Origin of the sequence: Lysinibacillus sp. NPDC093692, assembly GCF_050280125.1 — a bacterium.
In the GTDB taxonomy this organism is placed as follows: Bacteria; Bacillota; Bacilli; order Bacillales_A; family Planococcaceae; genus Lysinibacillus.
This window is the reverse complement of record NZ_JBNNUW010000013.1, coordinates 1-115,343: the sequence shown is the minus strand read 5'-3', so window position 1 is coordinate 115,343 and position 115,343 is coordinate 1. Positions and strand designations below refer to the sequence as shown.

109 protein-coding genes, 2 pseudogenes, 2 riboswitches and 2 other annotated features (1 of these 115 running past the window's edge) are annotated in these 115,343 nt (G+C 35.6%); of the genes and pseudogenes, 79 read left to right on the top strand and 32 right to left on the bottom strand.

The features are described from left to right. Both ACQKN4_RS15235 and ACQKN4_RS15230 read left to right on the top strand, forming a co-directional pair. Positions 1-335, top strand: partial view of a GNAT family N-acetyltransferase gene (locus tag ACQKN4_RS15235; protein ID WP_079562234.1) — the 3' end only. Its footprint begins 544 nt before the window's first position; only the last 335 of its 879 coding nucleotides appear in the window; its start codon lies beyond the left edge, outside the window; its stop codon occupies positions 333-335. An 85-nt stretch (positions 336-420) separates the two neighbouring features. Then, a complete protein-coding gene (locus ACQKN4_RS15230) occupies positions 421-963 on the top strand; it encodes a GNAT family N-acetyltransferase (protein WP_079562235.1) in 543 nt (180 codons plus the stop codon). A gap of 40 nt (positions 964-1,003) precedes the next feature. On the opposite strand, the gene ACQKN4_RS15225 is transcribed toward ACQKN4_RS15230, so the two are convergent. Both ACQKN4_RS15225 and ACQKN4_RS15220 read right to left on the bottom strand, forming a co-directional pair. Next, positions 1,004-1,159, bottom strand: coding sequence for a hypothetical protein (locus ACQKN4_RS15225; RefSeq protein WP_427484082.1), 156 nt, complete (start codon positions 1,157-1,159; stop codon positions 1,004-1,006). 116 nt (positions 1,160-1,275) lie between these two features. After that, positions 1,276-1,896: a LysE family translocator gene (locus ACQKN4_RS15220; protein WP_427484081.1), complete on the bottom strand. Its 621-nt coding sequence runs from the start codon at positions 1,894-1,896 to the stop codon at positions 1,276-1,278. Positions 1,897-2,140: 244 nt separating this feature from the next. Here ACQKN4_RS15220 and ACQKN4_RS15215 point away from each other — a divergent pair, with 244 nt between their 5' ends. The 7 genes from ACQKN4_RS15215 to ACQKN4_RS15185 all read left to right on the top strand — a co-directional run bounded on the left by ACQKN4_RS15215 (position 2,141) and on the right by ACQKN4_RS15185 (position 6,517). Continuing rightward, a complete protein-coding gene (locus ACQKN4_RS15215; RefSeq protein WP_427484080.1) occupies positions 2,141-2,278 on the top strand; it encodes a hypothetical protein in 138 nt (45 codons plus the stop codon). 124 nt (positions 2,279-2,402) lie between these two features. After that, entirely contained in the window at positions 2,403-2,828 is a 426-nt protein-coding gene (gene fabZ / locus ACQKN4_RS15210; RefSeq protein WP_079562238.1) for a 3-hydroxyacyl-ACP dehydratase FabZ, read from the top strand. A gap of 573 nt (positions 2,829-3,401) precedes the next feature. Beyond that, positions 3,402-4,163 (top strand): glycosyltransferase, encoded by a 762-nt coding sequence (locus tag ACQKN4_RS15205; RefSeq protein WP_427484079.1) that lies wholly within the window; start codon positions 3,402-3,404, stop codon positions 4,161-4,163. 246 nt (positions 4,164-4,409) lie between these two features. Continuing rightward, positions 4,410-4,883 (top strand): hydroxymyristoyl-ACP dehydratase, encoded by a 474-nt coding sequence (locus ACQKN4_RS15200; protein ID WP_240518308.1) that lies wholly within the window; start codon positions 4,410-4,412, stop codon positions 4,881-4,883. An 11-nt stretch (positions 4,884-4,894) separates the two neighbouring features. Beyond that, positions 4,895-5,347: a DinB family protein gene (locus tag ACQKN4_RS15195; RefSeq protein ID WP_427484078.1), complete on the top strand. Its 453-nt coding sequence runs from the start codon at positions 4,895-4,897 to the stop codon at positions 5,345-5,347. Between the two features lie 32 nt (positions 5,348-5,379). Continuing rightward, positions 5,380-5,538, top strand: coding sequence for a hypothetical protein (locus ACQKN4_RS15190; RefSeq protein ID WP_427484077.1), 159 nt, complete (start codon positions 5,380-5,382; stop codon positions 5,536-5,538). A gap of 238 nt (positions 5,539-5,776) precedes the next feature. Beyond that, on the top strand, positions 5,777-6,517 hold the full coding sequence (locus tag ACQKN4_RS15185; RefSeq protein ID WP_079562242.1) for a polysaccharide deacetylase family protein: 741 nt from the start codon (positions 5,777-5,779) through the stop codon (positions 6,515-6,517). Between the two features lie 26 nt (positions 6,518-6,543). On the opposite strand, the gene ACQKN4_RS15180 is transcribed toward ACQKN4_RS15185, so the two are convergent. After that, positions 6,544-6,804: a translation initiation factor 2 gene (locus tag ACQKN4_RS15180; RefSeq protein WP_079562243.1), complete on the bottom strand. Its 261-nt coding sequence runs from the start codon at positions 6,802-6,804 to the stop codon at positions 6,544-6,546. A 223-nt stretch (positions 6,805-7,027) separates the two neighbouring features. On the opposite strand from ACQKN4_RS15180, the gene ACQKN4_RS15175 reads away from it, so the two are divergent. The 4 genes from ACQKN4_RS15175 to ACQKN4_RS15160 all read left to right on the top strand — a co-directional run bounded on the left by ACQKN4_RS15175 (position 7,028) and on the right by ACQKN4_RS15160 (position 11,682). Further along, positions 7,028-7,789, top strand: a complete 762-nt coding sequence (locus ACQKN4_RS15175) for a GNAT family N-acetyltransferase (RefSeq protein ID WP_427484076.1) — start codon at positions 7,028-7,030, stop codon at positions 7,787-7,789. A 370-nt stretch (positions 7,790-8,159) separates the two neighbouring features. Next, positions 8,160-9,662 (top strand): S41 family peptidase, encoded by a 1,503-nt coding sequence (locus tag ACQKN4_RS15170; protein ID WP_079562244.1) that lies wholly within the window; start codon positions 8,160-8,162, stop codon positions 9,660-9,662. Between the two features lie 80 nt (positions 9,663-9,742). After that, a complete protein-coding gene (locus ACQKN4_RS15165) occupies positions 9,743-10,645 on the top strand; it encodes a CobW family GTP-binding protein (RefSeq protein ID WP_079562344.1) in 903 nt (300 codons plus the stop codon). Positions 10,646-10,992: 347 nt separating this feature from the next. Then, positions 10,993-11,682 (top strand): CAP domain-containing protein, encoded by a 690-nt coding sequence (locus ACQKN4_RS15160; RefSeq protein WP_079562245.1) that lies wholly within the window; start codon positions 10,993-10,995, stop codon positions 11,680-11,682. Positions 11,683-12,296: 614 nt separating this feature from the next. Here ACQKN4_RS15160 and ACQKN4_RS15155 read toward each other — a convergent pair. Further along, positions 12,297-13,667, bottom strand: coding sequence for an MATE family efflux transporter (locus ACQKN4_RS15155; protein ID WP_427484075.1), 1,371 nt, complete (start codon positions 13,665-13,667; stop codon positions 12,297-12,299). A gap of 518 nt (positions 13,668-14,185) precedes the next feature. On the opposite strand from ACQKN4_RS15155, the gene ACQKN4_RS15150 reads away from it, so the two are divergent. Further along, a complete protein-coding gene (locus ACQKN4_RS15150; RefSeq protein WP_427484074.1) occupies positions 14,186-15,262 on the top strand; it encodes an undecaprenyldiphospho-muramoylpentapeptide beta-N-acetylglucosaminyltransferase in 1,077 nt (358 codons plus the stop codon). Between the two features lie 223 nt (positions 15,263-15,485). Here the strand turns inward: ACQKN4_RS15150 and ACQKN4_RS15145 are convergent, their stop codons facing one another. Then, a complete protein-coding gene (locus tag ACQKN4_RS15145; RefSeq protein ID WP_427484073.1) occupies positions 15,486-16,034 on the bottom strand; it encodes a GNAT family N-acetyltransferase in 549 nt (182 codons plus the stop codon). Positions 16,035-16,563: 529 nt separating this feature from the next. Here ACQKN4_RS15145 and ACQKN4_RS15140 point away from each other — a divergent pair. From ACQKN4_RS15140 to ACQKN4_RS15095, 10 genes are all read left to right on the top strand, one after another. Further along, positions 16,564-18,579: a diguanylate cyclase domain-containing protein gene (locus ACQKN4_RS15140; RefSeq protein ID WP_079562249.1), complete on the top strand. Its 2,016-nt coding sequence runs from the start codon at positions 16,564-16,566 to the stop codon at positions 18,577-18,579. A gap of 244 nt (positions 18,580-18,823) precedes the next feature. Next, complete coding sequence (locus tag ACQKN4_RS15135; RefSeq protein ID WP_079562250.1) at positions 18,824-19,498, top strand: response regulator transcription factor; 675 nt, start codon at positions 18,824-18,826, stop codon at positions 19,496-19,498. Further along, positions 19,495-20,880, top strand: a complete 1,386-nt coding sequence (locus ACQKN4_RS15130) for an ATP-binding protein (protein WP_427484072.1) — start codon at positions 19,495-19,497, stop codon at positions 20,878-20,880. The genes ACQKN4_RS15135 and ACQKN4_RS15130 overlap by 4 nt, the downstream gene beginning before the upstream one ends. A gap of 230 nt (positions 20,881-21,110) precedes the next feature. Next, positions 21,111-23,933, top strand: coding sequence for a 2-oxoglutarate dehydrogenase E1 component (locus tag ACQKN4_RS15125; RefSeq protein WP_079562252.1), 2,823 nt, complete (start codon positions 21,111-21,113; stop codon positions 23,931-23,933). A 94-nt stretch (positions 23,934-24,027) separates the two neighbouring features. Then, positions 24,028-25,257, top strand: a complete 1,230-nt coding sequence (gene odhB / locus ACQKN4_RS15120) for a 2-oxoglutarate dehydrogenase complex dihydrolipoyllysine-residue succinyltransferase (RefSeq protein WP_427484071.1) — start codon at positions 24,028-24,030, stop codon at positions 25,255-25,257. Positions 25,258-25,794: 537 nt separating this feature from the next. Further along, positions 25,795-25,981, top strand: a riboswitch (Lysine riboswitch). Between the two features lie 115 nt (positions 25,982-26,096). Then, positions 26,097-26,963 (top strand): transporter substrate-binding domain-containing protein, encoded by an 867-nt coding sequence (locus ACQKN4_RS15115; RefSeq protein WP_427484070.1) that lies wholly within the window; start codon positions 26,097-26,099, stop codon positions 26,961-26,963. A 189-nt stretch (positions 26,964-27,152) separates the two neighbouring features. Then, positions 27,153-27,878, top strand: coding sequence for an amino acid ABC transporter permease (locus ACQKN4_RS15110; RefSeq protein ID WP_079562255.1), 726 nt, complete (start codon positions 27,153-27,155; stop codon positions 27,876-27,878). A 12-nt stretch (positions 27,879-27,890) separates the two neighbouring features. Further along, entirely contained in the window at positions 27,891-28,622 is a 732-nt protein-coding gene (locus tag ACQKN4_RS15105; protein ID WP_079562256.1) for an amino acid ABC transporter ATP-binding protein, read from the top strand. A gap of 222 nt (positions 28,623-28,844) precedes the next feature. Next, a complete protein-coding gene (locus ACQKN4_RS15100) occupies positions 28,845-29,072 on the top strand; it encodes a hypothetical protein (protein ID WP_427484069.1) in 228 nt (75 codons plus the stop codon). Positions 29,073-29,738: 666 nt separating this feature from the next. Further along, on the top strand, positions 29,739-29,936 hold the full coding sequence (locus tag ACQKN4_RS15095) for a DUF6501 family protein (protein ID WP_079562258.1): 198 nt from the start codon (positions 29,739-29,741) through the stop codon (positions 29,934-29,936). Positions 29,937-30,054: 118 nt separating this feature from the next. Here the strand turns inward: ACQKN4_RS15095 and ACQKN4_RS15090 are convergent, their stop codons facing one another. Then, a complete protein-coding gene (locus ACQKN4_RS15090; protein WP_427484068.1) occupies positions 30,055-31,119 on the bottom strand; it encodes a toxic anion resistance protein in 1,065 nt (354 codons plus the stop codon). Next, entirely contained in the window at positions 31,116-31,766 is a 651-nt protein-coding gene (locus tag ACQKN4_RS15085) for a 5-bromo-4-chloroindolyl phosphate hydrolysis family protein (protein ID WP_079562260.1), read from the bottom strand. The genes ACQKN4_RS15090 and ACQKN4_RS15085 overlap by 4 nt, the downstream gene beginning before the upstream one ends. 622 nt (positions 31,767-32,388) lie before the next feature. Between ACQKN4_RS15085 and ACQKN4_RS15080 the strand changes: the two genes are divergently transcribed. From ACQKN4_RS15080 to ACQKN4_RS15065, 4 genes are all read left to right on the top strand, one after another. Further along, complete coding sequence (locus ACQKN4_RS15080) at positions 32,389-33,291, top strand: ABC transporter substrate-binding protein (RefSeq protein ID WP_427484088.1); 903 nt, start codon at positions 32,389-32,391, stop codon at positions 33,289-33,291. An 82-nt stretch (positions 33,292-33,373) separates the two neighbouring features. Then, positions 33,374-34,381, top strand: a complete 1,008-nt coding sequence (locus ACQKN4_RS15075) for a FecCD family ABC transporter permease (protein ID WP_427484087.1) — start codon at positions 33,374-33,376, stop codon at positions 34,379-34,381. Continuing rightward, positions 34,378-35,340: a FecCD family ABC transporter permease gene (locus ACQKN4_RS15070; RefSeq protein WP_079562262.1), complete on the top strand. Its 963-nt coding sequence runs from the start codon at positions 34,378-34,380 to the stop codon at positions 35,338-35,340. The genes ACQKN4_RS15075 and ACQKN4_RS15070 overlap by 4 nt, the downstream gene beginning before the upstream one ends. Before the next feature lie 17 nt (positions 35,341-35,357). Next, on the top strand, positions 35,358-36,140 hold the full coding sequence (locus ACQKN4_RS15065; protein ID WP_079562263.1) for an ABC transporter ATP-binding protein: 783 nt from the start codon (positions 35,358-35,360) through the stop codon (positions 36,138-36,140). Positions 36,141-36,230: 90 nt separating this feature from the next. Here the strand turns inward: ACQKN4_RS15065 and ACQKN4_RS15060 are convergent, their stop codons facing one another. Further along, positions 36,231-36,563, bottom strand: a complete 333-nt coding sequence (locus ACQKN4_RS15060) for a DUF3139 domain-containing protein (protein WP_079562264.1) — start codon at positions 36,561-36,563, stop codon at positions 36,231-36,233. A 231-nt stretch (positions 36,564-36,794) separates the two neighbouring features. Here ACQKN4_RS15060 and ACQKN4_RS15055 point away from each other — a divergent pair, with 231 nt between their 5' ends. Then, positions 36,795-37,061 (top strand): hypothetical protein, encoded by a 267-nt coding sequence (locus tag ACQKN4_RS15055; protein ID WP_079562265.1) that lies wholly within the window; start codon positions 36,795-36,797, stop codon positions 37,059-37,061. A gap of 397 nt (positions 37,062-37,458) precedes the next feature. On the opposite strand, the gene ACQKN4_RS15050 is transcribed toward ACQKN4_RS15055, so the two are convergent. Next, positions 37,459-37,581, bottom strand: a complete 123-nt coding sequence (locus ACQKN4_RS15050) for a YjcZ family sporulation protein (RefSeq protein ID WP_079562266.1) — start codon at positions 37,579-37,581, stop codon at positions 37,459-37,461. 867 nt (positions 37,582-38,448) lie between these two features. Here ACQKN4_RS15050 and ACQKN4_RS15045 point away from each other — a divergent pair. Next, a complete protein-coding gene (locus tag ACQKN4_RS15045) occupies positions 38,449-39,114 on the top strand; it encodes an MBL fold metallo-hydrolase (RefSeq protein WP_427484067.1) in 666 nt (221 codons plus the stop codon). A gap of 72 nt (positions 39,115-39,186) precedes the next feature. After that, positions 39,187-39,894 (top strand): DNA alkylation repair protein, encoded by a 708-nt coding sequence (locus ACQKN4_RS15040; RefSeq protein WP_427484066.1) that lies wholly within the window; start codon positions 39,187-39,189, stop codon positions 39,892-39,894. A gap of 704 nt (positions 39,895-40,598) precedes the next feature. On the opposite strand, the gene ACQKN4_RS15035 is transcribed toward ACQKN4_RS15040, so the two are convergent. The 3 genes from ACQKN4_RS15035 to ACQKN4_RS15025 all read right to left on the bottom strand — a co-directional run bounded on the left by ACQKN4_RS15035 (position 40,599) and on the right by ACQKN4_RS15025 (position 43,724). Beyond that, positions 40,599-41,306: a hypothetical protein gene (locus tag ACQKN4_RS15035; RefSeq protein WP_427484065.1), complete on the bottom strand. Its 708-nt coding sequence runs from the start codon at positions 41,304-41,306 to the stop codon at positions 40,599-40,601. 366 nt (positions 41,307-41,672) lie between these two features. Further along, positions 41,673-41,954 carry an acylphosphatase gene (locus ACQKN4_RS15030; RefSeq protein ID WP_079562271.1) on the bottom strand — a complete coding sequence of 94 codons (282 nt, stop codon included), beginning with the start codon at positions 41,952-41,954 and terminating at the stop codon, positions 41,673-41,675. A 42-nt stretch (positions 41,955-41,996) separates the two neighbouring features. After that, complete coding sequence (locus ACQKN4_RS15025; RefSeq protein WP_427484064.1) at positions 41,997-43,724, bottom strand: methyl-accepting chemotaxis protein; 1,728 nt, start codon at positions 43,722-43,724, stop codon at positions 41,997-41,999. Between the two features lie 127 nt (positions 43,725-43,851). On the opposite strand from ACQKN4_RS15025, the gene ACQKN4_RS15020 reads away from it, so the two are divergent. Both ACQKN4_RS15020 and ACQKN4_RS15015 read left to right on the top strand, forming a co-directional pair. Next, positions 43,852-44,133, top strand: coding sequence for a DUF1033 family protein (locus ACQKN4_RS15020; RefSeq protein ID WP_427484086.1), 282 nt, complete (start codon positions 43,852-43,854; stop codon positions 44,131-44,133). Positions 44,134-44,357: 224 nt separating this feature from the next. Further along, positions 44,358-44,558: a cold-shock protein gene (locus ACQKN4_RS15015; protein ID WP_049665398.1), complete on the top strand. Its 201-nt coding sequence runs from the start codon at positions 44,358-44,360 to the stop codon at positions 44,556-44,558. Positions 44,559-46,128: 1,570 nt separating this feature from the next. Here ACQKN4_RS15015 and ACQKN4_RS15010 read toward each other — a convergent pair. Beyond that, on the bottom strand, positions 46,129-46,893 hold the full coding sequence (locus ACQKN4_RS15010) for a YheC/YheD family protein (RefSeq protein WP_427484063.1): 765 nt from the start codon (positions 46,891-46,893) through the stop codon (positions 46,129-46,131). Positions 46,894-47,204: 311 nt separating this feature from the next. Between ACQKN4_RS15010 and aepX the strand changes: the two genes are divergently transcribed. The 3 genes from aepX to ACQKN4_RS14995 all read left to right on the top strand — a co-directional run bounded on the left by aepX (position 47,205) and on the right by ACQKN4_RS14995 (position 50,451). Continuing rightward, positions 47,205-48,107, top strand: coding sequence for a phosphoenolpyruvate mutase (aepX, locus tag ACQKN4_RS15005; protein ID WP_079562275.1), 903 nt, complete (start codon positions 47,205-47,207; stop codon positions 48,105-48,107). Between the two features lie 4 nt (positions 48,108-48,111). After that, the gene (gene aepY, locus ACQKN4_RS15000; RefSeq protein WP_427484062.1) at positions 48,112-49,239 is read left to right on the top strand and encodes a phosphonopyruvate decarboxylase; all 1,128 of its coding nucleotides are present in this window, start codon (positions 48,112-48,114) and stop codon (positions 49,237-49,239) included. A 108-nt stretch (positions 49,240-49,347) separates the two neighbouring features. Then, a complete protein-coding gene (locus ACQKN4_RS14995; RefSeq protein ID WP_427484061.1) occupies positions 49,348-50,451 on the top strand; it encodes a 2-aminoethylphosphonate aminotransferase in 1,104 nt (367 codons plus the stop codon). Positions 50,452-50,671: 220 nt separating this feature from the next. Here the strand turns inward: ACQKN4_RS14995 and ACQKN4_RS14990 are convergent, their stop codons facing one another. Next, a complete protein-coding gene (locus ACQKN4_RS14990) occupies positions 50,672-51,037 on the bottom strand; it encodes a winged helix-turn-helix transcriptional regulator (RefSeq protein ID WP_427484060.1) in 366 nt (121 codons plus the stop codon). Positions 51,038-51,179: 142 nt separating this feature from the next. Between ACQKN4_RS14990 and ACQKN4_RS14985 the strand changes: the two genes are divergently transcribed. Then, positions 51,180-52,055, top strand: a complete 876-nt coding sequence (locus ACQKN4_RS14985; RefSeq protein ID WP_427484059.1) for an SDR family oxidoreductase — start codon at positions 51,180-51,182, stop codon at positions 52,053-52,055. 121 nt (positions 52,056-52,176) lie between these two features. Here the strand turns inward: ACQKN4_RS14985 and ACQKN4_RS14980 are convergent, their stop codons facing one another. Beyond that, positions 52,177-52,986 carry a S1C family serine protease gene (locus tag ACQKN4_RS14980; RefSeq protein ID WP_427484058.1) on the bottom strand — a complete coding sequence of 270 codons (810 nt, stop codon included), beginning with the start codon at positions 52,984-52,986 and terminating at the stop codon, positions 52,177-52,179. A gap of 496 nt (positions 52,987-53,482) precedes the next feature. Between ACQKN4_RS14980 and ACQKN4_RS14975 the strand changes: the two genes are divergently transcribed. After that, positions 53,483-53,956 carry a DinB family protein gene (locus ACQKN4_RS14975; protein WP_427484057.1) on the top strand — a complete coding sequence of 158 codons (474 nt, stop codon included), beginning with the start codon at positions 53,483-53,485 and terminating at the stop codon, positions 53,954-53,956. A gap of 158 nt (positions 53,957-54,114) precedes the next feature. Here ACQKN4_RS14975 and ACQKN4_RS14970 read toward each other — a convergent pair whose 3' ends face one another. Next, positions 54,115-54,714 carry a TetR/AcrR family transcriptional regulator gene (locus tag ACQKN4_RS14970; RefSeq protein ID WP_427484056.1) on the bottom strand — a complete coding sequence of 200 codons (600 nt, stop codon included), beginning with the start codon at positions 54,712-54,714 and terminating at the stop codon, positions 54,115-54,117. Positions 54,715-54,889: 175 nt separating this feature from the next. On the opposite strand from ACQKN4_RS14970, the gene ACQKN4_RS14965 reads away from it, so the two are divergent. Both ACQKN4_RS14965 and ACQKN4_RS14960 read left to right on the top strand, forming a co-directional pair. Next, positions 54,890-56,449: an AMP-binding protein gene (locus ACQKN4_RS14965; RefSeq protein WP_427484055.1), complete on the top strand. Its 1,560-nt coding sequence runs from the start codon at positions 54,890-54,892 to the stop codon at positions 56,447-56,449. Between the two features lie 42 nt (positions 56,450-56,491). Then, on the top strand, positions 56,492-57,835 hold the full coding sequence (locus ACQKN4_RS14960; RefSeq protein WP_427484054.1) for an MFS transporter: 1,344 nt from the start codon (positions 56,492-56,494) through the stop codon (positions 57,833-57,835). An 84-nt stretch (positions 57,836-57,919) separates the two neighbouring features. Here ACQKN4_RS14960 and ACQKN4_RS14955 read toward each other — a convergent pair whose 3' ends face one another. The 3 genes from ACQKN4_RS14955 to ACQKN4_RS14945 form a co-directional block, all read right to left on the bottom strand. Then, positions 57,920-59,524, bottom strand: a complete 1,605-nt coding sequence (locus ACQKN4_RS14955) for an ABC-F family ATP-binding cassette domain-containing protein (RefSeq protein WP_079562284.1) — start codon at positions 59,522-59,524, stop codon at positions 57,920-57,922. Between the two features lie 348 nt (positions 59,525-59,872). After that, positions 59,873-60,655: a serine hydrolase domain-containing protein gene (locus ACQKN4_RS14950; RefSeq protein ID WP_427484053.1), complete on the bottom strand. Its 783-nt coding sequence runs from the start codon at positions 60,653-60,655 to the stop codon at positions 59,873-59,875. After that, positions 60,648-60,881, bottom strand: coding sequence for a hypothetical protein (locus ACQKN4_RS14945; protein ID WP_427484052.1), 234 nt, complete (start codon positions 60,879-60,881; stop codon positions 60,648-60,650). Before ACQKN4_RS14945 ends, ACQKN4_RS14950 begins: the two co-directional genes overlap by 8 nt. 871 nt (positions 60,882-61,752) lie before the next feature. On the opposite strand from ACQKN4_RS14945, the gene ACQKN4_RS14940 reads away from it, so the two are divergent. The 5 genes from ACQKN4_RS14940 to ACQKN4_RS14920 all read left to right on the top strand — a co-directional run bounded on the left by ACQKN4_RS14940 (position 61,753) and on the right by ACQKN4_RS14920 (position 68,912). Beyond that, positions 61,753-62,067, top strand: coding sequence for a hypothetical protein (locus ACQKN4_RS14940; RefSeq protein WP_427484051.1), 315 nt, complete (start codon positions 61,753-61,755; stop codon positions 62,065-62,067). Between the two features lie 763 nt (positions 62,068-62,830). Next, positions 62,831-64,714, top strand: coding sequence for an FAD-dependent oxidoreductase (locus ACQKN4_RS14935; protein WP_427484050.1), 1,884 nt, complete (start codon positions 62,831-62,833; stop codon positions 64,712-64,714). A 158-nt stretch (positions 64,715-64,872) separates the two neighbouring features. Further along, positions 64,873-65,092, top strand: a binding site (T-box leader). A 118-nt stretch (positions 65,093-65,210) separates the two neighbouring features. Beyond that, the gene (argS, locus tag ACQKN4_RS14930; RefSeq protein WP_079562287.1) at positions 65,211-66,884 is read left to right on the top strand and encodes an arginine--tRNA ligase; all 1,674 of its coding nucleotides are present in this window, start codon (positions 65,211-65,213) and stop codon (positions 66,882-66,884) included. Positions 66,885-67,057: 173 nt separating this feature from the next. After that, a complete protein-coding gene (locus ACQKN4_RS14925) occupies positions 67,058-68,230 on the top strand; it encodes a CynX/NimT family MFS transporter (protein WP_427484049.1) in 1,173 nt (390 codons plus the stop codon). A gap of 115 nt (positions 68,231-68,345) precedes the next feature. Further along, positions 68,346-68,912 (top strand): DUF6434 domain-containing protein, encoded by a 567-nt coding sequence (locus ACQKN4_RS14920; protein ID WP_427484048.1) that lies wholly within the window; start codon positions 68,346-68,348, stop codon positions 68,910-68,912. Positions 68,913-68,949: 37 nt separating this feature from the next. Here the strand turns inward: ACQKN4_RS14920 and ACQKN4_RS14915 are convergent, their stop codons facing one another. Next, the gene (locus ACQKN4_RS14915) at positions 68,950-69,144 is read right to left on the bottom strand and encodes a hypothetical protein (RefSeq protein WP_139376979.1); all 195 of its coding nucleotides are present in this window, start codon (positions 69,142-69,144) and stop codon (positions 68,950-68,952) included. A 567-nt stretch (positions 69,145-69,711) separates the two neighbouring features. On the opposite strand from ACQKN4_RS14915, the gene ACQKN4_RS14910 reads away from it, so the two are divergent. Further along, positions 69,712-70,857 carry a TcaA NTF2-like domain-containing protein gene (locus ACQKN4_RS14910; RefSeq protein ID WP_427484047.1) on the top strand — a complete coding sequence of 382 codons (1,146 nt, stop codon included), beginning with the start codon at positions 69,712-69,714 and terminating at the stop codon, positions 70,855-70,857. A gap of 8 nt (positions 70,858-70,865) precedes the next feature. Continuing rightward, entirely contained in the window at positions 70,866-72,635 is a 1,770-nt protein-coding gene (recQ, locus tag ACQKN4_RS14905; RefSeq protein WP_427484046.1) for a DNA helicase RecQ, read from the top strand. A gap of 72 nt (positions 72,636-72,707) precedes the next feature. Here recQ and ACQKN4_RS14900 read toward each other — a convergent pair whose 3' ends face one another. Beyond that, entirely contained in the window at positions 72,708-73,055 is a 348-nt protein-coding gene (locus tag ACQKN4_RS14900) for a VOC family protein (protein ID WP_427484045.1), read from the bottom strand. Between the two features lie 978 nt (positions 73,056-74,033). Beyond that, positions 74,034-74,555 carry a peptide-methionine (S)-S-oxide reductase MsrA gene (gene msrA / locus ACQKN4_RS14895; protein ID WP_079562293.1) on the bottom strand — a complete coding sequence of 174 codons (522 nt, stop codon included), beginning with the start codon at positions 74,553-74,555 and terminating at the stop codon, positions 74,034-74,036. Positions 74,556-74,730: 175 nt separating this feature from the next. Here msrA and ACQKN4_RS14890 point away from each other — a divergent pair, with 175 nt between their 5' ends. From ACQKN4_RS14890 to ACQKN4_RS14865, 6 genes and pseudogenes are all read left to right on the top strand, one after another. Next, entirely contained in the window at positions 74,731-75,681 is a 951-nt protein-coding gene (locus ACQKN4_RS14890; protein ID WP_079562294.1) for an LCP family protein, read from the top strand. 64 nt (positions 75,682-75,745) lie between these two features. Then, a complete protein-coding gene (locus tag ACQKN4_RS14885; protein ID WP_079562295.1) occupies positions 75,746-76,945 on the top strand; it encodes an AI-2E family transporter in 1,200 nt (399 codons plus the stop codon). A gap of 142 nt (positions 76,946-77,087) precedes the next feature. After that, positions 77,088-77,452: pseudogene (locus ACQKN4_RS14880) on the top strand (cupin domain-containing protein). A 179-nt stretch (positions 77,453-77,631) separates the two neighbouring features. Then, positions 77,632-78,585: a helix-turn-helix transcriptional regulator gene (locus ACQKN4_RS14875; RefSeq protein WP_427484044.1), complete on the top strand. Its 954-nt coding sequence runs from the start codon at positions 77,632-77,634 to the stop codon at positions 78,583-78,585. Between the two features lie 64 nt (positions 78,586-78,649). Further along, complete coding sequence (locus ACQKN4_RS14870) at positions 78,650-79,213, top strand: GyrI-like domain-containing protein (RefSeq protein ID WP_079562297.1); 564 nt, start codon at positions 78,650-78,652, stop codon at positions 79,211-79,213. Between the two features lie 101 nt (positions 79,214-79,314). Then, positions 79,315-79,734 (top strand): DUF1801 domain-containing protein, encoded by a 420-nt coding sequence (locus tag ACQKN4_RS14865; RefSeq protein WP_205756645.1) that lies wholly within the window; start codon positions 79,315-79,317, stop codon positions 79,732-79,734. Positions 79,735-80,144: 410 nt separating this feature from the next. On the opposite strand, the gene ACQKN4_RS14860 is transcribed toward ACQKN4_RS14865, so the two are convergent. Then, positions 80,145-80,597, bottom strand: a complete 453-nt coding sequence (locus ACQKN4_RS14860; protein ID WP_079562299.1) for a hypothetical protein — start codon at positions 80,595-80,597, stop codon at positions 80,145-80,147. Positions 80,598-81,074: 477 nt separating this feature from the next. Beyond that, complete coding sequence (locus tag ACQKN4_RS14855; RefSeq protein WP_427484043.1) at positions 81,075-81,404, bottom strand: hypothetical protein; 330 nt, start codon at positions 81,402-81,404, stop codon at positions 81,075-81,077. A gap of 184 nt (positions 81,405-81,588) precedes the next feature. Between ACQKN4_RS14855 and ACQKN4_RS14850 the strand changes: the two genes are divergently transcribed. Together ACQKN4_RS14850 and ACQKN4_RS14845 are read left to right on the top strand one after the other, a co-directional pair. Further along, the gene (locus ACQKN4_RS14850) at positions 81,589-81,969 is read left to right on the top strand and encodes a hypothetical protein (RefSeq protein ID WP_427484042.1); all 381 of its coding nucleotides are present in this window, start codon (positions 81,589-81,591) and stop codon (positions 81,967-81,969) included. A gap of 27 nt (positions 81,970-81,996) precedes the next feature. Then, positions 81,997-82,447: pseudogene (locus tag ACQKN4_RS14845) on the top strand (NUDIX hydrolase). Positions 82,448-82,474: 27 nt separating this feature from the next. Here ACQKN4_RS14845 and ACQKN4_RS14840 read toward each other — a convergent pair. After that, positions 82,475-83,650, bottom strand: a complete 1,176-nt coding sequence (locus ACQKN4_RS14840) for an aminotransferase class I/II-fold pyridoxal phosphate-dependent enzyme (protein ID WP_427484041.1) — start codon at positions 83,648-83,650, stop codon at positions 82,475-82,477. Positions 83,651-84,220: 570 nt separating this feature from the next. Here ACQKN4_RS14840 and ACQKN4_RS14835 point away from each other — a divergent pair. Beyond that, the gene (locus ACQKN4_RS14835) at positions 84,221-85,036 is read left to right on the top strand and encodes a hypothetical protein (protein ID WP_079562303.1); all 816 of its coding nucleotides are present in this window, start codon (positions 84,221-84,223) and stop codon (positions 85,034-85,036) included. A 46-nt stretch (positions 85,037-85,082) separates the two neighbouring features. Here ACQKN4_RS14835 and ACQKN4_RS14830 read toward each other — a convergent pair whose 3' ends face one another. Further along, complete coding sequence (locus ACQKN4_RS14830; RefSeq protein WP_427484040.1) at positions 85,083-85,877, bottom strand: enoyl-CoA hydratase/isomerase family protein; 795 nt, start codon at positions 85,875-85,877, stop codon at positions 85,083-85,085. A gap of 342 nt (positions 85,878-86,219) precedes the next feature. Here ACQKN4_RS14830 and ACQKN4_RS14825 point away from each other — a divergent pair, with 342 nt between their 5' ends. Both ACQKN4_RS14825 and ACQKN4_RS14820 read left to right on the top strand, forming a co-directional pair. Continuing rightward, the gene (locus ACQKN4_RS14825; protein WP_427484039.1) at positions 86,220-87,095 is read left to right on the top strand and encodes a tyrosine-type recombinase/integrase; all 876 of its coding nucleotides are present in this window, start codon (positions 86,220-86,222) and stop codon (positions 87,093-87,095) included. Between the two features lie 128 nt (positions 87,096-87,223). Further along, positions 87,224-87,745 carry a hypothetical protein gene (locus ACQKN4_RS14820; RefSeq protein WP_427484038.1) on the top strand — a complete coding sequence of 174 codons (522 nt, stop codon included), beginning with the start codon at positions 87,224-87,226 and terminating at the stop codon, positions 87,743-87,745. Between the two features lie 780 nt (positions 87,746-88,525). Here ACQKN4_RS14820 and ACQKN4_RS14815 read toward each other — a convergent pair. Together ACQKN4_RS14815 and ACQKN4_RS14810 are read right to left on the bottom strand one after the other, a co-directional pair. Beyond that, complete coding sequence (locus tag ACQKN4_RS14815) at positions 88,526-89,143, bottom strand: sterol desaturase family protein (RefSeq protein WP_079562307.1); 618 nt, start codon at positions 89,141-89,143, stop codon at positions 88,526-88,528. A gap of 21 nt (positions 89,144-89,164) precedes the next feature. Continuing rightward, positions 89,165-89,848, bottom strand: a complete 684-nt coding sequence (locus ACQKN4_RS14810) for a GntR family transcriptional regulator (RefSeq protein WP_079562308.1) — start codon at positions 89,846-89,848, stop codon at positions 89,165-89,167. Between the two features lie 969 nt (positions 89,849-90,817). Between ACQKN4_RS14810 and metK the strand changes: the two genes are divergently transcribed. The 4 genes from metK to speE are packed head-to-tail and all read left to right on the top strand — an operon-like array spanning position 90,818 to position 94,774. Beyond that, the gene (metK, locus tag ACQKN4_RS14805; protein WP_079562309.1) at positions 90,818-91,993 is read left to right on the top strand and encodes a methionine adenosyltransferase; all 1,176 of its coding nucleotides are present in this window, start codon (positions 90,818-90,820) and stop codon (positions 91,991-91,993) included. Further along, a complete protein-coding gene (locus ACQKN4_RS14800; protein ID WP_079562310.1) occupies positions 91,993-93,489 on the top strand; it encodes an aminotransferase class I/II-fold pyridoxal phosphate-dependent enzyme in 1,497 nt (498 codons plus the stop codon). Before metK ends, ACQKN4_RS14800 begins: the two co-directional genes overlap by 1 nt. Beyond that, the gene (speD, locus tag ACQKN4_RS14795; protein ID WP_079562311.1) at positions 93,486-93,920 is read left to right on the top strand and encodes an adenosylmethionine decarboxylase; all 435 of its coding nucleotides are present in this window, start codon (positions 93,486-93,488) and stop codon (positions 93,918-93,920) included. The genes ACQKN4_RS14800 and speD overlap by 4 nt, the downstream gene beginning before the upstream one ends. After that, on the top strand, positions 93,920-94,774 hold the full coding sequence (speE, locus tag ACQKN4_RS14790) for a polyamine aminopropyltransferase (RefSeq protein ID WP_079562312.1): 855 nt from the start codon (positions 93,920-93,922) through the stop codon (positions 94,772-94,774). The genes speD and speE overlap by 1 nt, the downstream gene beginning before the upstream one ends. Positions 94,775-95,072: 298 nt before the next feature. On the opposite strand, the gene ACQKN4_RS14785 is transcribed toward speE, so the two are convergent. Next, positions 95,073-95,279 carry a hypothetical protein gene (locus tag ACQKN4_RS14785; protein WP_079562313.1) on the bottom strand — a complete coding sequence of 69 codons (207 nt, stop codon included), beginning with the start codon at positions 95,277-95,279 and terminating at the stop codon, positions 95,073-95,075. Between the two features lie 355 nt (positions 95,280-95,634). Next, positions 95,635-95,681, top strand: a riboswitch (PreQ1 riboswitch). 341 nt (positions 95,682-96,022) lie between these two features. On the opposite strand from ACQKN4_RS14785, the gene queC reads away from it, so the two are divergent. The 8 genes from queC (at position 96,023) to bioF (ending at position 102,643) form a co-directional block, all read left to right on the top strand. Further along, positions 96,023-96,682, top strand: coding sequence for a 7-cyano-7-deazaguanine synthase QueC (gene queC / locus ACQKN4_RS14780; RefSeq protein WP_079562314.1), 660 nt, complete (start codon positions 96,023-96,025; stop codon positions 96,680-96,682). Positions 96,683-96,685: 3 nt separating this feature from the next. After that, positions 96,686-97,159, top strand: a complete 474-nt coding sequence (gene queD / locus ACQKN4_RS14775) for a 6-carboxytetrahydropterin synthase QueD (RefSeq protein ID WP_079562315.1) — start codon at positions 96,686-96,688, stop codon at positions 97,157-97,159. After that, entirely contained in the window at positions 97,152-97,880 is a 729-nt protein-coding gene (gene queE, locus ACQKN4_RS14770; RefSeq protein WP_079562316.1) for a 7-carboxy-7-deazaguanine synthase QueE, read from the top strand. Before queD ends, queE begins: the two co-directional genes overlap by 8 nt. Positions 97,881-98,252: 372 nt before the next feature. Beyond that, positions 98,253-99,287: a C45 family autoproteolytic acyltransferase/hydolase gene (locus ACQKN4_RS14765; protein ID WP_079562317.1), complete on the top strand. Its 1,035-nt coding sequence runs from the start codon at positions 98,253-98,255 to the stop codon at positions 99,285-99,287. A gap of 111 nt (positions 99,288-99,398) precedes the next feature. Then, positions 99,399-99,947, top strand: a complete 549-nt coding sequence (locus ACQKN4_RS14760) for a GNAT family N-acetyltransferase (protein ID WP_079562318.1) — start codon at positions 99,399-99,401, stop codon at positions 99,945-99,947. A 307-nt stretch (positions 99,948-100,254) separates the two neighbouring features. Then, positions 100,255-100,758: a hypothetical protein gene (locus tag ACQKN4_RS14755; protein WP_079562319.1), complete on the top strand. Its 504-nt coding sequence runs from the start codon at positions 100,255-100,257 to the stop codon at positions 100,756-100,758. Beyond that, positions 100,739-101,470: a 6-carboxyhexanoate--CoA ligase gene (gene bioW / locus ACQKN4_RS14750; protein ID WP_079562320.1), complete on the top strand. Its 732-nt coding sequence runs from the start codon at positions 100,739-100,741 to the stop codon at positions 101,468-101,470. Before ACQKN4_RS14755 ends, bioW begins: the two co-directional genes overlap by 20 nt. A 3-nt stretch (positions 101,471-101,473) precedes the next feature. Beyond that, positions 101,474-102,643 (top strand): 8-amino-7-oxononanoate synthase, encoded by a 1,170-nt coding sequence (bioF, locus tag ACQKN4_RS14745; RefSeq protein ID WP_427484037.1) that lies wholly within the window; start codon positions 101,474-101,476, stop codon positions 102,641-102,643. A gap of 158 nt (positions 102,644-102,801) precedes the next feature. On the opposite strand, the gene ACQKN4_RS14740 is transcribed toward bioF, so the two are convergent. From ACQKN4_RS14740 to ACQKN4_RS14730, 3 genes are all read right to left on the bottom strand, one after another. Next, the gene (locus ACQKN4_RS14740) at positions 102,802-103,656 is read right to left on the bottom strand and encodes a transglutaminase family protein (protein ID WP_427484036.1); all 855 of its coding nucleotides are present in this window, start codon (positions 103,654-103,656) and stop codon (positions 102,802-102,804) included. Positions 103,657-103,717: 61 nt separating this feature from the next. Beyond that, on the bottom strand, positions 103,718-104,683 hold the full coding sequence (locus ACQKN4_RS14735; protein ID WP_079562323.1) for an alpha-E domain-containing protein: 966 nt from the start codon (positions 104,681-104,683) through the stop codon (positions 103,718-103,720). Continuing rightward, complete coding sequence (locus ACQKN4_RS14730; protein WP_427484035.1) at positions 104,637-106,127, bottom strand: circularly permuted type 2 ATP-grasp protein; 1,491 nt, start codon at positions 106,125-106,127, stop codon at positions 104,637-104,639. The genes ACQKN4_RS14735 and ACQKN4_RS14730 overlap by 47 nt, the downstream gene beginning before the upstream one ends. Before the next feature lie 78 nt (positions 106,128-106,205). Between ACQKN4_RS14730 and ACQKN4_RS14725 the strand changes: the two genes are divergently transcribed. From ACQKN4_RS14725 to proS, 9 genes are all read left to right on the top strand, one after another. After that, on the top strand, positions 106,206-106,619 hold the full coding sequence (locus tag ACQKN4_RS14725) for a hypothetical protein (RefSeq protein WP_079562325.1): 414 nt from the start codon (positions 106,206-106,208) through the stop codon (positions 106,617-106,619). A gap of 392 nt (positions 106,620-107,011) precedes the next feature. Next, entirely contained in the window at positions 107,012-107,974 is a 963-nt protein-coding gene (locus ACQKN4_RS14720) for a tyrosine recombinase XerC (RefSeq protein ID WP_079562326.1), read from the top strand. 104 nt (positions 107,975-108,078) lie between these two features. Continuing rightward, positions 108,079-108,591 carry a DinB family protein gene (locus ACQKN4_RS14715; protein ID WP_079562327.1) on the top strand — a complete coding sequence of 171 codons (513 nt, stop codon included), beginning with the start codon at positions 108,079-108,081 and terminating at the stop codon, positions 108,589-108,591. 446 nt (positions 108,592-109,037) lie between these two features. Next, positions 109,038-109,409 (top strand): YxiJ family protein, encoded by a 372-nt coding sequence (locus ACQKN4_RS14710; protein ID WP_427484034.1) that lies wholly within the window; start codon positions 109,038-109,040, stop codon positions 109,407-109,409. 205 nt (positions 109,410-109,614) lie between these two features. Beyond that, positions 109,615-110,145, top strand: a complete 531-nt coding sequence (locus ACQKN4_RS14705; RefSeq protein WP_427484033.1) for a hypothetical protein — start codon at positions 109,615-109,617, stop codon at positions 110,143-110,145. A 195-nt stretch (positions 110,146-110,340) separates the two neighbouring features. Continuing rightward, positions 110,341-110,490, top strand: a complete 150-nt coding sequence (locus ACQKN4_RS14700; protein WP_004230023.1) for a hypothetical protein — start codon at positions 110,341-110,343, stop codon at positions 110,488-110,490. Between the two features lie 471 nt (positions 110,491-110,961). Beyond that, positions 110,962-111,132 carry a transcriptional regulator gene (locus tag ACQKN4_RS14695; protein ID WP_427484032.1) on the top strand — a complete coding sequence of 57 codons (171 nt, stop codon included), beginning with the start codon at positions 110,962-110,964 and terminating at the stop codon, positions 111,130-111,132. Positions 111,133-111,510: 378 nt separating this feature from the next. After that, complete coding sequence (locus tag ACQKN4_RS14690; protein ID WP_427484031.1) at positions 111,511-113,217, top strand: putative bifunctional diguanylate cyclase/phosphodiesterase; 1,707 nt, start codon at positions 111,511-111,513, stop codon at positions 113,215-113,217. Positions 113,218-113,367: 150 nt separating this feature from the next. Next, positions 113,368-113,586, top strand: a binding site (T-box leader). Positions 113,587-113,659: 73 nt separating this feature from the next. After that, positions 113,660-115,096, top strand: a complete 1,437-nt coding sequence (gene proS, locus ACQKN4_RS14685; RefSeq protein ID WP_427484030.1) for a proline--tRNA ligase — start codon at positions 113,660-113,662, stop codon at positions 115,094-115,096. Positions 115,097-115,343 lie beyond the last annotated feature (247 nt).

Below are 115,343 nucleotides of genomic sequence, written 5' to 3'. Positions count from 1 at the left end.
TGAAAGATAATGAAAGTTTACTTATGTTCTATTTTCTTATTGCATTTCCTAATTCAATTTATTTTATCCAAGACGAAGACGTTATAGTAATATTCGAAAAAGAGGGTGAGGAATTACATCTTTTTGATGTTGTTAGTCGCAGTAAGATTGATGTAATAGAAGTTTTAAGCTACATTACTACATCGGATATAAAAAGAATTATTTTTCACTTTATTCCTGATTGTCCTAATCTAGAGTCTGAAGTAATTGAAACCGAGGACGATGTATTGTTTATTCGGCCGATGATAAATTTCGGGACAGAACGACCGTTATTTCCATTAACATCGCATTCGTAAGGCTGGTTAAATGTTTGAATACAATTATATTAAAGAGTTTTTTCTATTATAAGATTATAAGAATAAGTGAAAAGGGTGATTCAACTTGATACAAATAAAAAGGATATATAAAGAAAATTTCCCACAAGGCAAAAAAATTATCTATCAATACAGCTCCAATAATTTTTATGATGTTTCCTTTAAAGAACAAGAAAATGGCTGGTCAGTTGATTTTACGTTAAAACATTTCGACACGCCATTTCACAAGTATTTGGAAGGAGAAATTTTTGAGGATCATATAGAGGATATGGAATGTTATATTGTTGAGTTTAATGGAGAAGAAGCGGGAATTGTTAGTATTAATCAAGAGAAGTGGCATCATGTGTTAAGAATTAATGATATTCATATAGATCCAACCTATCAACAGCAAGGCATTGGTAGTAAGCTCATGGCTTTAGTCAAAAAGCGAGCAGCAGAAATTGAGGTGAGGGCGATCGTTTTAGAAACACAAACGTCTAATTATCCTGCTATACAGTTTTACAGAAAACATGGATTTCACTTAATTGGATGTGACCTAATAAGTTACTCCAATAAAGATATTGAAAAAAGGGAAGTAAGGATTGAAATGGGATTTGTACTTGAATCGTAATTATCGAAAAAAGAGAATGAAGGTGACAAATTAAATAAAGTCATACTTCTTCAGCAAAATGAGGGGATGATTTCCGTTTCGGCTGGGCGCTTAGTTGTTGCTGTCGCTTCGCTTTCGCACAGATAAAACATTTGTTGCTGTCGCGCTTCGCTTTCGCACAGAGCAAAGCTTCCAGGGGGCGTCCGATGAGATTCATTTAAATTCTCCTTATCTCTTTTTTAATTATAATATTAGATAAAATTACCCAAATTCCTCTTTAAAGAAATAAAAAAGAGAGAACACGTTTTTAATCGTATTCTCCCTAAGAAACTATTATCTACTTTGAGTTTGAAGTGCTAATTTAACGCCTAGTCCTATATAAACGAAACCAACAGCCTTTTCAAGCCAACGTGAACCATTGTTTGTTGTTTTCGTAAAGATTTTTTCACCAATAAAGCTTGTAATAATAGCTAACAAAATAGTATACAAAGAGCTCATCACAACAAAAGTAATGCCTAAAATCAATAATTGTACAGTGATGGATTGGCCATTATGTTGAACAAACTGTGGTAAAAACGCTAAGAAAAATAAAGCGGTTTTTGGATTTAAAATTTCCGCTAAAAAACCTTGTCGGAACGAAGTACTTGCCGGGCTTTGTTCAACAGTTGGTTTTTCTATTTTTTGTGGTTTTGTTAGTAGCATTTGAATACCTAAATAAACAAGATAGGCTACACCAATATATTTCACTACTTCGAACGCAGTGGCAGATTTCATTAAAATGGCAGATAACCCTAAGACAGCTGCTAACGTATGGACTAAGTCACCTAATCCAATGCCTAATGCAGTGAAAATACCGTTCTTTTTACCACCTTTCAGCGTTTGCGTAATGGTAATGATAACAGCAGGGCCAGGAATTAAAAATAAGAGAAGAACTATTGCGATAAAAGATAACATGTTAACCCATCCTATTCTAATAAACTAAACATTCAAGTAAGACAATAATAAGATTAACTTAATGAATGCAAAAAATATTATATGCTATCTTCTATATAACTGTCGATAAAGAAATACTAAAATAGAAGCGAACTAATTATTCGTAAAAATCGGAAAATAATTCAGTGATATTTGTATAGTGTTATATATTATTGAATTATAGTGAAGTAAGTGTATGTTATAACAAATACACAATTTTATTAACGTGAGAGCTGCATTCGAACCAATAGTGGGAGATATTATTTATGCGGATGCACGAGGAGCAGCCTCAAATTATTTGAGGAACTTCCCATATGAAAATGTCCCTGCCTCTATTTGGCCACTCAATAAAGAAGACTACTAATACAAAATAGTACAGTCACATCTAATTAGGATGTGGCTTTTATTTAGAAATTCAAACAAAAAATAGTACCAACTACTAATAATTAATGCTAGAATTAGGTGATAAAATTATTGGAGGTTTTTTGATGCTAGATATTCAACAAATACAAGAGGTTTTACTACATCGTTATCCTTTTTTGTTAGTGGATAGAGTATTAGAATTAGAAGAGGGGAAGAGAGCAGTAGCCATTAAAAACGTCACGATAAATGAAGAGTTCTTTAATGGACATTTTCCTAATTACCCGGTAATGCCAGGTGTATTAATTGTTGAAGCATTAGCGCAAGTAAGCGCTATTATTATGCTTACAAAAGAAGGGAACCAAGGCAGACTTGGATTACTGGCAGGTATTGATAACTGTCGCTTTAAAAAACAAGTGAAACCTGGTGATCAACTGCGTCTTGAAGTGGAAATTACACGCTTAAAGGGTGCCATTGGTAAAGGACGTGGGGTTGCAACGGTTGACGGAGAAATAGCTTGTGAAACAGAGCTTATTTTCGCATTCGGAAGCTAAGTTAATTCGATTAAAGAGTACTGCAAAAATCATTGCGGTACTTTTTTTGTGTGCTGTGTCAAAAGGGTATTTAAAATTATGTTGAATAATATAGTAAATGAATGACTTCTAAATGCAGATGGTTACATGAACTATCCATTAGCTCTTTATATAGTCATTTTAATCATGCAATTGATCATCCTCACAAATATACCTGCAATTTTCATCTCAAGCAGATCAAAAAGAGAAGCTCTAATGACTAGCACAACATCCAACTATCTAACAATTAGTTTGTTAATTACAACAAGCCAAAATCACTGATCGAGGTAGTCGGCCTTTCTATAGAAATATGGCTAAGTGGCGCGATTTAACAATTTCAGAGAAACAAGGTTTGCAAAAGAGAAGCCTGTTCTTTTGTTGGAAGAATAAAATAAAACAAAAGAATTAATCATCACATGTCGTATCTAAAGAAGAATTAAATTCATTTAGCTACAAAATAGACATAAAAATCCAAAAATATAATAGTTAAGGGAAAGGGATGAATGTATACTTAAATTAAAATAATGAGAACTAATTATGAAGGGGAGATTTTATATGTCGTTAAGTACACCATTTATAAAAGATGTTCCTGATGAAAATGTGAAATTTTCTGTTATCATACCTGCTCATAATGAAGAAAAATATATCGGTGAGTGTTTAGAGTCAATTGCAAAGTCTGCACAACCTTATAAAGATCAAGTTGAAGTTATCGTAGTGCTAAATCGTTGTACAGATAAAACGAAAGAAATTGCACAGTCCTACAATTGCGTGACATTGGAAAATAGCGATAAAAACCTAGCCAAAATTAGAAATGCTGGGGCTGCTTTAGCAAAAGGCGAAATTCTGATTACAATTGATGCTGATACTCGAATGACAGAACACTTATTATCTGAAGTTGAAAAGCATTTAGCATCTAATCAATACATTGGAGGAGGCGTGAATGGTAATTTTGAAAGAATGTCCTTAGGTATCGTTGTTTCTAGCATGGTGCTAATTGTTCCTTTACTTTTCAAGTACGGAGTTATCTCTGTGGGAATCTTTTGGTGCTATAAAAAAGACTTTCAGGAAGTAAACGGTTTTAATGAGAATATGCTAATGGCAGAGGATGCTGATTTTGCTAAGCGTTTAAAAGTATGGGGCAAGAAGAACGGAAAAAAATACGGAACAATTAAAAATGGGATGATAACTTCTTGTAGACGATTTGACCATTATGGCGACTGGATGTTACTGAAACGTCCAGATATAGTTTTTGCTTATCTCAGAGGTACGAATACAAAGGCTGCAAATGAAGCCTATTATGATGATCAAGCAAGGTAAAGTTCAATTAGCTCGTCTCGACCACTTCGTTGTAAAAGAAGTGGTTTTTTATATGTATTTCTTTACATTTTCTAGAATGTACTTCGTAGATAATAAACTTCAATAAAGTTTTGTCGAAAATAACATACAACCTTTCTGTCCCTTCATATACTTTAATTATCTGAAAGATTTGGGTGACTATAAACATGTTTTCTATTTTAAATAAGGTCATTAAATCTGGTAAACCAGTATGAGAGGATGAGGGGTTTGAAGCATCCCGGCACAAATGTTTTTGAAAATAAAGAGGAACTATTCATACCTAAAAAAGCTTTAGATAAAGATTTTTGTGATCGATTAGTGAAAAAAATCCATAAAAATATTCTAAATGAAAATATAGCAAACGATGTTTATATGTCTTATTTCGTGATTTTTGATCAAAAGTATACATTGAAAGAAATTCAATATCTTCTAGATGTTTTGAAATTACAAGCAAATGAAATTATTAGATCAAAGCCGATTTTTATTACATTATGTGGTGTGCTATTATCGTTAATTACTATCATTGCCTCTGCCATTAATACAAAGCTCATGATTGGTATCTCATTTGTCCAAATAGTTGCTCTCGCAGTATTAAGTTTTAATGTAGCTGTATTGTTTATTTCTTATAAAATAGAAAAAGAATATAAAAAGATATACGAAGTCATTAAATTAATCGATTATTATTTAAGCTTTTATAAGTAGGGGTGGGAATTATGCAAAATATTATTGATCAATTGAATGGTTGGATAAAAAAAGTGCCGATAGAGTTCCGGCAAATGTCTGAATTAGAGATTTCGCAACGACCAGCGCCTCAAAAGTGGTCGAAAAAAGAGGTATTAGGCCATTTATGTGACTCTGCCATCAATAATCTACAAAGGTTCATTAAAATACAATACGAAAAGGAACCCTTTGTACTAACTCCATATAATCAAGTTGAATGGGTAAAAATCCAAGGATATCAAGAGCTACAGATTGATGAAATATTAGATTTATGGGTGAGCTTAAATAAAAAAATAATAAATGTTATTAAAAAAATCCCCAATGAAAAGCTAGCCCTCCAATGTGATATTGGAAGTAATGAACTCATGACCCTACAGTGGCTTATCCAAGACTACCTAGAACATATGGAACATCATATAAAAAAACAGATTTTATTAGCGGACTGAAATAAAGGAACTCTGTGTAAGAACGCCACGCAATGTGGCAATTTATCTGTGCGAAAGCGAAGCGACAGCAACAATATGGTTTTATCTGTGCGACAGCAACAACAACAACTCGGTTTCGCACAGAGACAAAAACACGTTGCTGCCGCTACGTTAGCGCTACACTTTCGCGTGAAAAATATCTACAGGACTAAACACAAAGCCGATTAACGGGTGCAATAATATCGGGGCATAATTGATGAAAGCGTTAGCTTTTTAACAATTTGGCGCAAATTAGTTGTCTAAAAATGTATTTGACAAACCCAAAAGACAACCTCTAACTTCAATCTGTTTTAGCTTAAGATATACACCAACAAAAAAATTAAAAAGAGCATTTTTTTTATCATTCCTCAAATAATAAGTCTAAATATTTTTAGTTGAGGAAGTGAAGAATTGAAAAAATTGTGGTTTTTAATACCTGTTTGTCTTTTAACGGTCTCCTTTTTTTATCTAAAAGTTGGCGCAGCAACATATGAAAATAAAGGAAGAAAGTATTATGAAGAAGCGGGACAAATTGTTTGGGAAATCAAAACGGACGAAAAAATTGTTGCTCTAACCTTTGATGATGGGCCACATCGAAAGTACACATCTGAGATTTTAGATGTATTATCAAAATACAATGCGAAAGCAACTTTTTTTATTGTTGGCCAAAATGCACAAAAAAATCCTGAAGTGATATCAAGAATGTATAAGGAAGGCCATGAACTAGCTAACCATACATTTACGCATCCCTTAAGGACAAATGTCCCGAATTTACTTAAGGAGATAAAACAAACAGATGACACTATTCAGAACATCACTGGAACTAAACCAACTTTGTTCCGACCTGTTGAAGGTCAGTATTCAGATGCAATGATTGAAGCGATTGCTAAAGAAGGATATAAAGTGGTTATGTGGTCATGGCATTTAGATACATTAGATTGGAAAAGTCCAGGAACGAATAGAATTGTGAATACTGTGTTAAATGGTGTTAAAGAAGGTAATATCGTTCTTTTTCATGATGGAGGCGGCAATCGTCATCAAACTGTGAAAGCGATGGAAAAAATATTAGCAGAACTTGACAGTCAGGGATATCGATTTGTCACAGTTTCTGAATTACTCGACGAGCAGGGTAAAAAAAGCACAAACAAATAAGTATCCGGAATGTTTGAAGCAATATGTTATTTTAAAATTTTTTTTATTTGCTGTAACTCAGAAATTAAATAATCAATTTGTTCTTTCATGTTTGCATTTTGTTTTGCCTGATCATTTGAATTGTCATTTTTGGAATTTTGTAATGCTTCTAAGGCAAGACCTGCTGCAACTGCCTGAATGCCATCACCTAATGTAGAAATAGATGATCCGATATAGGTAAGTTTAGCAGCAAAAATATCCAGTGAATCAGTTGATTGATTTTTAAATGTATTCTTATTCCTATCCATTATTAAACCCTCCTTAAATAGTTCAAATCATTCCTCATTTATCATTTGTATGAAATATCGACAATGAGTAGTCCTATGTAAGACACATAAACATATTAATTTTCTTCCCTTTGTCGAAATCAGGCTAAAATGCAAATTAGCCTGATTTTTATGTTCTAATGCGTACTTTAAACAACTGAATAAAAAGGGTATAATTACCATGATGATTAGGGGGTGATTGGCATTGGGCAAGGTTGAATTGGTGGAAATGAATGCTGAGCTTTTAGAGGGAATTGGGAGCTATTGTCTTAGAAGCAAGAAGAAATCAAATGGCTATATAAATAAGAATAAATGGCTGAATAATCGATTTGAAGAAGGCTTGAAATATGTGCAAGTAATCGCCAATAAAAAACAAGTAGGGTTTATTGAATATACAGAAGCAGAAAATTCATCTAGAGTGGTTCATGCTGATGGTTATTTAGTCATCCATTGTTTATGGGTAAGTGAAGTTGGAAAAGGATACGGTGCTCGATTAATTAATAAATGTATAGAAGATGCAAAAAAACTTGAAAAAAAAGGAGTTGTTGTTATTACGAATTCAACAACGTCTTGGTCGCCAAGCAAAGATATTTTTTTGAAAAACGATTTTCAACTTATTGATGCGGCACCATATGATTTTGAATTACTTGTCTACCCTTTGAGCAGTGAATCCGAACAACCATATTTTCCGACTGATTGGGAGGAGAGATTAAAAAAATTTAACAATTTGACGATATTACGTTCATTCCAATGTCCGTATGTCGAAATTGCAACAGAAAATATTATAGCTGGTGCAAATACATTGAATATACCAATGGAACTTATTGATCTCAGGGGTAGAGAAGCGTTGATGGAACTGGCGCCAACCCCGTATGGTATTTTTTCTGTCATTTTTAAGGGCCAGCTTCTTACATTTCATAGGTTAACAATACATTCGGTGATAAAAAAATTAAGAGAACTTACGTAATAATAACAGCGCAAATGATAGGAACATGCATAAGTGGACATGTAATTTCTAATATTCTATGAGGATATTAGTTGACTGCTACGAGGAAATGAGTAAAATAGAAAATCAGTACCATTATATACCTACAACTTAGCAGATAACTGGAGTGTCTTTAGAAAGTACTTCTGAGGCATCTTTACTTTTTACAAAGGCTACATAGAATAAAGAGCTTATAATAAAGTGATTAGAAGTGATGGATTTTAGGAAGATTGATGTGGACAAGATTTGTCATGAAGTTTTGACAGTCTTTTTCTTTTCGTCTTCTCTATAACCTGTTAAGATGGTAATAGTGTGAAACAAGTTAGTGTATATGAGAGTGGTGACAATCAAGATGGATGAAGAGAAAAAAGATAGTGTAGAACAGCAGACAGAACAAACATCCGCTGCTGAAATAAAACCAGCAGTACGATTTGTACAAATGAAACCGTTTAAATTTATCATGTTGATGTTCTTTACAATCCTTATTACTGCAGGCTTAACGATCTTTGCGTTAACATTCGGTGAAAAGAAAGTAGTTGAAGTGAAAGTACCGAGTGGGCGTGCAGAATTTACAAAATTATATGAAGCCTATGATTTACTTAAAAACAAGTATTACAAAGATATCGATGATGTAAAAGTGGTCGACGGCGCTATTAACGGCATGTTCGACGCACTAGATGATCCGTATTCTGATTTTATGGTGAAGGACGAAGCAGAACAATTTCAGTCTGGACTGTCTTCTAGTTTCCAAGGAATTGGAGCGGAAATTCAAGAACGTAACGGTTTTATTACTGTTGTGTCACCTATTAAAAACTCACCTGCTGAAAAAGCGGGCTTATTACCACAAGATATTATCTTAACTGTGGATGGAAAAAGCATGCAAGGATTTAGTGCTTCTGAAGCAGTTGCGCGTATTCGCGGCGAAAAGGGAACGCCTGTAAAATTAACCGTGAAACGTGGAACAAATGCTGAGCCTATTAATATGACGATTGTCCGTGACGAAATTCCGGTTGAAACGGTTTACGGTGAAATGCTTGAAGGGGACATTGCCCATATTCAAATCACGTCATTTAGTGAAAATACTGCAAAAGAATTTGAGAAGATTCTTGCAGATTACGAAGGTAAAGCAAAAGGCATCGTATTAGATTTACGTCAAAATCCTGGCGGCTACCTAGATGCAGCGGTAGAGATTTCGAATTTATTCGTTCCAGAAGGTAAAGCGATTGTACAAGTGCAACAAAAAGATGAGGAGCCGAAAATTACAAAAGCTGTTTCTGGTAAAAAATACAATATTCCAGTGACAGTACTTGTCGATAGCGGCAGTGCTTCTGCTTCTGAAATTTTAGCTGGTGCATTAAAAGAATCTGTTGGTGCTAAAATTGTTGGAGAAACATCATTTGGTAAAGGTACAGTGCAAAATGTCGCACCATTAAAAGATGGCTCTAACCTTAAATTCACAACAGGAAAATGGTTAACACCAAATGGTAACTGGATTAACGAAAAAGGCATAGCTCCAGATGTGAAAGTGTCATACCCACCTTATGCTTCATTACCATACTTAGATCCAGCTATGGAAATGAAAATGGGCGTGCAATCTAACTCTGTAAAAGCGGCACAAGAGATGTTAGAAGTTCTAGGATATGAGCCTGGAAATGCAGACGGTATTTTTGAGCAAAATACAGAAAGTGCAGTGAAAAAACTGCAAGCTGCAAATGGTTTTGAAGAGACTGGTGTTTTAACTGGCGATACAACGTATGCTTTAATGGATGCGTTACGCGCTAAAATAAAAGCAGAGGATCCTCAATTGTTAAAAGCGAAAGAACTGCTAACTGGTACACCAGCAAAAACTGAGTAAACTACAAACTAACAAAGTAGCTGTCGCAGTAGGCGTCTCTAAGGCCTCTAGCGACAGCTTTTTTAATAGGAGGAAAAATGGTGAAGGACGTATATTTATTTAGTGGTTTTTTAGGTAGTGGAAAAACATCCATGTTAACTGATGTTATTCGACAACTTAAGGAAAAAAAATTAAAACCCGCTGTCATTATGAATGAGCTTGGAAAGCTACCATTTGACTCACAGGCTGTGGAAAAGGATATTCCGTTAAAGGAAATGCTAGAGGGCTGTATTTGCTGCTCTGGCGCTGAAAAAACAGAGGCGCAAATTCAATCTCTTCTATTAGATAGTGACTTTGATGTCCTGATTATTGAAACAACAGGTGCAGCACATCCTGTGGAAGCATTAGACGCTGTTTATTCACCATTATTTGCAGAAAAGCTAAATGTCAAAGGGATTGTCACAGTTGCTGATTCAAAGCTGTGGTTGAACCGAGAAACATTAACTCCGCAAGTGCGCTCTTTATTTATGGAACAAATCCGTCACGCACATTTATTACTGGCCAATAAAACGGATTTACTAACAGAAGCTGAGCAGGCACAAGTTGTTTATGAGCTGCAAGGCTTTAATCCACATGCCTTTATTTTGCAAACTACAAATGGACGCGTGCCATTACGTTTATTAGAAGATTTAAAGGCAACGGTACAGGTGGACAAACAAGATATTGTGAAAGCTCCTATAGCATCGATGCATCTAGGCTCACGATTAGTTGAATTTAAAGACGTTAACTTTACACAAGAACAATTTGAGGATTGGGTACGTACATTGCCTGAAACTGTGTATCGAATGAAAGGATACGTGCCAATTGAAGGTGTAAAAAATCCTATGCTGTTTCAATATGCATATGGCATGGTCCAATGGCTTCCAGAGTACGTAAAAATGCCCGCAAAACTCGTGATCATTGGTGAAGATGTAAGTAGATTAAACGTCATTGGTATTGAGTAAACGCTAAAACTAGTTAAAGCAAAAATCCAAAATATGCCATTTCTACTTGTCAGACGAAAGTTTTGTTCGTTTCGTCTTTCTCAAAGTAGAAATTTTGGCAGTTTTTTTGTGTGAATGCGCACGAAAATATATTTGAATATTGAAAATGCTTAATAGTTTTTAAGAGGTGTCAACCCTATTTAAAACGTAAGTATTTCATAGGCTGGTGAAACCTGCTAAAAATTAATTCCAATAACCCTCTATTTAACGCGAATCTATTTCTTGGATGGTGTTGCTAGAAGATCCTGGTAAGAAATTTATTAAAATCGTACTTTACGATTGTTTGCATAGAAGGAGGAATTGCAAAAATGAAAAAAACACTAACTGCAATTTGTGCAACATTTTTATTAGCAGCTCCAATTCAAATGGCTTCCGCTGCAGAAAATACTACAGAGGGGAACACAACTACAGACTGTAATAAAGTTGTTTATTCTTATAAATGGTCAAATCAGTGGTCAAATCATAAGTGGGTAGTTAAACAACCACAAACACAAGCACCATCAAAAGAAGTACAAGTACCAGAAAATAATCAAACAACAAATAACAATACACAAACGACTCAAAAAGATAATACAACACCAGCACCATCTCAAACAAAACCATCAACATCTACTTCAGATGTGAATGCTTTTGAACAAGAGGTTGTAAAATTAACGAATGCTGAACGTACAAAAGCTGGTTTAGCACCATTTAAAACTGATGATAAATTGATGGCAGCTGCTCGTGAAAAATCACAAGATATGCAATCTAAAAACTATTTTTCACATACAAGCCCTACATTTGGTTCACCATTTGATCGTATGAAAGCTTTAGGTATTACGTATAAGAGTGCAGGAGAAAATATTGCACAAGGTCAACGTTCACCTCAAGAAGTAGTACAAGGTTGGATGAATTCACCTGGTCACCGTGCGAATATTTTAAATGAGAAATTTACGCATATTGGTGTTGGCTATGTGAAAACAGGTAACTACTGGACTCAACAATTTATCCAAAAGTAATCGTATAAATTGAATAGCTACATTGAATAATAGGATGTCCACTAAGTTGTAATAGGCTTAGTGGACATCTTTTTTTTTTGACAAAAATGCATGGTTCTTTGGCAAAACGAGGGTTGATTTCCGTTCCGGCTGGGCGCTTTCCTGGGGGCGTCCGATGAGCCGCTTCACTCGCGTTGCTCGCTGCAGGGTCACATCTGTGACGCTGAACCCCGGGGAGTCGCCCAGCCTCCACTCCAATCAACCTCTTCATATAGTGTGTATCGTTTTAAAATTCCGCATTCACAAAGATTACTAGATTATTTAGTTTTTCAACACAATATAATTAGAAATGTGTTTAATTTCTTTTTCATGGTGTCAAAAAACATTATGTCAATGATATTAAGATGCCATAATAGTTAAAGGGTGTCTCTTTGGTCAAAAGAGTGGGTGATTACTGTTCTGGCCGGGTGTTTTTCTGGAGGCTTCGGGGCAAGCAGATGATTTTTGCGCGAAAGCGAAGCGCGAGGAATTGTATTAGGAGATAGAGGATTTTTAATTATACATAGAATAGGGGATATGGGTGGCTCTCATAGGTTTGTTACTTCAATAATAAAAAAAGCAAACTAGAGCGAAGTCTAGTTTGCTATTGTTATTTTGGTCGTATTTGTAAATCTTTTTTGAACAAGTAATAAACGTATTAATAAAGTAATCGCGCCTGCTGTCAGACCTGCTACTAGTCCAATCCAGTAACCAAACGGCCCGAAGTCTGTATGAGTGGCAAGTACATAGCCGACAGGCAAGCCGATTACCCAATACGAAATGATGGCCATAATAAAGGTTACTGTAACATCTTTGTACCCTCTTAAAGCTCCTTGTACAGGCGCCTGGATAGCATCAGATAGTTGGAAAATGGCTGCGAAAATTAAAAAATGAACGGCGTACTCTAACACTTTTCCATCGGTTGTATACATATTTGCAACGGGTTCGCGAAGGATAAAAAGGATACAAGCTGAAACAAAGCTAAATAAAATCGCGGTCCCGACACACAAATAGCTATAGAGTCTAGCATCGCGCATACGTCCAGCACCAATTTCAAACCCAACTAATATCGTTACACCCATCGAAATGCTGAGCGGTACCATATACAACAAACTAGTGAAATTTAATGCAATTTGATGAGCTGCAATGATTTCTGTACTGAAGCTACTCATCATCATTGTGACAGCAGAAAAAATACTCGTTTCTGCAAATAAGGATATTCCGATTGGCACGCCAATGATTAAAATTTCCTTCCAACGAAGCCATTCTAATTTTGGCCAGTCATTAAATAGCTGGAAACGTTCAAAAGGCTTACGTTTAGCGATAATCCAAACTGTAATCAAGAAAACAAGCCAGTATGTAATCGCTGTTGCAACGCCGGCGCCAATTCCGCCAAGCTCAGGTGCTCCAAATTTGCCGAAAATAAAAATATAATTCAACGCAATATTAATAGGTGTTGTAAGTAATGTAATAATCATTGTAACGCGAGTTTGTCCAAGCGCATCGATAAAACAGCGCATGACAAAAAATAAAAACAGTGGTATAAGTCCAGCGCACATCGATTGAATATAAGATTTAGCAATTGAATGTACAGAGGCTTCTAAATCCATCTTGCCAAGAATCCAATCTATACCGACTATTAATAAAATAAAAATAAGTGCTGCAAGAACGATGGCTACATAGATTCCTTGCTGAACAGCTCTTTTTGCTGCAAACTCATTTTTAGCTCCAACAAGCTGTGAGACAATAGGTGTGATCGCGAGGAGAATTCCAGATAGCCCTATGTAAATAGGCATCCAAATAGAGGAGCCGATTGACACGCCAGCGAGATCGGTGGTACCGTACCGACTTGACATTAAAATATCGAAGAAAGAAATAAGATAAATAGCTACTTGCGATACTAAAATAGGTACGATAATTTTTAAGATTAATGCATATTTTTCTTTTAACGTAGTTGTTTGATTCATAGTGAATAATCTTCCTTTATTATCATAATTAAAATAGTATAGCATACTAAAATAGAGTAAAGATGAAAAAATCAATTATGCCTCGGCATAATTCCATCAGACTGAGTTCCGTTCTTTCAGCGAGTGATTAGACACCGGCTGAAAGAATTTAAAAGCTTCATCTGTATCTTTTCGTTCGCATATAGTAAAATAAAAGACTGTATACAAAAGTAGTATGGCTACAATGGCTTTTAACTTCTTTCAGCGACAGTCACCACCTATATAGGTGATAAGTTACTTATTAGTGTGTGTGCAAGCATCCACTGAAAGAAGGAATTCAGTCTAAGAACGCCACGTCCTGTGGCAACGACTGAGTGACCAACATCGTGTTGGCCCAAAGCCTCCGGCGGATGTCACGAAATCGGAAAGGAGTTCTTTGTTAACACAAAGCCGATTTCTGACGCAAAGTGTATCTGTGCGAAAGCGAAGCGACAGCAACAATTATGCCGGTGCATAATTGATGGAATAGGAGAATTAATGTGAATCAACAAACAATCATTTTAACCGGTGGAGGGACAGCTGGTCACGTATCGCTTAATCAAGCGATACTCCCGTCTTTACAAGAACTAGGTTATGATGTCCATTATATTGGCTCAGACCAAGGCATTGAGAAAGAATTAATAGGCGAGGCGTTTCCTAATGTTCCGTTTTACGGTATTTCTAGTGGGAAATTGCGCCGTTATTTCTCGATGAAAAATTTTACAGATCCATTTAAAGTGCTTGCTGGAATGATGCAGGCTTTTCGTATTATTAAAAAAGTGAAACCACAAGTCATTTTTTCAAAGGGCGGATTTGTTTCTGTCCCTGTTGTCATGGCTGCGAAATTTGCTGGTGTTCCCGTAGTCATTCATGAATCAGATGTTACACCTGGCTTAGCCAATAAAATTGCGCTACCATTTGCATCACACATCTTTACGATTTTTGAGGAAACATTACAGCATCTGCCGAAAGAAAAGGCAACATGCACAGGCTCTATTATTCGCGAAGAGTTATTTATGGGAGATCGAGCGAAAGGGTTAGCTCTTTGTGGTTTTACCACATTAAAACCTGTTCTTCTTGTGATGGGAGGCAGTCTAGGTTCAGTTGTCTTGAATGATGCACTTCGTCAAAATTTACCAGAGCTTGTGAAGCAGTTTCAGATCATCCATTTGTGTGGTAAAGGGAACTACGACGAATCATTTGAATCGATGTCTGGATACAAACAATTTGAATATGTGACAACGGAATTGCCGGAGCTATTACACGCAGCAGACTTTATCGTCTCACGTGCGGGTTCTAATTCGATTTTTGAATTTTTAGCACTGCACAAGCCGATGTTGCTAGTGCCGTTATCTGCACAAAAAAGTCGTGGTGACCAAATATTAAATGCCAACTTATTTAAAAGACAAGGCTATGCAGAAGTGTTGCAAGAGGAAGAGTTAACAAAGGAATCGTTTAAAAAATCAGTTCATGTGTTAACAGAGCGTAAAGCAGAAATGGTTTCAACGATGGAAAAAACGCAAAGACCGAAAACCCCTGAAGAAATGGCGAAATTGATTTTACAATATAAAAAGTAGTTTTTCGTTATCACAGCCTTTAATTAAAACACAATTACAGTAATAAAATGAAACAAAGCTAAAAATAAGCTATGTGTCTGTCATGAAGACGGAGCACATAGCTTATTTTTATCCGGGATGAACGGGCAGTAATTAATCTTTATCGAAAGTAAAGACTGGTAAAGACAAATGATCAGCGAAGGCTGCAGAAAACCATCGCTGATTATAGTTTCGCTTTATGAAATTACATCGCTTGTTCTTCGCCTTCCGCCACTTGATTGGCAGTTGTAAGGTAGAATAAGTCTTTTGGGATTTTATATAAATTAAATTGCGCCTCGCCTCTGTTAACTTGTGCTAATAATGTTGGATGACTTTCATTTGCGCTCACAACATAAGGTAGCTTTAAGGCTGCACGCTGTGATTTTATATTTTCAATTCGAATACGGAGAAATACCGTATGGAAATTATAATCAAAAAATAGTTCATTCAAAAAAAGCATTTTTGCTTTTTGGTTATAACCTAAACCTTGATAAGGGAGTCCGATCCACGTTCCTATAAAGCCTGCACCATCCTCCACATCATGAATGCTAATGGTGCCGATCGGTTGACCCCAATCATCAGTAATTGTCCTTGAAATAGCGAGTCCCTTCGCTTCTTCTTCAATCAGTTGTTTTGTCATAAACCAATATTCATCAGCAGATGTGGCTTTTTGACGGACAAAAGGGAATACAGAAGGGTGTGATAATAGCTCATAGAGCTCTGTACATTCATGTAGGTCTCGATGTTTAAGCATACGAAACGCCTCCTTTACTAGGGTAGTTAAAACAATTCCTTTAAAACATAAAGAAGAAAACTAAAATTCGTACTGGAATTAAAACCCAAAGAACTAGACGTTCAAACTATGATAACCATAATCTCCCGCTGTCTTACTGATTTTTCGACCATACCGAAAAAAGGCTAGTTTTTTTAATATAATATAACAATCACACTGCTTTATGCAATCATTTTCCTCGCTAAAACAAAAAATAAGTTTTTGTGACTGAAAATTCTGAAAAATAGGTAATCGGGTAGATAGTTAAAAACTGTTAATGTATAATTTTGTAGAGTATTAAGTCTATAATATCAATTTTTGAATAAAATAGTGTTTCTTTAGGATTATTTTATTTCTTTAAAAGAGGTAAAATATCAAAAATTACCCTAAAAAGGATATAAATTTTCCAATTCGAGAAGGGTAGTTCTTTTAAATTATGTTATAATAGTAGTATTGATTTTTTTGTATGAACAAAAACTATATTACTATTAACGACTTATGGGGTGGCAGCATGAAATATCTTTTAAGCGAAGTCTTATTTAATGAATTATTTTTTGGAAAAGATTTTGTCTTTTTAATGAAAAAAGTGGGAGACGATTATCAATATATTCGCTTAAATCAAGCAGCTAGAGCTTTGTTTCCACAAGAGGCGAATGGGAAAATGCTTTCTTCCCTTACCCAAAGTCGTAGTTTCACTACAATTCAAGAAAATTACAATCAAGCGATTATAATGCGTAGTCAAGTTGATTATGTGGATTATGCCTATTATAAATCAGAGGTTCGTAAATACGAGACATCTGTTCGTCCGCTTAAACATAATAAAGAAGACTATATTTTAGCTATAACTAAAGAGATTCTCTATGATCGTAGCATCGAAGATAAGTTTTTGTTTCTGCGTTCAATGTTTGATCATGCCTTCTTTTCGACAGTCATCTTATCAGCTGAAGGGACTATTTATGAAGTGAATGCCAGCTTTACAAAAGACTTTGAATTAGATACTGAAACAGTTAAACAGCATCTATTCATTGATCTACCGATTGTTCCTAAAGATGAAGTAGAAAATATACAGAACTATTTACAAAAAGCAGCTATGGGCGAAAATATTGGCGAAAAACTCATTAAGCTTCATACACTGGATAAAAAAGAGCGCAAGTATTTAGTTTCACTATCCCCAGTTATGCAGGGGGATAACTCTTTTGCTATTTTTCTTATCATGCAGGATTTCACACAATTCACCGAACAAAAGGCAGAGTTACGCTCAAAATCTCATGGTTTAGAGGTGTTTAAGGCTGCACTCAATTCTGCAGCTTCCATTGCTGTTCTAGATAGAAATGCAAAAATTTTAGAAGTAAATGATTTGTTTTTAAATGCAACAGGCTTCATTGCAGAAGAGCTAATAGGTCAATCTTCCTTAGAATTAATCGAGCCTCGTAACGATACAGAAGAGTTAGTACAAATACTTAGGACGGGGAGTGTTTGGAGAGGGGAGTTATGCTATCGTACAAAATTCCATGCTGATTGCTGGGTAGAGACAACTATAGTTCCATTGAAAAATGAATTTGGCGAAACAGAACAATATTTATCCATTAACTATAATATTACGGACAAGAAAAGAATGTTAACGGAATTGAAAAATATTGAACGAACATTCCGTCTCATTACAGAAAATACAAATGATTTAATTGTCATAACGAACGAAGATGGCATCATTATTTATGCCTCGCCTTCTTATGAGATGTATTTAGGCTACGAAAATGTAGAATTACAAGGTCAGTTTTACAATAATATTGTAGATGAACAAAGTAAGAAGGCTTGGCAAACGTTTCTAAATAATTTTTCGGGTCTAACAGAAACACAATTTGAGCTTCTACTAAAGGCGAAGGACGGTACGCCTGTTTGGACTGAAGGAAACGTAACAGTTGTTCATGATCCAAAGCGTGAAAAAGTATCACAAATTATGATGGTATCTCGAGAGATTACTCATCGTAAGGAACGAGAGAATGATCTATTATATTTAGCCTATCACGATACATTAACACAATTACCAAATCGCCGTTTTTTAAACAAGGAGTTCCCGAAAATATTGGCAGAAGCAAAAGAACATAATGAGTGTTTAGCTATACTCTATATCGATGGGGATGACTTTAAGACTGTAAATGATCAGCATGGCCATGACACGGGGGATGATTTTATCCGAAAGTTTGGTCAAGTATTAATCACCGCGGTACGTAACCACGATTTAGTGATTCGAATGGGTGGTGATGAATTCGTTGTCGTCTTAACAGATTTAACTAGGGATGGTAAGACGAGGCATACTCAAATGATGGATATTATAAATCGCATTCGTAATGAACTGAAAAAAGGTTGGACGATTGAAAAACATCACTTTGCACCAACAGCGTCCATTGGTATCGCTTATTATCCGGATCACGGTCAAACATTAAATGGATTGCTAGAATTAGCAGATCAAGCTTTATATAAAGCGAAGGAAATCGGGAAAAATAATCACTATATTACTGACATTTAATCAACTATGCCTCGGCAACAACACAAGGGCCGACTCAATGTCGGTCATTTCGGTAATGACTGGCGTTTTTAGCGATGCTGGTCAATTAGCCGTTATCGCATGGATACAATGATTTCTCCTTAGAATTTTAAAAAAAGTCTGTATTACAAGTAGTTGCTTGTGGTACAGACTTTTTGTTTGATGGTATGCTATAACCGGATTAAGGAAAAAACCTTATCGTTAATTTGGAATAGAAGGTGATGTAATGCCGAAAAAAATACTTTTGGTGGAAGATGAGAAGCATATCGCTCGTTTTGTAGAACTAGAATTAAAACATGAAGGCTATGATGTATTAGTCGCTTTTGATGGACGTGAAGGACTTGAACTAGCTTCATCTGATAATTTTGATGTGTTGTTATTAGATGTAATGCTTCCGGGTATAAATGGAATTGAAATTTGTCGTCGAATACGCACGCAATCGAAAGTACCTATTATATTGTTAACGGCACGAGATGCTGTGATGGATCGTGTAGCTGGCTTAGATGCTGGTGCAGATGACTACATAGTAAAACCATTCGCTATTGAAGAACTATTAGCTAGAATTCGTACTATTTTACGTCGGGTGACACCGGATGAAAAAATGGAGAAATCATTACATTTTCGAGATATCGAAATGGATATCGCGGCATATGAAGTTTTTGTACAAGGGAATAAGCTTGATTTAACGAAAACAGAATATGATCTACTAAAACTATTAATAGAACATAAAAACAAAGTTTGTACACGGGAGCTAATTTTAACCTCCGTATGGGGGTATGATACGGATATAGAGACAAATGTCGTAGATGTATATATTCGGCATTTGCGAACGAAACTACCGGGTGATACGAATGCCTATATTGAAACCGTTCGTGGGGTTGGGTATGTGATGCGTGAATGAAAAAATGGAGAGATTATTTAGTCAATCAGTCATTACAAAGAAAATGGATGCTAACTTCTAGTGCTGTTATATTTTTTAGCTATACTATTATATGTATTGTCGTATATATTTCACTTCATACATGGCTATCAAATGACGAGGCAAGTAAAATCAAACGGACAAGCGATGATTTGGTGTATTTTTTAGAGTCACAAGGACCTAATCTTACCATTCAGGAAATTCAACAAAATAAAGGTCTTATAGATTCTATTGCCGATCGTGATCAAACGATTAGAATGTTTAATTTAGATGGCGATCAGATTCTTCGTATTAATAATACTTCCCAGGCTGCACCTCTTTCCTCAATGGGGGAAATTATTGATATGACAATTGATAAAAAAGATGTCATTGTCATTAATGAACCGATTCAACTTGGTTTCTTTCATGGATATATTCAGGTGATTCATCCTTTATCGAAGTTCCAGTCTTTGATGCATTATTTATTGACGACAATGCTAATAGCGGGCTTAGGAGCATTATTGTTATCAGCATCTATTGGTTTTTATCTTGCAAATTATTTGATGAAACCATTACGGGCGTTACGTTCATCGATGAAAACCGTTATGGATAAAGGATTTAATGAACCGATTCAACTAACTTACACGTCTCATGATGAGATAGGTGATTTATTGAAAATGTACAATACGATGATGAATGAATTGCAAATATCATTTGCACAGCAGCAACAATTTGTTGCAGATGCCTCTCACGAATTACGAACGCCTATTCAGGCAATTGAAGGGCATCTATCCCTTTTGAAAAGATGGGGGAAGGATGATCCTGAAATTTTAGAGGAATCTATTAATACTTCGCTAACGGAAATTGCACGAATGCGAAAAATGATCGAAGAATTACTAGAACTTGCTCGTCGTGAGGAAAAAGATATCGATAGTGAGGCTGATGCAGTAGCTGTTATAGAAGCGGTAATCGAAGAGACGAGACTCTTTCACCCAAAAGCTCGAATAACACTGTCGAAAAATGAGGAAATAGGGCGGATATTTATAACAGAAAATGCACTTAGCCAAATTGTTCGTAATATAATAGAAAATGCTATTCGTTATTGTGAAATAGTTCCTGAAATTCAAATTTCACTTGCTGTTTCCGAGAAGGAAGTATTGTTAAAAGTGGAAGATAATGGGATTGGAATAGCGAAAGAAAATATTCCATTCATTTTTGATCGCTTTTATCGGGTCGACGAGGCAAGGAATCGTCAAATCGGAGGAACAGGCTTAGGGCTTAGTATTACAAAAATGTTACTTGAAAAATACAATGGCTCTGTAGAAGTCAAGAGTGAGAAAAATGTTGGAACCGTTTTCTTCATGAAATTCCCTTTGAAAAATTGAGAAAAATACACGCTTTATTTCATTATTCTATCCTTTGGGAAAAAAATTGCTTAATTTGCTAAAAAGAGTTGTATTTTTTGTGAAGAGTAGTAAGATTGAGATGGAAAAAACGTTCTTTAAATAATGGATGAGAAGTCAAACATCCTTTAAAAGAACGGAAAATTATTATATAATTAATTGTAATTTAATTAATGGAACTGCCGAAAGGCAAAATTTGGAGGTCATTTTTCATGTCGAACAACGTTACAACTGTAAGTTCTCCATGGTCAGCTTTTTCTGGTCCTAACCTAGGATATGTGATGGAGCAATACGACTTATTCTTACAGTCTCCTGAAGAAGTAGAACCGGAGTTAGTATTATTATTCCAACAATTTGGTGCACCAGTAGTAGTAGAAGGTGAAGTAGCTGTAGCTAGTAATGCAGCAGCTCCTGCTGGCGATTACAAGAAAGTGTTAGCAGCTGTGAAATTAGCAGATGCAATCCGTACAAACGGTCATTTAGCGGCAGATATTTATCCTTTGAAAAACCGTGAACTACAAACAGCTCAAATTGAAGAAAGCGCGTTCAACTTAAGCGCTGCAGATTTAGCTGAAATTCCTGCAGCTGTCTTCTTCAAAGATGTGCCAGCAAACGTGAAAAATGGTAAGGATGCAATCGATTACTTAAAATCTGTTTATACAGATAAAGTAGCATTTGAATATAATCACGTAGTAGCAACTGAAGAACGTGATTGGATTCAAGCACAAATTGAAACAGCTTCATTTAAACAAGCATTAGCTTCTGATGAGAAAAAAGCTTTATTAGACCGTTTAACTCGTGTTGAAAACTTCGAGAAGTTTATTCATAAAACTTTTGTAGGTCAAAAGCGTTTCTCTGGTGAAGGTTTAGATACTCAAATCGTCCTATTCGATGAAATTTTGAAAACAGCTGAAACAAATAGCGTTAAAAATGTACGTATTGGTATGGCCCACCGTGGTCGTTTAAATGTGTTAACACACATTTTAAATAAACCATATGACATGATGTTCTCTGATTTCGCACATGTTTCTAATGAATTATTTATGCCAGAAGATGGTCGCCTTGAAATTACTAAAGGCTGGACTGGTGATGTAAAATACCACATGGGTGCTTCTTACAACCGCGAATCTGGTATGAATGTTAAACTTGCTTACAACCCTTCTCACTTAGAAGTAGGAAATCCTGTTGTTTTAGGTACTGCACGTGCTGCACAAGATGACACTTCTAAACCAGGGCAAGCTATTCATAACCGCACAAAAGGATTAGGAATTCTTGTGCATGGTGATGCTGCGTTCCCAGGTCAAGGGATCGTAACAGAAGTATTAAACTTTGCAAAAACTGAAGGGTTCACTACTGGTGGTACAATCCACATCATTGCTAACAACATGATTGGATTTACAACTGAACTACAAGACTCTCGCTCATCTGTATATTCTTCTGACCCTGCAAAAGGTTATGAAGTACCAGTTGTGCATGTAAATGCAGATAGCCCTGAATCTGTAGTTTTAGTTGGTCGTTTCGCAGCTAGCTACCGTCAAAAATTCGGTAAAGATATTATCGTTGACCTTCTTGGTTACCGTCGTCATGGTCATAATGAAACGGATGACCCAACTGTAACAAACCCTGAAACGTATAAATTAGTTTCTAAACATGAACCTGTCCGTTCTTTATACGGTGCTCAATTAGCAGCTGAAGGTGTAGTTTCTGCTGATGAAGTAGCAGCTTTAGATAAAGCTATTTATGCAGAAATGCAAGCAGCTTATGATCATGTAAGAGAAATGGCAGATAAAGATGAACATAAACATTTAGAAATGCCAGAAGAATTAAAAGTAGAATTCCCACAAATTGATACAGCAGTTGGTGCGGAACGTTTAGAAAAAATAAATGAAGAGCTTTTAGTGTTTGAAGAAAACTTTGAACCACAGAAAAAGCTTGGCAAAATTTTAGAAAAACGCCGTGATGCATTTGCTTCTGCAAAAATCGACTGGGGTCATGCAGAAACTTTAGCTTATGCAACAATTATTCAAGATGGCACACCAGTACGATTTACAGGTCAAGATGCACAACGTGGTACGTTCTCTCAACGTCACCTAGTGTTACATGACAAAAACAATGGTAATTTATTCACGCCACTTCACCATATTTCAGGTGCAAATGCATCATTTTCAGTACACAACTCTCCACTTACAGAAGCTGGGGTAGTAGGCTTTGAATATGGTTACAATATAGAAAACGACCATGTATTATCAGTATGGGAAGCTCAATTTGGTGACTTTGCTAACATGGCACAAGTTATGTTCGATAACTATATTTCAGGTGCACGTGCTAAATGGGGTCAAAAATCTGGTTTAGTAATTCTTTTACCACATGGTTATGAAGGTCAAGGTCCAGAACACTCTTCAAGCCGTATGGAACGTTACTTACAAATGTCAGCTGAAAATAACTGGTTCGTAGCAAACTGTTCAAACGCAGGTAACTACTACCACTTATTACGTCGTCAAGCAGCATTATTAGGTACTGAAGGCGTTCGTCCACTTGTGGTTGTATCACCTAAGTACTTACTTCGTCACCCATTAGCTGCAGCAAATGCTGATCAATTAGCAAATGGTTCATTCCAAGAAGTAATTGAACAACCAGGCCTAGGTTCAAAACCAGAAGCTGTAGAGCGCATTGTTTTAGGTTCAGGTAAAGTCATGATCGACATCGCAGACCGTATTAAAGACGGTGAAGGCTTCGATCACCTACACATTACTCGTGTAGAACAACTTTACCCATTCCCAAAAGAGCAAGTTGCTGGTATTATTGCTAAGTATCCTAATGTAAAAGAAATTGTTTGGGTACAAGAAGAGCCTAAAAACCAAGGTTCTTGGAATTATGCATTAGAAACATTACACGACCTTTCAGAAGGTAAAAAGCTACGTTATGTAGGCCGTCCTGCAATGAGCTCAACTTCTGAAGGTGATGCAGATTCTCATAAAGCAGCTCAAGCCGCACTTGTAGAAGAAGCAGTTGCTGAGCCTGTAAAGGTTAAATAATCATATATTAAATATTTTTGAGAGCCGGGCTACTTGCTTAGGCAGTAGCCCATTGATGTGCACCAATGCACGTTAATTAAAGGAGGAAATGAAAGTGGCTGAAATTAAAGTCCCTGAATTAGCAGAATCGATTACAGAAGGTAGTATCGCACAGTGGGTAAAAAAAGTGGGCGATCGCGTTGAAAAGGGTGAATTCATCGTTGAACTTGAAACAGATAAAGTAAACGCTGAAATCATCTCTGAAGAAGCAGGAGTTTTAACTCAAATTTTAGCTGAAGAAGGCGATACTGTACTTGTAGGTCAAGTAATCGCAGTTGTAGAAGCTGGCGAAGGTGCAGCACCTGCTCCAGTTGCAGCAGCTCCAGTTGAGGCAGCTCCAGCTCCAGCAGCACCTGCTCCAGTTGCAGCAGCTCCAGTTGTAGTAGAAACTTCTGGTGAGCGTGTAATCGCGTCTCCAGCAGCACGTAAACTTGCTCGTGAAAAAGGTATTGACCTTGCTGCTGTATCTCCAGTAGATCCACAAGGCCGTGTACGTGTACAAGACGTTGCAGCTCATGGTACAGCTCCAGTAGCAGCACCACAAGCAGCTCCAGCAGCACCTAAAGCAGTAGCAGCTGTTGATGAATCACGTGTGACAATTGAAAAAATGAGCCGTCGTCGCCAAACAATTGCAAAACGCTTACTTGAAGTAAAACAATCTACAGCAATGTTAACAACATTTAACGAAGTAGATATGACAAACGTTATGGCTTTACGTTCTCGTAAAAAAGACCAATTCTTCGAGTCAACTGGCTCTAAACTTGGTTTCATGTCATTCTTCACAAAAGCTGTAGTTGCAGCACTTAAAAAATACCCATATGTGAATGCACAAATCTCTGGCGATGAAATTCACTTAAACAACTTCTTTGATATCGGTGTAGCTGTATCAACAGAAGAAGGTTTAGTAGTACCAGTAGTACGTGACGCTGACCGCAAAAACTTTGCTGAAATTGAAGATTCAATTGCAGACCTAGCTAAAAAAGCACGCGACAAAAAATTAGGTTTAGCAGATCTTTCAGGTGGCTCATTCACAATTACAAATGGTGGTGTATTCGGTTCATTAATGTCTACACCTATCATGAATGGTACACAAGCTGGTATCCTTGGTATGCACTCAATCAAAAAACGTCCAGTTGAAGTGAATGGTGAAGTAGAAATTCGCCCAATGATGTACTTAGCACTTTCTTATGACCACCGTATTATCGATGGTAAAGATTCTGTAGGCTTCCTTAAAACTGTTAAAGAACTACTTGAAAACCCAGAAGATTTATTATTAAATTCTTAATTCCTGAGTTTCTTAAAACCTTGCGAACATCGTTTCGCAAGGTTTTTTTGCTTTTTATGAAGCATTTGTGGGAGGGAAGGATAAAAGAGCCAAAGTGACGGATAAAGCAAGCGAAGCGACCGAAAGAAGAGCTGAGATCGTTTGTGAAAGTTTCACAGTAAAAATGCGTATAGTGCAAATGGTGTTATCTTTACAGTTCAACAATTTCTTTTGAATTACTATAAAATAATTTAAATATTAATTATTTGCTTGATTTCTGAAAAATCAGTTCTTTGTCGCGTGTGTTACAAGCGTATCCACGTATATAAGTTGGTTGGAGTACGTACAATGGAGCATGGGCGATTTTACGGACTTTCTCGACAAAACATTCGAATAAATCATTTTCGACTTTGCAAAAGTATATATATGTCTTTAAAAGGCTAAAAAACCCTAATATTGTAATTAATCAGAAAAGTAATAAAATTGTCTTGACGAAAATATTGTTTTTATAGTAGTATCTTAATATCAATTAAATATACAAACCTCACATTTATCCTATTGTGAGGTAGAGGCGCGGTATTTATTAGTTCATTGTTGAGTATAAGCAAGCGAAGACGCAATGGAGAAGGAACTATCGCCGAAGTATAAAAGGAGCTCGTACTTTTATGCTGGGTCTGCAGTGAATAAGTGCAGGACTGTCCTAGTGAATTATTTTCCAGGTTTACTAGGTTGTGCTATCTCGGAATGATGGAATTTTAGTGAGGATTTGGGCAACTGTTAAAAAAGTAAGACCTAAGTTCAGTACTTAGGTCTTTTTTGGTACAGTTGTCTTATTTTTTTACAGAAAAGGGGAATGTTACATGAAAAGAAAATGGTTAGTATTAATGTTGACCGTAATGACAGCAATCTTGCTAGCAGCTTGTGGTGCTAGTGACAAGAAGGAGACGACATCGTCTAGTAATGGCAGTGCAAGTACTGATAAGAAAGAAGAAAGCGGCCAATTCCGAATCGGGATGGAGGCGGGCTATGCTCCGTTTAACTGGACGCAGCAAAGTGATGCAAATGGCGCGGTAAAAATTGCCGATAATGCAGAATATGCAGGCGGTTATGATGTACAAATGGCGAAAAAAATAGCTGAAGGCTTAGGAAAAGAATTAGTCATCGTAAAATTGGAATGGGATGGCTTAGTACCAGCTCTACAATCAAATAAAATAGATGCAATCATAGCAGGTATGTCACCTACTGCAGAGCGCAAGCAGACAATCGACTTCACTGACAATTACTATACATCTGATTTTGTAATGGTTGTTAAAAAAGGTAGTAAATATGAAAATGCAACATCTATTCAAGATTTCTCAGGTGCAAAAATTACTTCACAATTAAATACATCTAACTACACTGTTATTGATCAAATCAAAGGTGTAAAAAAACAAACAGCAATGGATAGCTTCCCAGCAATGCGTGTAGCAGTAGAAGCTGGAAAAATTGACGGCTATGTAGCAGAACGTCCAGAAGGTATTTCCGCTGCTGCTACAAATGATAAATTCACATATGTAAAGTTTGAAAAAGGCTTTGATACAGATGTTTCTAATACATCTATTGCAGTTGGTTTACGTAAAGGTGATGCTGAGCTTGAAAAAATCAATGAAATCTTAAAAGGTATTTCAGAAGATGATCGTCAAAAAATTATGGAAGAAGCAATCCACCACCAACCAGCAGCACAATAACAAGAATGCACGGGCTAACTATTAGCCCGTGCATTCCATAACATCTCATTTAATAACAATCACAAAAAAATAATAATGTCTTAGCTAATAGTTTCATAAAATTAAAGAAACAGAAGCCCAATGAAAGTGGTTGATAGCTAAGAGACAACAGTAACGAAAAAGCAACACGACGTTGTTAGGAGGTACATCATGAGTCTTGATTGGATTATTTCTATTGTTGAGAACAACTGGCAAATGTTTTTACGAGGTGCTTATTATACATTACTTATTTCAATTAGTAGTACAATTATTGGTGCACTTATCGGATTTTTCATCGGAATTATGCATACCATAAAGGTTCGCAAAAAAGGTGTAAATTTCTATAGCTTAAAGCTCATTAATTTTTTACTAACATGCTATGTCGAATTCTTCCGTGGTACACCAATGATTGTACAAGCAATGGTTGTATTTTACGGATTAGATATAGCATTTGGCATTGATATGCACTTTATTACGGCAGGTATTTTAGTTGTTTCACTAAATACAGGTGCTTATATGGCAGAAATCGTACGAGGTGGAATTGTTTCCATTGATCAAGGGCAGTACGAGGCTGCATCGGCTATTGGCATGAATCATGTTCAAATCATGCTACATGTTGTATTACCACAAGTTGCCCGAAATATATTGCCGGCAACAGGTAACCAATTAATTATGAACATTAAAGATACAGCAGTTTTAAACGTTATTGGGGTTACAGAATTATTTTTCCAAACAAAGTCGATTGCGGGTAATAACTTCCGCTATTTCGAATCCTTCTTTATAGCATGTATCCTATATTTCGTCATGACATTCACAGCATCAAGAATTTTACTGTATATTGAAAAGCGACTGGATGGACCAGATGCCTACAAAAAACAACAGAAAGAAGCAGTATAGGGGGATGAGCAAATGACAGTTATTAAAATAGAGCATTTAAGTAAATCATTTGGTCGTAACCAAGTGTTGAAGGATGTAAATTTTCAAGTAGAAAAGGGTGAGGTTGTCTGCTTAATCGGTTCTTCTGGATCTGGTAAATCAACACTACTACGCTGCATTAATTTACTGGAAACACCAAGTGGCGGTCAAATTTTTTATAAAGATGAAAACATTTTAGACGATAAACATAATATCCAAGAGTACCGAACACATTTAGGCATGGTATTCCAGCAATTTAACTTATTCAATAATCATAATGTGCTAAAAAATTGCACAGTTGGTCAAATGAAAGTATTAAAGCGTTCGAAGGCAGAAGCGGATGAAGTGGCACTAAAATATTTACAAATTGTTGGTATGGATCAATACGTCAATGCGAAGCCTCGGCAACTATCTGGCGGTCAAAAACAGCGTGTAGCGATTGCACGAGCATTGTCAATGAGCCCAGATGTAATGCTGTTTGATGAACCGACGTCAGCTCTCGATCCAGAAATGGTTGGAGAAGTATTAAAGGTAATGCGTCAGTTAGCGGATTCTGGAAATACGATGTTAATCGTTACACATGAAATGGAATTTGCTAAAGAAGTAGCCGATCGTGTAGTCTTTATGGATAAAGGTGTTATTGTAGAGGATGGCCCTCCAACTCAGGTTTTAGTAAACCCTCAGCATGAACGGACAAAAGCGTTTTTAAAACGGACATTAAGATAAAAAAGTTTACACGTTTGGTAATGAATAACTAAAAAAGTGAGTCCAAACGAATTTTATTAATAGTCAATATATAATGTGTAACAATTAAGCTGAACTAAATTAGTTCAGCTTTTATTTGTGATTAAGATATAATCTGGGCCACTCCAATTTAACGGTACAGTCAACTCTAGGAACTTTCTTCTACTGATAGCCTCAATTTTAGGCAGTTAAGGGGGTAGGACTTTGAAAAAATTATGTATTCTATTTACCGTAATTAGTGTTCTATTACTTGGATGTTCGCAAGAAAAAAGCTATAACGTATGGGTTGATTCATCAACACAAAGTCAAGAAACTATTGATTCAGCGATAAAAAGGCTTTCTAAAGCCGGGGTTGATTTCATTATTGATGAAAATGGTAGTGTCTTAGTAAATGAAAAAGAGATGGATAAGGCTGTAATGTGCTGTTCTTAAGCTGAAGGGGACTCTTTTTCGAAAAGGATAATGCCTTTTTTATAATTATTATGCACTTTATTGAAACGAAAACCACGAAATGGTTTTAGGAAGCAAAAGTTCAGTGATGCTAACATTGTAACTTAAACTTTCAAGTCTCCAAACAGAATATCGAAGTAAAGTGGCAAGGGCGACTGATGAGCTTGTTCACTGCAGTCCGTATAATAAAAATAAAAACGTACACTACTAAAATTGAATTTAGTAATGTACATTTTTAATTTTTTACTGAGTTATTTTCTAGAATTCCATTCTGCGTATAAAATAAAACAAATTGCAAATGCAACGGCCAGGATAAAAAACCATTGCGGTACACCACCAAAGCTCATGTTAACACCTCGAAGTAAAATTTTTTATTAATTTTCTCCATTCATTTAGACTCCCAACTCTGCATGTATTGGGATGAGAGCTACAGTGAAATATCTACTGAATGAAGACATGTCCTCAGACGCATTGTTTATCTGTGCGACAGCACCTATTACATCAATACGAAATTGATATGGTTAAAAAAATGGATAGTTAGGGAGAAAATATGGTCATCTATGGTTTTTTTCTCCACAAGCGTACAAAAATATTATAAAATAAGCTGTATACATTAGCTTCGTGCTAGTAAAGAGAGGTAGAGAGATTATGTTACATTTAAAATGGAAAGATGCTCCAACAGTACGCACAGTTACTTGTAAGCATACAAATGCATCAAAATATTTAGTGTCAAACGTATTAACAGTAGGGCAACAATATGATGTGAAAAACGAAACAGAAGAGTTCGTTTTTATTATCGATAACACTGGTAATATTGGTGGCTACTATAAAGATTATTTTGAATAAGCAAATCAATTTCGCCTTGGCGTAATTGATTCCGGATTTTCATTCAATAGGTTTGAATGAAAACCAAAGGGTGGTTCAGATGATTTCTGAGCCACCCTTTTTTGTTGATAAAACGGAATCATCCATGCTTAAAGGTTTTTAATTCAGCAACTTCTTGTAGATGCTCTTTTTCCTGCTCAGTAGCTGTATGAAGGGCGAAGACATCTTGGATAGCTGACTTCAGCTCATGCTGTGTTTCTTTGAATTTTGATACTTGCTGTGCAAAGGAAGGGCTCGTAAAACGATCATTTGCACGAGATAATTTTTCCTCTAGCTGCGCGTAGCGATGATCCATATGCATAGACAACATCATAGCTAACTGATTTTTCCAAAGTGGAATAAGGGTAACGATTGAAAATTCTATTTTTTCCGCTAGTGTTTGATTGGATTGTTGGATCATGCGTATTTGTGGCGCAGTTTGTAAGGCAACTTGCTGAGAAAGTTGTAGGTCATAAATACGTTGATCTAGACGTTCGATTTGAGCGGCAAAATCATTGAGCTGCTGGACAGCTAGTGGCTGTTTTGATGCCTGTACACTTGTCACTTTTTCTGGAAGTTCAACTTCAATGGCTTGCTGCTTCTTCATTTGTCCAGCTGCAATGGCAGTCGCTAACTCTTCAAAGTATCCTCTATTATGTGCATACAGTTCTTCTAGCATTTCTACATCTTTAAACATTTGAAGCTGTGCACGTTCAAGCTGAACACCAATTCGCTCTACTTGGATACTAGTCCGTTCAAACTCCGTTAATGTTTGCTTAACAGTAGGCTCAATTTTACCAAACATTTTTTTAAAAAAGGACTGTTTTTTTGGTTCTAATGCGTTAGGGTCCACTCGGTCTAATGTATGCATTAACGAGTCTAACATTTGGCCAATTTTTGTGACGTCTTTCTGTTTTACTTGTGCAAGCATTCGATCAGCAAATTGAGAAAGTGATCGCTGTGAATCTTGCCCTAAGGACAGGACTGATTCGAAGTTAGTTAGGTCAAGCTGGCTAGCATATAAAAGTGCACGACTTTGTGCAAGTGGCGATAGCGTTTCATACGTCGCCATCGCCTCATTATTTGTAGTTTCTAAATAAGATTGCACAAGAGGGGAAATACCTTGTATTGTATTTAGTTGAAATGCGTGATCATTTGCCGTCACTTATCATCGCCTCGCCACTCCAATTGTTCTTTTCGTCGTATATTGGAACGATTCGCAAATTCGATTTCCATTTGAAGATGGTCGATGTCGTTAGAAAGCGCATCCTTTAAATCAATTTGAATCGTATCATTTAAATCTGTAAGTGTTTCTCTTGTTTTAGATAAGGTAATTTGTATTTCCTTATCTTTCACAGGCTGCCGTGATAACATCGTATATTTATCCGTTAATTCAACAGCGGATGGGAGATGTGCATAAAAAAACTGTTCAACATTATAAAATTTTCGTGGATCTGTTTTAACAATTTTCACGATATTTTTTGAAATACGTGTCATTTCGAGTAATTGCTTAAATGCAGAAACAGAACGTACACGTAAGTAGTTTTGACTTAATGTTTGAATGTTTTTATTGGCTGCTTTAAGTTGAGTTTCAATATGTTTGTATTCTTCTTTTGTTATACCGGCTAATTGTATGAATTTCTTTTTCTGTCTATGTTTCAACAACGTCGTACTTGACGCGTATGTTCCAGCGAACAATAAACTACCAAGTAAGTATCCTGGTGTTGCCGCAAATGCTGCGATAGAAACAGTTGTGAGAGAAATTAAGAGGCTAGCGGTATGTCTAGAGAAAAACTGTCCGACACTGAGCATGTTTCTTCCTCCTAGCATTTAAATATGTCTATCTTCTTATACGAAATAATCGACATAAAGTTTCAATGAAAAAATAAACCTTACATAAATTTTACAGCTATTTGTAAAGTTTCTCAATGATATTACTTTGGAACAGGGAATTTCCTTATCTTTTTAATAGGCACAGTGGAACGAAGTCGGACCAAACAATAATCGACATCGCTAGTTCCAGATACTCATTGAGAGGTTGAAAACTTTAACTATCAAAGATTTTTTATTATTGCATAATCAAATCGTAGCTATTCATATAATTCGCAAATTGTTTGTCTTGCTCCACTTACGTACATATTTTAACATAATGAATTCTCAGTAGTTTGAATGTCATTTTGTGTTAAATGAAATGTTTCATAGCTGATCTTTTGTGAGAGATGAGGATCGAACTTATAAAATAAAGTAGAAATAATAAAATTTTGTTAAAAAATGATAATAAGGGAATTATTAAGTAAAAAAATATTTTTTATATAAAACTATTTACACATAGTGAATATGGTGTTATAAAAAGAGAATGATAATTGTTATCAAATGAATTGATGGAGGCTTTCAAGTGTTTTTTAGATGTAACAAAAAAACGATTGGCTTACTAATGGTTGTTTCAATGCTTTTCTTATTAGTAGGTTGCAATTCAAAAGATGCGTCAAATAAAGATGCAAAAGATGTAACAGAATCAATCAGTATCAAACATGAAATGGGGATGACAAAAGTTCCGACAAATGCTAAAAAGATAGTTGTTTTAGAACTTTCTTTTGTGGATGCTTTACAAGGTGTTGATATTACACCGATTGGTATTGCAGATGATAATAAAACGGACATGATTGAGAAGCTTGTAGGCAAAAAAATAAACTATACTTCTGTTGGTACTCGTGAACAGCCAAACTTGGAAGTTATTAGCTCACTTCAACCAGATTTAATCATTGCGGATGTACAACGTCATAAAAACATTTATGAGGACTTACAAAAAATAGCGCCAACGATTGAATTGAATAGTCGTGAGTCAACATATATAGAAAATATTGATTCATTCAAAACAATTGCGAAAGCTGTAAATAAAGAGGCTGAAGCTGAGAAACGTCTCAAAGAGCACGATAATAAATTGGCTGCTTTAAAAGCTGAATTAGCTGATGAAAAAGGAAAAAGTATTTTAACAGCAGTTGTTCGTGATACCTCTTTCCAAGGACATACGGCTTCTTCTTATGATGGTGAACTTTTAGAGAATTTAGGCTTTGAAATTGCTGCAAAAAGTAATGAAGCTTATGTGGAAATCAACTTAGAGCAACTTTCAACAATCGACCCTGATATTTTAGTGTTAGCGCAGAATGAAGGTAAATTAGTTATTGATGATTGGAAGTCAAATCCTCTTTGGAAAAATTTAAAAGCTGTGAAAGAAAACAAAGTTTTTGTAGTAGATCGCGATTTATGGACTCGTTATCGTGGGGTTATTTCATCTGAAGCAATTGGTGATGACCTTGTTAAACAATTAAAAGATTAATTTCTTTACTAAAAGCGAGAATGTTGATAATACAACATTCTCGCATTACTTATTTTTAGATATGTTTTCAGTTAAAGGTGTGATACAAACAATGGGTTCTAAACGAACATTGAATATATGGGTCGTTGCATTTATAAGTCTATCTTTACTTTTAATTGGTTTATTTTTACACCTCAGTGTTGGTTCGACTATTATGAACATCCATACAATTTTTAATGCAATCTTTCAAATAGATCAGTCAAGAGAAACAACGATTATTCAGACGCTACGCTTACCTCGAACAATACTTACGGTGATGGTAGGGGCTGCATTAGCAGTAGCAGGCGCATTGATGCAAGCTATTACACGAAATGCACTTGCTTCTCCAGAAATCTTTGGTGTCAACGCGGGTGCCTCATTAGCTGTAGCATCTGCTACACTGCTATTTGCAACACTGAGTCCATCAATGACCGTGTATGCAGCGTTTATTGGTGCATTGCTTGGAGGAATAACAGTATATGTATTCGCCTCTGGAAGGAAAATGACACATGTCAAACTAGCACTTGCTGGAACAGCGATTCATCTTTTCTTTTCTTCTATTACACAAGCTATCGTTATTTTAAATGAACGCGCAACCGATGTGCTCTATTGGCTTGTTGGATCTCTGAATGGGAAAGATTGGACACATGTACAAGTTGCATCGCCGTGGATCATTATTGGACTGGCAATTGCCTTTTTACTCTCGCGTTCATTTTCCATATTATCATTGGGAGAAAGTATGGCGTCCAGTTTAGGTGAAAGAGTTCAATTGATTCGCCTAATTGGAGGGTTACTAGTTATTATGTTGGCCGGCTCTTCGGTTGCAGTGGCAGGTCCAATTAGTTTTATTGGTCTAATTGTGCCTCATATTACACGGAAACTTGTCGGTCCGGATTATAGCCGGGTCATCCCATTTTCGGCACTTTTAGGAGCAACTTTATTATTATATGCAGATATTTTATCTCACTTTATCGTATATCCTTATGAGTCACCGGTGGGAATTGTTACTGCTCTGATAGGCGCTTCATTTTTCTTGTATTTAGTAAGGAAGGAGCGACTTATAAAGCAATGATTAGAAAGAAAAAGCCTAATTTACTGATTAGCATCTGTGGAATTATTTTGCTCGCGTTTTCTTTTATTAGTTTAGGAATTGGATCTATATCAATATCACCTATCGATATTTTTAGTGATAATTCTTTTATTTTGTTTAACTATCGTTTACCTCGTATGATTATTGCGATTATTGTGGGAGCATCATTGGCAGTTGCAGGAGCAATTTTACAAATTATATTGAAGAATCCACTAGCTTCTCCGGATGTTGTTGGTGTCACAAAGGGAGCTAGCTTATTTGCAGTTGCTTCTATGATTTTACTACCTAATGCTTTGACAATCATGTTGCCTATATCAGCACTTTTAGGAGCGGTCACTGTAGCAACAATTCTATTAGTTTTTGCTTATAAGCAAGGCGCAAAAACGCACTCCTTTGCTTTAATAGGAATAGCATTAAGCGCGATATGCCAAGCGGGTATTCAATTTTTTATCGTTAAATTCCCTGATAATGTTAATACTACATTGCTTTGGCTTACTGGGAGTTTATGGGGACGTAGCTGGAACGAAATACTGTTCTTAATCCCTTGCATTATTTTGTTACCGATCATGCTATTATTTGCTCGGAAATTAGAGATTTTAGGATTGGGTGATAAGGTGGCGGCAAGCCTAGGTGAAAATGTGCAATTATTACGTTATAGTTTCCTTTCTGTTAGCGTAATTTTAACAGGTGCTTCTGTAGCAGTAGTCGGATCAATAGGCTTCATAGGATTAGTAGTTCCACATCTTTCTAAAAGGCTTGTTGATACAAACGCACGTAGATTTTTAACAATGTCAGCTATTTTAGGTGCCTTATTTTTATTAATGGCTGATACGATAGGAAAAGGACTCATGCCACCAGTAGAAATTCCAGCTGGAATCGTTACAGCTCTCATTGGTGCGCCGTATTTTCTTTATTTACTTAGACGTGAAAAAAATAAGTGAAAGGATAATCGACTTTTATGACACAACTATCAGCAAAAGAATTAACACTGACTTATGAAACAAATACGATTATAGATGGAATCAATTTAAACATTCCGAAAGGGAAAATAACGATCATCATTGGGGCGAACGGTTGTGGAAAATCGACAATTCTTCATGCCTTAGGTCGTTTGATGAAGCCTAAACAAGGTAGTGTCTATCTAAATGGGAAAAACATTCATCAATATTCTCCGAAAGAAGTAGCAAAGCAACTTGCCTTTTTAGCGCAGTCACCAGAAATACTGGAAGATTTAACAGTAGAGGAATTATGTCTATACGGACGTCACCCACACAAAAGCTTGTTTGCACGCCATTCAGATAAAGATAAGGCAGTCGTGGAAGAAGCATTAAAAGCTACAAAAATGGATTTATTAAAAGATCGCACATTAGATGCATTATCTGGTGGTCAGAGACAGCGTGCTTGGATTGCTATGGCATTAGCGCAAGAAACAGATATATTACTACTTGATGAGCCAACAACATATTTAGATTTAGCACATCAAATTGAAGTACTTGAATTACTTCGTGCATTAAATCAGAAGCACAAAAACACTATAATAATGGTTCTTCATGACTTAAATCAAGCAGCGAGCTATGCAGATTATTTAATCAGTATAGCGGATGGGGAAATATATCAAGAGGGAACGCCTAATGATATTTTTACAGAAGAAATGATTCAACATGTATTTGGGCTCAATTCAAAAATTATCGAAAGCCCTGTTAATCAAGCCCCCATTTGCATTCCAATAGGTGTTATTTAAATTAAATAGTTTCATTTGAAATAAAAAGATTGAAGCAGTCGTTTTCAATCTTTTTATTTTTTTCTTTTTGAAAAAGCGCCTTTGCTAAGTTTAATCGTAAGGCTTAAAATGCTTTAATTGTTCTGGCGAAAGAGTTGTTCCATTTATTGTATAGTACTCAAATTGCCCTAAACGGTCTTTATCATGAGCAAAATAAATATAGACGACATTTGTTTCATCAGAAAAAATTACATTCACCCAATAACTTGGAAGACCTGCAAAGTGCCAATTACATTCAATAGATTGAATCGCTTTCTCCCGATACGACATATCTTCGATCAAATAGTTTTCGATTCTTTTTTCATATAGACGCTTTTTGATATGTACTGTACAAAATGGTGCAAGCAACATAATGATGATCCCAACAATCATTAATTTTTTCATTCGCCATCTCCCTAAACAGTTCTGCCTAATTTCGTTTCTATTAATTATTATATTGTCTTGTCGATTATAGATAGTCCTTTATATTTCATATAGTCAGTTCTAACTATATGTAGTTTTTTAATTCCATTTGAAAGAGATAAATATTGTTTAATATGATAAACAACATTATAATAGTGTTAATTATATCCAATTCTTGAGATACTTTCATGTAGAAGAAAGGGAGTCTGCCATATGCTAAAGAACACAAACAAGAATGTTGAGATATTGGAAACTAAAATTATTTTAGAGAAATATAAGGAAAATATAGAGTCAATACAAAAATCATTAAGCCAACTAGAGTTGGAAGTTAGTAATTTGCAAAGTGAAGGTTTAGTTGAATTAGAAAAGCTAGCGAACGAATTAAATATGCTACAGCTGCTTTCAACGAGTATAAAATTTAAAGCTAATAGTCTAAACTGTAATAACAATAAAACCATTGTGACATCAATAACTGAATAAAATAGTGATATCAAGTTCACATCCAATTTGAAATAGGTTTATATAATGCTTCATAGATTGTTACATATTCTAAAGGGAGATAGATTCAAGAAGTACGTTATTACTAGCGTGCAATAATAAAGAAGCTAGACTACATAATGACTTAGACTAGTAACAACAGTTTCTAACTGGAAAGAGCATTGGATATATCTAATCTCATGAAGGGAGATTTCCTCAAATTTTGGACCGACAGCAAGGCGCCACACTCACAACGAGTAGTGGCTTTTTATTTTGCATGTTATTGCATCATTAAAAGGGCCACCGAAGGGTAGTGACCCTTAGATAAAATTCATTAGAGGCTTTGAAGTTCATAATTGTCATGTTATGGATTAAATATCTATGATATATGTCAGGTACGTTAATACGAATTATACAAAAACGCTGCACCGATAATAATTAGGAGAATAAATAGAACAACAAGTAGCGCAAATGCTGAACCGTAGCCAGAACCAGATCCACCATTACCATAAGATTGAGACATAATAATTCCCTCCTTTCTGTAATTTATAATATGTATAGTTTTTTATAGGGGGTGAGATATCTATCATAGGTTGTCTTAGAAAAAGATTTAACTTCTTTCCGCGGGTATCTAAATACGCGCGGAAGGAGGGAATACCCGCGGAAGCAAGGTAAATACCAGCGGAAGCGAAGCGAATACCCGCGGAGCAAAGCAATACCCGCGGAAGCGAAGCGAATACCCGCGAAAGCAAGGTGAATACCCGCGGAGCAAAGCAATACCCGCGAAAGCAAGGCAAATACCCGCGGAAGGAAGGTGAATACCCGCGGAGCAAAGCAATACCCGCGAAAGCGAAGCGAATACCCGCGAAAGCAAGGTGAATACCCGCGGAGCAAAGCAATACCCGCTAAAGCAAGGTAGATACCCGCGAAAACTGGCAAGACAATGTGCGTGGAAGTTTACTTTCCCAATTCATTGTAAGTAGATAAATAATTAACAATGACTAAGCATTTATTATTTGCACGAGTCAACAAATTGTACAAGATTCTCATACTATTCTCCTTATGAGTGACATCCGCTAGAGGTTTTGGACAAACGTATGTTGGTCACTCAGTCGTGTGTTGTTAACATCGCTGACGCCCGACTAACGCTTCACTTTCGCTAAGTAAATCACTTACTGAAGGAAGTTAAATTATTTTGTTCAGTATTAGTCCATATTGGCAGGAACTTTTGGGCATGTAGCTGAAGATAATATTATTGTATGTATTAGTAAGTTTTGTGATCGCGAATAGTATAAGCAGTATACATACAAAAGAGGTTCATTTCTTCACTTTTTTTGTAACTAAATCCAACTGTAATATCAAAAAGTCTAATTTGAAGGAGACCAAAGTTATGAAAATATCGAAGGGAGTAGAAATGCTCCATATTGAATTTCAAGAACATATTATTCATCCAACTCTTTTATGGGATCAAGAAATGGCTGTTTTAATAGATACTGGATTCCCCGGACAAATGGAAGATTTACGCGTGGCTATGGAAAAGGTCGGAGTGCCGTTGGATAAGCTAAAAGTTGTCATTTTGACGCATCAAGATATTGATCATATAGGTAGTCTTCCTGATATATTACAGCAGTATGGAAATACTATTAAAGTATATGCTCATGAATTGGATAAGCCTTATATTCAAGGGGATTTAACTTTGTTGAAGGATGGGCACCTAAAGAATCTACCAAAGGGCAAGGTTGATGATATTTTGAAAGATGGTCAAGAATTACCGTATTGCGGTGGGATTCGCATTATTCATACGCCAGGGCATACTCCTGGCCATATCAGCTTGTATTTGGAAGAAAGTAAAACACTAATTGCTGGAGATTCGATGTACTGTGTAAACGGAATAATTGGGGGAATTCATATACCGACTGCACTTGATATAGATGAAGCCCGAAACTCTTTGAAGAAATACCTAGAACTCGACATTGAATCTGTGATTTGTTACCATGGAGGACTGAGTATGGATAATATTAATGAGCAGATTCAAAAAGTAATTTCAGAACCTTAGTAAATTAATTCGTAAAAAGGCCACTATATATACTTGAGGAGTATAGTGTGATAAGAAGGGAAGTACAAAACTATGGATTTCGAAACTGTTATGCAGGAGCTTGAAGCCCTCGGTAAGGAACGAACTAAAAAAATGTATATATCCAATGGTGCGCATGAGCCTCTTTTTGGTGTTGCTACAGGTGCTATGAAACCCATTGCAAAGAAAATAAAAAAAAATCAACAATTAGCTGAAGAGCTTTATGCTACAGGTAACTATGATGCAATGTATTTTGCAGGCATTATTGCAGACCCAAAAGCAATGACTGAATCGGATTTTGATCGTTGGATAGATGGAGCGTATTTTTATATGCTATCTGATTATGTAGTGGCAGTAACATTATCAGAGTCAGATATTGCCCAAGATGTTGCTGATAAATGGATTGCAAGCGGTGACGAGCTAAAAGTGTCAGCGGGTTGGAGTTGCTATTGCTGGCTTTTAGGGAATCGCAAAGACAATGAATTTTCCGAAAGCAAGATTTCCAATATGCTCGATATGGTGAAAAATTCTATTCATGATGCACCAGGAAGAACAAAATCTGCTATGAATAATTTCCTATCCACAGTGGGGATTTCGTATTTGCCACTACATGAAAAGGCGATCGAGACCGCAAAGGAAACAGGGGTAGTTGAACTCAAAAGGGGCAACAAAAAAACAAGTTTTTTAAATGCTTACGAAAATATTCAAAAAGAAATGGATAGAGGAAGAATCGGTTTCAAACGCAAGTATGTAAGGTGTTAATATTAGCTTTGCATCAATCCAAACGAATAACATCCTAAGTCACATCTATCAAGGTGTGGCTTTTAATTTTGCCTGCAAAGTCAGATAAATGGATCGAATTAACTTTGCTTATTGAGCTAAAAATTGTAAAGGACTAAAAGTATTGAGAGCGTTCCGTGCTATTCTATAACTTACAGAAAGAACATGATAGTCTTTCGCAATCAAGAAGTAGTAGACCTAATTTTTTTGTAATAGTTGAAATAGCGCCATTTACCACAGTAAATCAATGCGGAAGTGTCCTATATGCGCCTACGATTGCATACAGTGTTTGGAAGCAAACATTTGAAAGGATGTGGAAGCAAATGAAAGTAACGGTTAAAGAATGGCGTGTAATGTCTGATCACAACAAACAATTACTTTTAAATGCGGTGGCGACTAAATAAAACATAAATAAAAAGAAGAATGAGAACATGCAGCAGCAAATACAACAAGTAATAGAAATAGCAATTTGGTCTAGAAAGTAATAACAATGTTTATAGTATATCTGCACAAATAATCAATTAAGAGTTGTCCAATAGGCAACATCTCATTTAATGGATAAATTTAATGAAATCACTCTTTAAGGTGATATCCCTTCATATAGCTGCGAAAATTTGAGACTCAATCATTTAAATGACGTGTTAATATCCCAATAAAACGAATAAGGTCAAATAAAAAAACAAAGCTTAAGCTTTGTTTTTTTGTCTATTGCTTATGATGAGAGGAATGATACATAACGATCCAAGGAGAATGAACAGTATTAACGTGTTGATTGGATTATCTTTTACAATAGTATCTTCTTTATGTTTTTTTTCAAATGCTCTTACTTCTTCTGTAGTATTTACTTTATTATTTGGAAGCAGTTCATTTTTATCTACATCATAGTAATAAAATCTGTGTTTGTTAAAGGTGAAAAAGTCATCATTAATCGTTTTATATGAACTTGAAATCATTGCTAAGTTCACTTTTTCCGTATCAGTCACTTTTTTTACATAGTTTTTGCTTTCTTCTTTAAACATTTCTTTTTCTTTTTTTAATAAGTTAGCTGCTTCACTTTTTACCTTTTCTACATCTTGTAGTGTTGTTGCTTTTTTCAATCCCTCTTCTATTAATGCTATTTGTTCCATTTTCATTTTTTCTTCAAATTCTTTTGTTTTTTTCTCTAATAATGATTTATCTTCTTTTGTTGTTTTGATGAGCACCGTTTTTGTTTCTTGTGCTAATATTTTAGCGGAGTCGTTTTTGTAATTATGAATTTCATTTTTGTTTTTTTCGTTTACTGGATTCAGGTGCTCATCTGTAACGATTTTTGTTGCCATGCTGGCAGATGAAAAAACGATACTCAATATACATACTGACAGTCCAATCACACTTAATTTTTGAATAAATTTCATGTAAATCACCCCGTTCTTTCTGTTATAATCCATGAAATCCGTTTTTGCATTATCTCTCTTTTTCGTTCAAATATTTTCTATTTTATGATGAAGCAAGAAAATTTATGAAAAATCATAAAGAACAGCTAAAAATGGGCTTCAATACATTAGGAAGGCAGAACAGAGGAATGGCTTATGCACCCGCTTTAAAAATTATATATTAAAAAGAAAGGAGATAAGAAATTTTCAATAGGGGGGAATCAATGATCAATCAACAGCGGTTTTTATGGAAGGGAAAAATAAAAAGGACTGGGGTATTATTCCCAATCCTAATTAATAAAATTTAAATTTGGCCAGTAACGTCACTACAAAAAAGGAGTATCCAGATTAAACAATGTCTGAGTCCATGCGTGCAAATCCTTTTAAATCATCAAAAAGCTCTAATGCAAATGAATTGGAATCTGCTTGAGGGCTAACACCCTTTTGAACAAATACTAAAAATTCATCTATCGCTTTTTTGGATCCTTCTACTTCAACCTCAATTTGTTCTTGATCATTAAGTTTACAGTAACCTTTTAATCCTAGCTCAATCGCTTTTTGTTTAATGAAAAAGCGGTAGCCTGTCCCATAAACGTCTCCGAAAAATTTAATTAGCGCTCGCTTATTCAAGCTTACACCTCCTATTGAAGGGGGAAGGTACCCCCTATGTGCTTAGTGCATAACACGTTCTTGTTCTAAATAGGTAATTAAGTTATTGATATAATAGAGAACCTGTTTAGAAGCTTGATCTACTTCTTTTAAATGAACTTCAGCTTGTTCGATATTTCCAACCTTATAAGCTTCCGCTGCTAACTTCGCTGATTCATGAACATGTAAATGATATGCGTCTAAATCACGATAATCCTGCAAGTGCCCAAAACGTTCTACTGAGCGAGCAGATGTATACCATTTACCGAGACGACAATCTGTATGCGATGAAACATCACTTGGTTGGACGTTTTCAAGACCGAGGAACATATTATAAATTCGCCATTTCCATAAAATATGGTCGGCTTTTGATAATTGTAATAGCGCTATAGACGATAACTGAACATTATTATTCTCAATAATGTGATTTCGGAATCGATTAATTTCTTTCCCTAATGCGTGAATATCTCTAGATGTGTTATGGCTATAATCGCGAATATCATCTTGAAGACTAGAAATTTCAATCATTCTTGCGGATACTTCATCAATAGCTGCTGCTTGCTCCTCTGATATCGCCGCTGTATTTGTAACATCCAGATTAATACCTTCAATGGCACTAACAATCGCATTTAATAATGGTAACGATTCTTTAGCTTCAACGGTTGCTTCTTTTATAATCTCTGTCGTTTCCGTAATTGAGACTGACACATCATTTGAATAGCTCTTTAAATGATGTACATTTGTAGATACTTCACTAAGCGCGGATACTGTGCCCTCAGCGAGCTTACGAACTTCCTGTGCAACTACGGCGAAGCCTTTACCATGTTCACCTGCTCGTGCTGCCTCAATAGAAGCGTTCAAAGCAAGTAAATTTGTCTGATCGGCAATTTGGTTGATTAATGTTACAACATTTTCAATATCATTTACCCGTTTTTGCAATTCTGAAAAGGACTCTACAATCGTTGTAAATGTCTCTTCTGTTTTAAAGATTTCAGAAAGGGCATGCTCAATGGCATTTTTTCCTTGTACAGCGTGATCAACAGATTCAGTTGTTTTTTCTGAAATGCGTGAAGACATTCGTGCAACCTCATTAATAGAAGCGGCAATCTCTTCAGTTGCTGCGGTAGAGGATTGAATTTCTTCATTTTGCTTATCTAAGCTAAATACTAAATCTTTCATATACATGATTTTTGCGTTAACATCCATTAAAGAAGAAATTTCAGCAACTACATTTTCAATTGTACGTTCTGTTAAAACTTCAACGAGCAATTCCTGATCAACATTGACTGCAGATTGGAAGGATTTCATGTATTCAAATGCCTTATTAGGTTTCAAACCAAAATTATGTAGTATGTATGTAGTAATATAAAATGCAAATTGATTGAAGACGACGATTAACTTCCCAGGTTCATATTGATTTTTTCTGAATAAATTGAAAAATTTAACGGTTTCATCTACATATTCATCATCACGAGTAGCTAAGAAAAATTGAGTTAAGTATCGATTAATATAATCTTCACTAATCGTTAGCTCAGAGGAGAGAGAGATTTCACTTAAATAGTTATTAAAAATAGCGTTCATTGAAGGCGTGATATCATTTAATTTTTTATAAAGAGTTTTTAAATTCTCTTCATCTTGAGAGTTGAAATGGTTAAACGCTAGTGTTTTATTAAAACGGCCCGTTGCATTTAGATTTGTACCACGCTTTAGTAATTCATCGAGTTCGGCCTTAGGTCGAATACTTGAAAACATAAAAAAAATACCTCCAAAATTTATGAATAATAAGGTAATAATAGCATATTAAAGTGTGTTTTAATAGACATTTCAAATGTCTTTGCTAAAATGAAAATATCTTATTACAGCAGGGAATGTGGCAAATATGTATACAATCATTTACATGAAAGCTGATTATGAGCCTTGGTGGAAGTTTGAAGGCTGGGAAGCTTTTATACAAACAAATGAAACCTTTGAAACAGAAGAGCAATTTGAATCAGCTTTACAAAGAAAACTGCAACACTTCCGATCAGCATATGACAATGAAGTAACGAAAGAAGGGGGATTTTGGGCTTTTTGGTCAGAGGATGAAAGTGCTTTTTGCGAAGCTTGTGATGACGATGTACAAATTTATCACGGTATTATCGCTTTGAAATCTAAGTCATAGAAATAAAATTTTGACATTTTTAAAAAAACATTTTTCTTTATTTGACAAAATTATGAATGATGGTTATACTTAGGTTAACAATTTAATTGCTTCACCGGAAACATGAATTCACATATTACAAAAAGTGATCGCGTTAGTACGGTACTCTTTGTAATATGTGAATTTTTTCATTCGCTGAAGAAATTACATATTGTTCACTTTTATTTTTTTGGAGGTTTTCTTAAATGAAACAAGGTACAGTAAAATGGTTTAACTCAGAAAAAGGTTTTGGATTCATCGAAGTAGAAGGCGAAAACGACGTATTCGTACACTTCTCAGCTATCGGTGGCGAAGGTTTCAAAACTCTTGACGAAGGTCAAAAAGTGGAATTCGAAGTTGTAGATGGCAACCGCGGACCACAAGCTGCTAACGTAACTAAACTTTAATTCTCAGAAATTAAAATTACTTCCGTTAAACTTAAGGCATCCTATTGATATAGGATGTCTTTTTTTGTATTCAAATAGATTTAGGCGATGAGTAAAAAATACACATAGAGCTAGGTCGTCGTTTTTTTAAAAAAGATTATAATTTTATTATGTAAACTAAAAAACATTTTATAATTGAGAGAGAAGAGGAGGGGCTGTCTACATATATGATTGTCAAAGAAATGTTGTAATATTAATGGTAATAAGTATAGAACTTGCAGGAAGCAAAAGCAGGAGATACAACATGGAGCATTAGCGTGTTTTGCGACGTAGCATCAGGAGCGAAGCGATGCGGTGGCCAAATCCCCCCACACAAAATGAACTCGCAGAAGAGCTAGATGAAATAGCAAAAGAAATTTTAGGAACACTCTGTTATAAAATAACCCATTATTAAACTAGGCTCATTTAATTGCTCTAACTTTTTAATAAAAATCTCAAACTTAGTTAGAAAGATTAACTCCATTTTGATCAATCTTTTTTCAACATGGAGTTTTTACAGTACTGATAAATAGGGTTGAAAGAAATTTTTAATCAATCTATATTCTAAAGTTACATAATTGTCGTTTTTTAATAAATTAATTAAGTTTGACGAAAAATAACCTCTTCGTATAAATTATCCGAAGAGGTTATTTTATGGATGAATGCCGTAAAAGTGTTAACTAAGAATAATCCTAAAAATCAAGAGTTATTAGAATCAATTTTATGCTGATATGCTACATTCACATTTAAATTATTGCTATAAAGATTTTACGTGATCGGAAGCCAAATAGCTCTATATCGTATTTTTTATCGTTCCATTTTCTCCATTTGACTCTAATAAAATAATTTACGCTGCATCTGCATTGGAAACAAATGTTGAATTATGGGTCACATCAATGACTTGTCTTTGATTTTTTAACTTTTTTATGCTAGTTATCAAAGTCTTTAATCAAGCTTATCTTCAGGTTCGTCAATTACAAAGGGCGTATTGTAAACGAGCTTCGTAGACTATTTATTATAAAATTTTATTTAAATCCCACAATAATTGATTATAATTGATTATCAAGTTCGGAACCAAGGTCTGTGTAAATTAATTGGACGTTGGTAAAATTATCTTTAATACTGCTCAATGCTATCTACATAAGCACTGTGTCTTTGTTTGGGCCCGAACTTGCACCAACCAGTTCTCGGTTGAAAAGATCGTCGAATAAACATAAATAGTGCCATTTTTTCCGACATGGACATATGTTAAATCACTGACTTAAACAGATAATTCTTTTTCTTGTTGGAATTATTGATATAAAACATTGGTGACAATGGCTTCATTACTACGCTTTTTTGAGGTTTGTAATAGGAAATCGAGTAATTTGATAGAATTCTGAGTTGCTTCATCATGCGACTGATACGACGTCTTCTTAAAGGTAAATTCCAAACGTTCACAAGTAATGAATGCAATTAAGTTTCTTCTTTCCAATAATTATAATAGGGAAAGTAATTTATCGATGTAGAATAGAAATATGCTGGGGACTAATATGATAACTACATTTCAAACTTAGCCTTCATTTTGCTTCTTCCTAATCTCAACAATTTTCTTCCAGATCTCCTTATCAATTTTGGCAAAACTACTTATGCTTGGCGTTGTATTTACTTCAAATAATATTGGTTTACCTTTTGGATTTATTCCAAAATCAATGCCATATTCTCTACAAGGAAAGTGGGATGCTATTACTTCAGATGCTAAAATTGAAATTTTTTTTAGAGAAGCTATTGTTTTATTTTTCTTTGTATTATCCATCATCATATAATCTGATAATAATTCATCAATCGGTATTACTTGAGAACCACGATTTGAATTCACAATCCCATGATCTTCATATGCAATCCTTCCGTAAATACCACCGATTATCCATTTTCCTTTTAGATTTTGAACATGAACACGAATAGAAATAGCATCCTCATTAGGGGTTAGACTCTTGATCCCCTCCTGAATTATATAAATTTCGCTTAATTTATCGTGTTTCTCATATGGGTGTAGAATTTTATGGAAATCCTCAATTGCTGCCACACACTTATTTATTTCTTTACCTTGCATGTTAAATCCATTAAAACAATAGTGTCCATCTTTTCTTTTGTAGACTTTATAAATTGCTCTTCCTTGCCCGGTGCTAGTATGTTTCACATAAACATACTCATACCTATCTAAAAAATAGATGAGGTTTTCTAGACTGTAAAGTGTTGATTTTGGAATGCAGTTAGTTGTTAAAGGATTTTTATTTAATAGTAGGAATTGTTCCCATTTCCCAAGTCCATTTTTCAATAAACGCACCTCATTTAGTAAGATATTTTTTTAGTATTAAGAGTGTAGTCCTCTCCTCTTATGAAGGTACTGTATTGTATGTAAATAGATTTGTCTTCCATGGGTGGGTGTGACTTAGTAACGCAATTAATCTTTCCCATTTTTCTGTTAGAGTCCCATAATAAATATACTACACAGAAAATAGCATTGTGATGGTTCTCTATACTTCCTTTTTTGATTTCAAAATCGTTAGTTTCTAATGTATCTGCCCTGCTAATCTTTACTTTTAGTCATATGATAATACGATATGTCGAGTAAGGAGATGGAAGATATTGAAAAAGACGAAGAAATTAAAAGAATTAATATATTCAGATAAACTCGAATTTTTAATGGAAGCCCATAACGGTCTTTCCGCAAAAGTTGTAGAGGAGGCCGGTTTTAAAGGGGTTTGGGCGAGTGGTCTATCAATTTCAGGATCATTGGGTGTAAGAGATAATAATGAAGCTTCTTGGACGCAGATATTAGATATACTTGAATTTATGAGTGATACGACAACAATTCCTATCCTATTGGATGGAGATACAGGATATGGGAATTTTAACAATGCTCGGCGGTTAGTTAGAAAACTAGAACAATTGAATATTGCTGGAGTATGTATCGAGGATAAAATTTTTCCGAAAACGAACTCATTTATTAATGGCGAATTACAGCTTCTCGCATCGATTGAAGAATTTTGCGGGAAAATAAAAGCAATGAAAGATACGCAAGAGGATGAAGACTTTATGGTTGTAGCTAGAGTCGAGGCTTTTATTGCAGGCTTGGGATTGGATGAAGCCCTTAAACGTGCGGAAGCCTACAGAAAGGCAGGCGCTGATGCAATTCTTATGCATAGTAAAAGGTCAGATTTTAAAGAAATCGAAGCATTTATGAAGGAATGGGGTAGAAGGCATCCAGTGGTTATTGTGCCTACAAAATATTATACAACTCCAACAAATGATTTCAGAAAAGTAGGAATAAGCACTGCGATCTGGGCTAACCATAACTTAAGAGCATCGATCACTGCTATGCAGAACATCTCCAAACAAATCCTAAAAGATGAGAGTCTCATTCAAGTAGAGAAATCGATTGTAAGTGTACAAGAGATTTTTAGACTCCAAAATGCTGAGGAGCTTCAAAAAGCGGAGAAGAAATATTTGCCATCAACTAATAATCAATCAAAACCGGAAACGGAGTGATGGTATGTTAAATACAAGTGAATTTGGAAATGAGCTTAAAAAACTTGGTTTTAACTTTTACAGTGGGGTCCCATGTTCATTTTTAAAGAATCTTATTAACTATTCCATAAATGAGTGTGAATATATTGCTGCAGCCAACGAAGGTGATGCAGTAGCTATTGCTTCAGGAGCATACCTTGGGGGAAGGAAATCAGTTGTTTTAATGCAAAACTCTGGTCTAACCAATTGTACTTCTCCATTGACTTCCTTAAACTACCCCTTTCAAATACCTATACTTGGGTTTGTTAGTCTCCGTGGAGAGCCCGGGTTGAATGATGAGCCCCAGCATGAATTAATGGGGCAAATTACTACACAACTATTAGATCTCATGCAAATAAAATGGCAATTCTTATCTTTTGATGATAGTGAGGCAAAGAGACAACTTGAAGAGGCTAACAAGTGGATTGAAGCAAATCGACCGTTCTTTTTTGTAGTGAGAAAAGAAACTTTTAAAAGTGAGAAATTGAAGATAGAGCAACGTCTTAATCATAAAAATAAGGAAAAAAGTGAACAAACTGACTTAGATGCACTGCCAAGCCGTTTTGACACTTTAAAAGTGATAAATGGATTCAAAGATATGAAAACAGTACTAATGGCCACAACTGGTAAAACAGGAAGGGAACTATATGAGGTCGAGGATTCTGATAATAATATATATATGGTAGGTTCCATGGGTTGTGTCGGTTCTTTAGGTTTAGGCTTATCCTATACGCGAAAAGATATAGATGTAATTGTTATTGATGGAGATGGTTCCCTCCTTATGCGAATGGGAAGCTTATCTACAAATGGCTACTATCAACCTGAAAATATGCTCCACATTCTTCTAGATAATCAAGTTCATGATTCAACTGGAGGGCAAAATACCGTTTCTCACAATGTTGATTTTGTCAATATTGCTGCAGCTTGCGGTTATGAAAAGTCATGCTATATCCATAGTTTACATGAACTTGAAAAGTGTATTCAAGAATGGAAAATGACAAAAGGGCTGACTTTTATTTATTTAAAAATCTCAAAGGGATCTAAACAAAATCTAGGACGTCCAAAAGTTACTCCAAGTGAAGTTAAAACTCGTTTACAGAGATTTCTTAAATAATCGTTCTGAAAATAAATATTAGCAGGTCGATCTTACCTATAAGAACTTCTCTACAGGGATAATTCGAACCGCGTATAAAAGTGTAATAAAATTAAAGGGAGGAGTACCGTGAAAAAAATTAAAAGAAATATATTACTGAATCCCGGACCTGCTACTACAACAGATACGGTTAAATACGCACAAGTGGTACCTGATATTTGCCCTCGTGAAGATGACTTCAGCCAATTATTGCAATTTGTTACTTCTGAACTTACTAGTTTAGTTTCAGAAGAGAATCAATATACAACCGTGTTATTCGGTGGTTCAGGTACTGCTGCTGTAGAATCAATCTTGAGTTCAGTAATGACTGATGGGGTTTTAGTAATCATTAATAACGGAGCCTATGGAAAAAGAATGTGTGAAATTGCAGAAGCTTATCAGCTGGATTGGATTGAGTTTTTAAGTCCACCCGATCAACCTATTAAATTAGATCAGTTACAGTCATTCATTCAAAAAAATCCTCGAAAAGTATCTTATCTAGCTGTTGTGCATAATGAAACTACAACGGGATTATTAAACGATATAGAATCGATTGGCTCCATTTGTGCAGAAAATGAGATTAATATGATGGTAGATGCAATGAGTTCGTTTGCGGCAATTCCTATTAATATGAGTAAAATGAAAATAAGTTATTTGGCGGCTAGCTCCAATAAAAACCTTCAAGGAATGGCAGGAGTCTCTTTTGTTATAGCTAAAAAAAGCGAACTAGAAAAAGGAAAAACAAAAAAGCCGACAAATTATTACTTAAATCTTTATTCTCAATATCACCATTTCATCGAGACAGGTCAGATGCGTTTTACTCCGCCTGTACAAACTATCTATGCGCTAAAACAGGCAATTGTAGAATTAAAAGCAGAAGGAATAAAAGAAAGATATGAACGTTATTCTAAATGTTGGGAAACTTTAGTAGAAGGCCTCTCTAGACTTGGTTTAAGTTATCTCGTCCCTGTCGAGCACCATTCAAAAATTATTACAGCAATAGTAGAACCCAAAAATGAAAAGTATAATTTTAAAGAAATGCATGATTATTTTTATGCTAACGGAATAACGATATATCCTGGGAAAGTTTATCAATTAAATTCTTTTAGGGTGGCCAATATTGGTGATCTTAGTAAAGATGATATCGACCTCTTTTTATCTTTATTAGAAAAATATCTTCAATCCCTGAAATAGTTAGGGAACAGTGGAAAACCTACAATGTAGGTGAGATTAATTGATTATTTTTTTGCTTTTCCTTGTCCAACTAACAGGGGCTTTTGCGGGATAAGAAGAATCAAAATAATTAATCTTTATTATAAAATAATTCTTGAAATTAAAGGAAAGCCAACGTTTTGAATAAAGTTTATTCAAAACATTGGCTTTTTATGCAGTGAAATCAAGAATTTAGTAAGGACTAATTTTTTTCCTGTTGTTTTTTCTCTATATATTTTTTACCCCATTCTCCCATAGTGTTCAATACTGGAATAAAACTTTTCCCTTGTGTTGTTAGTGAGTATTCAACTTTTGGAGGAACTTGTTTATACACTTCTCTGTGAACCATTCCGTCTTCTTCCAACTCTCTCAGTTGTCTTGTCAATATCCCTTTTGAAATGCCTGGTAACAACCTTTGAAGTTCGTTAAATCTTCTTGTACGCCTACTTAGATACCATAAAATTATAATTTTCCATCTTCCAGCGATTACGTTTTGAGTAAGTGTCAACGAACATACTTCCTCTTGTTCTTCGGTAGGAGGTTCTCCTTGAAAATTAAATCGAGCCATTGGTTGTCGTATCCCTCTCTCCTAAGGTACTTTTTTTGTGACTATGTCATAAAAAAATGCCTACTTTTATTATTGTGACTGTAGATATAGTATATACCTAGATTTTATTTTTCAATATAAAAATCTAATTGGAGGGAAAAATATGAAAATATTAGTTACAGGAGCAACGGGAAAACTAGGATCAAAGGTTGTAGAAGCATTATTAAAAGCTATACCGGCGAGTGAGTTGGCCGTTAGTGTTCGAAATCCGGAGAAAGCAGAAGGATTGCGAGCTCTCGGAGTAGAAGTTCGACACGGAAATTTTGATCAACCAGAAACATTAGATTCTGCCTTTTCAGGAATTGATCGAGTTTTAATAATATCTACGTTTGGTGATTATGAAACAATAATGAGACAACATACGAATGCCGTAACTGCTGCTCAACGTGCTCAAGTGAAATTTATTGCTTATACTAGCGTAACAAATGCAAATGAAAGTGATTTTTTCCTCGCTTTATCCCATAGAGCCAGAGAAGAAGCAATTTTGAAAACAGGTATTCCTTACTCATTTTTACGAAACAATTGGTATTTTGAAAATGAAATTGGGAGCATACAGGGTGCGATGGGAGGGGCACCTTGGGTTACATCGGCAGGAAAAGGAAAAGTAGGCTGGGTACTTCGACAAGATTTAGCGGAGGCAGCAGCAAATGTATTGATAGGGGTAGGACACGAGAATACAATTTATGAGCTTTCTGGGAAGCTAATGACGCAAGAGGAATTAGTTTCTGCTCTTGGAAATGTATTAGGGAAAGAAGTTCATGTACAACAAGTCGATGATGCTACTTATGCCGATATTATGAAAGGTGCAGGTGTACCAGAAGCATACCTTCCTATGCTCGTAAACACGCAAAAAGGTATTCGAGAAGGTGGTTTAGAGATTGAAAGTAACGATTTAGAAAGATTACTTGGTCGCCATGCTACACCGATAAACGAAGCTCTTAGTCATATTATTAGTGAAATTTCTCAAACAGGAAATTAAAATTAATCAAAAAAATGACCTTCATTATATTTAGAAGGTCATTTTTATACAAAAGGACTAGACGGCTTTACTTCTGAAGAATTAAACAATTATGTTTTCAACCGAATTGTAGCTATAGGTATTATTTACTTAAAATACGCTGTAACACCTCAACCGGAATAAACAAACCGACACGGCCATATGGATCTTTTTTCGCCGTTGCAAAGACAATCCCGATAACCTCGCCATCAGCATTTATGACTGGACTCCCACTATTTCCTCGATAAACAGGGGCATCCATCATCATAACAGGTTCCTGCCAATCCTCTAGGTATGTTGATTCCAGTAATGTACCTTCATTTGCAATGCCCGTAAAGGCTAGTGGATTACCAATGAAATACACATGCTCATTTTTGCTATAGCTCGGATTTTTAGCAAGTGAAAGGGAAGGTAGATCATCACCAGTTACTTGCAATAATGCTAAATCTACGTCGGGGTAACTTTCCACTATCTTGGCACCCATTAATCCTTCCTCAGGGAAAACAACGATTAATGATTGTGCATCATCTACAACGTGTGCATTGGTTACGATAAGTCCATCTGAAGAAATCACAAAACCAGTACCTTTACTAGAACCTGTAGAGATCTCTACAACAGCCTTTTTATATGTTTTTATATCTTCTTGTGTTGATAACCGAGTAGACACTTTCAAAAATTCAATCGCTGGAATGGAGTAAATATGAAAGATAAGTGCAAATGTATTCAAAATTAACACAAATGCCATACTCCAGACAATCCATTTGACAATCGGTCTTTGTTTTTTGGGCTTTTTCCCTTTGAGGCGTTCTTCTTGTTCTTGTGCTAACGCTTTTTCCTGTTCCGCGAGGACAAGCTCAATCAATTCTTCTTCGGACAAATCTTCATCTTTTGTTGATCTATGTATTTCACTCATAAAAGGCCTCCTTACTCAAAATGAAAAGCGCCCAAGCAGGACGCCTGTGAAATAATTTTTATTCAATTTTTGTAGGGTAGGTGTAATGCAAAACGTTCCATATTCGTGTCAACATCATGGCTTCTATACAGAATATGTCGTTGTGGTCATTGTACCCTCTAGAGCGTGTTAATCTAAAAGAAGTCTAGGGCGATTGAATAGTTTAAGTTATTTCCCATTTTACATAGAACGTCTTCCGTTCTTTTCTTTCATTATACGTGAAGTCTAGAGGTTATACGAATATTATGAAAACCAGTTTACAAGAGTAATCTATTTGCTAGACGCATTAAGCCGATCACAAAAAATAATGCTCGGTATACTGTACAAAAGGATGTGTTAGCAACAAGAGCATTTGATTTTAAATAATAATATTATGTCAATTGGATACTAGAAACTTGTAAGAGAGTTTCTAATTTAATATGATAGAGATGAATTTACGAAAATGGGGGGCATTTAAATGTATCGACAAGTAGATGATTTTTTAAATGAGTGGTCAGCATCAGCACAAGGTACTATTCAAGTATTAAAAGCCGTAACAGATGAAAAGCTAGAGCAAAGCATTGTAGAAGGTCACAGTTCATTAGGCTGGTTAGGGTGGCATTTAGTTGGTGCTGCTGGTTATTTCAGTTATTTAGCAGGTTTACAGGTGCCTATGATTCGTCAAGAAGATCCAATTCCATCTACAGCAGCTGAAATAGTAGCTGCTTACGAAAAACTAGCAAATGGTGTGAAAGAGGAAGCGGCAAAGCTATCAAATGAGGACTTGCTGGAAGAAGTAAAAGGCTTCACTGGTCCAATTGCTAGAGGTGCATTATTACGTGTACTAATCGATCATCAAACACATCACCGTGGACAAATGACGGTGCTACTACGTCAAGCAGGCTTACCAGTACCAGGCATAATGGGACCAACGAAAGAAATGCAAAAGTAGACGTTTTAGGCAGATACTCAATGTATCTGTCTTTTTTTTATTTTTCGTAAATATGAAAAACAATTACATATAACGAGAAAATAGGCAATCCTAATTTATTTGTAAATAGGAAGTGCCTATTTTCGTTTAAAGTAGAATTGGTTATTGGCTTCAAATTATTAACGATCCTTATTTAATAGCAAACCATCTAAAAATATTGCAATAAAGCCTTTACTTTCTTGTAACAAATCAAAATCTTTTCCAAAAACTAACCAGTCATATAAAGAACCTCGCATACAACGAGTAATGTAAATCACAGTTTCCTGCACATTTATTTGTACAGATAATTCGCCATCCTTAATTGCTTTTTGTATAAATGAATGCAAGATTTTATACAATTTGCGTTCAGAATTAGAAAAGAAATTTCTTTCGTTTTCAATTAAGCCACTTTTGTAAACAGACCGCATTAAATCCATTCCTAAATCATCTTTTAAATATTTCATTTGTGCATCAATTAATGAGATTACCTTTTCCTTGAAGGAAAGACTTACGGGCAGTGTAGTCGTAAATTCTTCATAAAAATGATCAATTTCTTTAAACTTCTCTAGGAAAATATCGTACTTTGAAGAGAAATGACCATAAAATGCTCCTTTTGAGCTGTTGCTTTTCTGAACAATTTCATCGACCGTTACTTGATCAAAGCCTTTCGTTTGGAATAATGTAAGCGCTGTTAAATATATATGTTTCTTCGTTTCTTGAGCCTGCTGTTTTCTTGTCATCTTCATTGCAACATCACCACATTTCCACTAGATTTGCTATTTAACTTTAGCATAATACTCGTTTATGTTATTAACTTATTTTCAGAATTATTTGAAATAATATTGACAAATATTTGCCTTGACGATTAATATACAGACTATAGTCTATGAAACTATTTCAAAAGGGGTGTAGATCATGGATCTAATTGGAAATAGAACATTACGTTCTGTTTTAAGGGAGAGAGTTGCGCAACAGCCTGAAAAAAGTTTTATTCGGTTTGAGGACCGTAACGGAATTTATTTCGAAAAAAGTTATGGGGATTTTTATCAGGAAGTTATGTGCTTCAGTAATGCACTTCTTAAGCTGGGCATTAAAAAAGGGGATCATGTTGTGTTGCATTTACCGAACAATATGGAGTTTTTTACAGCGTGGTTCGCTCTTGCTGAAATTGGTGGCATCATGGTGCCAACTAATATTTTATCTCCGGCGGATGAGATGTCTTATATTATTGCTCATTCCGAAGCTGTTCTTATTATTACGGAAGAGGACTATATCGAAAAGTTTGTTAGTATACAGTCTCAAACACCAACTATACAAAATATTATTGTTACGAGACAACTAGATAACGCTGATGGTGTCTTATATTTCTCTGAGCTCATTAAAGATGAGAGCGATAACAATGTGTATTTCCCAACAGTTTTCGCAGAAGATATTGTGGCATTGCTTTATACATCTGGGACTACATCCAAACCAAAAGGTGTACAAGTGACACATGCTAATTATATTTACACAGGGGAGTTAATGGCACGTTCAATCGCTTTAACACCTGAAGATCGAACATTTATTGTCCTACCGCTTTTCCATGGGAATGCGCAATATTACTCCACGATGTCTGCCATCATGGTAGGAGCAGGCATTGCAGTTACGGAGAAATTTAGTGCTTCGCGTTATTTTAAACAAGCAAAGGCATTAGGTGGAACAGTCGGCTCTTTATTTGCCGCACCTATTCGTATGATTCTAGCGAAAGATTATGAAAAAGAGGCGCTGGATAACCCGCTACGACTTATTCTTTTTGCACAGTTAGTAGCAGAACACCAATTAATACAGTTTGAAGAACAATTTGATGTGAGGTTATTGCAACTGTATGGATTGACCGAGACTGTCGGGATTCCACTAATAAATCCTCTATTTGGAATACGAAAAAATATGAGTATTGGTAGACCAAGCATTGGTTATGAGGTTCAGCTTGTCGATGAACATGGGATTCCCGTAAATCAAGGGGAGATTGGTCAAATTGCCGTTAAAGGGATACCTGGTAGAACGTTAATGAAAGGCTATTTTAAGAACGAGCAAGCGACAAACGATACGTTTAAAGATAGCTGGCTACTGACTGGGGATAACGCCAGAATAGATGAAGATGGCTATTTTTATTTTGTTGATCGCATAAAGGATATGATTAAACGTTCAGGGGAAAATGTGGCAGCCAATGAAGTGGAGCGTGTATTAACAGAGCATCCATTCGTATTTGAAGCGGCAGTCATCGGTGTACCAGATGATATGCGTGATGAAGCTATTAAAGCTTATGTTATTTTACAGACTGGCGTTGCTATTAGTGAAGAGGCGTTGATTGCACATTGTCGGGAACGTCTCGCAAAATTTAAAGTGCCGGATCGTATTGAATTTGTGACAGATTTCCCTCGTACACCAGTTGGCAAAATTCAAAAGCATGTTTTACGTAACGCTATTTTTAGTTAAAGCGAATGATATAAAAATTTGACTGTAGAGAGCAGGGGCTATATGAAAAATGTGAAAATATTATTAGCAAGTTTAGCAGGCTCAATTATTGAATGGTACGATTTTTATTTGTATGGAACGGCAACAGGATTAGTTTTTACAACGCTATTTTTCCCTTCGACTAATCCAGCAATTTCGATTTTAATTGCATTTGCTACGTTTGGAGCTGGCTATGCGGCACGACCAATTGGAAGTTTAATTTTTGGACATATGGGTGATCGTGTCGGAAGGAAAGCCTCGCTTATGCTTACGTTAATTGGAATGGGCGGTAGTTCTTTTTTGATCGGTTTATTACCTACTTATGCGCAAGTGGGGTTACTCGCGCCAATGCTTTTAGTCATTTTGCGACTTATTCAAGGGATTGCACTTGGGGGTGAGTGGGGAGGTGCTGTGTTACTAGCTACCGAATCGGCTACAAAAGGTGTGCGTGGCTTTTTTGGCTCTATTCCGCAGCTTGGTGTTCCAATCGGTTTAGTTTTAGGGACATTTAGTTTTACGCTTATTTCTTCATTAACGACTGAAGCACAATTTATGGCCTGGGGATGGCGTTTACCATTTCTATTTAGTGCAGTTTTAATCGTATTAGCGATATGGATTCGAAGCGGGATTGAAGAAACACCTGAATTTAAACGCAAAAAAGACAATGGTGAACTAGCTAAGCTACCAATTGTCCAAGTATTTAAATATAACAAAAAAGACATTTTCCGCATTATTGGATTAAAAATAGGGGACGGATTCTTTAATGTATTTTTAATGTCATTTATATTAGTGTATGCGACGACGTATATTGGCTACACAAGGGATGTCGCATTATTTGCTTTAACAATAAGCTGTGCAACAATGATAGTCACAATTCCACTAGTTGGTTATTTTTCAGACTTTATAGGACGTAAGAAAATTTATATCGGTGGCCTTATCACAATGTTATTGCTAGCTATTCCTTATTTCGTTATGATTCCGGTCAGTTCAACTTATTTCTTTATGTTACAAGTCGTTTTACTTGGTGTCGTATGGGCAGCCATTTTCGCGACGCAAGGTACGTTCTTCTCTGAATTATTCCCAGCGAATGTTCGCTATACGGGGCTATCCTTTGGCTATCAAATCGCAGCAGCAATCGTCGGTTTTGGACCAATGCTATGGACTTCTTTAGCAACAGAGTATGGGGCTTCACCGTATTTATTTGGTGGTTTGATGATAGCTGGGCTTCTAATATCATTGCTACTTGCAGTATTTTCGCCTGATACACGGATCATCACTCAATATGAAGAAACTGTCGAGAAAGTACAAGAAAATGAACAGCTTTCAGATACTCAAGTGGAAGTGGCAATGACAACATCGACAAAGTAATCGTGGACATTATTTTTACAAGGAAAGCTTTATAGCAATAAAAAAACAGGGTTCTCCTTTTTGAATAGGAGAACCCTTTTAATATTAGCTTAAGCCTTGGCTATCTTTCCACTCAAGGAATTCATCATAAGTTAATAGTTTATCTAAAATTGTACCGTCTTCACGGATTTCGATGACACGGTTCGCAATTGTTTGGATGAACTGATGGTCATGAGATGTGAACAGCATCGCACCTTTGAAGCGCATAAGTCCTTCATTTAGTGCTTGAATAGATTCAAGATCAAGATGGTTCGTTGGTTCATCTAGTAAAACAACGTTTGCTGTAGCAAGCATCATTTTAGATAGCATACAACGTACTTTTTCTCCCCCTGAAAGTACAGAAGGTGATTTTTTTACTTCCTCACCAGAGAATAACATACGACCTAAGAAGCCACGTAAGAAGCTTTCTGTTTCATCATCAGGAGAATATTGGCGTAACCATTCCACTAATGATTTCTCTGAACCTTCGAAGTATTTATCGTGATCATTTTCAAAGTAACTTTGAGAAGTTGTTACGCCCCATTTGAACGTACCAGCATCTGCTTTTCTTTCATCCGTTAAAATATCAAGAAGAGCTGTTTTTGCCATTGGATTACCAAGTAAAATGATTTTATCTTCTTTGTTCATTGAAAAGCGAATATCTTTAAATAGTGTTTCGCCTTCATTACTTGCTGTAAGACCTTCCACTGTTAAAACATCGTTACCGATTTCACGTCCAGTTTGGAAGTTGATGAATGGATATTTACGGCTAGAAGGTTTAATGTCGTCAAGCTCGATTTTATCCAACATTTTCTTACGAGAAGTCGCTTGGCTTGATTTCGAAGCATTCGCAGAGAAACGAGCAACGAATGCTTGTAGCTCTTTAATCTTTTCTTCTTTCTTCTTGTTTTGGTCTGCCATCATTTTTTGTGCTAATTGGCTAGACTCATACCAGAAGTCATAGTTACCAACATATAATTGGATTTTAGAGAAGTCTAAATCCGCGATATGCGTACACACTTTATTTAAGAAGTGACGGTCATGGGATACAACAATAACCGTATTTTCAAAGTTAATTAAGAATTCTTCTAACCATTGAATTGCTTTTAAGTCAAGGTGGTTGGTAGGCTCATCTAGTAATAGAACGTCTGGTTTACCAAATAGAGCTTGTGCTAATAATACTTTGACTTTGTCAGAACCTTCAAGGTCAGCCATTAGCATATAGTGAAGCTCGTCGCCAATTCCTAACCCGTTTAATAATGTTGCTGCTTCTGAGTCAGCTTCCCAACCATTTAGGTCAGCGAATTCACCTTCTAATTCAGCAGCACGCATGCCATCCTCATCAGAAAAGTCTTCTTTTGCGTAGATAGCGTCTTTTTCAGATTTTACTTCCCAAAGACGTTTGTTCCCCATAACAACTGTATCTAATACATTGAATTCATCGTATTCAAAGTGGTTTTGTTTAAGAACTGATAAACGTTCGTCCTTACCCATTGATACGTGTCCTTCTTGCGCTTCAATTTCACCAGAAAGAATTTTTAAAAATGTTGATTTACCAGCACCGTTTGCACCGATTAAACCGTAGCAGTTCCCTGGTGTGAATTTTATATTTACGTCTTCAAATAGTTTACGATCGCCATAGCGAAGACCTACATTACTTACTTGAATCATGCAAGTTCCTCCTTTTTTCACAATGGCACTAGTATATCATGAAATATGTACCATAGTCTATAAACATTATTAAATCAACGTTTGGTTATGTGTTGTCAAATATTTGAGCGGGGTAAGAGTGGGGATAATGTTAATAAAAAGTGAATACATATACTTTTTTATGTATTTAATCGTCTCAATTGTAAAGAACAGGTTTAATGAAATAAAGCGCTCTCTAGTGAGAAGGGGCTTTATTTCATTCAAACTTGAGAAAAGGCTTTTATCATTAAAGTTTCTCTTCCCATATCCAAATTGGCTGCTGAAGAACGATGGATATAAGGTGACGTTTGATTTTTTTTGAATTCACCGTCATCTCATTCTAAGAACGATCACTGTTAATTCTTCGTCATTTAGCCGTGTAACATAATGACGGAACCCACTTGGATATCCTCCTGGATGCCCAACAGCATTTTTCCCCATGACATCTTGTGTATACCAACCAAATCCGTATTGATTCGGAAACTTTTTAGCATGGGTCATACCCATCAGCTCTAAAGATTTTTTGCTGATCAATTCATTATTACGCAAGGCTCGATCAAACAGTTCTAAATCTTCAGCTGAAGAAATGATATCCCCAGCTGCATATGCAGCAGAATTATGCATTAATGGTCCGACTTTCCCCTCTATATGTCCTTCCGCTTTGGGTAAATCATCCGGAACTGTAAACATAGAATTAATCATGTTGCTCGGCTCAAAAATATGTTCTTCTATATAATTTGCATAGGGCTGTCCGCTGACTTTTTCAATAATAAGTCCTAACATCACATAACCAGTATTACTATAACTAAAGCTTGTACCTGGGGTAAATTCTAATTCAGAATCACTAACGGTATTTACAATATCAATTGGAATCCATTCTTTACTGTAATCAAAATTTCCCTTTAGATAGTCCGGAATTCCCGAGCTATGACTTAGCAGATGACTTATTGTAATAGTTTCTCCATTCGGAAAGTCTGGAAAGTATTGCGAAATTGGATGATCTAAGTTTAGAAGTTCCTTTTCTACTAGTTGCATGACTGCTACTGCCGTGAATGTTTTAGATAATGAAGCAATCTGATAGAGCGTACTTGGGCTATTAGGTAAATCAGTCAAACAATCCGTAACCTTTTGTAAATAACACTTCATCTTCCTTTGCGATTAGGACGGTACCCTGAAATTTTTCATTTATCAAATATTGCTCGATTTTTTCAGAAAAGCTTCCAGATAAATTACTATGGTTGTTACGTCCAAATAATAGCAAAGCGACTATAGACACGACTACAATAACAAGAATAATAATAGAAGAAATTTTAATGATTTTTTCATATATACCTCGCAATCTATTTCTATATAGCTTTTTAAACACTTCCTACTTATTAGATACGCGGAAAAATTACCAATTTATTATGATCTTGAATCAGGGATGTAATTTTTAAAAATATGTAAGCTTTTTTGGGTAAGTTAGACAAGGGCTTATTTAAAAGTCAGAGGATGGACGATAGATGGTTTGACAAATAAAAATAAAACAAACGTTATGAGTATTACAATCGGATAATTACATACACACTGAGGGATATGTTAATTTGTGTCTCTATTTTTTATTTTATACAAATTATACCTGAAATACCATATAATATTTACACAAGGGAATAAGTAATACATACATTGTAGAAAAAGCTGAAAGAGTTATAAACATTTTAGAAGAAGTAATACAAACTATTGAACAATCCAAGCTGTTACCTGAGGAAGTTCAGTGACTGTCTTAGCGTCAATTATTAGCTTTGAAGTACATTGGAAGACTAAACAGGTCATTAACAGCCTAACTAGGTGTGAATTTTTATCTGAATGAAATGGTATGGAATGAAAAAAATATATTATAAAAGATACATTTTTAAGGGTTTATAATTTGTATTTATTCTTTTAACATTTGTTCCTATTGGTAGCAAACACAAAGCATAATGAGACATTGGCGGATGAGTTAGAAAGGATTGATAATGCATGAACATCTAGTAATTGAGGACATGACGCTTATATAAGCTTTTACGATAATGTAGAAATGCTTTTTTATTAAATTGATGATTAAATCCATATCGTTGTGTCTCATTGATGAAAATTATTGAACGTAAGTATTTAGTATGAAAGATTTATTCCAGGTACTCGAAAAAATGAGACTTGTTCTTTTTCAATTTCTTTAATTTAGTGGGGTTTTTATGCATAGAGAATTAAAACAAAGAATATTAAGTGAACCATCTGAATTCATTTCTTATGTGGAGAAACTAATTAGTACAAATAGATTTTACGATGGTGAAGTGCTGGAAATATCGATACTTGCCATAAAAAACGGACCTGGAAGATTATCAGATGAACAATGGCATGTCTTTATAGAAAATGGTTTATTACCTTTTTATTATGATAAATGTGAAAGATGTACCGATGATATTCCATGGTCATTTATGTTCAGTGCTATTTTTATAAATAGAGATCATCTTTGTCCTTTCTGTAATTATTTAGAAAATAAAAAATAAGTCTTTTGCCTTCCGCCATGTTGAGGAAGGCATTTATTTCACAAGAAATACAGGCTTGACATTAGTGTGGGAGATTTGGCGAATTCAGAAGTAATGGAATTAGATTTATTTGGTGGGAAAGCGGACAATAATAAATAACTATGTATCAAAAGCTTCATCATGATGGAGGTATACTTTACTCATTAGCTGCGCCCATTACATTCCTTGAAATGGAGATTTCTGTCGGAAAATGAAAAAACAATCATAAAGACCTACAACAATTTAATAGGTTCTAGTTGCTTCATTGTTACAATATCGCTAGAATGATTATGTATCTTTTTTTGTTTTAGATTATACATACATATTTATTGTTTCTTATGCTTTAAATGCATTTGGTTAGTTCTTAAAGTTGATATTCTGCTGCTATTCCAACCCCAATGATTTGCCACTACGAATATCAGTATAGGTAACTGTCAGTAGAAGACTATTATTTCATCATACTTTCATGCCGTGCCGTCCAAAATGGCACCACTTGTTATAGGAAATGAAAACCCTTGAACTCACCAAGGTAAGTTATTTTAGGTGGATTCGATTTTATCTACTGTGTGAAAAACTATTTTGAAAAGTACCTAGACTGTAAAGACCTATTAGGTTTGCTACGAACTCACGTTGAAATGTAAAACAGTTAATAACTATATAAATATGTCATGTCAACTTTTTCAAAAGGTGATCATGATTATAAACAAGAGATACAGATGGGAATTTTATCTATTGGAGGTATGTTATGGGTAAGGGCTTGGTAAGATCAGCCATATTAATAGTAGTAATTGTACTAGGTATAGGAAGTTATTATTTTATAACAGATATTAGAAGTGAAATGGCACATAAAAAACTTGTGAAAAACTATGAAAAGCCAATTCCGGAAAAAACGATAAATGAAGAATATGATGTAATTGTCATTGGTGGAGAGCCAGAAGGGGTTGCTGCTGCAGTATCAGCAGCTCGTAATGGTGCAAAAACACTTTTAGTAGAAAAGCGTGAAGAATTAGGCGGATTATTTACGTATGGAATGCTCAATTTCCTTGATATACCTCGAAATGACTCTAAACGACCAGTCAGTATGGGTATTTTTAAAGAATGGCACGACCTAGTTAGAGGGAAAGATGCCTTTGGAATTGTAGATGCGAAGGCTGCCTTTAAAAAGCTTGTCGATGAAGAACCAAATTTAACGCTTTCTGTACAAACAGAAGTCGTTAATGCCAATCTTGATTCAAATCAGCTAACATCAGTGGAATTAAAAAATAAATATGGTACGTATGCTGTAAAAGGCAAGACATTCATTGATGCTACACAAGATGCTGATTTTGCTACAATGTCAAAAGTTCCATTTTTCATGGGTGGAGAAGATATTGGTATTAAGGATAAGAGAATGGCTGTTACCTTGATGCTACATTTAAAAAATGTTGATTGGGATAAGGTGAAAAAAGAAGCAAATTCAAATACTTTTGGTGGTGCTCACCTAAATGATTCAGTTATGTGGGGCTTTACAAAGCTTCATGATGACTATAAGCCAGTACTAGAAGGTACGAGATTACGAGGCTTGAATTTAGCAAAAGTAGATGATGAATATTATATTAATGCTTTACAAATTTTCGGAATCGATGGTTTGAATGAACTTTCTAAACAGGAAGCAATTGAAAAAGGGAAGAAAGAGACTGAACATATTTTAAAATATTTACATGAGAAGTTTCCTGGCTTTGAAAATGCAGAAGTTGTGAGTTATCCGGAGGAACTATACGTCCGCGAAACAAAACATATTTGGGCAGAATACCAATTACCGATGTCTGATGTTTGGAAGAATAGTGATCATTGGGATAGCATTGGCGTAGCTGCTTATCCAGTTGATGTACAAGCGCAAACGCCTCATGATTATGGATATGTTATTTCAGCTCCAAATCAATATGCAATTCCTTTCCGTTCTTTAGTGCCGAAAGAAATCGATGGCTTGCTTGTTGTAGGTCGTTCAGCAGGTTATTCATCACTTGCAGCTGGAAGTGCACGTGTCGTTCCAACGGGTATGGTGACAGGTGAAGCAGCGGGAGCAGCAGCAGCGATAGCCATTAAAGAAGACGTAACCTTTAGAGCAATGAGCAAGGACAAAAAACTCATTAATACTTTACGAGAAGATTTGAAGAAACAAGGAGCCTTTGTAGATTCTTTTGAGATGGATTATCCTTATAAAAATGAATGGTATGATAAATCTATTCAAACTTTAATCAATTACGGTCTCGTTGTCGGTGGTTATTCGAATGACTTAAAAGTTGAAGATACAGCAACAAAGATTAAGTTTGCGAAAATGCTAAAAGAGGGCGTTCAACGTGTTAGTCCAGAGAAAATGAACGAGCTTGGGGATAAGCTGGATGTCGTTATCTATAAAGTAGCTAAAAAAGAAAAAAACCCAATTAAAAGAGATGAAGTCGCAGAACACTTGGCGGAAGTATTAGTAGGAAAGTCAAGTGATAACAACTGGAATGTATTGATTGAAAAAGGGATTATCAGTGAAAAATTAGCTAAAAGATTAACTGAAAACAAGGAATTAAAATTAAAAGAGTTGTACGCCATAATGGCTGATGTCATCCATTATGCAGAAAAGGAACATTCCCACTAATTAGTGGGGAATGTTCCTTTTCCTTTTAGATACGGTATTAATGTACGCGTAATTTGGCCTACTACCAAAATACACCATTGGAATCGATTCAATTATTTAAAAATCAAAAGACAGTTGACTAAAAAAAGGAACTACTGTAATATAATTTGAAATTACAGTTAAATTCTGAGATGAAGAGAGTAGTTTATGGAGCAACTGGAAAGCGAATTAGGGATGGTGTGAGCCTAATGCAGGAGCCATAAATGAAACGCACTTTGGAGAAGGTTCTCAAATTTGTAGTAGAGAATATCGGGGAGTCACCTCGTTAACAATGGAAAGTGGTCATATTATATGGCAACTAGAGTGGTACCACGGGATAACTATGCTCTCGTCTCTATTTTAGAGACGAGGGCTTTTTTTATTTTCATTTAGTATGAATCGTCCGTGCACAATTCAAAATATGGACGCTTTGTTTGTCTACAAGAAAATGGATTTATGTATAGAGAGGAGAATGAATATGAATAGACAAATTGCAAAAAGTATAGCTGAGGCATTAAATAATGAGCTGTCCGTTATTGAAGTTCAAAACTTACTGGAGAAACCAAAAAAATTGGACTTAGGGGATTTGGCATTCCCGTGCTTTACGCTAGCCAAAAAATTAAGAAAGTCCCCTCACACTATCGCGTCAGACATAAAAAATAATATAAGCTGCGATTGCATACAAGAAGTTCAAGTAGTAGGTGGTTATGTCAATGTTTTTTATCATCAGCCTACGATTACTCAACAAGTTCTTAGTCAAATTGTAAAAGAGAAAAATTTATACGGGACTCAACAAGAGTCAAAAGGGAATATAGTGCTAGATTTTTCTTCACCTAATATAGCGAAGCCTTTTTCTATGGGCCATTTACGTTCAACAGTGATCGGTAATGCTTTGGCCAATATTGCCGAGAAAAACGGCTACAAAGCAATTCGCATTAATCATTTGGGTGACTGGGGAACGCAATTTGGTAAATTAATCGTCGCTTATCAAAAATGGGGAGATCAAAAGACGATTGAAGCTGCCCCAATAGAGGAACTGCTAAAAATTTATATAAAATTCCATGAAGAAGCGGAGCAGGATGATTCACTGAATGAACAGGCACGTACCGCATTTAAAGCATTAGAAGATGGGGATGAAAAGACGTTAGCTCTTTGGCAATGGTTCAGAGATGCATCACTCGAAGAATTCAAAAACATTTACGGATTGCTTGGAATTGACTTTGATTCATTCGCTGGGGAAGCGTTCTATAATGACAAAATGGCTGCTGTTGTTAAGGAATTGGAAGAAAAAGAACTGCTTGTGAAATCCGAGGGTGCTCATGTCGTTGAAATAGACAATATGCCTCCATGCTTAATAACCAAAACTGATGGTGCTACGCTCTATGCTACACGTGATTTAGCAGCTGCTTTTTATCGTAAACAGCAATATGACCCTAAAAAATCATTTTATGTTGTAGGACATGAACAATCACTTCATTTTAGCCAATTATTTAAGGTCATTGAGAAGATGGGGTATGATTGGGCAAAAGACTTGCAGCATGTGCCTTTTGGGATGATATTAAAAGAGGGTAAAAAAATGTCGACACGTAAAGGAAAGATCGTTCTATTAACAGATGTACTAACAGAGGCAATTGCTACGGCGAAACGAAATATCGAGGAAAAAAATCCAAATTTAATGCATAAAGAGAGTATCGCACGACAGGTTGGTGTAGGAGCGGTCATTTTTAATGATTTAAAAAATGATCGTCTTCATGACATTGAGTTTTCTATTGAGCACATGATGAATTTTGAAGGTGAAACAGGGCCATATATTCAATATACGTATGCACGTATCGTATCTCTTTTGGCAAAAGCAGATGCACAAAGTTATGCAGTATCGCTCGAAGCATTAGGTGAGCAAGCATGGCCTGTTATTTTATTACTCGAACAGTTTCCGAAAGTAATTACTAACTCCTTTGAACAAGCTGATCCATCACAAATTGCTAAATACGCTTTACAATTAGCACGTCAATTTAATAAATATTATGCGCAAAATAAAGTATTGGTCAATGACAGCCAAATAAAATCAAGATTAGCATTTTGTCTTTGTGTATCCATTGTGTTAAAAGAGTCGTTAGCACTATTAGGCATTGCCGCACCTAAAAATATGTAAGAACGATTAGTGTGTCTACAACATCGTGCTAGCTACAACATGCAACTAGTAATAGCTATGGAAATTGACCATTACTAGAAAAAATGGTAAAAGGGTATAGTGAGAATTCAAAGGTCTTATCAAATTTCGTTGAATTTTTAACCGTATATTTAGAGAGAAGGTTTTTAGAAAGTATGGAGAAAAAGCAAAGGCGTGTTTCCATGGTACTTGTGGTTGTTTGTATTTTCTTGGTTGCGCTCAATATGCGCCCAGCAGTCACAGGAATAGGACCACTATTTAATGTACTTTTAGAATCACTCCATATATCAAATACGAAAATGAGCTTTTTAACATCTATTCCGGTGTTTTGTATGGGACTCTTTGCACCATTTGCAGTCCCATTACAAAGAAAACTTGGAACAAAAACAGCTATTACGCTCTTACTAATCATCCTAACAATAGCAAATGGCCTACGCTTTTTAAAAGAAAGTTATGTACTACTTGTAGTAACAAGCTTTGCGGCAGGATTTGCCATTGCACTGATAGGACCTATATTAAATGCCTATATCAAGAAAAAATTCCCGAGCCGTTTTACTACGGTGGTTGGTATTTATTCATTTGGAATAGGAACAGGGGCAACATTGAGTGCGGCACTAACATTACCATTTTATTATCATTTTCATGAGAGCTGGACGATCGCGCTTGGCTCTTGGGCAATACTTGCTATTATTGCTCTTTGTATATGGATCTTGACTATACAAAATCAAGAGCTACCAGAGACAGCTGTATTTACTGAAAAAGTAGCACGAAATCCGTGGAAAAATGTCCGTGCTTGGACCATTTTAATTTACTTTGGTTTACAAACATCTTTGTTCTTCTCCATGATGTCCTGGTTAGCGCCGATGTTACAGGATAAAGGCTTCTCTCTTGGCGCCGCAAGCTCTATGCTAACATTTATGTCGATTGTACAAATGATTGGGAATATTTTGGTCCCTATATTAATGGAAAAATGGTCGAGTCGAATCGGCTGGCTCTTCTCTTTAGGGGTCTTTGGCATTATTGGCTTTATGTTGCTATGGGTAGGATCAGGGACTTTGTTATGGATTGCGGTATTCATTATAGGTATTGTATTAAGCGGCTTATTTCCAATCGGTTTATTGCTACCATTGGATGAGGCAAGAAATGACGAAGAAGCGAATAGCTGGTCATCTATGGTGCTTTCAGGCGGCTTCATGATAAGCGCCATTATCCCAATACTGATTGGCTATTGCTATGATGTGACGGGTAACCATACATTTACTTATGCAATTTTTATCACATTAATGCTAGGCATTATAGCTACTATCATTTTTCTTAAGAAAAAATAATGTGGAAACATGCGCGAATGTACGCGCATGTTTTTTATGCTGTTTTCGTGATTGGTTTTGCCAAATGTGAACTATCGTTCTATAATGTGGAATAAGTATTATGGAGGTATAATTAATGAGACCTAAACTTACGAAAGATATAAGTGTAGAAAGTTTTAAGGATTTTTATTGGTTAAAGGAAGAATTGCAAACTTTTTGTAGAAAAAACGGAATAAGTGCTTCTGGTTCTAAAATAGAGATTTCCAATAGGATTGAAACATTTCTACAGACAGGAGAGATTAAGAAACCTGTCAGAAAATTAAAAGCGAAGAAAATAGAACAGCAAGTAGACTTAAGTCTTGATACACTCATTACCGAAAATCATCGTTGTAGTCAAAATGTAAGGGCGTTTTTTAAGACAGTACTCCCTAAATTTCATTTTTCAACCTATATCCAAAGCTATTTTAAAAACAATGTTGGAAAAACATATCGTGATGTCGTAGATGCTTGGAATAAGGAGGAAGAACGGAAGAAAGACCCTTCATATAAGAATAACATTGCACCCCAATTTGAATATAATCAATTCATCCGTGACTTTTTTTCTGACCCAAAAAATCAAGGGAAAAGTCGTGAAGAAGCGATTGAAGCATGGTATACAATCAAGAAACTACCTGGAAACAATAAATATACGTCCAATAATTAGTTTACGATGTTCATTATTATTGAGGTGTAATAATGCATCAGTAAACAAATCGAGAAATGATACATAATCTTTTAAGGGGAGCTTGCCAGCCATTTTCTAGATGGGGACCTGGACTACCATGTAAATAAAGTAATATCGGGTTATCATAGTTAGTACGAGAATGAAATAAATAATGATCTGCACCATTTAATGAGACAGATTCCTCAATAGTAACATTTATTTTATCGATCATTCTCCCTAATTATGATTTCTTCGTCTTTCAATCTTTTATAAGATCTTCAACTGAACGTCATTTTGGTTTTCATCCATATCTAATTAAATGTCTTCTTCAAAACCACCTTTACATCACCATCCAAACGATATAACTTCTTTAAGACACTCTACATCGTCTCCAGTTCACTCGTCGAGATACCTTTAAAAAGATCTATTAAAAATAAATTTCTTTTTCAGTTGCCTCGAACTCAACATGTTTAGCAAGCTCAATAATTGAAGAGGGAAGCTTTCTTTTTTATATCATTTTAACCGCAAATGATAAGTCATTTTCCATAGCAAAGATAATAAAGAGCCGTTTTTTATAGGTAGAACGAATTGAACATAAGACGAGAGCTTTATTTTAACAATACAAATAAAATAATAATATTATTATGTAAACTTGAAACGAAGCGTAACGTTGTTTATGATAGAATAGAAAGATGTTTAACTTACTTTCAGGTCACTTCTATAGGTGATGAGATGAATAAGGGTTGAAGTTATTGTTCAGCACGGCCACTGAAAGAAGTTAAAGTCTCCGGACGCAATTATGCCAAGGCATAATCGAATGATAGAAAGTTTTGGTGAACGTATGTGGAAAAAGATGCTCATTCTTGGAGCGACAACTTTACTTTTAACCGGCTGTGGCAATGATACATTGGCAGAGGTAGTTCAAAGTAAAAAGACCGATGTGAAATCGGAAAAGGCTGTGACGAAGCAGCAAGAAAAAATTGTTCCGGAAGTAAAGGTAGTTGGGGAGAACGGAATCGGTGCAGGGATTATTGTTAAAAAAGAGGATGGGAAACTTTATATTGTGACAAATGGGGCGCTCGTGGCTTCAAAGCCAACTGCGCTTGTACAATTTAATAATGATAAACTGAAGGAAGCCGAAGTTCATTATTTATCGACAGCTTATAATATAGCCATTTTAGAAGTTTCCTATAACGTATCGGTAAAGGTACCGACCGTTTATAATGGGGAATTAGATCAGTTAGCTGTTTATGTCGATAGCTTACCACATACTATTCAAAAATATAGTGGCAGTGTAGCAGCTTATTACATAGATGCAAATCAAAATACACGTATAGGGAGTCCGGTTCTAGAAGCGGAGAATGGCAAACTTGTGGGCATCTATTTTAAACGCAAGGAAAACGGTGTATCACAGCCGTATATATTGCCATTTAAAGATATTGTAATGTTATTGGATGAATGGTGTGAAAGTGGCATGAAGCCAAGTAATAGACTAACTCAAGCCAAAAACTTGTATCCGTATATAGAACAGGGTGATAAGGAAGCCGTCCTGCAAGCAATTGATCAATATGGAAAGAACATTTTTGCTTTTCATACCGATGAAATAAAGTTATTTTTAGATGCATTTCATAAGCAATTAAGAGCAGCTGTTGAGGTTCAAGATGCTAGTGTCATGAAATCTTTCGTAGGGTCAAACGATTTACAAAGCACCCTGGATAATATGGTTGCCTATTACGCTTCCAAAAAAGCACAAATATATTTTTCTGATACGACAATTAAAAATATCACCATGGAAGGACAAAATATTATTGTTCGTGCCAAAACAGAATATGTCCTAACAAATTCTGCTGGTCAAGAGGCACTTGCAAACTCTATGATGGTATATGAAATAAATAAAAATGAACAGGGCGAGTATAAGCTTATTCGTCTAAAAACTGAGGAGTGAAAAGTTGGATGGAGCAAGCAAAACAAATGCTACAACATCATTTTGGCTATGATTCATTTCGCAATGGACAAGAACCAATTATTGAACAAACATTACGAGGTCAATCAAGTCTTTGTGTGATGCCAACTGGCGGAGGTAAATCAATTTGCTATCAAATTCCGGCGCTCATGCTAGATGGCCTTACAGTCGTCATTTCCCCTTTGATTTCTTTGATGCAAGATCAGGTAGAAGCATTACGTGCTGCGAATATTCCAGCGGCGTATATTAATAGTACCTTAACCGTGCAAGAAGTGAATGAAACAATCCAGCTTGCTAGTGCGGGTTATTTAAAGCTTCTTTATATAGCACCAGAGCGATTAGAAAGTGCAAGTTTTTTACAAGTATTATCGAATTTATCTGTACCTTTGATTGCCGTGGATGAAGCACACTGTATATCTCAGTGGGGGCATGATTTTAGACCAAGCTACCGAGCAATCCAAAAATTATTTACGTTGTGGCCGCAAAAACCAACTGTCTTAGCACTTACTGCCACAGCTACACCAGCTGTTTGTGATGATATTAGACAATTATTAGACATTGACGAGCAATCAACTGTCATTACAGGATTTTCACGCGACAATTTAGCATTCTCTGTATTAATCGGTGAAAACAAAGAGCGCTACATTAAAAATTATTTAATGAAAAATAAAAATGAAGCGGGCATAATTTATGCGGCTACACGAAAGGCTGTAGACGCGATCTATGAGCTGTTAAGTCGTTCGGGCGAAGCTGTTGCAAAATACCATGCGGGATTATCAGAGGACATGCGTATGTCAGAGCAAGAGCGCTTTTTAAAAGATGAAGCGCGCATTATGGTAGCTACCAATGCATTTGGCATGGGTATTGATAAGAGTAATGTACGCTTTGTTATTCATTATCAAATGCCACGCAATATGGAGAGCTATTATCAGGAAGCCGGACGTGCAGGTCGTGACGGCTTACCAAGTGCTTGTATTTTACTGTATGCTTCAGGTGATGTTCAAACACAGCGCTTTTTAATTGAACAGACGCAGGATGAAACACGGATTGCACAGGAATTAGGAAAGCTGCAAACGATGGTGGATTATTGCCATACAGAAGGCTGTTTACAAAATGCCATCTTAACGTATTTCGGCGAAGTACCAGGGATGCCTTGTAGTCGTTGTAGTAACTGTAATGATGGACGAGAAGTGAAAGATGTGACGGTAGATGCACAAAAGGTATTAGCCTGTGTCGTAAGGATGGGGCAGAAATTCGGTAAGACAATGGTGGCCCAAGTGTTAATAGGCTCCAAAAATCAAAAGGTCACTGAATTTGGCTTTGCAAGGCTATCTACCTATGGCATATTAAAAGGGCAATATTCCTCAAAGGATGTCTCAACCTTTATTGAGTTTTTAATTGCTGAGGGCGTTCTTGCCGTTAAACATGGCACTTTTCCAACCATTTATGTATCAGAGGAAGGAAAAGAGGTCTTACTCGGGAATCAACAAGTCATGAGAAAAGAAGCTGTTACTGTACGTAAGCTTGTAGACAATGATCCGTTATTTGAGCATTTACGATTATTACGTAAAGAGATTGCAGATGAGGAAAAGGTGCCACCATTTGTTGTGTTCTCTGATAAAACATTACGTGATTTATGTGACAAAAAACCGAATGAGCTAGAAGATTTACGACATGTTAGCGGTATTGGTGAAGTAAAATTCGAAAAATATGGCGAGCGTTTCTTCGATGCTCTGCAGTCTTTTTTGAAAACAGTTTAAAAAGGAAAAAGGGAAGTGCTTAATTCAACAGAATTAGGCACTTCCTTTATGTTCGCAAAGTATTACAACCTACTATCTCTCCCAAAGCTCGATCAGTCGACCTTCAGGATCTTTAATCCAAACAAACTTTCCAAATTCACTTATTTCCTTTTCCTTCTCAAGAGGAACACCAATATGTTCGAGATGCTTAATAGTTTCGTCTATATCATGTACTTGGAAATTTAACATTACTTGTTGTTCTATTGGAAAATAGCTGTCATTTTCGTTAAAGAATGAAAAGATCGTCTCATTTCCTAATTCGGGTTTAATCACAGTTCCATTCCAAATGTCTATGTCCAACTTCAACACGTCACTGTACCATTTTTTGATAACATCAAGATTGTTAGTTCTCCAAAATATTCCCCCGATGCCTTTAATCATCGTATTTAGCTCCTGTCTGACTGTAAATTTTTTGAATTTATGTTTAGTACCTTCTTCAACTATACCGCTTGAATAGTTGAAGTACAATTTTTCACATCATCGATTTTGTCATAAATATCCATTAAATAAATCACCACAAAGAATAACTAAAGAGGAGATTTTCAAAACTACAGTACCAAAATAAAAAAACCCGGAATAGTAATATTCCGGGCTTGATTCACTTACTTATAGTGCTCCATGACACACTGCCTCGCTTCCGCATTGATCTTAAATTTTTAAGACAACTGTGCTTTAGCTTCATTCAGTTTTGATGGTCCTTCTGAGTTACCGGTCAATCCCACTCATCGGGTTAACCCTCCTTGTCATTGGATTTGAAAGTGAAATCTTAAATAGTATAGACCGTTCATTATTTTCTATACACGTTTTTAAAAAGAAAAAAATCCAACGGCTATACTTTTCCGGCATAAATGCGTCCTGAATCGCCTTAGGCCCGCAGATGTTAAGCGAAGCGCCAGCAACACCATGTTTTTGTCTGTGCGAAAGCAAGCGCCAGCAACACCATGTTTTGTCTGTGCGAAAGCGAAGCGCCAGCAACACCATGGTGTCAGTTAGCCGTTATCGTGTGAAGAATAATTAAAGAGGGGATAAAACAAAAAATAACCCGGAATAGTAATATTCCGGGCTTGATTCACTTACTTATAGTGCTCCATGACACACTGCCTCGCTTCCGCATTGATCTTAAAATTTTTAAGAAACTGTGCTTTAGCTTCATTCAGCTTTGATGGTCCTTCTGAGTTACCGGTCAGCCCCACTCATCGGGTTAACCCTCCTTGTCATTGGATTTGAAAGTGAAATCTTAAATAGTATAGACCGTTCATTATTTTTTATACACGTAAACAAAAAAAGAAAAATCCATTTTGAAAACGGCTAAGCCATGAGTAAAAAAGGGACGTCAATCAAAATGAAATATCATAAAAATTATTTCTCCCAATGCTCAGTGATGAACTGATCACGGCCAGAAAGCGCTCGGTCTTTCTGATAATGCTCCGACTCTTTTTTATAAAAATCCTGATGATAATCTTCTGCAGGGTAGAAGTGCTTAGCATCGCGAATTGTGGTTACAATAGGTTTATCGAAGCGACCATTGTTTGCTAGCTTTTCCTTGGAAGCTTCTGCAATGCGCTTTTGTTCGTCTGAATAAGTAAAGATAGCTGTCGTATATGATTCACCACGGTCATGGAATTGACCAAAAGCATCTGTAGGGTCGATTTGCATCCAGTAAATCTCAAGGAGCTGCTCATAACTAAAAACGCTAGGGTCAAATTCAATTTCGACTACTTCTAAATGGCCAGAAGTACCTTTTTTGACATCCTCATAAGTAGGATTGTCTATATGGCCACCCATGTAGCCAGAAGTGACCTTATGTATACCATCCCATTCAACAAATGGCTTTACCATACACCAAAAACAACCGCCAGCAAACGTAGCTTTCTCAATCATGATCATCATCCTTTCTGTCGTGAAAATATTATAGCATTATTTGGTACATTCCTGGCAAAAAGGGTGTAAAATAACCTTTAAATAGTTATTGAAAGGATTCGCAACATACTATAAAATGAACCTTTCTTTCGATGGAATCGTTACATTACTATAAAAAATAGAGGAGTTAACAGTTATGGAAGAGCAAGATTATTCAAGACGCTCGCAGCGCCCACAAAAAAAGCGTTTGCGTAAAGGGCGAGCATTCTTCACATTGTTATTACTGTTTGTCATCGTGATTGCAGGTTATTCCGTTATGCAATATCGAAGTGGACTGAAATTGGCAAATGATACAAAGGTAGCCCAAGAGAATTTCAAGGGCGATACAGTAAATGGCGATGTGGAAAACTATTTATTATTAGGGATTGATACTCGTGGTGAAGAAAAATCACGTACAGATACAATGATGGTATTATCGTGGAATAAGAAAACAAATGATATGAAGCTCGTGTCGCTCATGCGAGATATTTATGCAGATATTCCTGGTTATAAATCCTATAAGCTTAACACGGCGTACTATTTAGACGGTGTTCAATTATTAAAAGATACGATTACCAATATGTTTGGCCTACCGATTCATCATTATGCCATTATAGATTTTAAAAATTTCGAATCACTAGTAGATATTTTAGCGCCAAATGGTGTTGAAATCGATGTAGATAAAGATATGTCCGAAAATATTGGGGTTTCATTAAAACAAGGTGTTCATAACTTAAACGGTCAAGAATTACTTGGCTTTGCTCGATTCCGTCACGATGCTGAAGGGGATTTCGGTCGAGTAGCACGTCAGCAAAAGGTGATCGAAGCCTTAAAAAATGAAGTTTTATCACCTCAAAATATGTTGAACTTACCAAAATTCGTTGGAGCAGCGCAAGGATATATAACGACGGACTATTCATCAGCAGAAGAAGTTCAACAAGTGCTGAAAATGGTGTCGAAAGGTAAAGTCAATATAGAAAAAGCAACAGTTCCTATTGAAGGTAGTTATAATTTCCAAAGCTTTAGAGGTGTCGGTGATTCAATTGTTATGGATGTAGAGAAAAACAAAGAATTTTTACGTAAATTTTTAGGAATTCCTTTAGAGTGATTTTTAGCAAAATCCAACATCATCTTGTAAAATAAGGATATAGGATTGGTATTGGGGTGATTAGATGGAAAAAGACAGATCAGATGAGCGTTCAAATTTCTTTTCAACGAAGTTTATTCGCTTTATCGGTGGTAAAAACTTATTTTTTACACTGATTGTTTTATTATTATTAGCGTGCGTAATTTTTATGTTTCAAAAAGTTTCCTTTATATTTACCCCGCTAAAAGTTTTATTTGAGGTAGTTATTCTGCCAGGGGTATTAGCCATTATTGGGTATTATTTACTTCGTCCAATATTGGGGCTTTTCGAAAGATGGCGGATCCCAAGGGTTTGGGGTATCTTTCTTCTATATATTATTCTGATTGGCATCATTACGTTATTAGTAGTACTTGTCTATCCGTTTTTACGAGACCAGTTTACTAATTTAGCACAGGAATTCCCAGGATATTTTATGGCTTTTACACAAAATATTGCTGAGTTTCTCAATAATGCACGTCTTAACGAGTATTTAGATAAAGTTAATTTAAATTATGATTCAATGGTAGAGAATTTTACTACAGATATGGTGGAAACGGTAAAAGATACGGCTGCGAATTTAGCGCAAGGCGTAGCATCTGGAATTACTGGATTCGTTTCAGCGTTAACTGGGATTGTTCTATCATTAGTGACAGTGCCATTTATTTTATTTTACTTACTTAAAGATGGTAAAAAACTACCGAGCTTTATTATAAAAGTTTGTCCGCCACGTACGCGTAAAGAAGTAACAGAAATCTTACATGACATGGACAAGCAAATTAGTTCTTATATTCAAGGACAAATTTTAGTGTCCATGTGCATAGGTGCAATGGTGACTATCGGCTTTTTAATTATCGGTATGAAATATGCCTTATTGCTTGGCTTCCTTGCTATGGTTACGAGCGTGGTTCCGTACTTAGGGCCTGTTATCGCCATTACGCCAGCGGTCATTATCGCTCTTGTTACATCGCCATTCATGCTTATTAAGCTAGCCATTGTCTGGACGGTCGTACAGCTCATTGAAGGGAAATTTATTTCTCCACAAATTATGGGTAAATCACTGAGTATCCATCCAATTACAATTATTTTCGTGTTATTAACGGCGGGTTCTTTATTTGGCGTACCAGGTGTCATTTTAGGGATTCCGGGCTATGCCATTTTAAAAGTGCTAGTAACCCATTTATTTAAACTATATAAACAGCGTTATAATCGTTATACGGATGAGATGCATCAAAAATATGATGTGTAATGAAGAGACAGTTACTGCGGAAGTGCAGTAGCTGTTTTTTTATTAAATTGATCTTTGCATTAACGATAAGAATCTTCCACTTATGTGGTGTCAATATGTTAACCTTATATTAGGGTCGCAAAGAGGATGGAGGGAACAGAGAATGAATTACGTACCGATTAATTTACAAGAGAAATTAGATATATTCCAAGAACTCTGGTCTCCAAAGCTTATTGCTGAATGAATGATTATCAATTTAAGCTAGTCAAAGTACAAGGGGATTTTGTTTGGCAGAAACATGAAGATACAGATGAAGTTTTTATCGTCATTGAAGGAAATTTAATCATTGAATTTCGTGATGGAAAAGTTACTTTGAAGGAAGGGGAAATGTTTGTTGTTCCACGAAATGTCGATCATAAGCCTTACGCTGCATCCGAGTGTGAAATTATGCTTGTAGAGCCTAAAGGTGTTGTGAATACTGGACAAGAACAAACAGAGCAAACAGCAGAAAATGATGTTTGGCTTTAACTTTTCATTATGAAAAATTAATATACGCAACAGAACCCTTCAAACCATTAAAGTTAGAAGGGTTTATGTTGTTATATGATAATTTTTGTGGTGTAACTTGCACTTGTACTAAACGATCAATATCATCTAATCAAGTATTCTCTAAGAATTACTTAACATCCAAATGGAGGTTACATATTTTGAAACTGGAAAGACTCTTATCTATTATTATTCTTCTACTGAACCGTCGAAAGGTGCAGGCTAAGGACCTGGCGGAGCAGTTTGAGGTATCCATTCGGACTATATATCGAGATATTGATTCAATTAATGCAGCCGGCATCCCGATCGTCACCTATCAAGGAACAAATGGTGGCATTGGTTTGGCAGAAGGTTACCGTTTGGATCGAAATTTGCTAACAAATGACGAGCTTGCTACTATCGTTACCGCTCTTCGCAGTATTTCCACTTCATACGGCAAAGAGCAACACCAACGCCTTGTGGAAAAAATAAATAGTGTCGTACTACCAGCACATGAAGAAGAATTTCAACATAAGACAAATCGCGTACTAATCGATTACTCTCCTTGGGATGGTATTGAAAAACTCCGTCCGAAACTACAACTATTAGACGAAGCAATAGATAGCTGTGTATTAGTGTACTTCACCTATTCGAATGCAGATGGTGAAGTTTCCCAGCGAATAGTAGAGCCACATATGCTCATGCTCAAAGGAAGGCAATGGTATCTACAAGCTTATTGTCTAGAGAAAAAAGAGTTCCGCCTCTTTAAACTAAAAAGAATGAAAGGGCTCGAAGTAGATCGTGAAAAAAACTTCATTCGTCGAGATCACGCTACTCAGAAACAGGGTGAAGGCCAGCGTAAATTCAAGCCATCCGATGTACCAGAAGTTGTCTTTCGATTCCAAGATGAAGCTCGGCATTTAGCAGAAGAATGGTTTGGTATTGAAGAACTTTTGCCAGATGAGGATGGCAGTTGGCTAGTAAAAAAGGCGTATCCAGAAAATGAATGGCTCTATAGTTTCATTCTTAGCTTGGGCCATCATGTAGAGGTGCTTGAACCTCAACATTTACGGGAAATCATTGCTAGTCGTGCTGAAAAAATAGCGATCATTTACAAAAATGACATAGCAACATGACAATCAGTTGTCAGGTTTATTGTTTTATACTGGTTTTATTCTATAATAAGGAGAATGATTTAGGATGAAACAAAACGAACAAAAAAATATGACTGAATGGAATCACGTATCGTCTAAAGAAAACATACCTACGAAACGAATTGAACCTAGCCGAATTGAGGTATTATCTTCCTTCACCTTAGCTGGAATTAGTGCCGTTACAACAAATGAAGCAGAACGAAGCCAAGATGGCAAAATTGGTAAGTTGTTCGAAGAGTTCCACTCTCAAAATATTGGTAAGAAGCTAGGAGTTCATATTCAAGAGGATGGTCATTATAGCTGTTACTTCAACTATGAAGATGGAGATGCGGGACTTTATGAAGTAATGGTAAGCGTACATATTAATGAAGAATTACAACTTCAGAATCTAGATATGATAAAAGCATTTACTGTTCCTGCTGCAAAATATGCTGTATTCGTTACAAAACGTGGACCAATTATAGAAATGATTCAGCGTACTTGGGCTGATATTTGGCAATGGTCACAGCAGCCAGGGAATAACCGAGCATTCACAGGTGATTTTGAATATTATAGCAAGGATATTAATCCAGAGGACGGACAAGCAGAAATTTATATTTCGATAAAATAGCTTTCGTGTTGTAGTAGACAATTTGAATTGCCTTTAGAAAATTATTAATCGTACGGTTGAGTATTGATTAGTTTGTTATTTTTAAAAAAGGAATGATGAATATGCGTACAATTGAAAATACCAAGGTGGAGGAAGTATTCAAACAGTATCCTAAACACATTCAGTCGAAACTATTGATTCTTCGTCAGTTAATTTTGGATACGGCAATAGAGACAGAAAGCGTAGATCATGTGGAAGAAACGTTAAAATGGGGAGAACCAAGTTATATCACAAAAAAAGGGAGTACAATTAGACTAGGTTGGAAACAGTCAAATCCAGATCAATACGCCATGTATTTTAACTGTAATACGAAGCTAATTGATACATTTAAAGAGGTTTATAGAGATGTATTCAACTATGAAGGGAATCGAGCGATTGTATTTGCTGTAAATGATGAAATACCAGTAAATGAAGTAAAACAGTGCATTGCATTAGCACTAACTTATCATACTCGAAAGCATCTTCCAATGCTTGGATTATAATGAATAGACGTTAACACATTTTTATTTGAAGTAGTTTTACTTCAATATGTTATGAGTAAAAACAACATATTGAACGATAGCAAAAACCCTTCCAACCAGTAAAGTTAGAAGGGTTTTTGTTGTTGATATGATTATTTTTGTGGTGGATAATTTGTAACATCTTATTTTAATCGAGTAAATATACGTTTTACCTGGGGGTTTCTAAAGAAAAGTTAGCCAATAATTAAAATTGTGGTAGAACAATAGGTTGCAGAGAATCAAAAAAGGTGGATTACTAATCATTTTGAGTAGTCTAATTAGATAATTAATGAGAAAGCACCTGTTAGCCATCCATGTAGTGTAAAACCAACGGTACACCAAAGAGAGTGAAAGATTATTACGTTCTTTCAAGGGAGTTTAAGTACATTTCTTCACATTCTTTTCTTTAAATAAAATGAGCAAAAACCTGAAATACAAAGGCAAGCTATAAACGTCCAGAAGTTAAAAAATAAATGATTAGAAAAAGGATTTAAATAGGATATTTCGTATTCAAAATATGGGTTGATTTCATTTCGAAAAGACACGATTCGATAAATCGACATGCCAAATACCAGCACAAACACACCCGAATAGCAGGCTTTAAATAGTTTTCGTTTCACTGGAAAACGTTCATGTAACTTTTCAAAAACAAACATCATTGCAAAGAAAAAATAAAGAATAATTAACATCGGAAACATCACAAACATTAAGCCTGGGTTTCCGTTTCCTCCAACAAAATTCTCACCTGTGGGGTCGAATGAAGGAGTAGCCATAGCAGTGAGTGTAAAACCGACAATGCTTACAATTCCTGAGATAACAACACTTAGCAAAAAAAGAAAACGCATACTACTCCTCCTTAACAACCTGTCCCTTTAGTAAATAAAATTCAACAAAAAGAGCATAAATCCTTGTTGAATAAACGCCATTTAGTAAGTAGCGTATGCTTTCCGAAAATACAATGCATGTAAAATTAAATGAAAAATTGGTAATGTATTATATTGAAGGGAGAGTGTTTTATGAAAAAGGTGATTGTATCGTTCGGGTTCATCATTTTACTCGTTGGAGCGTTCGTATTTTACAACAAACTCTATCTCCACTCCCGATAGAAAATATAAGTAAAAAACAGTTATAGAAAAAATAAATGATTCCGACTCGAAAGCATTTTCCAATGCTTCGGAAATAGTAATATAAGCTCCATCTAATTGTTAGGCTCATTATGAATAAAAGTACCCTAAATTAGCGACTTTTTTAAGTGTCTGTCCAATTGGGTACTTATTTCGTAAGGTATGATTTTAATTATAAGGACTTCTATGATTTAAACATTACTCTAATTTTTCTAGAATGGAATAAATATCTGGTGACTCTTCGATTAGAAATATTTTGTTATCCTCTTTGACATTGTAAATGACTGTTCCTTCATCGTAATAATTGGAAGTTAAATTCTCCTTTTCGATATCAGAGGATGGTACCCTTCTCTTTATTTCACCAAATACTTCTCCCGTTGAATATTTTTCATATTTTGTTAAGTCATAAGAGGCATAAATTGTTCCATTTAAATTTACCATAGGTACATACGATTGTTCTTGTTCTGTATCTGAAATATCATTTTCTAGAATTGTTGAACAGCCACTCAAGACTATTATTGCAGCCACTAGACAACCAAAAATAGTATACTTCAAAAAATCTCATCCCTTCATTATTTCGTTTGCTAACTTAGACGTCTGATTAACTAAGTAAATTACCTCCCTTTAGGCCTTAGTGTAATAGAATGTAATATATGGAAATAAAAAATGAAAATTAGTGGTAATATATTATATTAAAAGGAGAGAGTGTTTTATGCAAAAGGTGATAGTATCAATCGGGCTCATTATTTTACTCGTTGGAACGTTCGTATTTTACAATAAATTTTATCTTCCTCCACTCCCAATAGAAAGTATAAGTAAAAAAACAGTTATAGAAAAAATAAATGATTCCGAAACACGAATGGTTAAATTGCGGAAAGAAAACGGCAAAGAATGGTATGTATTAAAGGGAGAAAATATATCCACAGCTGATGAAATGATCAAAGAAATGCTTGATCAAAACGGTTGGGTTTTCAAAGAAAGGGATGGCCGTGGACTCTTCTTTGAAAGACATGGCGAAAATTTGATTGTAACGACACAAATGTGGACTGGAGACTATGTGTTAGTGGATTTTCCTGCCGATTTTAACGAATAAGAGCGTTTTAAAATAAAGGAGTGCTTTATGGGATATATAAAAGATTTGCGCAAAGTAGTTGGAGTGCGGTACTTGTGTATTGGTTAATAATAATCATCAACAGGTTTTATTACAGCTTCGTATAGATAATGAGTGTTGGGGGTTAATTGGGGGTTCAATGGAGCTAGGTGAAACATTAGAGCAAGTAGCGCATCGAGAATTATTGGAGGAAACAGGACTAAAAGCTAAAAATCTAATATTAATCAATACGTATTCTGGACAAGATTTTTATTATCAATATCCGCATGGTGATGAAGTTTATAACGTTGTTTCAGCATTTGAATGTAAAGTATATAATGGCCAACTTATTCATGATCAAGCTGAGGCAACGATGCTACAGTTTTTCTCTTTAGATGATTTACCTAAAAATATTAGCCCTCCTGATAGACCGATACTTGAGGATTATATAATAAACAATAAAAACCCTTCCAACCATTAAAGTTAGAAGGGTTTTTATATTAGATGATTATTTTTGTGGTGCTAGTTGTACTTGTGCTAAGCGATCAACAGCTTCTTGCAACATTTCTTTCGGTTGTACTAAGGCTAAACGTAAATAGCCTTGTCCAGCCGAGCCAAATACTGTACCAGGAACTGTTACGATTCCTGCTTGTTCAATTAGTTTAAAGGCTAGTTCTGTACAGTCAATATCGTACGGATATTTTGCCCAGACGAACATGCCACCTTCAGAAGGCGCTGCATCCCATCCTAATGTATGTAAGCCATTCATTAATGTTTTATGGCGTTCTGAGAATGTTGCGCGTAGGTCTGATGTAATTTCCTCTGCGTTATCAAGTGCTACGACCGCAGCATCTTGAATTGGTTCGAAAATACCGAAATCTAAATTTGATTTTAATTGTTTTAAAATCGAAATCATCTTAGCGTTACCCGCGATATAAGCGATACGTGTACCAGCAAGGCTAAAGCTTTTCGATAATGAGTTAATTTCCATCCCAACTTCTTTTGCGCCAGGAGTGGCTAGGAAGCTGATTGGACCATCACCAGTAAAGTAGAACTCAGAGTATGCTGCATCATGTAGAACGATGATGTTGTATTTTTTCGCAAAGGCAATGACTTTTTCAAAATAGGCGATTGAAGGCATTGCAGGCACAGGATTACCTGGTAAGTTTAAAATTAGTAGTTTTGCTTTTTGCGCAATCTCTTCAGGAACAGCATCTAAGTCTGGTAAATAATCGTTGTCAGCTGTTTGAGGCATATAGTAAGGTGTTGCGCCTGCTAGATGAATTCCTGCATCATAGGCTACGTAAGCTGGGTTTGTAGAAAGTACGATATCTCCTGGATCACAAAAGGCGATTGGTAAATGCACTAATCCTTCTTGAGAGCCGATCGTTTGAATGATTTCAGAAGCGGGATCTAAATCTACATTACTACGACGTTTATAGTAGCGACTAACAGCTTCATAAAAACGTTGCGTGCCTGTTAATGTATAGCCGTAGGATTCTGCTAAGCCCGCTCTATACGATAAATGCTCGCGAATTTTAGCATGAGGAGGAAGGTCAGGACTACCTAAGCTTAAATCAATCATTTTCATGCCTTTTGCTTCCAGTTGCTTAGCATGATTTTTTAAATCTCCGAAAATTGCTGGTGTGAATAAAGACATTTTTTTAGATGGTACGATTTTCAAACTAGTACACTCCTTATAGTTGTATAACAGAATAGTAGTTCACATTTTATCATACTAAAGCATATAAAGGGAAAGTTATTCTGAAAAAAGAATATATTTCTATAATGGAGAAGATGCATGCATAGACTAGCGGGAATAAATTAACTTTTTTCAGCTGTAGTCTCCCATCTTGATAGATGATGTAATGAAAACAATTTTCAGTCATTTTCAGTGAGTGTGCAATCACCTGTGAAATAGAGGAACTTAGGTTAAGAACTTCACCTCCTGTGAAAACGCCTGAATGACCGATATCGTGTCGGCCTAAAGCCTCCGGCGGATGTCACAGAATCGGATAGGTGCGCATAGGGGATATTAGCCTAAAATCATCGCATCCATGCGATTATGGCTAACTGACCTGCATTGTACAGGCCTAAACACAAAGCCGATTCCGGACGCATTGTTTATCTGTGCGAAAGCGAAGCGACAGCAACAATTATGCCGAGGCATATATGATCTAATACTGGAAACAATGATTTTGACGGAAAAAGTGGAACGTTTCTGCTATCATAAAATGGAAAGGAGCTGTCAGTCATGGATGTTTATTCTTTGAGTGGTCCAAGTGGAACAGGGAAAAGTACAAGCGCACTAGTTTTCGCCCATAAAATCGGGGTAGAGGCTCTTATTGATGATGGTCTTCTTATTGTAAATGGTGTGAAAGTAGCTGGAATTTCCGCGAAGTTTGAGAAAAATACGATTACAGCCGTTCGTCGAGCGATTTTTACAGATGATACACATCGTAATGAAGTAAAAAAAGCACTTAATACACATAAAGTACAGTCGATTTTGCTAATTGGTACGTCCGATAAAATGACTAAAACGATCGCTCGTCAGCTTGAGCTTTCTCCAATCAATACATATTACTATGTCGAGGATGTACGTTCTCAAAAAGAAATAGCAAAAGCTCGCTTTATTCGACAGACGCAGGGGAAGCATGTGATGCCAATCCCGTACCGACAAGTCGAGCAAAACTTTTTTAAACGACTCGTTCAAAAAGGGAAGGAGATTTTCTCTACAAGGCGTGAAAAAATAGGGGAGACGACGATTGTTCGTCCTGATTTTCAACAAGAGTATATTGAAATTGGTAAGCATGTTTATGTGCAGCTACTCACGTATTGCTGTGTAGAGCAAGATATCGTTCACAAAGTTGAGCATGTACAATTCGTGTTAGGCGATTTAGTGCAAGCAACGATTACTTTACAGTTAAAGATACCTATTACTTATTCCATACCAGATCGATTGTATGCATTACAAAAATCGATACAGGCGGAATTCCACCAGCATTTTGGGTATGAATTAGATGCGATTCATCTTCAAATTAAGTCGGTAGTACAAAAGCGAAAATCGTAAAAAACAGGTACTCCATTCGCAAGAGGGCGAGCGGAGTACCTGTTTTCTATTTCGACTGACGTATAAATTGTGGCTGACGTTTTTCTACAAAGGCACGGCAACCTTCTGCAAAATCCTTTCCGACAAACGGTGTTGAACCTTGCCATAATGAAGGTACACTGTCCACACATTCTTGAACAGATTGCTTCACAGCTAGTAAAGATTCAGGTGACATGCCTGCAACAAGCTTACCCATACGAATCATGTATTTATTTAAGTCTTTTTCAGCTACTAAATAATTAAGCATGCCAAGCTTAAAGGCTTCTTCAGCTTTAAACATGCGACCCGTAAATACTAAATCTTTTGTTGTAGAAGGGCCAACTAATTGAACTAAACGTTGAGCAAATTTGTTATTTAACGTGATTCCTAATTTACCGACAGGGATGCCGAGCTTTGCTTTTTCAGAGCCGATGCGGATATCACAGGCTAATGCAAGCTCTAAACCAGCACCCATTGCGGGACCATTAATGACGCCAATCGTTGGAATTGGTAAACGCTCAATTGTGGAAATCGTTTTCTCCATATGTACAAACGCTTCTTCGGCTTTTTCAAGAGAAATGGCGTTGAATTCTTTAATATCTGAGCCGGCTGTAAAATTTTCACCAGAGCCGCGTAAAATTAATACTTTGTTTTTCGGATTATCTAATACTTGTAAGGCAATTTTAGCTAATTGATCCCACATATTTGCTGTAAGTGCGTTTTTAGCCTGTGGGCGATGGATCGTAATAATTGCTAGCCCAGCTGTTTCTTGATAAATAATTTTTGCGTCTTCTGCTTCAAGTCGAGTTGTTTTTACTTGCATACTTGAAAAGCCCCCTACATGTTATAGTTGTTCCTCTTATTATATAACACAAACGGACATAAACACTAAATTATACGAATTTTCATGTAAATCAGCCTAGTTATACAAGAATAGAGGCATAGTAAAGAAATTGTATTACAACAAAGTACGGAAAATTACTATTGTAAGAAAACAAAAGATGTGGGACACTGCTAAAGGAGTATTTGAACACTGGAAGCGGGATCGTGTATGAACACTACAGATTATCCGACATTATAATTTATATATATGAATTAATAACTAACGCCCCAAAAATATAGTAAACTTAATTAAACCACGCACAGTTAATAAGGAGGTCGTAAGATGGTCACTCTAGTGGAAGCATGGAACAGCTATTTTTTACTTTTAAATTCATTGAAGAAAAGTGCTGCTACACAAAAACAATACAATATAGATGGGCAGCAATTTTTAGCGTTTGCTCATGAGAACAACTACTTGAATGTAGATTATCATTTAAAAGAATTGTTATTTATATATAGTAATTATTTAAAAGAGAGTTACGCAAATGTCAACACGTTTAATCATAAAATTGCAACATTGCGGGGCTTTATAGACTTTGTCTTTTTAAGAGAATGGGTAGATCCCTTTGATTATGAGGGTATTTTACAGCCTAAAAAGAGACAAAAAGAGGCTTTGACTTTGTTGACAAAGAAGCAATTAATCCAAATTGCGAATGTCTGGCCAACTTATTTTCAATACGCTAAAACAATGGAGCATGCTTGGCTAGCAAGACGTAATGGCTGCATTGTCCAACTACTTATGGAAACAGGATGCAAACCAGCAGAACTTGTACGTATGAGATGGTCTCATATTCAGTTTGAGTCATCGTTTATTTACATTGCTAATCAAAATGGGCGTAGAGAAATAAAGCTGACTTCAATTTTAATGAATATGCTGGCGCACTATAAAGAAGCAACCGAAGAATTACATGAAGAAAAGCTAGGAGAATGGGTATGGGTAAGTGAGGCTAGTCAATCTAAATCCATTTCTACAAAAACAATTGAGCGAATTTTTCAAACGATATCAAAGGATATTGGCACAAATGTGAGAGCCACGGATTTGCGGTATACCGTCATGCAAAAGGCATTTCAAAGTGAAAAAACAATAGAAAATATTCAGGGGAAAATGGGCTATGTACGAAAATGGGTACTGACTGAAAGACAGGACCGTTTTGAATAAAGAAAGATCGTTTTTTCGACTGTATTGGATTGTGATTAAGCGTATATAAATAACAATAGTAAATTTGTGCACGTTTTTATAAATTAATTTTTTAGTATTTTTTTTAACACTTCAATATGGAGGTTATCATGGATTACTTTAATAATAAGGCATTTGAGGAACATAGAAAAAATACATATAGCATATTAGAGCAAATACCTTCTGCTAAAAGTCCAGTTGGATGGACTTTTAAGGGTCATTTTAGTATTGGTGGTTTTGAATATTTCGGGTTTGATGAATCATCCGATTTATTACTTGTCGTATCAAGTAATGGTAGGGGAATTATAGATTTAGCAAGAGCAGAAAAAATATCCCGAGATTATACAGGTGACTTTGTTTTAGATGAAACATTGTTAATTTGTGAAGGCTTCGACGTTTTAAAAGATAAATCGATTAAATTGGCAAGCAAATATGGTGGGAGCATACTGCCAGTCAGTAATAAATTCGAGGATTGTTTACAAAGAGTATCACCTCTATATCCATGTGAAGATATAATTTATCACCCTGCGTTTGAGGACTATTTGGTCGAAGGCCCAAATAAAAATTGTGTTCGCATTTTAGAGGTTTTTTGTATTGCTATGGGTTTTCATTTAGTGGCAATTATTTTGTAATTGCAGATGACGGCGGTATTTTATTTTGGGAAAGAAATAATGCCGAGGCATAATTAATAAAATGCATCTTCATTTATTACTAAAATAGATAATGAATACCTGTACTTAAAGTAAAGCGAGGAAACATTATTAGGGGAAGCAAAAGCAAATTCAATATGGAAATTCACTGTCAAGATTAAAGCCTAAAAATCTGGCACTAGTCTAACTGTTGTGGCAAAAGATAAGGCTGGAAACAAAATTGAAGCAACGGACATAATCGTTTCTTCTAGATAACAAACATTTACATTTATAATGCATGTAAAAATGAAAAGGGCTGTCATAAAAGTGACTTTTGTGACAGCTCTTAGTTTTCCATAAGAATGGATTTAACTTCATAGAGCTCTATAATGTAGTTTTAATAGATATTCAACATCTTGAACAATAAATAAAAATGTTTATTGAAGTACAGCTTAGAACGGACTCTTAAATTTGAAGGAGACAGAAATAAAATGGAAATTTACTAACCTCATTTAGACATTTCACGGAGGACCGTATCATAAATAAGTGTTGTTTAAATCCAATCATTGAAAAACAATGATTGGATTTTTTAGGTTACAAAACCTCCTTATGAATGGGTTGTGGCTTTTTATGTTTATTTGAAGTCTATAAATATTTGTCTCTATACTCTAGGGTATTTTATACTTCACGTAACAGATTTCTTCTAATGAGCAAGATTTATCATAAAGACAGCATAGGACCGATTATTTTACCTACAAGGCATATTTTTTATTATTCTATTTTCTAGTCGCCACGTTTCTCTAGATTTTTAACAGTTTTACTTTGGTCAACATCCTTTTGGTTTTTAAAGGTACCCATAAGAAAATCATAGGCTGGGTTCGTAACGCCATACCAGTAATTTTCATTTTTGAAATGATGCCATAAATGAACCTTTTTCATCCAACGACCCCATGGAGATATTGGCTGAAGGGGACGATGGGCGATATAATGCTTCCACTCATAAAATAATAAAAAAAGCATGATACCTGCAATAAATGCGTTTGTCATTACTAAGCTAGATGTAAGAAAATAAAAAATGGCTGCTGCAATGGCAATGTTTGGCACACTATACCATAACGGTAAAAATAGTAAATGCAATTCATTTGGATTTGCATGGTGGTCATAATGTAAGCGTTTAAGCATTTTTAACAAAAATGCATTCTTTGGTGGTTTCAGATGAAAAAGAAATCTGTGCGTAACATACTCAGCTAAGGAATACATAATCATTCCAAGAATAAAAGCACCAAAAATTCCGATAGAGGTTAAATGTAGAATCATAAATCCAAAACTAATAAGGAATAGACAGGTCATGATTAAAATATCAGGATAAGAAAAATATTCTTTAAAATATTTCAATTTCATTTATCACGCCTCCAGTATTCTTTATTTTTTTCTATCGTTCCAAAGTGCTAAGCTTTTCGCCATTGTTGTGGTAGACAGCCTTTCCGCTTCCATTGCATCTCCTCTTAATGCAGCTTTTAATAAACCGTGGTAAAAGTCGAAGGACAACACACGATGTTCTTTTACAGAAAAATATCTTTTTGCCATATCTATATAAATAGAATCGAAGCTATTTAAAATGAGTAGAAAGATTGGATTAACTGCAAGGCCAGCACACCTTTTTTGCAAATCCCAATCAAATGCTGCATAGCTTTCTGCACTATCTTCAAGCTGCTCTAGATTGGCAAGGAGAGCAACCACTTTTGGTTGATTAAACGTGACAGCATCACGAATATAAGTCGGAGCCAAAGAACTTCTTAATTCTAATAAGTACATGATAAATTCATCTGTTATGGTATGTTGATTCTCAACAATATTAACAAGTGTCGTTAAATTTCCATTGCGCCAATAATCATTAACAACCGCAGGCATTCCTTTTCTCCCTGTTATCCATCCACCCCTTCCTAAACGTTGAAGTACCTCCCGAATAGTTGGACGACCAACACCAAATTCTTTTGCAAGCTCTCTTTCAGGAGGCAAAGTACTTCCTACAGAATAAACACCAGTCAATATGGATCTAATTAATTCATTCTCAATTTTATCTGAGGAGCGTTCCTTTTCCTTCAAATCCTCGTCCCCTTTGCTTTGTGGTAATACAAATTAAATACAGTGGTAATACCAAAAATTATATAATGAGTCTGAATTTTCTGTCAACTAAAAGTGCAAATTTTTATAAATAGGATTATCAAACAAGCTAGTAAAATACCTAGTAGAACGCAATATAAATTCAAATTATTTAAATCAAATAATTAACAAAAAGAGGGAAGTAGCATTAAATATGCCTTCACTTAGACAAATGAATTTTTCATGCCATCACTTGGATGGCCATGATGGTTTTAAAGATAAGAAGTTTCCTTATTGGAAAGCACCTAGTCGTTTTATAAATATTGGTGAAATTTAGCTAATCAACACACCTTGTTTGAAATAAAAAATCGTCATGATCTGTTAATAATTGATCAAAAATAATAGTCTGAATTATAGAAATTTAAATAATTTCTATGAAATAAATGACACTAAAAATACCTATATTTTCTTTGGTAATTTAAAAATTTTATTGCTTACAATATGTTAATTTGACACATCTATTTACAAATTTAATAGGGGTTCCTTCTATTGTTAATATAAAAAACCTCTATATGCATTTTTATTCATTTTTTATAATAAATATTAATTGTTTGCAATATGTTATACTTAGTATTTTTTGGTTCAAAAGGGTAAATGAATTAATTTTCATAGCGATTAATTATAAAAAAATATTAAAAAATAAATTGACACTCAAAAGTTTATGACTTAATATGAGTCTCAGCATAATAATATAGCTCTTATTAATAACCGTTGAGACGAGGGGTCGAAGATACGGTGGCCAAACAATTTAGTTCATAATGAACTGAATCCAGTGGGCCGAACCTGAGCACAAAATTAACTTTTGTGAACAATAAGAGGAACAGCAGCTGATAGTATTCGAAGCTTTCCTTAAAATTGGGTGAGCTTTTTTTTATGCCCTAAAAATCTATAATTTGTTAGGGGTAGTTAAAATTGTCAGAAAAAGTATTATTCACATCGGAGTCTGTATCGGAAGGACATCCAGATAAAATTGCAGACCAAATCTCAGATGCAGTATTAGACGCAGCATTATCACAAGATCCGCTATCACGTGTGGCATGTGAAGTATTCACAACTACAAACACAGTAATTGTTGGCGGAGAGATTACTACAAAAGCAGAACTAGATATCGAAAAAATTGCCCGTAATACCCTAATCGGCATTGGATACACAGATGATAAGTTCGGTATTGATGGTCATAACTGTAATGTACAAGTTTTAGTACACACGCAGTCTCCTGATATCGCAATGGGTGTTGATTCTTCTAGCGATACAAAAGAAGTTGGTGCAGGTGACCAAGGTATTATGTTCGGTTTTGCGACTAATGAAACTGAAAACTATATGCCTTTAGCAATTGAAATGGCACATATGCTTGTAAAACGTGCAACTGAGTTACGTAAAAATGGTCAATTCAAATGGGCTCGACCTGATATGAAATCACAAGTAACAATTGATTATACGGATAGTATGCAACCTAAAATTGATACTGTTTTAATGTCAATACAACATGATGATGATTTTGACCAGGTAGAATTCATTGATTACGTTACAGAAAATGTAATTAAAGCTGTTGCGAAGCAATTTGGTATGAATGAAGACTTCCGAATTTTAATTAATCCTACTGGTCGTTTCGTAGTAGGCGGACCACACGGAGATGCAGGTTTAACAGGACGTAAGATTATTGTTGATACTTATGGCGGCGCAGCTCGTCATGGTGGTGGCGCATTCTCTGGTAAAGACTGTACAAAAGTTGACCGTTCTGCGGCTTACGCAGCGCGATACGTTGCAAAAAATATTGTTGCAGCAGGCTTGACAGATAAATGTGAAATCCAATTATCATATGCAATTGGTGTAAGTGAACCAATTAGTATCGCTTTAGAAACATTTGGTACAGAAAAAGTAGCGAAAGAAGAAATTTTAAAAGCGATTCGTCAATTATTCGACTTAACGCCAAATGGCATTATTAACATGCTAAATCTACGTAAACCACAATATCAACAAGTTGCAGCTTATGGTCACTTTGGACGTAGTGATGTAAACGTAACTTGGGAAAAAACAGACAAAGTTTCAGAATTAGAGCAACTTTTAACAGTTGCTATGGGACAATAATGCAATGCGTGCAAAATCGAGTGGCTACTGAGGAATTTTTTGCCACTCAAGACCGCATGCCATTATTTGAAGCTTTAGTCAATTATACTAAACAAGATGTTACGCCGTTTGATGTACCTGGTCATAAAATGGGGCTACATGAAAACCCATTAAAATGGACGCTTGGAGAAATGACATTAAGAATGGACGTAAATTCGATGAAGGAGCTTGATTTATTAAGTCACCCGGAATCGGTTATTAAAGAAGCTCAACAATTAGCTGCACAAGCATTTAATGTCGACTACGCTTACTTTTTAGTAAATGGAACTACTGTAGGAATTTTGGCGATGATTTTAGCGACATGTAAACAAGGTGATACATTGATCGTACCTCGTAACTGCCATAAATCAGTTATGAACGGCATTATATTAAGCGGAGCAAAACCAGTATTTATTCAACCTGAAGTTGATCAACATTTTGGTATTGCACACGGAATTTCAGTTGAAAATGTAAAATCGGCACTTGCAGAAAATCCACAAGCGAAAGCTTTACTTGTAACGTATCCAACATATTTTGGGTCGATGAATCAACTGCAAGAAATTTGTAAGCTCGCACATGAACAAAATGTAACAGTTATTGTTGATAGTGCACACGGAGCGCATTTAACATTTTTACCTGATGCAAACGATGCGATTAGTGCTGGTGCAGATGCAGTAACGGTCAGTATGCATAAAACTGGGGGTTCATTAACACAAAGCTCGCTTCTATTACTACAAGAAAAACGAATCGATTCGAAGCATTTGCAAAAAGTATTAAATATGCTTCAAACGACGAGTGCAAATTATTTATTAATGAGTTCTTTAGATGTAGCACGAAGAGAATTAGCGGTGTATGGACAACAACGTTATAGCCAATTAAAGTCAATTGTTGATGCAGCAATTGAAGAAATTGAAAATAATTCACGCTATGAAGTGCTAAAAGCTGATTATGTACAACAAAATTTCAATCAAGCCTATGATTGGACGAAACTTGTTATTCGTGTGAACGATCTCGGTTTAACTGGTTTCGAAGTTTACACAATATTGAAACAGCAGTATGGCATTCAATTAGAACTTGCTGAAGGATATGTCATAATGGCAGTCATTAGTCATGTTGATACGAATGAAACAATCGGTAAATTAGTACATGCGTTAAAAGATATTGAACTTAATTACGGAAAAAAAGAAGCGATTCAGTCAGCTTATGTGACAGCGAATCAAATAAATAAATTAGCAATGACACCGCAACAGGCGTGTAATGCTGAAACAGAAACAATTTTAATTTATGATGCGGTAGGTCGAATTAGTGCAGATTCATTAATGATTTATCCACCGGGAATACCACTAATTATCCCTGGTGAAGTTATTTCAGAGGAAGTAGTAGAATTATATAACTTCTATTTTCTTAATTTTGGGAATGTTCTGTTCGAAACGAAAGAAGAAAATTATATTACAGTCGTAAGGGAGACAAATAAATGAGCATTGAATTATCAACATTAGGAAGACACGTATTAATTGAATTTTATGGTTGCCCAAGTGAAATTATCGAGCAAAACGCATTAATCGAGCAGTTTATGAATGAAGCTGCTGACTATTCTGGGGCAACAATTGTAGAATCTTGCTTCCATCATTTCAACCCATATGGTGTTTCGGGTGCAGTAATTATTGCTGAATCACATTTAACGATTCATACTTGGCCAGAATACGGATTTGCTTCTGTAGATGTTTACACATGTGGTGACTCTGTAAGTCCATGGAAGGCAGCAGAATATTTAGAACAAAAACTGCAAGCGAAAAAAACAGAATCATTTGAAGTACCACGTGGAATGGCAGATAAAATTCGCCAATTTGCAGAACAAGAAATTGATACAATTATAGTGAAACAAGAAGTATTAGAGGACGTGATTTAATGAAATGGTATACAGAACAATGGAGCGATAACTGTAAATTTTCAATCGGATACAACGAAGAGATTCATAGTGAACAATCTCCGTTCCAAAAAATCGATTTTTATAAAAGTGAAGAGTTTGGTACTTTCTTCACGTTAGACGGATTGATGATGGTTAATGAAAAAGATGAGTTCGTTTATCACGATATGATTACACACCCAGCATTCGCTACTAACCCAGATATAAAAAAGGTATTAATTATCGGTGGTGGTGATGGTGGTACTGCTCGTGAAGTACTACGTTACAAATCAGTAGAAAAAGTAGTAATGGTAGAAATCGATGAGTTAGTATTCCGTTTGAGCCAAAAATACCTTCCAATTACAGCTGCTGGCGTCGAAGAAGATCCTCGTATGGAAATGATTTTTGATGATGGCTTAGCTTATGTTCAAAACGCAGCTGATCAATCATTCGATTTAATATTAGTAGATTCTACTGATCCAATTTCAGTCGGTGAAGGCTTATTTACAACAGCTTTCTATAAAGAATGTTTCCGTGTATTAAATGAAAAAGGAATTTTAATTAACCAACACGAATCTCCATACTTTGCCGAGTATGCAGAAAACATGCGCAAAGCACATAAAAAAATTAAAGGTATTTTCCCAATCGCGAGCGTATATCAATTCCATATGCCAACATACCCATCGGGACACTGGCTATTCGGATTTGCTTCAAAAGCATTACATCCAACTAAAGATATTCAAGTAGATGCTTGGGACAAATTTGGTCTAAAAACGAAATATTACAATACAGATTTACACGTTGGCGCATTCGCACTTCCTACATTTGTGAAGGAGTCACTTAATCGTGATGAATAAGAGGCTGGGACAGAACTAAATGGTTCCTTTATAAAGCCGAATAATCTCTAGATTTACAACCTAAAAATAAATAGAAAAACCGAACGATTCCAAAACACTTCATGAGCGTTTCATTGGATAGTTCGGTTTTTTGTTTGTTGACACACTTTTTTTCTAGCACATGAAAGTGACTATTTAAATTCAGAACGTGTTGAATGAATAGCTGAAAGAAATTGTTCATTAGGGCGAGGTCATTCGGAGGTAAGAAATTAATAAAGGGTCACTCTGCAGGAGTGACCTAAAGTATAACGATAAGATACTATTTGAACTTATCTAGTTTCTTAACTTTCATTGAAGCTATTTCTCCACAATTCTTACAAATAGTCAAAATCATTGGTGAACCCGTAATATTTAGCTTATCCATCCTAATTGGTTTTACATTTGCATAAGCATAAGATCCGCCTAATTCAACTTGTGCGAAGGAATCATTACCACAAGCCTTACAAACTAATTTATTATTTTCCATTAAATCACATCGTTATGTAATTTGTGTAAATTTTATCATACAAAAGCCATGGTGTCTTTGCACGCTACAGCAAACTAAAGAACAAAATAAAGAGAATAATAAATAAGTTAATCCACTACTTATTACGAATATTTAAGAATTTATGAGAAATCCTATTTAAACTAACTTAGTTAAAATTCGGTTTGCGATATATTAAAATCAAAAGACAGAGTTTCATTCTCTACTCATTTTGTAGAATTAATCTGTCTTTAAGTTTTAATAGCAACAATCTTTTAGAAAACAGCCTTAAAAAAATCCATTTGACGTTTTGCACTATTTTTTGTATTATATTGGAGAAAAGAATGCCCGGACTAGAACGGGAGAGGTTCATAGCTGATACCCTCTATAAAAAACTATGGAAACATGATAATTATGCCATGTCCATATCGGACGTGGCTTTTTTTTATGTGTTTGCTTATGTTTTATTAGAACGATTGGTGAAGCCTCTCTTGAAAAGTGTTGGGAAACATTTTACAAGGAGGTTTTTTTATGTCTGGCCGAAGCCATGAAGAATGACTGTCGGATTTAACATTATTGGGTAACCACAGTACACAATATTTTAATTCAGTAAAAATTGATTACCGATAACTACGGTATTGAATAGTTCAATCAAGAAAGAGGTATTTAGCTACCCTCTAAAAAAAACTATGAAGAAGCAGTACTTTTTCTAGTGCTGTTTTCTTGGAACAAGGGAGTTTTTACACATGAAGCAGGAAAAAGCAATTGTTGTATTTAGTGGAGGTCAGGACAGCACAACCTGTTTGTTTTGGGCAAAAGAACGTTTTCAAGAGGTTGAAGCTGTAACTTTTAATTATGGTCAAAGGCATCATCTTGAAATTGAATGTGCGAAGGCGATAGCAGAAGAGCTCGGTGTCAAGCATCACATTCTTGATATGTCACTCCTGAACCAGCTTGCTCCAAATGCATTGACACGACAAGACATAAAGGTAGAAGACGGAGAAAATGGTGAGCTTCCATCGACTTTTGTACCTGGTCGAAATCTTCTCTTCCTTTCATTTGCGGGCGTTTTAGCGAGCCAAGTAGGAGCTAAGCATATTGTAACTGGCGTTTGTGAAACGGATTTTAGCGGATATCCGGATTGCCGAGATGTTTTTATTAAATCCTTGAATGTAACGTTAAATTTATCGATGGATGATTCCTTTGTTATTGATACACCGTTGATGTGGCTGAATAAGGCAAAGACATGGGAGCTTGCTGATCAGTTTGGAGCACTTGAATTTGTTCGGGAAAAAACGTTGACTTGCTATAACGGTGTAATAGCAGATGGCTGTGGTGAATGCCCAGCATGTAAACTGCGAAAAAAAGGGCTTGATGAGTATTTGAGCTACAGGAAGGAGTCTTAAGGCATGTCAGATTTTAGAATCGTCGATAAGCTCCAAAAACTTGATGTAGATATTCAAAGAAATCAATTGAACTATCATGCAAAGCGTGTTCTCGTAAGTAAAGAATTTACCTTCGATGCTGCTCATCATTTACATAATTATGAAGGGAAATGTAAAAACCTGCACGGTCATACGTATCGCGTAATATTAGGACTGAGTGGATACACAGATGAACGAGGTTTGATGATTGATTTTGGCGATATAAAAAGAATATGGAAAGAAAAAATAGAGATTCATTTGGATCACCGTTATTTAAATGAGACGCTTCCACCAATGAATACGACGGCAGAGAATATTGTTGTTTGGATTTACGAAAAGCTGGCTGCGACCTTGCTTGATGAACAAAGATATGACGGTGCGCGTGTTGAGTTTATTCGGCTATACGAAACTCCGACTAGTTATGCAGAAGCGAGACGGGAGTGGATGGAAGTTGAGTAAGATACCTGTTATCGAGATTTTTGGACCGACGATTCAAGGTGAGGGAATGGTAGTTGGCCAAAAGACAATGTTTGTGAGAACTGCCGGCTGTGATTATTCTTGTTCTTGGTGTGATTCATCGTTTACGTGGGATGGCAGTGGAAAGCATCTTATTGTCCAAATGACAGCTGAAGAGATTTGGTCTGAGTTGAAACGTCTCGGAGGCAGCGGCTTTTCATTTGTCACGATTTCAGGAGGCAACCCTGCACTCATCCGAAATTTGGAGGGGCTCATTGCCACTTTAAAAGAAAATGACATAAAGGTCGGGGTGGAAACACAGGGAAGTAGGTGGCAAAAATGGATGTATGAGATTGATGAGTTGACAATTTCCCCAAAGCCACCTAGCTCTGGTATGACGACAAATTATTCGGTGCTCTCTGAAATCTTCGAAAAACTTAAAAATCGAAACAGTAATCATCATGTATCCCTTAAAATAGTCGTTTTTAATCAAGAGGATTACGAGTATGCTAAACAAATTCACCATCGTTATCCAATGATTCCTTTTTATCTGCAAGTCGGTAACGATGATCTCACGACGACGGACAATTCACAATTAATTACACATTTATTAGATAAATATCATGCGCTGATTGATAGAGTGATGAAGGATGAGGAATTAAGAAATGTCAAAGTACTGCCACAGTTGCATGCACTTGTTTGGGGGAATAAAAGAGGGGTATAGTGCCATTACAAAAATGGCATTAAGACAAATTCTAGAAGAGGATTATGATAACTTGCGACGGTATGAAAGTATAGGCTAATATGGCCTATACTTTTTTTGTGCGTCCAGCAGCATGGATGTAATCTGTTCGTGGCGATGAGAGCATGCATAGCAAGCTAATTATTTTTAAATTTACCTCTTGACCTTAAAGTAACTTTAAGATGTAGCATTGAATGAAGGCGCTATAATGTTTTGAATAAGTTGATGAAAATTCAGGATTTCATCGAAAGAAAGAACTACAGGTTCCATAATCTAATGGCATCGAGGGAATGACTTTACTATCTCGATTTATTATTGCCGGTCACACAATTTGGGAAGAGGGGGCAACGAAAAATGTATAAAAACGATGAAGAGTTAGTCGTTAGAATTGTAGAATTGAGAGGAGATTATTATCAATTTGGCTTGGAACAAGGTGGAGAATTAAAGGCATTACCGACCTTAGAACAATTGGAAGAGCTAGGGGAACTGAATATTAACTCAAATGTACAAAAGGCGAAGGAAATAATAAAGAACGTTTCACCGAATCTTTTTCAAGAACTGATCGGCTTGGCAGAAGGATTACTTATGGACATAAATAATACTATTAAACTTTTTAGTGGTTATGATGTAGCATTTCCACAAATGGGTTGCACTACATTAGTAAATGATGGCTATTATGTACGCAACTATGATTTTAGTCCGGAAATGTACGATGCGAGGCTTGTATGGACGAATCCTACAGATGGCTATGCTAGCGTAGGCTTTAGTCAGCAAATAATTGGAAGACTTGATGGGATGAATGAAAAGGGGCTCATTGTAGGGTTACATTTTGTGAATAATGAATATAAGGAAGAGGGTTTTATTGCAACGACTATTGTTAGAATGCTATTAGAACAATGTGCAAATATTGAAGAGGCGCTAAAATTCATCACAAATATATCTCATGGATATTGTTACAACTACTCCATTACAGATCAAAGTGGAAAAAGTGTAATAGTAGAAGCTTCTCCACAACAACAGGTCATAAATTTCACAAATCCTCTTATTTGTACCAATCACTTTGAGTCAGAACTATTGAGAGAGAAAAACAGAAAAAAAGTACATGGATCGATAAAAAGGAAGGACTATGTGAGTTCCTTATTATCGGAAAGTTTATCACCCATATGTACATATCGTCACTTTAATGATGAAAGTTCTCCGATATTTTATAAAGATTATAAAGAGTACTTTGGGACGTTACATACAGTTGTCTATTCCCCAAAAGATTTGAGCATCATATTTGGAGTTGGTGGGAATTGTGAACCAATGATGTTTTCACTAAAAGAATTTAAGGAGGGGACATTAATTCTACCTGAATATATAAAAGGGACAATTAATCAATCTAAATAAAAGGACATATGCTATTTGAATTAGGAAATACTATTTTAATAGGAAGGAAATAATTCCCTTATGTCGAATAATCTATAGAAGAATAGAAAGTATTCTAGATGAGGTGTTTGATTGAATAAAATAAGAACTGAAACAGAAAGATTAGTGATTCGATTTCTTGAAGAAGGTGATTATTCTTCTTGGCTAACCCAATATGAAAATCGTTTACCTTCTCAACATAAATACGATCAAGGTAAACTAAATATGAGCATCTGTACGAAAGAATGGTTTCGTGATTTAGTTACTAAACATCATCAAATGGCTGAAGATGACAAAGTCTATGTATTTGGAGTGTTTAAAAAAGAAGATAATACTCATATTGGTTTTATAGACTTTTCGACAATTATGAGGGAAGAATTTCAATGGGCCAGGTTCGGATATACAATTCATAACCAGTTTTGGAGAAAAGGTTATGGGAAAGAGGCAGTAAAAGCTGCCTTAGATCTAGCGTTTGAAAAATTAAATTATCATCGAATAGAAGCTCATATAAACCTTGATAATATTGCATCTATAAAGTTAGCAGAAAGTGTTGGAATGATGTATGAATGTACGAGGAAAGGATTCATATTCGAGGACGACAAATGGACTGATCATCTAGTTTACTTTATAAACGCAAAGTAAGTTTATAAGGTGACAAGAACGAAGATGTTTCTTGTATACATTCTCATATGAAGATTAAAAAGCAATAGATTTTAATAAAACCCCTGATTTTTCTGCTTAGCGTAGAAAAATCAGGGGTTTTTATTTACACATTTGATAAGTAACAAAACCTATTTTCATAATTAATAAAAAATCCTACCATTTTATCTACTTTTCAACCTTAATTTGTGTTAACTTAATATAAATATAAGTTAACACAAATTAAGAATAGGAGGAAATAACATAAAGTTATTTCAGGTTAATTTAAAAAGTAACATGGAGGAATAAAATGGTCCGAAAGTTTTCTACATATGATCTTGCTCAGATTTCATTGCTAGCTTGTCTTATTATCGTTACAGGTATGTTTAAAATTCCAACAGGTATTCCTGGGTCTGAATTTCAATTATCAGCACCCATAGCAGTTGCGATTGCAGCGGTATTTGGGTTTAAGCGATATTTTCTAGCGGGGATTATTGCAAGTTTAATCTTATTTTTACTAGGTATACACTCAATCTTAAATGTGGAGATCGCATTGATTTTCCGATTGACTGTAGGCCTACTCATTGTTTTATTTGGGACTTCAATTCCGGTACTTGTTTTGACTGGCCCAATTGGAACAACGGTTGCTCGATTTGGTTTGGCTTTTACGTTAGGGACTCCATTTTTACCGTTATTAGTTTTGGCTATTCCAGGCATGATAATCACAGCTGTTAGTGTTTATCCCATAACGAAAATGTTACATACAATTAATAAGAAAGTAGCAGGTAATCATCATGTTAAAAGCGTGTTATAGCATTCGAATGCGTGCGGCTGAAAAAAATCCTGAACTAGGCGAAAAGCATATATCCGGTGGTGAACGGATAGGTCGTAAATCTCAGATAGAGCCAATTGTAAAACAGTTATTGAACAAAGCAAGTAATCATTCACGTGGAGATGCTGACTTTATTCAAATTACCATTGAAAAAATAGCGCCTGATCAAATTCAGTATATACCTCCCTTAGAAATTACGGCAGTTGAGGCGGCTTCAATCGACAAGGCCCATAGTGAAGCAAGAAAAATACTAACCTCATTAGGTGTTTCGGAGCATGCAGTGAATGTTGCTTTTGATCAACTTAGTAGGTATCAAAATCTCCGTGGGGCAATCATCCTAAATAGTAAAACTGGCTTACGGCTTGACGACCGAGGACAAAAGGGTGTTCGTGTATCACGAATCGATTGGCAAGATGCTACTTGGGACCTTAATGAGCGTGTACGTGAAGCGTTGGCTCTGGCGTCGAAAGTGGCAAATTCTCCGTTTACAATTGCAGAATTATGTTGGTCTGATGATCCAGATTACGTGACTGGATATGTAAGTAATCGTGGCATTGGTTATGTCAGAATTACACCGTTAAAAAGGGAGGGCTGTGAAAGCGGGGGACGTGTTTATTTTGTGTCCGATGAAGTAGAACTAGAATCTTATATAGACTATTTAGAAAGCGTACCGGTTCTCATTAGGAGGGATTAAAAAATGGATCATTGGTTTCAACGGGAGCTACAATTAATAGAAGAGAAAGGATTGACAAGGAAGTTACGTTCGTTTTCAAATGGCAATGAGAGCGAGGTAATCATAAATGGTAAGAAATTCTTGCTTTTTTCATCTAATAACTATTTAGGTCTTGCAACAGATTCTCGGTTGAAAAAGAAAGCATCTGAAGGTATTAGTAAATACGGTACAGGAGCTGGTGGTTCGAGATTAACAACTGGAAATTTCGATATTCATGAACAGCTTGAATCAGAAATTGCCGATTTGAAAAAAACTGAAGCTGCCATTGTTTTCAGCAGTGGTTATTTAGCGAACATTGGCGTGATTTCAAGTGTGATGAAGGCAGGGGATATTATATTTTCTGATGCTTGGAATCATGCGAGTATTATAGATGGTTGTCGCCTTAGTCAAGCAAAAACTATTGTATATGAACATGCGGATATGGTGGATTTAGAGCATAAATTGAAGCAATCACGTGGAGATGGAAAGAAGTTAATCGTGACGGATGGCGTCTTTAGTATGGATGGTGATATTGCTCCGCTTCCCGAAATAGTTGCGCTAGCAAAGGAATACAATGCTTACATAATGATTGATGATGCGCATGTGACAGGTGTCTTAGGAAATGCTGGTCGTGGTACTGCTGATTATTTTGGATTGAAAGATGAGATTGATTTTACAGTAGGCACATTGAGTAAAGCGATTGGTGCAGAGGGTGGTTTTGTGGCGACGTCGGCAATTGCAAAGAACTATTTATTAAATAACGCTAGGTCGTTTATTTTCCAAACAGGTTTATCTCCAAGTGCGATTGAAGCAGCGCGAGAAGGGATATCTATTATTCAAAATGAGCCCGAACGAAGGCAACAATTGCTGAATAATGCTAAGTATTTACGTTTAAAATTGGAGGAATCCGGTTTTGTAGTTAATGAGGGAGAAACACCAATTATAACGCTTCTTATTGGAGATTCCCATGAAGCAGTGGCATTTTCTGAGAAACTTATGGATGAAGGTGTCTTTATTCCAGCGATTCGACCACCAACTGTGCCAAAAGGGTCAAGCCGATTGCGGATTACAGTGATGGCAACACATACAATGGAGCAGCTCAATACAGTTATCAATAAATTGAAGAAAATAGGAAAAGAAATGGGTATTGTATAAAAAGTCTGATAACACTTAATAATGTTGAAAATATGTAAATAACAGTTGGATTACTGAGATTTTTCATTTTCAAAACAATAGTTCTTAACAAAACCCCTGATTCTTCCGCTTAGGATAGAAGAATCAGGGGTTTTAATTTAAACCGGTACCCATTTTTGTTACAAATGATTCAATGCTTTGACACTCACTTTAACTGTTAAATTATGCTTTCCACCTGAATAAACACCTTCAACAGGGCTTATATCGGAATAATCACGGCCAATGCATAAAATAATGTGATGTTCTAATACTTCAACATTATTAGTTGGATCTAGACCAATCCAGCCGATTCCCGGTATCATGACTTCTACCCAAGCATGAGTTGCAATATCTCCAATCAAGGCGGAGTTTTCATCCACATATAAATAACCGCTCACATAGCGCGCTGGAATTCCTTTAGCTCTGAGCACCGCCAGCATGACATGTGTGAAATCCTGACAAACACCTCGCTTCAGGGCGAAGGCTTCACTTGCCGTTGTCGTCACATCGGTTGCACCCGGATCGTATTCAAAAGTCGAATATAAGTATTGCATTAAATTTAATGAAAATAGTACAGGATTTTCAGCATGACCAATGGCATGATATACTTCCTCTAACTGATTTTCCGTCATATACGTAAATTGTGTAAACTTTAAATAGGGCAAATAATGCTCATAAAACAATTGCGAGTGAAAAATCGTCTGCATCTCTGGTGAATATTGAATACGATGAATAAATGGCGCACGTTGAATACTGACAATAGAGGTCGTTTGAATTTCAAGTTCTTGATGCTGCTCTGGTATATAAAAAGTACCAACCGTATTGCCCCATATATCTGTATGCTCACGCGTTAAAGATGAAGGTGTAATGGCGATGCGATAGGATAATAAGCGCTGACGCTCATCGCCTCTTGGCTTTAAGCGGATTGTATTTAAGCTTTGATCGACTTCAGACTCATATTGAAAAATATTAGTATGTTGAATTTCGAATTTCATAGTGTCCGCTTCCTTTGAATTACTGACTTGCTTGTTGATAGGGAGCTGTCGTTGATTCCTTTCAATGTTGTACGCTGGGTTCATATAAATGATATATTGTTGAAAATGTATTGCCTAAATCAATACATTGACACAATTTTTCCTCCATGAATAAAATAGTTTCTTCTAAAGTACTATTCCAAACATCTATATTCATGATAGCAAACAATAAATTTTCTAATGGAGCATGAAGCTCTAAAAATCTAGCTGAAAGCGGATCGTTTTCTAAACAAATAAATGCTTCCTCTAATTTTTGTAAGCAAAACATCACTGAACGTGGGAAATGCTTATCTTGTAATAAATATTGAAGTACACATAGTAAGTTAGTTTGGCGATGCTTTTGTAAATAAGACTCCGTCGCCTCTGATAAATCAAGTAAAAACGAACCGTCCGCTTCTACTAATGAGATGGCTATTTCCTTATGTTGCTCCAGTATAATTAAAGCCATACGAATCGTTTTTTCTGCACGCTCCAACCATTTCCCAACTTGCATGAAATAAAAAGGTACATCTCGATCCATCGAGCCTTCGATAAGCCCAGTTACCGTTAATGAAGTTTTACGAACATTTTGTAAAAAAGAGTTAAGAACGATAAGTGGGATAGGTCTTTCACGTTCCATTAGTTCTTGCTGTAAGGATAAATAAAAGTCATTTTGCAATTCCCAAAGCTCAATGGGAATGCTATCTCGAGTTACACGTGCATTTTCTCTAACGGCACATAAAGTAGCATGAAGAGCGTTACAGTTATTAGTAGAAAAGAGTAGATATTCGATAAGTGGATTAACTCGAATCGACTCATATAAGGTCAAGTATTCTTCCTTCGAGGCGCAAATATTCAACACCGCTTCCCAATGATCGATGTATTCATTTTCTTTGCCAGATTGCTCCAACATATTCAACAGCTGTACTTGTAATATATGTGCATTCGATTGTGATCGTTCACTATATCGTGCCATCCAGTATAGTGCATCGGCTACTCGACTTAGCATATTGTAATTCCTCCTTTAATATCCACGTATCTTTTGCTCCTCCACCTTGTGAAGAATTCACGACTAAAGATCCTTCTTTTAATGCTACACGTGATAAACCTCCAGGAAGCACATAAATATCCTCACCCTTCATCACATAAACACGCAAATCGACATGGCAAGGATAAAATCTTCCATCCTGGAAAGCTGGTGCTCTAGATAGACTAATCGTTGGTTGTGCAATGTATTGATGTGGGTTCTCCATAATTTTTTCTTTATAAATAGCGATTTCCTCATCACTCGCATGTGGACCAATAAGCATATCATAGCCACCAGAGGCACTAACATTTTTTATAACAAGCTCTCTTATATGCTCAAGAACCCAATCTAGCTGTCGATGATCAGCAAGATGATAAGTTTTCACATTACGTAAAATAGGTTCCTCATTCAAATAGTAACGAATCATATCAGGTACATAGGCATACATCGCCTTATCATCAGCAACACCGTTACCAACTGCATTTAAAATAGCAATATTTCCAGCTTTATAAGCCTCCATAATATGAGGAACTCCGAGTAAAGAATCTTCACGAAAAACAACAGGATCTAGGAAATCATCATCAATTCGACGATAAATAATATCGATTTGTTCAAGACCGTAGATAGTCTTCATGTACACCTTATCATCTCGGACCACTAGATCATGGCCTTCAACAAGCTGAATATTGAGCTGCTGTGCTAAAAAAACATGATCGTAATAGGCCGAATTATACATGCCAGCTGTTAAAAGGACTGCTTTAGGTTCTCTATTTGGCTCCATACAAGGCGGTCTATGAGCAAGAAGTGCCTTTTGCATAAAGGTCATTTGTTTGTCGAGTGACTGGATCGTATGTTTAGAGAAAAATTCAGGATACACTTCCTTCATCACAGATCGATTTTGAAAAACATAGGAAATACCTGAAGGATTGCGTAAATTATCTTCTAACACGTAATAAACACCATTTTCATCACGAATCAAATCGATACCAGCTAAAAAAATATGATTATCGATAGGTACTTTTACACCAAGCATTTCTTTATAATAATACGGATTGTTTTCAACGAGTTCTTTCGGAATAAGCCCATCTTCAAAAATAGATTGTTCATGGTAAACATCATGTAGAAAGCAATTTAACGCTTTTACACGTTGCTTCATCCCAGCTTCTATTTCTTGCCACTGTTCATTTGGAATAATAATAGGTATAAAATCAAAGGGCATTGTCCGTTCTGTTCCACCTTGTGCTCCATATACGGTAAATGTAATGCCTTGTTTAAGGAAACTAGATTGTGCTTGCTGATATTTTTCCTCTAATTGGTCCTTTGTGAATGCATTGAGCTTATGGTGGAAAGACCGATAATGAGGCTTCGGTTGATTGCCATCTAACATTTCATCAAAAAACAAACCAGATTCGTAAAACTTCATCATATGGATCGCCCTCCGAATTTAAGTAGTAGAGAAAACGTGTTACACTAAAAATGAATACATATTAAAGGAGATATAAAAATGACAACCATTAATTTAATGCAAGCTTATGAGCTAGACAAGCTTTCGAAATTAGATTTTACTAATGAGGAGATTGTGCGCACATTGCAAACAGGGGATTTATCAGTTTGGCAGGAAAAAGTACCAAACTATGAATTTTCCGAAACAATGGCACTTTTTCAAGAAGGGGAACAATTATTTTTGGACGCTTTGCATGGTAACTACCGTATTAAATATGTAACTTTGCCAGGCATTCAACGTCTACTATATCTTCACTTCCAATTAGAAGAAGGTAAGGATTATCAATTATTAGAAGCAGGCATCCAACATTTAACTTGTAATGAGGAAACAATCGAGAAACTTCAACGTATGCTATCAACTAATTGGTCTTTAGCCAAACAAGTAGATGGGACGTATAGCATCTTTATTTCGTAAACAGATTTTGTCCTGGCTTAATGGCCGCTTCGTTGCCTTACAGGTAAAAAATGCGCCCAAAATCGGCAAATTCCAAATAATTCCACGCGCGTTGTGAGAAGAATCGACATGTATAGTTACCCATCTTTTCATTTTTCGAATCGTCTCACGGTGCATAGTTCATTTAGTCCACTAGATTTAAATATTCATTTTTTTCTCGGTTTATGCCTAAAAAATGAAAACTTTTAAAAATAGGTGATTTTCTTTCTAAAAGGGAATCATCTTTTTTACTACTTAAATAGAGAACGTATGTTTCGTTTATTAAAAAATATCATTTTTTTCACCATAAAGTTCCCAAATTTATATTTGGGAACGTTTTTTCGTGGTAAAATAGAGCAAATAGAGGTGATTTTATGGAAAAGCCTAAGCTACCAAAAATAATGAGAGATTTCCTAGTTTATTTAACGACGATTAAAGGGAAGTCTCAACGTACTAGAAAAGAATACGAATATGATTTGACATTATTCTTCCGTTTTTACATAGCCATTCAAAATGATCATGAACTATCAAATTTAACGAGAATAGATATTTCTACTATTTCAATAGAAGAAATTCGTGAGATGACATTAGAAGATTTATATTTGTTTATGGAGTATTGCGAGGTACAGCGTGGAAATTCTGCATCAGCAAGAGCGCGTAAAGTAGCAACGTTGAAGTCATTTTTTAAATACTTAAAAGGAAAACGTCGTCTTATAGAGGAAAATCCGGCAGATGAATTAGAAACTCCAAAAATCGGACGGAAAAGACCTATCTATATGAATATCGAGGAAGCGACGCAATTTATCGATGGGATCCAGCCAAATCGTGCTTCACCGAGAAACTACTGTATGATGATGTTTTTCTTAAATTTAGGGATTCGTGTAACAGAGCTTTGCCAGCTAAATAAGTCATCCATACAAGGGCGCTACTTAACAGTTGTTGGGAAAGGGAATAAAGAGCGGACTGTTTATTTGAATGATAGCTGTGTACAGGCACTTACAGACTATGAAAATAGCGGCAAGACAACATATAAAGGTGAGGGAGAGGAGCCCCTATTCATCTCACAAAAAGGAACACGATTTACTCGTCAAACCGTGGCAAAAATCGTTAAACGGATTAATCAACAATCTGGACTCCAAAAAGAACGACTGACGCCACATAAGCTACGACATACATCTGCAACAATGATGTATAAATCAGGAGCGGATATTCGAAGTCTTCAGCACATATTGGGTCACTCAAGTGTGGCAACAACACAAATCTATACACATATTGAAAATGAAGAGCTGCAACATGTACTCGAAAACAATCCATTCAATATTGTTCGAGCAAGATAATTTTCAAAATATAAAGGGAAATCACTTCATCTATAGAATATTTTACATGGTATGGAACATATACAGAATAGGAATCAAAAATCGTTTGATAAGGGGAGTAGCTTATGAGTCAATTAATTAATGACCAACTATGTGAAACAAGAAACAATTTAGTAGAGGAGATCAAATTATTAAGTGATACTCAATTCAATGCTAAGCCTGATGCAAACAGTTGGAGTATAGCCCAAGTTTGCCATCACTTAACTTTAACAGAGGCATCTTTTATAAGACTGATTGCGTGGGCATTAAAACAAGAAGATAGTAAGCAAGCGGAACGTAAAAATATTCTTATTATCGCAGATAGAACAAAGAAAGTCCCAGCACCGGAATTTGTTGTTCCAGCTGAAGACTTATTTACAGTTCAGCAAATTATTGAGTTACTTGACGAATCGAGAGGAAAATTCACAACATTCCTCGATACAATTGACGATCCATCTTTATTAACAGAAAAATCCTATAAACATCCTTTTCTTGGCGATCTACCTCTCGATCAATGGATAGAACTAATTTCTATTCATGAACAACGACATATTGAACAAATAAAAGAAATCAAAGCATTCATAAAAGTTGAGCACTAATGTACTTCCCGGAGACTAAATACAAAGAATGAAAAAAAGCAAACCTCGAAATTATATTAAAGAATTAATACAAAGAATGAAAAAAAGCGAAGCTCGATATTATATTAAAGAATTAATAAGAGCGATTAAAAATTCAATCGCTTTAGAAATAATCTGGAACATTTTAATATTTATCCCTAAAATGATCTTCCGTTTATTGAAAAATTTATGGTGAATGGTCCAATTTCTCGATATAAATATTGAGAAATCGGGCTTTTTTAATGTGTTTTTTTGAAAAATCAGACTCACCGTATGCTTTTTGGAATTAAAAAACAAAAATTTTAAAAACTTTAGATGAGCATTTAGTATAATACAATGAGACTAAATGTTTTAATGAACTATTTGTGCAGGCTGGTTGGTTAAAGGTAAAAACATGATAAATACCATACTTAAAAAGGGAGAAAAAAATGGGAAGTATTTTAAAACAACTTACTGAAATTAAAAGCGAATTAGAAAAGCCATTTCCATCTAGAGATATGGAAAAAATAAAACAAGATTTTCGTGCAGAATTATTAACTTTATCAGATGAAGAAAATGAACTAAAGTTTGATTTTAATGATTATTGTATGAATATAGCTGGAACTTTAAGCTATGTTTTAGCAGACAACATAACTAACATCCCAGAAAATCAAATTGAGATGTTACATAAATCTTTCTTTGATTACTATAAACAATATCGTTTTTTTGAAGACACAATTGAAGCCTATAAAGATTTCTTTCAGGAATATAAAACCTTTGAACAAACCAGAAAGTTGTTATTACAACTATTAACTACATAAGCATTTCATATTGAGCTAACAATGCAATATTCATAGTGTAATCGCTTTATCACTAATAAGGCAGGCTAACTGACCTGCATCGTGTTGTTGCTGACACTCGAGATATAGCGACATAGAAAAGAAGGAAAGGACAAAGAGCCTTTACTTCTTTTTTTCGTTTTATGGTATAATTATCATTATTTACTATTTTTAGTTAGGAGAAGTTATGAGAATTTATAAGTTAGTTATTCTATGTACTTCTATTATACTCTTAACAGGGTGTAATACATTTTCATCTAAAACAGAAGTACCCTCTAAAAATGCAACTTCAGAGGCTATAAAAAATGAACCTGTTGTCTCGGATAGCACAACACATAAGGAGAAAGAAGATGAACCTGTTGTCGTAGATATCACTAACAAGGAAACTGACGATATATCAACAGGAAGTTCTCGCGCTATTGTAATTAATGAAGAAGTAGCGTCTCCGCTTGGTGAAAGTAAATCATATTTTACTTATGAGTGGGATTTTCCATTTAAAATATCCGCAACCAATACTGGAACAAAAAGGTTTTACTACAAAATTCAAAATGTAGATAAAGAAGCAATAATTGCAAATGGTATTTTAAACGGCAACGAAAGTTTTGAAAAGTTATTTAAAGGATTTCCAAAAGGAGCTTATGTCATAACTTACCGTGTAACAGAGGAAGAGCCTCCTGTAGATATAAAACTAAAAGTAAAGGTAGAGGGACTTTCCTGAAGTATTATATTTGAAATAAAGGGAGCCATTGTTTTGATCAATCTTTTTCAAAACAATGGCTTTTGTTATTTCATTAAAGTAATACTTCAAGGATATTTTTAAATTGTAAAGCTTGACGAAACGAAGTATCTGTTATATATTAATAAAAAATAATAATAACTGTTATAAAACAGTTTAATTTTAGGAGGAATTCAAATGTCAAAGTATCGTGATGGTTATGAGTTTTATTGTGAGATGTGTGAGCGTTATGGTTTAGAGCCAATTTCTTTCCGCTATTATGTGCTACAGTTATCACAGCAGCAACTTTCAGCTTATAATATGCAAGCAAAACAACTAGGTATTTAAAAGGTTTAAGATTAAAGGATGTGATTATAACGGACGCCGACGTGAATATTTTATGAAAAGCCCAGCCATACTAACTATAATGGACTGGGCTTTCAACTATTTGAAAGAAATATCAGATAATTCATTGACATAGTAAAGAAACTGTTATTTTTTATTAAAAAATAATTAATCTGTTATATAACAAATGGAGGATAATGCGAATGTCTCATTATGAAATTGGATACGAAATTTTAACTTCATTCAGTAGAAGACATTCACCTTTGAAGATGTGATGTCACGGATTTTCAAAGGAATGAATTGTGCGATCACAATTCAAAATCCAGAATCAATTACACTAAGGCGAAATTGCTTGAAAGAAGTGTGAACAATTTGATTTAGAACACATCAATTTCTATTATTATGTAAATCAATTATCACAAGAACAATTAGACTATTATTATGAAGTTGCACAAATGGAAGGAAGTTATTAGGATGACAAAATATCGCGAAGGCTATGATTTTTATCGACAAGTATGTGAAAAACACGGTTTGGAGCCCATCAATTTTCACTATTATTTGTTGAACTTATCTCAGGAGCAACTTGATGCCTACAATGAACGAGCCAAAACATTGGGAGGTCCAATAGAATATGAAGTCTCTTAGCTTATAAAATACCTTACTGCCTCGTTATGACAGTAAGGTATTTTAGATATTTATCATAAATGAAGTAATTATTCAAGTATCTAAAAGTAACAATTATTCGGTTGAAAGATAAATAGGCTAAACATAACATACAAATAGACTAAAGTACTTAATATATTCCAAAACAAGTGTATTAAACGAGTTAAAAGACCTTGTTTTCGAGTCCGTTCTAAAAAAATCATTTAAATATAGATTTAACCGCTTTAATATTTGGGTTGAATTAACTGCTTTTCTAATACTATAATGTAATTACATAATAAAGGGCGATATCCCATAACTTTATACCCCGCTTTTTATAAAGCAAAAGTACCAAACCCTTCTAATGAACGGAGAATGTAAATGATGAATATCACGCCTAGTAGTATTAATCAAGTTAACTATAGTCTGAAAGAATTACAAGATATTTTTTCAGCAATGAATAGTTCAATCATCGTAGCAATTACAGACCGAACTGGGAAAATTACGTTTGTTAATGATCATTTTTGCAAAATTTCTAAATATACACGTGAAGAGTTATTAGGGCAAGATCACCGTTTACTGAATTCAGGTTACCATCCACGATCTTTCTTTAGAGAGATGTGGAAAACGATAGGTAAGGGTGACATGTGGAATGGCGAGGTATGTAATCGCGCAAAGGACGGTAGTCTGTACTGGGTGAAGACGACGATTTTTCCTTTTCTTGATGACAATGGTAAACCATATCAATATATTGCTATTCGAGTCGACATAACTGCACAGAAAGATATAAAAAAGATTACTCATATTGCCTATCACGATGAATTAACAGGGCTACCAAATCGTCGTAAGTTAGAGCAACGTTTAGAAAACGAATTCCATCAATCTCGACGTACAGGTGAGAAGTTTGCGTTATTTTTTATTGATGTAAATCGTTTTAAAAACATTAACGATGGACTTGGTCATATCATCGGGGATCTATTCTTAGTGGAAATGGCGAATCGCCTACGAAACATTGATTACACATCGAATTCTATCTACCGCCACAATAGTGATGAATTTGTAATTATACTAAACGATGTTGACCGTATTGAGGAGAAGGCTGAGGAAATAATTAGCGTCTTTAATGAGAGTTTTATTGTGAATACGTATGAATTTTACGCAAGTATTAGTGTTGGAATTAGTATTTTTCCAGATCATGCAAACTCTGCGGAGGAATTATTGAAAAATGCAGATATCGCTATGTATGCTGCGAAATCTTCCCGTGGTAATCAATATCGCTTATATCGACCTACTATGGATGAAATCAATGATAAATGGCTACTACTTGAAACAAAATTACATCAAGCGTTAAAAAAGGATATTTTAGAATTACATTATCAACCAAAGATTAATTTAAAGACGAATACAATGATTGGCATGGAGGCTTTACTTCGTTGGCATGATCCTGTACTTGGTCATATACCTCCGGATCACTTTATTCCATTTGCTGAGGAATGTGGGCTTATAAATGATATAGGGGTATGGGTGTTAAGAAAAGCATCCGCCCAGGCACGCGCTTGGAACGAGGTACATAATTTAAACTTACGTGTTGCCGTAAACATTTCTCCGATTCATATTAGTACGACAGGCTTTGTCGAAATGGTACGCGAAATTATAACAGAAACTAAAATAGAACCACATCTATTAGAAATTGAAATTACTGAAATGAGTATGTTGGATTATACCGAAGACTTGCTCAATACCATTAACCAATTAAGAGCTCTTGGTATTACGATTTCTTTAGATGATTTCGGAACAGGTTATTCATCGCTCAATTACTTAAAATCATTTCCCGTAGATGTTTTAAAAATAGATCGTGCATTCGTCCGTGATATTTTACCTGAAAAATCAGGCATTGCCATGATTTCAGCTATGATCTCTCTAGCACATGCTCTAAATCTTCAAGTAGTAGCTGAAGGCGTCGAGGAAGAAGCAGAATTAAAAGTGCTTCGTGAACATGGCTGCGAGTACGTACAAGGGTATTATTTCAGTAAGCCATTATCGGTAGATGACTTTACGCAGTTGATAGTTGAGAGTAAATACTTATAATAAGTCTTTATAAACAATCAACTGGTGAAAAATCCTTTGTTATTAAAAGTGATATTTTGCACCTGGAGTAATGTCAATTTTCAGATATTTCCCGAAAAATAATTATTAATATTTGAAATTATTTAACTGTTTTGCTAAAGTTATATACAATATAAATTGATGATGTGGCCAAGTAAGGTGGAATTGTGAAACAGAAAATATAGCAAATGTTGAGAGCTATATCACCGCTTCCATCTGAACCCTACCACGGAGATGTTATGCAAACATAACCGAGTCGTTTTCGTTACAAAACGTTTGAGGGTTTTAAGATGTTCTTAAAACTAAATTCAAGGTGGTACCACGTTAAATCGGCACAAAGACGTCCTTATTTTAAGGACAGCTTTGTGCTTTTTTGTTTTTATTCTATAGGTGACAAATAGCTTATCGAAATGGAGGAAAGAACATGACGACACAACAAAATGATTTTTCAAAATGGTACATTGAGACAATTCAAAAGGCAGACTTAATGGATTATACACCGGTCCGAGGCTGTATCGCATTTAAACCAGACGGCTATGAGATTTGGGAACATATTCAGGAAGAAATGGACCGCCGTTTTAAAGAAACAGGCCATCGAAATGCTTATTTCCCGATGCTAATCCCTGAATCCTTTTTCCAAAAAGAAAAAGATCATATCGAAGGCTTCTCACCAGAGCTTCCTTGGGTAACAGAGGCAGCAGGCGAGAAATTAGAAGAACGTTTAGCACTTCGTCCAACATCCGAAACGATGATAGGACACTTATATTCAAATTGGATCAAAAGTTATCGTGATTTACCGGTCCTCATTAATCAATGGGCAAATGTTTTTCGTTGGGAAAAGAAAACACTTCCGTTCATTCGAACATCTGAATTTTTGTGGCAAGAGGGCCATACAGCGCATGTTGATGAAGAAGACGCACGTAAAGAAACAATGCAAATGTTAACGATCTATAAAGAGGTAGTCGAGGATTTACTTGCAATCCCTGTCTATGATGGACAAAAAACACCTTCAGAACGTTTTGCAGGAGCGGTTGATACATTTTCAATCGAAGCAATGATGAAAAATGGCAAGGCAGTACAAGCCGGTACCTCTCACTATTTAGGGACAAAATTCGCTGAAGCCTTTGATATTAAGTATTTAAACAAAGCTAATCAGCATGAACATGTACACACGACATCTTGGGGGACATCCACACGCTTAATCGGTTCTGTCATTATGGTTCATGGTGATGAACAGGGTCTTATTTTACCGCCACGAATTGCACCAACCCAAGTTGTCTTAATACCTGTAGGTCCATGGAAAAAGAACCCTGAAATTATGGAGAAACTAGATGACATCTTCGCAGCCCTTAAGAAGAAGGGAATTCGAGTTCGATTAGATGATTCGGACCAATCACCTGGCTTCAAATTTAACGAATGGGAATTAAAAGGTGTACCGATTCGTATTGAACTAGGACCTCGTGATTTAGAGAAAAACCAGGCATTGTTAAAAGCACGAGATGAAGATGAGAAGCATTCCATTGACCTGAATGACATTATCGCAGCCATTGAGGTAGAACTAACAACGATGCAAACGCGTTTATTTGAAAAAGCACGCACATTCCGTGATGAGAACGCTCATACAACGATCGATACACTGCAGGAATTACAGCAGCATATTAACACGTCCAAGGAAAACGGATCGATACCAGGCTGGATTCTTGCTGGATGGTGTGGAGATGATACATGCGAGGAAAAAGTGAAAGAAGAGACAAAATATACTTCACGTAACATTCCGTTTAACCCACCAACTACGAAGACTACTTGTATTTGCTGTGATAATGAAGCAAAGCATACAGTTTGGTTTGCGCAAGCATATTAATTATTGAAGAGATAAAAAAGAAAATATTACAAATATAATAAGCTTGCTTCTCGCATTTTGAGAAACAAGCTTATTTTTTGTTCATTTAATATTTAAATCTCTAGATAAACTCCGCAGTATCTCCATATAAACTACAGGTTACCCATTTATAGTATAGCTATCAAGGAGGTAAGGAAAATGAATTTTATCAAACGAGCATTTTTAAGTGTTAAAGCAAGGAAAGGAAAATCGCTAATATTATTTACTG

Bases quoted from the DNA above. Each gene is read 5' to 3' on its own strand.
- ACQKN4_RS14835 (WP_079562303.1), top strand. From the start codon at position 84,221: ATGGATGTTTATTCTTTGAGTGGTCCAAGTGGAACAGGGAAAAGTACA.
- ACQKN4_RS15025 (WP_427484064.1), bottom strand. From the start codon at position 43,724: ATGTTTTCAAGTATTCGACCTAAGGCCGAACTCGATGAATTACTAAAG.
- recQ (WP_427484046.1), top strand. From the start codon at position 70,866: ATGGAGCAAGCAAAACAAATGCTACAACATCATTTTGGCTATGATTCA.
- ACQKN4_RS15040 (WP_427484066.1), top strand. From the start codon at position 39,187: ATGGATTTCGAAACTGTTATGCAGGAGCTTGAAGCCCTCGGTAAGGAA.
- ACQKN4_RS14865 (WP_205756645.1), top strand. From the start codon at position 79,315: ATGCGTACAATTGAAAATACCAAGGTGGAGGAAGTATTCAAACAGTAT.
- ACQKN4_RS15205 (WP_427484079.1), top strand. From the start codon at position 3,402: ATGTCGTTAAGTACACCATTTATAAAAGATGTTCCTGATGAAAATGTG.
- ACQKN4_RS15070 (WP_079562262.1), top strand. From the start codon at position 34,378: ATGATTAGAAAGAAAAAGCCTAATTTACTGATTAGCATCTGTGGAATT.
- ACQKN4_RS14815 (WP_079562307.1), bottom strand. From the start codon at position 89,143: ATGAAATTGAAATATTTTAAAGAATATTTTTCTTATCCTGATATTTTA.
- speD (WP_079562311.1), top strand. From the start codon at position 93,486: ATGAGCATTGAATTATCAACATTAGGAAGACACGTATTAATTGAATTT.
- ACQKN4_RS15105 (WP_079562256.1), top strand. From the start codon at position 27,891: ATGACAGTTATTAAAATAGAGCATTTAAGTAAATCATTTGGTCGTAAC.
- ACQKN4_RS14860 (WP_079562299.1), bottom strand. From the start codon at position 80,597: ATGCGTTTTCTTTTTTTGCTAAGTGTTGTTATCTCAGGAATTGTAAGC.
- ACQKN4_RS14825 (WP_427484039.1), top strand. From the start codon at position 86,220: ATGGTCACTCTAGTGGAAGCATGGAACAGCTATTTTTTACTTTTAAAT.
- ACQKN4_RS14725 (WP_079562325.1), top strand. From the start codon at position 106,206: ATGACAACCATTAATTTAATGCAAGCTTATGAGCTAGACAAGCTTTCG.
- ACQKN4_RS15155 (WP_427484075.1), bottom strand. From the start codon at position 13,667: ATGAATCAAACAACTACGTTAAAAGAAAAATATGCATTAATCTTAAAA.
- ACQKN4_RS14885 (WP_079562295.1), top strand. From the start codon at position 75,746: ATGGAAAAAGACAGATCAGATGAGCGTTCAAATTTCTTTTCAACGAAG.
- ACQKN4_RS14990 (WP_427484060.1), bottom strand. From the start codon at position 51,037: ATGGCTCGATTTAATTTTCAAGGAGAACCTCCTACCGAAGAACAAGAG.
- ACQKN4_RS15160 (WP_079562245.1), top strand. From the start codon at position 10,993: ATGAAAAAAACACTAACTGCAATTTGTGCAACATTTTTATTAGCAGCT.
- ACQKN4_RS14935 (WP_427484050.1), top strand. From the start codon at position 62,831: ATGGGTAAGGGCTTGGTAAGATCAGCCATATTAATAGTAGTAATTGTA.
- ACQKN4_RS15020 (WP_427484086.1), top strand. From the start codon at position 43,852: ATGTATACAATCATTTACATGAAAGCTGATTATGAGCCTTGGTGGAAG.
- queC (WP_079562314.1), top strand. From the start codon at position 96,023: ATGAAGCAGGAAAAAGCAATTGTTGTATTTAGTGGAGGTCAGGACAGC.
- ACQKN4_RS14910 (WP_427484047.1), top strand. From the start codon at position 69,712: ATGCCAAGGCATAATCGAATGATAGAAAGTTTTGGTGAACGTATGTGG.
- ACQKN4_RS15065 (WP_079562263.1), top strand. From the start codon at position 35,358: ATGACACAACTATCAGCAAAAGAATTAACACTGACTTATGAAACAAAT.
- ACQKN4_RS15085 (WP_079562260.1), bottom strand. From the start codon at position 31,766: ATGCTCAGTGTCGGACAGTTTTTCTCTAGACATACCGCTAGCCTCTTA.
- ACQKN4_RS15170 (WP_079562244.1), top strand. From the start codon at position 8,160: ATGGATGAAGAGAAAAAAGATAGTGTAGAACAGCAGACAGAACAAACA.
- ACQKN4_RS14710 (WP_427484034.1), top strand. From the start codon at position 109,038: ATGGGAAGTATTTTAAAACAACTTACTGAAATTAAAAGCGAATTAGAA.
- ACQKN4_RS15055 (WP_079562265.1), top strand. From the start codon at position 36,795: ATGCTAAAGAACACAAACAAGAATGTTGAGATATTGGAAACTAAAATT.
- ACQKN4_RS14890 (WP_079562294.1), top strand. From the start codon at position 74,731: ATGGAAGAGCAAGATTATTCAAGACGCTCGCAGCGCCCACAAAAAAAG.
- ACQKN4_RS14985 (WP_427484059.1), top strand. From the start codon at position 51,180: ATGAAAATATTAGTTACAGGAGCAACGGGAAAACTAGGATCAAAGGTT.
- ACQKN4_RS14705 (WP_427484033.1), top strand. From the start codon at position 109,615: ATGAGAATTTATAAGTTAGTTATTCTATGTACTTCTATTATACTCTTA.
- ACQKN4_RS14920 (WP_427484048.1), top strand. From the start codon at position 68,346: ATGAGACCTAAACTTACGAAAGATATAAGTGTAGAAAGTTTTAAGGAT.
- ACQKN4_RS14955 (WP_079562284.1), bottom strand. From the start codon at position 59,524: ATGATTCAAGTAAGTAATGTAGGTCTTCGCTATGGCGATCGTAAACTA.
- ACQKN4_RS15145 (WP_427484073.1), bottom strand. From the start codon at position 16,034: ATGCTTAAACATCGAGACCTACATGAATGTACAGAGCTCTATGAGCTA.
- ACQKN4_RS14980 (WP_427484058.1), bottom strand. From the start codon at position 52,986: ATGAGTGAAATACATAGATCAACAAAAGATGAAGATTTGTCCGAAGAA.
- argS (WP_079562287.1), top strand. From the start codon at position 65,211: ATGAATAGACAAATTGCAAAAAGTATAGCTGAGGCATTAAATAATGAG.
- ACQKN4_RS14730 (WP_427484035.1), bottom strand. From the start codon at position 106,127: ATGATGAAGTTTTACGAATCTGGTTTGTTTTTTGATGAAATGTTAGAT.
- ACQKN4_RS15035 (WP_427484065.1), bottom strand. From the start codon at position 41,306: ATGAAATTTATTCAAAAATTAAGTGTGATTGGACTGTCAGTATGTATA.
- ACQKN4_RS15060 (WP_079562264.1), bottom strand. From the start codon at position 36,563: ATGAAAAAATTAATGATTGTTGGGATCATCATTATGTTGCTTGCACCA.
- queD (WP_079562315.1), top strand. From the start codon at position 96,686: ATGTCAGATTTTAGAATCGTCGATAAGCTCCAAAAACTTGATGTAGAT.
- ACQKN4_RS14830 (WP_427484040.1), bottom strand. From the start codon at position 85,877: ATGCAAGTAAAAACAACTCGACTTGAAGCAGAAGACGCAAAAATTATT.
- bioW (WP_079562320.1), top strand. From the start codon at position 100,739: ATGTTAAAAGCGTGTTATAGCATTCGAATGCGTGCGGCTGAAAAAAAT.
- ACQKN4_RS14740 (WP_427484036.1), bottom strand. From the start codon at position 103,656: ATGAAATTCGAAATTCAACATACTAATATTTTTCAATATGAGTCTGAA.
- ACQKN4_RS14695 (WP_427484032.1), top strand. From the start codon at position 110,962: ATGACAAAATATCGCGAAGGCTATGATTTTTATCGACAAGTATGTGAA.
- aepY (WP_427484062.1), top strand. From the start codon at position 48,112: ATGTTAAATACAAGTGAATTTGGAAATGAGCTTAAAAAACTTGGTTTT.
- ACQKN4_RS14735 (WP_079562323.1), bottom strand. From the start codon at position 104,683: ATGCTAAGTCGAGTAGCCGATGCACTATACTGGATGGCACGATATAGT.
- ACQKN4_RS15080 (WP_427484088.1), top strand. From the start codon at position 32,389: ATGGTTGTTTCAATGCTTTTCTTATTAGTAGGTTGCAATTCAAAAGAT.
- ACQKN4_RS14900 (WP_427484045.1), bottom strand. From the start codon at position 73,055: ATGATTAAAGGCATCGGGGGAATATTTTGGAGAACTAACAATCTTGAT.
- ACQKN4_RS15135 (WP_079562250.1), top strand. From the start codon at position 18,824: ATGCCGAAAAAAATACTTTTGGTGGAAGATGAGAAGCATATCGCTCGT.
- ACQKN4_RS14965 (WP_427484055.1), top strand. From the start codon at position 54,890: ATGGATCTAATTGGAAATAGAACATTACGTTCTGTTTTAAGGGAGAGA.
- ACQKN4_RS14960 (WP_427484054.1), top strand. From the start codon at position 56,492: ATGAAAAATGTGAAAATATTATTAGCAAGTTTAGCAGGCTCAATTATT.
- proS (WP_427484030.1), top strand. From the start codon at position 113,660: ATGACGACACAACAAAATGATTTTTCAAAATGGTACATTGAGACAATT.
- speE (WP_079562312.1), top strand. From the start codon at position 93,920: ATGAAATGGTATACAGAACAATGGAGCGATAACTGTAAATTTTCAATC.
- ACQKN4_RS14915 (WP_139376979.1), bottom strand. From the start codon at position 69,144: ATGATCGATAAAATAAATGTTACTATTGAGGAATCTGTCTCATTAAAT.
- ACQKN4_RS14715 (WP_079562327.1), top strand. From the start codon at position 108,079: ATGAGTCAATTAATTAATGACCAACTATGTGAAACAAGAAACAATTTA.
- ACQKN4_RS15050 (WP_079562266.1), bottom strand. From the start codon at position 37,581: ATGTCTCAATCTTATGGTAATGGTGGATCTGGTTCTGGCTACGGTTCA.
- ACQKN4_RS14970 (WP_427484056.1), bottom strand. From the start codon at position 54,714: ATGACAAGAAAACAGCAGGCTCAAGAAACGAAGAAACATATATATTTA.
- ACQKN4_RS15015 (WP_049665398.1), top strand. From the start codon at position 44,358: ATGAAACAAGGTACAGTAAAATGGTTTAACTCAGAAAAAGGTTTTGGA.
- ACQKN4_RS14940 (WP_427484051.1), top strand. From the start codon at position 61,753: ATGCATAGAGAATTAAAACAAAGAATATTAAGTGAACCATCTGAATTC.
- ACQKN4_RS15140 (WP_079562249.1), top strand. From the start codon at position 16,564: ATGAAATATCTTTTAAGCGAAGTCTTATTTAATGAATTATTTTTTGGA.
- ACQKN4_RS14700 (WP_004230023.1), top strand. From the start codon at position 110,341: ATGTCAAAGTATCGTGATGGTTATGAGTTTTATTGTGAGATGTGTGAG.
- ACQKN4_RS14820 (WP_427484038.1), top strand. From the start codon at position 87,224: ATGGATTACTTTAATAATAAGGCATTTGAGGAACATAGAAAAAATACA.
- ACQKN4_RS15130 (WP_427484072.1), top strand. From the start codon at position 19,495: ATGAAAAAATGGAGAGATTATTTAGTCAATCAGTCATTACAAAGAAAA.
- fabZ (WP_079562238.1), top strand. From the start codon at position 2,403: ATGCTAGATATTCAACAAATACAAGAGGTTTTACTACATCGTTATCCT.
- ACQKN4_RS15045 (WP_427484067.1), top strand. From the start codon at position 38,449: ATGAAAATATCGAAGGGAGTAGAAATGCTCCATATTGAATTTCAAGAA.
- msrA (WP_079562293.1), bottom strand. From the start codon at position 74,555: ATGATTGAGAAAGCTACGTTTGCTGGCGGTTGTTTTTGGTGTATGGTA.
- ACQKN4_RS14765 (WP_079562317.1), top strand. From the start codon at position 98,253: ATGTATAAAAACGATGAAGAGTTAGTCGTTAGAATTGTAGAATTGAGA.
- ACQKN4_RS15190 (WP_427484077.1), top strand. From the start codon at position 5,380: ATGTGGCAATTTATCTGTGCGAAAGCGAAGCGACAGCAACAATATGGT.
- ACQKN4_RS14925 (WP_427484049.1), top strand. From the start codon at position 67,058: ATGGAGAAAAAGCAAAGGCGTGTTTCCATGGTACTTGTGGTTGTTTGT.
- ACQKN4_RS15125 (WP_079562252.1), top strand. From the start codon at position 21,111: ATGTCGAACAACGTTACAACTGTAAGTTCTCCATGGTCAGCTTTTTCT.
- bioF (WP_427484037.1), top strand. From the start codon at position 101,474: ATGGATCATTGGTTTCAACGGGAGCTACAATTAATAGAAGAGAAAGGA.
- ACQKN4_RS15220 (WP_427484081.1), bottom strand. From the start codon at position 1,896: ATGTTATCTTTTATCGCAATAGTTCTTCTCTTATTTTTAATTCCTGGC.
- ACQKN4_RS14785 (WP_079562313.1), bottom strand. From the start codon at position 95,279: ATGGAAAATAATAAATTAGTTTGTAAGGCTTGTGGTAATGATTCCTTC.
- ACQKN4_RS14755 (WP_079562319.1), top strand. From the start codon at position 100,255: ATGGTCCGAAAGTTTTCTACATATGATCTTGCTCAGATTTCATTGCTA.
- ACQKN4_RS14690 (WP_427484031.1), top strand. From the start codon at position 111,511: ATGATGAATATCACGCCTAGTAGTATTAATCAAGTTAACTATAGTCTG.
- ACQKN4_RS15195 (WP_427484078.1), top strand. From the start codon at position 4,895: ATGCAAAATATTATTGATCAATTGAATGGTTGGATAAAAAAAGTGCCG.
- ACQKN4_RS15180 (WP_079562243.1), bottom strand. From the start codon at position 6,804: ATGGATAGGAATAAGAATACATTTAAAAATCAATCAACTGATTCACTG.
- ACQKN4_RS14975 (WP_427484057.1), top strand. From the start codon at position 53,483: ATGTATCGACAAGTAGATGATTTTTTAAATGAGTGGTCAGCATCAGCA.
- ACQKN4_RS15110 (WP_079562255.1), top strand. From the start codon at position 27,153: ATGAGTCTTGATTGGATTATTTCTATTGTTGAGAACAACTGGCAAATG.
- ACQKN4_RS14850 (WP_427484042.1), top strand. From the start codon at position 81,589: ATGCAAAAGGTGATAGTATCAATCGGGCTCATTATTTTACTCGTTGGA.
- ACQKN4_RS15225 (WP_427484082.1), bottom strand. From the start codon at position 1,159: ATGAATCTCATCGGACGCCCCCTGGAAGCTTTGCTCTGTGCGAAAGCG.
- ACQKN4_RS14800 (WP_079562310.1), top strand. From the start codon at position 91,993: ATGCAATGCGTGCAAAATCGAGTGGCTACTGAGGAATTTTTTGCCACT.
- ACQKN4_RS14720 (WP_079562326.1), top strand. From the start codon at position 107,012: ATGGAAAAGCCTAAGCTACCAAAAATAATGAGAGATTTCCTAGTTTAT.
- ACQKN4_RS14870 (WP_079562297.1), top strand. From the start codon at position 78,650: ATGAAACAAAACGAACAAAAAAATATGACTGAATGGAATCACGTATCG.
- ACQKN4_RS15095 (WP_079562258.1), top strand. From the start codon at position 29,739: ATGTTACATTTAAAATGGAAAGATGCTCCAACAGTACGCACAGTTACT.
- ACQKN4_RS15115 (WP_427484070.1), top strand. From the start codon at position 26,097: ATGAAAAGAAAATGGTTAGTATTAATGTTGACCGTAATGACAGCAATC.